This window comes from Pontibacter russatus, from assembly GCF_009931655.1.
GTDB classification, from domain to species: Bacteria; Bacteroidota; Bacteroidia; order Cytophagales; family Hymenobacteraceae; genus Pontibacter; species Pontibacter russatus.
Genome location: NZ_CP047984.1, coordinates 519,043 through 634,385 on the forward strand (window position 1 = coordinate 519,043; position 115,343 = coordinate 634,385).

Annotated in this window: 93 protein-coding genes (2 of these 93 only partly in view); 41 read left to right on the top strand and 52 right to left on the bottom strand. The window is 55.2% G+C overall.

Going from position 1 to position 115,343, the window contains the following annotated elements; all coding sequences use genetic code 11:
- Positions 1-1,845, top strand: partial view of a cation:proton antiporter domain-containing protein gene (locus GSQ62_RS02105; protein WP_161887974.1) — the 3' portion only. It extends 153 nt beyond the left edge of the window; 1,845 of the gene's 1,998 nt are visible here — the last part of the coding sequence; its start codon lies off the left edge, out of view; it ends in the stop codon at positions 1,843-1,845.
- A gap of 101 nt (positions 1,846-1,946) precedes the next feature.
- On the opposite strand, the gene GSQ62_RS02110 is transcribed toward GSQ62_RS02105, so the two are convergent.
- Positions 1,947-2,534, bottom strand: a complete 588-nt coding sequence (locus GSQ62_RS02110; protein WP_161887975.1) for a DUF4136 domain-containing protein — start codon at positions 2,532-2,534, stop codon at positions 1,947-1,949.
- Between the two features lie 333 nt (positions 2,535-2,867).
- Here GSQ62_RS02110 and GSQ62_RS02115 point away from each other — a divergent pair, with 333 nt between their 5' ends.
- The 4 genes from GSQ62_RS02115 (at position 2,868) to GSQ62_RS02130 (ending at position 11,726) form a co-directional block, all read left to right on the top strand.
- Positions 2,868-4,157, top strand: coding sequence for an acetyl-CoA hydrolase/transferase family protein (locus GSQ62_RS02115; protein ID WP_161887976.1), 1,290 nt, complete (start codon positions 2,868-2,870; stop codon positions 4,155-4,157).
- Between the two features lie 75 nt (positions 4,158-4,232).
- Positions 4,233-5,060, top strand: coding sequence for a DUF1206 domain-containing protein (locus GSQ62_RS02120; protein ID WP_202621825.1), 828 nt, complete (start codon positions 4,233-4,235; stop codon positions 5,058-5,060).
- Between the two features lie 462 nt (positions 5,061-5,522).
- Entirely contained in the window at positions 5,523-6,884 is a 1,362-nt protein-coding gene (locus GSQ62_RS02125; RefSeq protein WP_161887977.1) for a sigma-54-dependent transcriptional regulator, read from the top strand.
- A 198-nt stretch (positions 6,885-7,082) separates the two neighbouring features.
- Positions 7,083-11,726: a PAS domain S-box protein gene (locus GSQ62_RS02130; protein ID WP_161887978.1), complete on the top strand. Its 4,644-nt coding sequence runs from the start codon at positions 7,083-7,085 to the stop codon at positions 11,724-11,726.
- Between the two features lie 66 nt (positions 11,727-11,792).
- Here GSQ62_RS02130 and GSQ62_RS02135 read toward each other — a convergent pair whose 3' ends face one another.
- From GSQ62_RS02135 to GSQ62_RS02200, 14 genes are all read right to left on the bottom strand, one after another.
- Positions 11,793-12,614: an ion transporter gene (locus tag GSQ62_RS02135; RefSeq protein WP_161887979.1), complete on the bottom strand. Its 822-nt coding sequence runs from the start codon at positions 12,612-12,614 to the stop codon at positions 11,793-11,795.
- A gap of 70 nt (positions 12,615-12,684) precedes the next feature.
- Positions 12,685-14,046 carry a DUF2254 domain-containing protein gene (locus GSQ62_RS02140; RefSeq protein WP_237586909.1) on the bottom strand — a complete coding sequence of 454 codons (1,362 nt, stop codon included), beginning with the start codon at positions 14,044-14,046 and terminating at the stop codon, positions 12,685-12,687.
- A gap of 292 nt (positions 14,047-14,338) precedes the next feature.
- Positions 14,339-15,232, bottom strand: a complete 894-nt coding sequence (locus GSQ62_RS02145) for a universal stress protein (protein ID WP_161887980.1) — start codon at positions 15,230-15,232, stop codon at positions 14,339-14,341.
- Between the two features lie 171 nt (positions 15,233-15,403).
- Positions 15,404-16,117, bottom strand: coding sequence for a sulfite exporter TauE/SafE family protein (locus GSQ62_RS02150; RefSeq protein WP_161887981.1), 714 nt, complete (start codon positions 16,115-16,117; stop codon positions 15,404-15,406).
- Positions 16,114-16,590, bottom strand: a complete 477-nt coding sequence (locus GSQ62_RS02155) for a FixH family protein (RefSeq protein ID WP_161887982.1) — start codon at positions 16,588-16,590, stop codon at positions 16,114-16,116. Before GSQ62_RS02155 ends, GSQ62_RS02150 begins: the two co-directional genes overlap by 4 nt.
- Positions 16,591-16,651: 61 nt before the next feature.
- Positions 16,652-18,055, bottom strand: a complete 1,404-nt coding sequence (gene ccoG, locus GSQ62_RS02160; protein ID WP_161887983.1) for a cytochrome c oxidase accessory protein CcoG — start codon at positions 18,053-18,055, stop codon at positions 16,652-16,654.
- A 360-nt stretch (positions 18,056-18,415) separates the two neighbouring features.
- Positions 18,416-19,621, bottom strand: coding sequence for a c-type cytochrome (locus GSQ62_RS02165; RefSeq protein WP_161887984.1), 1,206 nt, complete (start codon positions 19,619-19,621; stop codon positions 18,416-18,418).
- The gene (locus GSQ62_RS02170) at positions 19,618-19,812 is read right to left on the bottom strand and encodes a hypothetical protein (protein WP_161887985.1); all 195 of its coding nucleotides are present in this window, start codon (positions 19,810-19,812) and stop codon (positions 19,618-19,620) included. Before GSQ62_RS02170 ends, GSQ62_RS02165 begins: the two co-directional genes overlap by 4 nt.
- Before the next feature lie 98 nt (positions 19,813-19,910).
- The gene (gene ccoN, locus GSQ62_RS02175; RefSeq protein ID WP_161891278.1) at positions 19,911-22,046 is read right to left on the bottom strand and encodes a cytochrome-c oxidase, cbb3-type subunit I; all 2,136 of its coding nucleotides are present in this window, start codon (positions 22,044-22,046) and stop codon (positions 19,911-19,913) included.
- Positions 22,047-22,222: 176 nt separating this feature from the next.
- A complete protein-coding gene (ccoS, locus tag GSQ62_RS02180; protein WP_161887986.1) occupies positions 22,223-22,405 on the bottom strand; it encodes a cbb3-type cytochrome oxidase assembly protein CcoS in 183 nt (60 codons plus the stop codon).
- Positions 22,406-22,611: 206 nt separating this feature from the next.
- Positions 22,612-25,017 (bottom strand): heavy metal translocating P-type ATPase, encoded by a 2,406-nt coding sequence (locus GSQ62_RS02185; protein WP_161887987.1) that lies wholly within the window; start codon positions 25,015-25,017, stop codon positions 22,612-22,614.
- A 412-nt stretch (positions 25,018-25,429) separates the two neighbouring features.
- On the bottom strand, positions 25,430-25,936 hold the full coding sequence (locus GSQ62_RS02190) for a helix-turn-helix transcriptional regulator (protein ID WP_161887988.1): 507 nt from the start codon (positions 25,934-25,936) through the stop codon (positions 25,430-25,432).
- Between the two features lie 534 nt (positions 25,937-26,470).
- Positions 26,471-26,917, bottom strand: a complete 447-nt coding sequence (locus GSQ62_RS02195; protein WP_237586913.1) for a plastocyanin/azurin family copper-binding protein — start codon at positions 26,915-26,917, stop codon at positions 26,471-26,473.
- A 169-nt stretch (positions 26,918-27,086) separates the two neighbouring features.
- Complete coding sequence (locus GSQ62_RS02200; RefSeq protein ID WP_161887990.1) at positions 27,087-28,820, bottom strand: L,D-transpeptidase family protein; 1,734 nt, start codon at positions 28,818-28,820, stop codon at positions 27,087-27,089.
- A 359-nt stretch (positions 28,821-29,179) separates the two neighbouring features.
- Here GSQ62_RS02200 and GSQ62_RS02205 point away from each other — a divergent pair, with 359 nt between their 5' ends.
- On the top strand, positions 29,180-31,078 hold the full coding sequence (locus GSQ62_RS02205; RefSeq protein WP_237586915.1) for a M1 family metallopeptidase: 1,899 nt from the start codon (positions 29,180-29,182) through the stop codon (positions 31,076-31,078).
- A gap of 141 nt (positions 31,079-31,219) precedes the next feature.
- Here the strand turns inward: GSQ62_RS02205 and GSQ62_RS02210 are convergent, their stop codons facing one another.
- Positions 31,220-31,711 carry a ferritin-like domain-containing protein gene (locus GSQ62_RS02210; protein WP_161887991.1) on the bottom strand — a complete coding sequence of 164 codons (492 nt, stop codon included), beginning with the start codon at positions 31,709-31,711 and terminating at the stop codon, positions 31,220-31,222.
- A 315-nt stretch (positions 31,712-32,026) separates the two neighbouring features.
- Between GSQ62_RS02210 and GSQ62_RS02215 the strand changes: the two genes are divergently transcribed.
- Positions 32,027-32,917 (top strand): cyanophycinase, encoded by an 891-nt coding sequence (locus GSQ62_RS02215; RefSeq protein ID WP_161887992.1) that lies wholly within the window; start codon positions 32,027-32,029, stop codon positions 32,915-32,917.
- Positions 32,918-33,026: 109 nt separating this feature from the next.
- On the opposite strand, the gene GSQ62_RS02220 is transcribed toward GSQ62_RS02215, so the two are convergent.
- Positions 33,027-33,962, bottom strand: coding sequence for an isoaspartyl peptidase/L-asparaginase family protein (locus tag GSQ62_RS02220; protein WP_161887993.1), 936 nt, complete (start codon positions 33,960-33,962; stop codon positions 33,027-33,029).
- Between the two features lie 166 nt (positions 33,963-34,128).
- On the opposite strand from GSQ62_RS02220, the gene GSQ62_RS02225 reads away from it, so the two are divergent.
- Positions 34,129-34,500, top strand: coding sequence for a DUF3127 domain-containing protein (locus tag GSQ62_RS02225; protein WP_161887994.1), 372 nt, complete (start codon positions 34,129-34,131; stop codon positions 34,498-34,500).
- A gap of 296 nt (positions 34,501-34,796) precedes the next feature.
- The gene (locus GSQ62_RS02230) at positions 34,797-35,417 is read left to right on the top strand and encodes an AlbA family DNA-binding domain-containing protein (protein WP_161887995.1); all 621 of its coding nucleotides are present in this window, start codon (positions 34,797-34,799) and stop codon (positions 35,415-35,417) included.
- Positions 35,418-35,474: 57 nt separating this feature from the next.
- Here GSQ62_RS02230 and GSQ62_RS02235 read toward each other — a convergent pair whose 3' ends face one another.
- Positions 35,475-35,954 (bottom strand): toxin-antitoxin system YwqK family antitoxin, encoded by a 480-nt coding sequence (locus GSQ62_RS02235; protein ID WP_237586917.1) that lies wholly within the window; start codon positions 35,952-35,954, stop codon positions 35,475-35,477.
- A gap of 335 nt (positions 35,955-36,289) precedes the next feature.
- Between GSQ62_RS02235 and GSQ62_RS02240 the strand changes: the two genes are divergently transcribed.
- Positions 36,290-37,678 carry a PhoH family protein gene (locus GSQ62_RS02240; protein WP_161891281.1) on the top strand — a complete coding sequence of 463 codons (1,389 nt, stop codon included), beginning with the start codon at positions 36,290-36,292 and terminating at the stop codon, positions 37,676-37,678.
- Between the two features lie 135 nt (positions 37,679-37,813).
- On the opposite strand, the gene GSQ62_RS02245 is transcribed toward GSQ62_RS02240, so the two are convergent.
- Together GSQ62_RS02245 and GSQ62_RS02250 are read right to left on the bottom strand one after the other, a co-directional pair.
- The gene (locus tag GSQ62_RS02245) at positions 37,814-38,344 is read right to left on the bottom strand and encodes a DinB family protein (RefSeq protein WP_161887996.1); all 531 of its coding nucleotides are present in this window, start codon (positions 38,342-38,344) and stop codon (positions 37,814-37,816) included.
- On the bottom strand, positions 38,328-38,912 hold the full coding sequence (locus GSQ62_RS02250; RefSeq protein ID WP_161887997.1) for an SRPBCC family protein: 585 nt from the start codon (positions 38,910-38,912) through the stop codon (positions 38,328-38,330). The genes GSQ62_RS02245 and GSQ62_RS02250 overlap by 17 nt, the downstream gene beginning before the upstream one ends.
- A 204-nt stretch (positions 38,913-39,116) precedes the next feature.
- On the opposite strand from GSQ62_RS02250, the gene GSQ62_RS02255 reads away from it, so the two are divergent.
- Positions 39,117-39,569 carry a YkvA family protein gene (locus GSQ62_RS02255; RefSeq protein ID WP_161887998.1) on the top strand — a complete coding sequence of 151 codons (453 nt, stop codon included), beginning with the start codon at positions 39,117-39,119 and terminating at the stop codon, positions 39,567-39,569.
- Positions 39,570-39,632: 63 nt separating this feature from the next.
- On the opposite strand, the gene GSQ62_RS02260 is transcribed toward GSQ62_RS02255, so the two are convergent.
- Positions 39,633-40,478 (bottom strand): alpha/beta hydrolase, encoded by an 846-nt coding sequence (locus tag GSQ62_RS02260; RefSeq protein WP_202621826.1) that lies wholly within the window; start codon positions 40,476-40,478, stop codon positions 39,633-39,635.
- 421 nt (positions 40,479-40,899) lie between these two features.
- Positions 40,900-41,616: an SGNH/GDSL hydrolase family protein gene (locus GSQ62_RS02265; protein ID WP_161888000.1), complete on the bottom strand. Its 717-nt coding sequence runs from the start codon at positions 41,614-41,616 to the stop codon at positions 40,900-40,902.
- Positions 41,617-42,104: 488 nt separating this feature from the next.
- Between GSQ62_RS02265 and GSQ62_RS02270 the strand changes: the two genes are divergently transcribed.
- The 4 genes from GSQ62_RS02270 (at position 42,105) to GSQ62_RS02285 (ending at position 48,578) form a co-directional block, all read left to right on the top strand.
- Positions 42,105-42,686, top strand: a complete 582-nt coding sequence (locus tag GSQ62_RS02270) for a TetR/AcrR family transcriptional regulator (protein WP_161888001.1) — start codon at positions 42,105-42,107, stop codon at positions 42,684-42,686.
- A 170-nt stretch (positions 42,687-42,856) separates the two neighbouring features.
- A complete protein-coding gene (locus tag GSQ62_RS02275; protein WP_161888002.1) occupies positions 42,857-44,185 on the top strand; it encodes a TolC family protein in 1,329 nt (442 codons plus the stop codon).
- 22 nt (positions 44,186-44,207) lie between these two features.
- Complete coding sequence (locus tag GSQ62_RS02280) at positions 44,208-45,347, top strand: efflux RND transporter periplasmic adaptor subunit (RefSeq protein ID WP_161888003.1); 1,140 nt, start codon at positions 44,208-44,210, stop codon at positions 45,345-45,347.
- Between the two features lie 30 nt (positions 45,348-45,377).
- Positions 45,378-48,578: an efflux RND transporter permease subunit gene (locus tag GSQ62_RS02285; protein WP_161888004.1), complete on the top strand. Its 3,201-nt coding sequence runs from the start codon at positions 45,378-45,380 to the stop codon at positions 48,576-48,578.
- Between the two features lie 262 nt (positions 48,579-48,840).
- Here GSQ62_RS02285 and GSQ62_RS02290 read toward each other — a convergent pair whose 3' ends face one another.
- Both GSQ62_RS02290 and GSQ62_RS02295 read right to left on the bottom strand, forming a co-directional pair.
- Positions 48,841-49,926, bottom strand: a complete 1,086-nt coding sequence (locus tag GSQ62_RS02290) for a PAS domain-containing sensor histidine kinase (protein ID WP_161888005.1) — start codon at positions 49,924-49,926, stop codon at positions 48,841-48,843.
- Between the two features lie 340 nt (positions 49,927-50,266).
- Complete coding sequence (locus GSQ62_RS02295) at positions 50,267-50,803, bottom strand: YceI family protein (protein WP_161888006.1); 537 nt, start codon at positions 50,801-50,803, stop codon at positions 50,267-50,269.
- A gap of 307 nt (positions 50,804-51,110) precedes the next feature.
- Between GSQ62_RS02295 and GSQ62_RS02300 the strand changes: the two genes are divergently transcribed.
- Complete coding sequence (locus GSQ62_RS02300) at positions 51,111-51,857, top strand: EcsC family protein (RefSeq protein ID WP_161888007.1); 747 nt, start codon at positions 51,111-51,113, stop codon at positions 51,855-51,857.
- A gap of 65 nt (positions 51,858-51,922) precedes the next feature.
- On the opposite strand, the gene GSQ62_RS02305 is transcribed toward GSQ62_RS02300, so the two are convergent.
- The gene (locus tag GSQ62_RS02305; protein WP_237586919.1) at positions 51,923-52,771 is read right to left on the bottom strand and encodes a DNA/RNA non-specific endonuclease; all 849 of its coding nucleotides are present in this window, start codon (positions 52,769-52,771) and stop codon (positions 51,923-51,925) included.
- 746 nt (positions 52,772-53,517) lie between these two features.
- Here GSQ62_RS02305 and GSQ62_RS02310 point away from each other — a divergent pair.
- Together GSQ62_RS02310 and pulA are read left to right on the top strand one after the other, a co-directional pair.
- Entirely contained in the window at positions 53,518-54,348 is an 831-nt protein-coding gene (locus tag GSQ62_RS02310; protein WP_161888008.1) for a Cof-type HAD-IIB family hydrolase, read from the top strand.
- A gap of 369 nt (positions 54,349-54,717) precedes the next feature.
- Positions 54,718-56,625 (top strand): type I pullulanase, encoded by a 1,908-nt coding sequence (pulA, locus tag GSQ62_RS02315; protein ID WP_161888009.1) that lies wholly within the window; start codon positions 54,718-54,720, stop codon positions 56,623-56,625.
- Between the two features lie 269 nt (positions 56,626-56,894).
- On the opposite strand, the gene GSQ62_RS02320 is transcribed toward pulA, so the two are convergent.
- Entirely contained in the window at positions 56,895-57,353 is a 459-nt protein-coding gene (locus GSQ62_RS02320; protein ID WP_161888010.1) for a Crp/Fnr family transcriptional regulator, read from the bottom strand.
- Between the two features lie 6 nt (positions 57,354-57,359).
- Positions 57,360-60,104 (bottom strand): NTP/NDP exchange transporter, encoded by a 2,745-nt coding sequence (locus GSQ62_RS02325; RefSeq protein WP_161888011.1) that lies wholly within the window; start codon positions 60,102-60,104, stop codon positions 57,360-57,362.
- 798 nt (positions 60,105-60,902) lie between these two features.
- Here GSQ62_RS02325 and GSQ62_RS02330 point away from each other — a divergent pair.
- The gene (locus GSQ62_RS02330; RefSeq protein ID WP_161888012.1) at positions 60,903-63,233 is read left to right on the top strand and encodes a T9SS type A sorting domain-containing protein; all 2,331 of its coding nucleotides are present in this window, start codon (positions 60,903-60,905) and stop codon (positions 63,231-63,233) included.
- Between the two features lie 345 nt (positions 63,234-63,578).
- On the opposite strand, the gene GSQ62_RS02335 is transcribed toward GSQ62_RS02330, so the two are convergent.
- From GSQ62_RS02335 to GSQ62_RS02345, 3 genes are all read right to left on the bottom strand, one after another.
- Positions 63,579-64,277, bottom strand: a complete 699-nt coding sequence (locus GSQ62_RS02335) for a CPBP family intramembrane glutamic endopeptidase (protein ID WP_161888013.1) — start codon at positions 64,275-64,277, stop codon at positions 63,579-63,581.
- A 109-nt stretch (positions 64,278-64,386) separates the two neighbouring features.
- Positions 64,387-64,824 carry an acyl-CoA thioesterase gene (locus GSQ62_RS02340; protein WP_237586921.1) on the bottom strand — a complete coding sequence of 146 codons (438 nt, stop codon included), beginning with the start codon at positions 64,822-64,824 and terminating at the stop codon, positions 64,387-64,389.
- Positions 64,825-65,065: 241 nt separating this feature from the next.
- A complete protein-coding gene (locus GSQ62_RS02345; protein WP_161888014.1) occupies positions 65,066-65,503 on the bottom strand; it encodes a nucleoside deaminase in 438 nt (145 codons plus the stop codon).
- A 537-nt stretch (positions 65,504-66,040) separates the two neighbouring features.
- Between GSQ62_RS02345 and GSQ62_RS02350 the strand changes: the two genes are divergently transcribed.
- Positions 66,041-66,268: a helix-turn-helix transcriptional regulator gene (locus tag GSQ62_RS02350; RefSeq protein WP_161888015.1), complete on the top strand. Its 228-nt coding sequence runs from the start codon at positions 66,041-66,043 to the stop codon at positions 66,266-66,268.
- A 251-nt stretch (positions 66,269-66,519) separates the two neighbouring features.
- On the opposite strand, the gene GSQ62_RS02355 is transcribed toward GSQ62_RS02350, so the two are convergent.
- Complete coding sequence (locus GSQ62_RS02355) at positions 66,520-67,281, bottom strand: outer membrane protein OmpK (protein WP_161888016.1); 762 nt, start codon at positions 67,279-67,281, stop codon at positions 66,520-66,522.
- Positions 67,282-67,738: 457 nt separating this feature from the next.
- On the opposite strand from GSQ62_RS02355, the gene GSQ62_RS02360 reads away from it, so the two are divergent.
- Positions 67,739-68,257 carry a hypothetical protein gene (locus GSQ62_RS02360; RefSeq protein WP_161888017.1) on the top strand — a complete coding sequence of 173 codons (519 nt, stop codon included), beginning with the start codon at positions 67,739-67,741 and terminating at the stop codon, positions 68,255-68,257.
- 39 nt (positions 68,258-68,296) lie between these two features.
- On the opposite strand, the gene GSQ62_RS02365 is transcribed toward GSQ62_RS02360, so the two are convergent.
- The 5 genes from GSQ62_RS02365 to GSQ62_RS02385 all read right to left on the bottom strand — a co-directional run bounded on the left by GSQ62_RS02365 (position 68,297) and on the right by GSQ62_RS02385 (position 73,553).
- Positions 68,297-68,977 (bottom strand): ABC transporter ATP-binding protein, encoded by a 681-nt coding sequence (locus GSQ62_RS02365; RefSeq protein ID WP_161888018.1) that lies wholly within the window; start codon positions 68,975-68,977, stop codon positions 68,297-68,299.
- A 157-nt stretch (positions 68,978-69,134) separates the two neighbouring features.
- On the bottom strand, positions 69,135-70,394 hold the full coding sequence (locus GSQ62_RS02370; protein ID WP_161888019.1) for an ABC transporter permease: 1,260 nt from the start codon (positions 70,392-70,394) through the stop codon (positions 69,135-69,137).
- Positions 70,391-71,470, bottom strand: a complete 1,080-nt coding sequence (locus GSQ62_RS02375; protein WP_237586923.1) for an efflux RND transporter periplasmic adaptor subunit — start codon at positions 71,468-71,470, stop codon at positions 70,391-70,393. Before GSQ62_RS02375 ends, GSQ62_RS02370 begins: the two co-directional genes overlap by 4 nt.
- A 427-nt stretch (positions 71,471-71,897) precedes the next feature.
- The gene (locus GSQ62_RS02380; RefSeq protein ID WP_161888020.1) at positions 71,898-72,386 is read right to left on the bottom strand and encodes a hypothetical protein; all 489 of its coding nucleotides are present in this window, start codon (positions 72,384-72,386) and stop codon (positions 71,898-71,900) included.
- Between the two features lie 12 nt (positions 72,387-72,398).
- Positions 72,399-73,553 carry a zinc-dependent alcohol dehydrogenase gene (locus tag GSQ62_RS02385; RefSeq protein WP_161888021.1) on the bottom strand — a complete coding sequence of 385 codons (1,155 nt, stop codon included), beginning with the start codon at positions 73,551-73,553 and terminating at the stop codon, positions 72,399-72,401.
- A gap of 391 nt (positions 73,554-73,944) precedes the next feature.
- Between GSQ62_RS02385 and GSQ62_RS02390 the strand changes: the two genes are divergently transcribed.
- Together GSQ62_RS02390 and GSQ62_RS02395 are read left to right on the top strand one after the other, a co-directional pair.
- The gene (locus GSQ62_RS02390; protein ID WP_161888022.1) at positions 73,945-74,355 is read left to right on the top strand and encodes a DoxX family protein; all 411 of its coding nucleotides are present in this window, start codon (positions 73,945-73,947) and stop codon (positions 74,353-74,355) included.
- Between the two features lie 143 nt (positions 74,356-74,498).
- Positions 74,499-74,963, top strand: coding sequence for a TerB family tellurite resistance protein (locus tag GSQ62_RS02395; RefSeq protein ID WP_161888023.1), 465 nt, complete (start codon positions 74,499-74,501; stop codon positions 74,961-74,963).
- Between the two features lie 76 nt (positions 74,964-75,039).
- Here the strand turns inward: GSQ62_RS02395 and GSQ62_RS02400 are convergent, their stop codons facing one another.
- Both GSQ62_RS02400 and GSQ62_RS02405 read right to left on the bottom strand, forming a co-directional pair.
- Positions 75,040-75,657, bottom strand: coding sequence for a cupin domain-containing protein (locus GSQ62_RS02400; RefSeq protein ID WP_161888024.1), 618 nt, complete (start codon positions 75,655-75,657; stop codon positions 75,040-75,042).
- Between the two features lie 388 nt (positions 75,658-76,045).
- A complete protein-coding gene (locus GSQ62_RS02405; RefSeq protein WP_161888025.1) occupies positions 76,046-76,414 on the bottom strand; it encodes a hypothetical protein in 369 nt (122 codons plus the stop codon).
- Positions 76,415-76,624: 210 nt separating this feature from the next.
- Between GSQ62_RS02405 and GSQ62_RS02410 the strand changes: the two genes are divergently transcribed.
- The 3 genes from GSQ62_RS02410 (at position 76,625) to GSQ62_RS02420 (ending at position 79,157) form a co-directional block, all read left to right on the top strand.
- Positions 76,625-76,948, top strand: coding sequence for a hypothetical protein (locus tag GSQ62_RS02410; RefSeq protein WP_161888026.1), 324 nt, complete (start codon positions 76,625-76,627; stop codon positions 76,946-76,948).
- Positions 76,949-77,191: 243 nt separating this feature from the next.
- Positions 77,192-78,559, top strand: a complete 1,368-nt coding sequence (locus GSQ62_RS02415; protein ID WP_161888027.1) for a Gfo/Idh/MocA family protein — start codon at positions 77,192-77,194, stop codon at positions 78,557-78,559.
- Positions 78,560-78,728: 169 nt separating this feature from the next.
- The gene (locus GSQ62_RS02420; protein WP_161888028.1) at positions 78,729-79,157 is read left to right on the top strand and encodes a hypothetical protein; all 429 of its coding nucleotides are present in this window, start codon (positions 78,729-78,731) and stop codon (positions 79,155-79,157) included.
- 41 nt (positions 79,158-79,198) lie between these two features.
- Here the strand turns inward: GSQ62_RS02420 and GSQ62_RS02425 are convergent, their stop codons facing one another.
- On the bottom strand, positions 79,199-79,639 hold the full coding sequence (locus tag GSQ62_RS02425) for a retropepsin-like aspartic protease (RefSeq protein ID WP_161888029.1): 441 nt from the start codon (positions 79,637-79,639) through the stop codon (positions 79,199-79,201).
- 330 nt (positions 79,640-79,969) lie between these two features.
- Positions 79,970-82,390 carry an ABC transporter permease gene (locus GSQ62_RS02430; protein WP_161888030.1) on the bottom strand — a complete coding sequence of 807 codons (2,421 nt, stop codon included), beginning with the start codon at positions 82,388-82,390 and terminating at the stop codon, positions 79,970-79,972.
- 248 nt (positions 82,391-82,638) lie between these two features.
- Here GSQ62_RS02430 and GSQ62_RS02435 point away from each other — a divergent pair, with 248 nt between their 5' ends.
- The 3 genes from GSQ62_RS02435 to GSQ62_RS02445 all read left to right on the top strand — a co-directional run bounded on the left by GSQ62_RS02435 (position 82,639) and on the right by GSQ62_RS02445 (position 86,187).
- On the top strand, positions 82,639-83,997 hold the full coding sequence (locus GSQ62_RS02435; RefSeq protein ID WP_161888031.1) for a sigma-54-dependent transcriptional regulator: 1,359 nt from the start codon (positions 82,639-82,641) through the stop codon (positions 83,995-83,997).
- A complete protein-coding gene (locus GSQ62_RS02440; protein WP_161888032.1) occupies positions 83,987-85,339 on the top strand; it encodes a sensor histidine kinase in 1,353 nt (450 codons plus the stop codon). Before GSQ62_RS02435 ends, GSQ62_RS02440 begins: the two co-directional genes overlap by 11 nt.
- 221 nt (positions 85,340-85,560) lie before the next feature.
- Entirely contained in the window at positions 85,561-86,187 is a 627-nt protein-coding gene (locus GSQ62_RS02445) for a hypothetical protein (RefSeq protein WP_161888033.1), read from the top strand.
- Between the two features lie 176 nt (positions 86,188-86,363).
- Here the strand turns inward: GSQ62_RS02445 and GSQ62_RS02450 are convergent, their stop codons facing one another.
- From GSQ62_RS02450 to GSQ62_RS02470, 5 genes are all read right to left on the bottom strand, one after another.
- On the bottom strand, positions 86,364-87,275 hold the full coding sequence (locus GSQ62_RS02450; protein ID WP_161888034.1) for an AEC family transporter: 912 nt from the start codon (positions 87,273-87,275) through the stop codon (positions 86,364-86,366).
- 117 nt (positions 87,276-87,392) lie between these two features.
- Positions 87,393-88,082 (bottom strand): 2'-5' RNA ligase family protein, encoded by a 690-nt coding sequence (locus GSQ62_RS02455; RefSeq protein WP_161888035.1) that lies wholly within the window; start codon positions 88,080-88,082, stop codon positions 87,393-87,395.
- Positions 88,083-88,118: 36 nt separating this feature from the next.
- On the bottom strand, positions 88,119-90,023 hold the full coding sequence (locus GSQ62_RS02460; RefSeq protein ID WP_161888036.1) for a DUF294 nucleotidyltransferase-like domain-containing protein: 1,905 nt from the start codon (positions 90,021-90,023) through the stop codon (positions 88,119-88,121).
- A complete protein-coding gene (locus GSQ62_RS02465; RefSeq protein ID WP_161888037.1) occupies positions 90,016-90,726 on the bottom strand; it encodes a 3'-5' exonuclease in 711 nt (236 codons plus the stop codon). Before GSQ62_RS02465 ends, GSQ62_RS02460 begins: the two co-directional genes overlap by 8 nt.
- Positions 90,727-91,054: 328 nt before the next feature.
- Complete coding sequence (locus GSQ62_RS02470) at positions 91,055-92,833, bottom strand: aminopeptidase P family protein (RefSeq protein ID WP_161888038.1); 1,779 nt, start codon at positions 92,831-92,833, stop codon at positions 91,055-91,057.
- 297 nt (positions 92,834-93,130) lie between these two features.
- On the opposite strand from GSQ62_RS02470, the gene GSQ62_RS02475 reads away from it, so the two are divergent.
- Positions 93,131-94,351: a glycoside hydrolase family 88 protein gene (locus GSQ62_RS02475; protein WP_161888039.1), complete on the top strand. Its 1,221-nt coding sequence runs from the start codon at positions 93,131-93,133 to the stop codon at positions 94,349-94,351.
- Between the two features lie 450 nt (positions 94,352-94,801).
- On the opposite strand, the gene GSQ62_RS02480 is transcribed toward GSQ62_RS02475, so the two are convergent.
- Positions 94,802-95,284, bottom strand: coding sequence for a hypothetical protein (locus tag GSQ62_RS02480; RefSeq protein WP_161888040.1), 483 nt, complete (start codon positions 95,282-95,284; stop codon positions 94,802-94,804).
- Between the two features lie 326 nt (positions 95,285-95,610).
- Between GSQ62_RS02480 and GSQ62_RS02485 the strand changes: the two genes are divergently transcribed.
- The 8 genes from GSQ62_RS02485 to GSQ62_RS02520 all read left to right on the top strand — a co-directional run bounded on the left by GSQ62_RS02485 (position 95,611) and on the right by GSQ62_RS02520 (position 105,250).
- The gene (locus GSQ62_RS02485) at positions 95,611-96,858 is read left to right on the top strand and encodes an efflux RND transporter periplasmic adaptor subunit (protein WP_161888041.1); all 1,248 of its coding nucleotides are present in this window, start codon (positions 95,611-95,613) and stop codon (positions 96,856-96,858) included.
- Positions 96,859-96,976: 118 nt separating this feature from the next.
- Positions 96,977-98,446 (top strand): TolC family protein, encoded by a 1,470-nt coding sequence (locus tag GSQ62_RS02490; RefSeq protein WP_161888042.1) that lies wholly within the window; start codon positions 96,977-96,979, stop codon positions 98,444-98,446.
- A gap of 443 nt (positions 98,447-98,889) precedes the next feature.
- Positions 98,890-99,588: an ABC transporter ATP-binding protein gene (locus GSQ62_RS02495; protein WP_161888043.1), complete on the top strand. Its 699-nt coding sequence runs from the start codon at positions 98,890-98,892 to the stop codon at positions 99,586-99,588.
- A 4-nt stretch (positions 99,589-99,592) separates the two neighbouring features.
- A complete protein-coding gene (locus GSQ62_RS02500) occupies positions 99,593-100,831 on the top strand; it encodes an ABC transporter permease (RefSeq protein ID WP_161888044.1) in 1,239 nt (412 codons plus the stop codon).
- On the top strand, positions 100,828-102,009 hold the full coding sequence (locus GSQ62_RS02505) for an ABC transporter permease (RefSeq protein ID WP_161888045.1): 1,182 nt from the start codon (positions 100,828-100,830) through the stop codon (positions 102,007-102,009). The genes GSQ62_RS02500 and GSQ62_RS02505 overlap by 4 nt, the downstream gene beginning before the upstream one ends.
- Positions 102,010-102,078: 69 nt before the next feature.
- Entirely contained in the window at positions 102,079-103,458 is a 1,380-nt protein-coding gene (locus GSQ62_RS02510) for a sigma-54-dependent transcriptional regulator (RefSeq protein WP_161888046.1), read from the top strand.
- A complete protein-coding gene (locus tag GSQ62_RS02515) occupies positions 103,442-104,749 on the top strand; it encodes a sensor histidine kinase (protein WP_161888047.1) in 1,308 nt (435 codons plus the stop codon). The genes GSQ62_RS02510 and GSQ62_RS02515 overlap by 17 nt, the downstream gene beginning before the upstream one ends.
- A gap of 282 nt (positions 104,750-105,031) precedes the next feature.
- Positions 105,032-105,250: a hypothetical protein gene (locus tag GSQ62_RS02520; RefSeq protein ID WP_161888048.1), complete on the top strand. Its 219-nt coding sequence runs from the start codon at positions 105,032-105,034 to the stop codon at positions 105,248-105,250.
- Between the two features lie 480 nt (positions 105,251-105,730).
- On the opposite strand, the gene GSQ62_RS02525 is transcribed toward GSQ62_RS02520, so the two are convergent.
- Positions 105,731-106,642 (bottom strand): DUF58 domain-containing protein, encoded by a 912-nt coding sequence (locus tag GSQ62_RS02525; RefSeq protein WP_161888049.1) that lies wholly within the window; start codon positions 106,640-106,642, stop codon positions 105,731-105,733.
- A gap of 17 nt (positions 106,643-106,659) precedes the next feature.
- A complete protein-coding gene (locus GSQ62_RS02530; RefSeq protein WP_202621827.1) occupies positions 106,660-107,070 on the bottom strand; it encodes a septal ring lytic transglycosylase RlpA family protein in 411 nt (136 codons plus the stop codon).
- A 130-nt stretch (positions 107,071-107,200) separates the two neighbouring features.
- On the opposite strand from GSQ62_RS02530, the gene GSQ62_RS02535 reads away from it, so the two are divergent.
- Both GSQ62_RS02535 and ychF read left to right on the top strand, forming a co-directional pair.
- On the top strand, positions 107,201-107,548 hold the full coding sequence (locus GSQ62_RS02535) for a DUF3276 family protein (RefSeq protein WP_161888050.1): 348 nt from the start codon (positions 107,201-107,203) through the stop codon (positions 107,546-107,548).
- A 144-nt stretch (positions 107,549-107,692) separates the two neighbouring features.
- Entirely contained in the window at positions 107,693-108,790 is a 1,098-nt protein-coding gene (gene ychF, locus GSQ62_RS02540; protein ID WP_161888051.1) for a redox-regulated ATPase YchF, read from the top strand.
- Between the two features lie 100 nt (positions 108,791-108,890).
- Here ychF and GSQ62_RS02545 read toward each other — a convergent pair whose 3' ends face one another.
- The 4 genes from GSQ62_RS02545 to GSQ62_RS02560 all read right to left on the bottom strand — a co-directional run bounded on the left by GSQ62_RS02545 (position 108,891) and on the right by GSQ62_RS02560 (position 113,741).
- Complete coding sequence (locus GSQ62_RS02545; protein ID WP_161888052.1) at positions 108,891-110,213, bottom strand: type IX secretion system plug protein; 1,323 nt, start codon at positions 110,211-110,213, stop codon at positions 108,891-108,893.
- Positions 110,214-110,425: 212 nt separating this feature from the next.
- On the bottom strand, positions 110,426-110,875 hold the full coding sequence (locus GSQ62_RS02550) for an OsmC family protein (protein ID WP_161888053.1): 450 nt from the start codon (positions 110,873-110,875) through the stop codon (positions 110,426-110,428).
- Positions 110,876-111,001: 126 nt separating this feature from the next.
- Positions 111,002-112,375: a sensor histidine kinase gene (locus tag GSQ62_RS20970; protein ID WP_262886644.1), complete on the bottom strand. Its 1,374-nt coding sequence runs from the start codon at positions 112,373-112,375 to the stop codon at positions 111,002-111,004.
- Positions 112,365-113,741 (bottom strand): sigma-54-dependent transcriptional regulator, encoded by a 1,377-nt coding sequence (locus GSQ62_RS02560; protein ID WP_161888054.1) that lies wholly within the window; start codon positions 113,739-113,741, stop codon positions 112,365-112,367. The genes GSQ62_RS20970 and GSQ62_RS02560 overlap by 11 nt, the downstream gene beginning before the upstream one ends.
- 442 nt (positions 113,742-114,183) lie before the next feature.
- Between GSQ62_RS02560 and GSQ62_RS02565 the strand changes: the two genes are divergently transcribed.
- On the top strand, positions 114,184-115,343 hold the beginning of the coding sequence (locus GSQ62_RS02565; RefSeq protein WP_161888055.1) for an ABC transporter permease. 1,246 nt of this gene lie beyond the right edge of the window; the window shows 1,160 of its 2,406 coding nt (coding positions 1-1,160); it begins with the start codon at positions 114,184-114,186; its stop codon lies beyond the right edge, outside the window.

Genomic DNA, 115,343 nt, shown 5'->3' on the forward strand with positions numbered 1-115,343 from the left:
ACGCACGACATTGAGATGCTCGCCGAGATTGGCGTTATCCTGCTGCTCTTCATCATCGGGATAGAGTTCTCGCTCCGGAGCCTGGTCCTGATCAAGCGGACGGTGCTGCTCGGCGGAACGGTGCAGGTGCTGGCCACCATCGGGCTGGTGTGGCTGGTGATGCTGCTTCTTGGCTTCAGCCACAGCGAGGGGATTTTCATGGGTTTCCTGGTGGCGCTGAGCAGCACGGCCATCGTCCTGAAGCTGCTGCAGGACAAAGGCGACATGAACGCGCCGCAGGGGCGCGTGGTGCTGGGCATCCTCATTTTTCAGGACATTGTGGTGGTGCCGATGATGCTGCTGACGCCGCTGCTGGCCGGAGACTCCGGCAATATCGGTGTCGCCCTGCTCGTGATGGCGCTGAAGGGCGTGTTTGTGATTCTGTTTGTGCTGGTCAGCGCCCGGTACCTGGTGCCCAGGCTGCTTTATATGGTAGCCCGCACAAAAAGCAGGGAGCTTTTTATATTATGCGTGGTCGTGATTTGCTTTGCTGTAGCCTGGCTCACCTCCAGTTTAGGTTTATCGCTGGCGCTGGGTGCCTTTATGGCGGGGCTCATCATCTCAGAATCGGAATACAGCCACCAGGCCACCAGCAACATCCTGCCCTTCCGGGAGCTGTTCACCAGCTTTTTCTTTGTGTCCATCGGCATGCTGTTGGATTTTCACTTCCTGCTGGAGCACCTGCCCCTCGTTCTGGTCTTCACCCTGCTCACGTTCCTCCTCAAGGGCGCTGTGGCCACGGTGGCGGCCCGCCTGCTGCAGTACCCGCTCCGTATCTCGCTGCTGGTGGGCCTCTCGATCTTCCAGGTGGGTGAATTTGCCTTTATTCTCTCCACCACAGGCATCGAGAGCGGCCTGCTGTCGGAGGACAACTATCAGTATTTCCTGTCTGTGTCATTGCTCACCATGGCCATCACGCCGTTTGTGGTGGAGTCGTACCAGCAGATTGCACGCTTCATCGGGGCTCCTTTTTCCTCCGGTGAGGAGCCGATGCCGTTTGGCCCAGATTCCGCAGGCGGGCACGGCGACCTCCCGGACCTGGACGATCACATCGTCATCATCGGGTTCGGGATAAACGGGCGCAACGTGGCCAGGGCAGCCCGGCACTCGAAGATTCCTTATGTGGTGGTGGAACTCAATGCCGTTACTGTGAAGCGGGAGCGCAGGCTAGGGGAGCCAATCATATATGGCGACGCGGTACACCCCGTGATCCTGGCCCATCTCAACATCCGTAGAGCCCGCGTGGTGGTGGTGGCCATCTCGGATGCCGAGGCGACGAGGCGCATCGTCGCCAGCATCAGGGAAATCACGGACAAAGCCCATATCATCGTGCGCACCCGCTTTGTGCAGGAGATGGAGGAGAATTACAGGATAGGGGCCGATGAGGTGATCCCGGAGGAGTTTGAGACCTCCATCGAGATCTTCACAAGGGTGCTGAACAAGTACCTCCTGCCCCGGGATGAGATTGAGGAGTTCACGCAACTGATCCGCGCCGACAACTACGACATGCTGCGGAGCATGACGGGCCGGAAAAACTATATGTCCGCCAACGCAGACCTGGGTTTGCCAGAGATTGAGGTGGCCAGCCTGCGGGTGTTTGCCGACGAGGGGGAGATAGTAGGGAAACCCCTGCTGGAGTCCGGCATCCGGCAGCGCTTCTCCGTGACGGTGGTGGCCATCAGGCGGGGCAGCGAGACGCTGCTCAACATCAGCCCCAGCACCTATATAAAGCAGGGGGATATCATATATGTTGTCGGCAAGCCGGGCGAGGTGCTCCGCTTCAACAATTACCTGAAGGCGGACTGAAGAACAAGGATAACGTGAAGCCCCTGCTGCGATGCCTACCTGTATATGGCTTTGGCATATACAGGTTCATTGATAGCCTGATTCAGAAATGCCATACACAGTTACAGTTTCTCCAGCACCTCCTCCACCTGGCCATGCACGCTGTTGTAGCCGGCTTTGAAGTTGCTGATTCCCCCCTCGGCCCAGCCGCGCCACAACAGCATGTTCGACTGCGGGTGTACCAGGTCGATGATCAGCGTGCCTTCCTTGAACAGATCCACGCTGCGGTAGCCGGGCATGTCGGCGTGGCCGTAGTTGTAGCGGTAGCCGGCCATATAGCCATAGCTGTAGCCGAAGCCGGGACGCGCCTTTGAGGTTCTGTCCTTCTCCTCCGGCACCGACACGCTCACATCGTACGCCACCAGCACATCCGGCTTCCCGGCGTCCTTGCGGTAGCCCCGCTCCTCCATTTCTTCCTCCACTGCCCGCTGTATATGCTCGTGGAGCTGCTTGCTGTAGCCTTTATCGTAATCAGCTTTCTCGGCCGGTGCAGGCTGGTACCAGGCGTAGGTCTTATACCTGTCGGGGGTGGCGTAGGGCGCTTTGATGGCATTGGCCCCGATGGCGCCCGAGGTGGTGACGCAGGAGTTCAGAGCGAAGGCCGTGGCTGCCAGGCCAAGCAGCAGGAGCGTCTGTAAGTTCTTTTTCATAGGTTCTGGTATCAAAACAATTATTTTCCGGAAGCAGGCGCCCCCCGGTGATAAGCATCATTTTATGGTGTGCCGCCTCCGGTTAGTTTTGCCGCACCTGTTCCCGGTAAAGGTATAACGAAGGTCTCAGCATCGCAAACGCCCGAAAAGCGTTATCATTTACGTCCGGAAACGAGTATAATCATAGCGGGGCACCGGAAACCCTTCCGGCGAGGAGCCTTAGTGCAAGGCTTGTGCAGGGAATATGGCCCTTGATATGAAGTATTCAGAAGATGATTATTTGCTTACAGTCTGTCATTTATATACGATTATCTAAAGTAAAAACAGAATCTCATGCCAACATACAGCACTACTTACAAAACAGCCGAGGAAGCCCTCTCCATCATCCGGTCTGGTGACCGTGTGTTCATCCAGGGCAGCGCCGCCACGCCGCAGTACCTGATCCGGAAGCTGGCAGAGCGGGCCGATGAGCTGCGGAATGTGGAACTGGTGAGCATTACCACCTACGGCGACATTCCACTTACCGAAGAGCGCTACAAGGACTCGTTTTTCATCAACTCGCTTTTTGTCTCCGCCAATGTGCGCGACGCCGTGAACAGTGGCCGGGGCGACTACATACCCATCTTCCTGAGCGATATCCCGCAGCTTTTCCGCACCGGTATCCTGCCCCTGGATGTCGCCATCGTGCATGTCTCGCCGCCCGACAAGCATGGCTATTGCTCGCTCGGCGTGTCGGTGGATGTGACACGGGAGGCGGTGCTGAGCGCCAAACATGTGATCGCGCAGGTAAACCCGCATATGCCGCGCACGCACGGCGACGGTCTTATCCACGTCCGGCGTTTCGATGTGCTGGTAGAGGTTGACGAGGCGCTGCCCGAGGTGGACTACACGCAGCGCATCACCGAGAAGGAAAGGACCATCGCCCGCTATATAGCCGAGATGGTGGAGGACGGCGCCACCCTGCAGATGGGCATCGGGGCCATTCCCGACGCGGTGCTCGGCAGCCTCACCAACCACAAAGAGTTGGGCATCCATACCGAGATGTTCTCGAACGGCGTGATGCCGCTGGTGGAGAAAGGCGTGATCACAAACGAGCACAAGTACCGCCACCCCGGCCGCATCGCCACCGGTTTTATTGTGGGCAACCGCGCGCTGTATGACTTCGTGGATGACAACCCGCTTATACTGATGCAGCGCACCGACTACGTGAACGACACGGCCATCATCCGCTCCAACCCAAAAGTGACGGCGATCAACAGCGCCATCGAGATAGACCTGACGGGCCAGGTGGTGTCCGACACCATCGGCACCTACCAGTACTCGGGCATCGGCGGGCAGATGGACTTTATGCGGGGCGCCGCCCTGTCGGCAGGCGGCAAACCCATCATCGCGCTGCCGTCCACTACACACAAAGGCATCTCACGCATCACGCCGTTCATCAACCATGGCGCGTCCGTCACCACCACGCGGGCACACGTGCATTATGTGGTAACGGAATACGGCGTGGCCTACCTTTTCGGCAAAAACCTGCGGCAGCGCGCCAGGGCGCTCATCAACATTGCCCACCCCGACCACCGTGAACGGCTGGAGGAGGAAGCGGTGAAGCGTTTCCGTTATATATAAGCCTCACTTTACAACGATTATATGATGTTTACGTGTATGTGAGGAAATGGAACTATAAATTGTAAACATAAAGATATGGCTGATATTTCTTATCATGTACCCTCCGCCCCGCCAGAGTGGGTGAAGACTTTCGCCAAAGTGGGTCTCACGGCCAAGGGCGTGGTCTACTGCTTGGTGGGCATCATCGCCTTTATGGCGGCATTCGAATTTGGCGGAAAATCGACACAGGAAGCTGGCAAATCAGGCGTTTTTCAGGTTATCCTGGAGCAGCCTTTCGGAAAATGGTTGCTGGGCCTGGTGGCCCTTGGCTTGCTCTGTTACGCGATCTGGCGCTTTATACAAGCTGCCCAGGACACGGAGCGCGAAGGCTCGGATGCCAAAGGCGGGGCAAAGCGCCTGCGCTATGCCTTCAGCGGGATTATATATGGCGGGCTGGCATTTCTGGCGGCAAAAATGGCGCTGGGTAACGGCGGCGGTGGCGGCGACTCCCGGCAATCGCTGGTGCGGGAACTGCTGCAGCAGCCCTTTGGGCAATGGCTGGTGGGGATACTGGCGGTGGCCACCGTTCTAATTGGACTTTACCAAATTTACTACGGCTTATCGGAGAAGTACCGGAAGAAGGTGAGAAGCGCCGGCCTCAAAAGCGACATAGAGTCTAAAATGATCAAGGCCGGAAAACTGGGCTATATAGCCAGGGGCGTTGTGTGGGCCGTGATCGGCTACCTGTTTCTGAAGGCGGCGCTGCAGTCTGACCCGCAGCAGGCGGGTGGCAGCAGCAGCGCCTTCGCTTTCCTGGAGCAGTCGTCCTACGGCTCCTTTGTGCTGGGTGCCGTTGCAGTAGGCCTTATCTGCTATGGCGTGTTCATGTTTATGCGCGCTAAATACCAACCTATATATACCTGATATATAAGCGCCACGCGCAACATGCCTGCCCTGCCGTGTGCCTTGAAAGAGGCGACTGGCTGGGCAGGCTTTTTTATGCCCAACCCTGCGGGGGTGGCAGCAGGCAGAAGTTGGAGACATGACCGCCAGCACACTGGATCAGCTGGTAAATTTCCCTGGATCGGAAGGTGCGGCAACGGGTAGGCCTATATATAAAATTGCCCGAAGGCAGCCAGCCAAAGCAAAAAGCAGAGCAGCAACCTCCCCATATTGCACAAAACCTGTCGATAGTATATAAATTACAATATAGGTTTATACTTTTCAAACTATCGCGCTTAATCTTCTAAAATTAAACCTTTTAACGCTATGATATTCGTTTACTGCCATTAACTTTGGCGCAGGTTACTATTACCCCGGCTGCTTTAAATCCTATTGTACCGGATTTGCAGCTTTGTGCCGCCAGTAAGTTTTGTGCAATTTGCGATGAAGAATCCCGCATTCAAGATTTTTATAGTAGAGGATGACGTCTGGTACAGCGAGTTGCTGGAGTATCACCTGTCGGCTAACCCGGATTACGAGCTCACAAAGTTCCACTCAGCCAAGGACTGCCTCAGCAGCCTGTACCTGCGCCCGCACGTGGTAACGCTCGACTACTCGCTGCCGGACAAGAACGGCGCGGAGGTGCTCAAAAGAATAAAGGAGCAGTGCCCCGACACGCAGGTAGTTGTCATATCGGGGCAGGAGGACGTGGCCACCGCTGTGGACCTGCTGAAGAAGGGCGCCTACGACTACATTGTGAAGGACGAGGACACGCCGGAGCGCCTTTGGATGGCCATCAGCAAAATCCGTGAAAACGCCTCCCTCCGCCAGGAGATTGCTCAGCTGCGCGAGCAGATAGGGCAGAAATACGACTTCACGAACTTCATCACCGGCAACAGCGAAGCCATGAAGCGGGTGTACGCCCTGCTCGACAGGGCAGCCAGAACCAACATCACGGTGTCCATCTCCGGCGAAACCGGGACCGGCAAGGAGCTGGCAGCAAAAGCCGTGCATTACAACAGCAGCCGGAAAAAGGCGCCCTATGTGGCCGTGAACGTGGCTGCCATCCCCCGGGAGCTGATCGAGAGCGAATTGTTCGGGCACGAGAAGGGCGCTTTTACCGGGGCCCTCTCCCGCCGCCTGGGCCGGTTTGAGGAAGCTGACAAAGGCACCATCTTTCTGGATGAGATCGGGGAACTGGACATCACCCTGCAGGCCAAGCTGCTGCGCGTGCTCCAGGAAAGGGAGATTACGCGGTTGGGGGGCAACAGCGTGGTGCCGGTGGACGTGCGCATCATCGTGGCGACGCATAAAAACCTGGCCGATGAGGTAAAGAAGGGCAATTTCCGGGAAGACCTGTACTACCGCCTGCTGGGCCTGCCGGTGCAGTTGCCGCCGCTGCGCGAGCGCGGGGGCGATGTGCTGGTGCTGGCGAAAACCTTCCTGCAGGATTTCGCAAGGGAGAACAGCCTGGGCAAAAAAACTTTCTCGGCCGCCGCCCAGGAGAAACTGCTCTCCTACCCTTACCCCGGCAACGTGCGCGAGCTCAAAGCCATCGTAGAACTGTCGGCGGTGATGGCCGACGGCAATCAGGTACAGGCCGATGATGTTGTGCTGGCTACGGGTGCCGACAGAGAGGCGCCGTTTCTGGCGCAGGAGAAAACACTCAGGGCCTACACCACCGAAATCATCCAGCGCTTCCTCAACAACTACAGCCACAATGTGCTGCTGGTGGCCGATAAACTGGATATAGGCAAGTCCACCATCTATCGGATGATACAGGACAAGGAGCTGAAAATAGAGTAACCGCAACAACAGCTGCATATGTCTCAGAGTTTTTCGGCCGGATGCTTTGCCAAAGCGGCGGCTTCGGAGGTGAGTACAGGCACTTCCCCCCGCTGCTCCATACGCCATCCATGGAGAAGGTAGGGCGGGGCAAAATACAATTCATGGCAACACTATTTTTTCTATAGCAGAAGCACGTCTAATACCTATTACGCATATATGAAGGATATCATGATGGAAGAAGCGCTGCTGCTGGAGCTGGCCGCAGAACGACGGGCGCGGCAGGCCGCAGAGCAACTGGCGGAGGCCCGGAAGAGCGAGCTGGAAAGCCTGTTCGCTGCAGCCACACGCACGCCCCTGCGCCAGGGGGCGGAGAAACTGCTGCAGCACCTGAGCGCCCCGGCCCTGCTGACAGACCCTGAAGGCAGCATCATCCTGCTGAACGGGGAACTGTGCGCCCTGCTGGGTCTCCCGCACCCTCCTTCCTTATATATAGGTACGCCGTTGCAGGAGTTTGAGCAGAATCTTCCTTTCCGCCACCAGCGGGACTTCTCCGGCGCTGGCCGGATGTTGCTCGCTGCCACCGAATCGGAGCAAACACCGGACAAGGTGCTGGAACGGGAGCAACTGCCGCTGGCAGACTCCGAAGCCGGCGGAACCATCTGGCTTTACCGCGACGTGACCCTGACGCACAGGAGGCTGCGGGAACTGGAACTGCAGTCGGAGTTGCAGGAAGAATACCCCAACCCCATCCTGCGCCTCAGCTTCGCTGGGGAGATTCTTTTCGTTAACGTGGCAGGCGGGCGGCTCCTGGAGTCACTGACTGGGAAACGGCTGGCAGGTTTCCGCCGCCTGCTCCTGCTGCATATCAGCAAGCTTGGGCTCGACGGTGAATCTGGCCCGGCCTCCCTGGAATTACATATAGCCAAGCGCTACTACGCCACCCTCATCACGCCCCGCCCCGACAAAGGTTACTTCAATATCTACATGTCGGACATCACCAAGCGTAGAATCGCGGAAAAGGCCCTGCAGGAATCGCAGAAACTGGCCCACACCATCACCCACACCATCCCGAACCTGGTGTATATATACGACCTGGAAGACGGCGGGCATGTGTTCGTGAACGACCAGGTGCGCCATGTGCTGGGTTATTCGCACGAGGACATCGCGGCAATGGGCGACGAGGTGCTGTCGACGATGATAATGCCCCAGGACCACGAAAAGTTGTACGCCCACGTGTGCCGCCTGCTGCAGGCCGCCGATGGCGACATTCTGGAACTGGAGTACCGGGCCCGCTGCAAAAACGGCGAAATAAAAATTCTCAACTGCCGCGAGCGTGTGTTCCGGCGGCGGGACAACGGACAGGTGAAGCAGGTGATAGGCTCTGCGGAGGACGTGACACGGCTCCGGCAGCAAGGCCTGGAACTGCAGCAGCAGAAAGAGTTTTACGAAGCCATCCTGAACCATATCCCCTCCGATGTGGCCGTTTTCGACAACAAGATGCGGTACCTGTTCCTGAACCCGGCCGCCGTGGCCGACCCGGAAATGCGCCGGTGGCTTATCGGGAAGACAAACGAAGAATACCGCCAGTACCGGGGCTTTACGGAGAAGCGCCTGCAGGCACGCATGTGCGCCCTGGATCAGGTGCGGCAAACGAAAAAACTGGTGGAGTTTGAGGAGGCGCTACCGGACAAGGACGGTAACATATCCAGTTTCATCCGCCGGCACAAGCCCGTTCTCGGCAAGGACGGAGAGCTGCAATATATAATCGGCTACGGGCTGAATATCACGGAGCTGAAACGGGCGCAGGCGGTTGTATCGGCCAGCGAGGCCAGGAACCGGACAGTGCTCGCCGCTGTCCCGGACCTCATGTTCATCATCGACAGCAAGGGCGATGTGGTGGATATGAACGATGTGGACCAGAAGCACCTGATGGTGCCGAAGAGCGAGGCAATCGGCTGCAACATCAGCAGCCTGGTCTCGGAGCAGCTGTATGAAGAGATGATGGCGCTGCTGCACAAGGTGCTTCAGACAGGCAGGCCGGCGAAGAAAGAATATGACCTGGCCCTGCCGGAAGGAACCCGCTTTTACGAGAGCCGCCTTGTAAAATATAACCAGAACGAAGTGCTGGCCATTATCCGCGACACGACCGAAGAGAAGCGCGCGGCTCTGGAGGTAAAGGCAAAAAATGACTTTATCCAACTGGTGCTCGACTCCAGCCCCAGCCTCATTTATGTAAAAGACGGCGCGGGCAACTTTATCCTGGTGAACCAAGAGTTTGCGGCGCTCCTTGGCCGCACAGTGGCGGAAGTGGAAGGCCGGAACGCAGCGGATTTATATATAAACAAGAAAGAGGCGCGCTTCTACCTGGGCACGGACCGGCAGGTTATAGAGGAGAACAGGGAGATAAAGCTGCAGGAGCGCTTCACGGGCAGCGACGGCGAGGTGAAATGGTTCAGCACCATCAAAAAGCCGCTCGTAACTGCCGACGGCCAGGTGCATGCGCTGGGCATCTCCACCAACATCACAGAGCAGCGACTCGCCAACAAGCGCCTGCGGCACAGCGAGGAACTGCACCGCCTGCTCTCCGAGAACTCACGGGACCTCATAAGCCTGCACAATACCGACGGCAGTTATATATATGCCTCCAAGGCGGCGGAGGAGATGCTGGCCTATTCACAGCTCGAATTGCTGCTGATGCAGCCCTTCAAAATCATACACCCCGAAGACCGGGAGGCGATGCGGGAGCAGGGATTCGGGGAGGCGCTGCGCCGGAAGGAGAGCGTGACGCACCAGTGCAGGATCCTCCGGAAAGACGGGAAGGTATTATGGGCCGAGATAACCCTGAGGCCCCTCCTCAACGAGGAGGGGGACGTAACAAAGTTACAGTCGGCGGCACGCGACATTTCGGCCCGAAAGAAGGCGGAGGAGGCCCTCCGGCTCAGCGAAAAGCGCTACCGCGACCTGATAAACTACAGCCAGGCATACTTCTGCACCCACGACCTCGGCGGCACCATCCGCGACGTGAACCCTTACCTGCTGAACATGCTCGGCTGCACCGCCGCCGATATGGTGGGCAGGAACCTGAACGCCTTCTTCCCCGCCTCCTATGGCCCTAATGTCGATGATTACCTGCGCCAGTTCGATGACCGCACCGTGGTGAACGGCATCATGACCATCCTGAACAAGGAGGGCGACGTGCGAAGCCTGTCTTATCAAAACTATAAGGTGGAGGAGCCCGATGCAACCCCCTATATCATCGGCATTGCCCAGGACATCACCGACCGCCTGCACACGGAGCAGCATCTCAAGCAGGCCAAAGAGGCCGCCGAGGAGTCGGCGCGGGTAAAAGAGAACTTTATGGCCAACATGAGCCACGAGATAAGGACCCCGATGAACGGCATACTCGGCATGACGGGCCTGCTGCGCAAAACGCAGCTCGACGAGGCACAACGGAATTACCTCAACATCATCCACTCGTCTGCCGACAACCTGCTGGTGGTCATCAACGACATCCTCGATATCTCCAAAATAGAGGCGGGCAAAATGGAGCTGGAGGAAATTCCCTTCGATTTGGCGGAGGCGGTAAAAGGAGCCTTTCAGGCGCTTATATATAAAGCGGAGGAAAAGGAAATAAGCTACGAACTGAAACCACTGGAGCTGCCGCGCACTCCCCTGCTCGGCGACCCGCACCGGCTGCACCAGGTGCTGCTCAACCTGCTGCACAATGCCATCAAGTTCACGGAGGCAGGTTCTGTCACGCTCTCCTGCCAGGCGCTGGAGGAAACCGCAGACGCCCTGACCATAGAGCTGACTGTGGCCGACACCGGAATCGGAATACCGGAGTCGAAACTGCACGCTATTTTCGAAGGTTTTACGCAAGCCTACTCCGACACCACGCGCAAGTATGGCGGCACCGGTCTCGGCCTGAGCATCTGCAAGTCGCTGATAGAAATGCAGGGCGGCACAATTGCGGTAGCGAGCGAGCGAAAGAAAGGCAGCACCTTTAAAGTCCGGCTTGCTTTCCCTAAATCCAGGGAGGAGGCGCCTCTGCTAAAACAAGAGGACATCGACTACAACAGCCTCAGCCATATATGCCTGTTGCTGGCCGAAGACAATGAAGTAAACATCTTCCTGGCCCAGTCTATTCTGGAGGGGTGGGGAGCTACTGTGGATGTGGCGCGTAACGGCCGTGAAGCCGTGGACATGGCAGCCAGCAAGCTGTATGACGTTGTTCTGATGGACATACAGATGCCGGAACTAAGCGGCATGGAGGCCACCCAGCATATACGGCAGCACCCGGACAAGGCGAAAGCCAGCGTCCCTATTATCGCCCTCACGGCCAATGCCTTAAAGGGAGACGCGGACAGGTACATCAGCATCGGCATGAATGACTATGTCTCTAAACCGTTTGAGGAAGAAAAGCTGTTTATGAAAATAGCGGGCGTGCTGCCCCAGGCCGGAGCGAAAGCGCAGGGCACGGCTTCTGCTTCCCCTACAGCAGAAGCGCAAACCCCGGAAGATCCGTTGTATGACCTGGCGGTGCTGCAGAAACTGGCGCGTGGAAACCAGCAGTTTCTGCAGCGGGCGCAGCAGCTGTTTGTCTCAACCGTGCCCCTCACCGTGGCTGACATGCAACAAAAGCTGACAGAGGAAGACTGGGACGGGGTAAGCGCCGCAGCACACAAACTCAAATCCAGTATCGACACCCTGCGCATCGAAACGTTGAAGGAAGTGGTGCGGCGCATTGAGACTAACGCCAGGCAGCAGACAGACCTCTGGACTGTTGGCGGCGACGTTGCCGAGGTAAAGCAAGTGCTGGACCGGGTAATAGCGCAGTTGCAAGCCAGCTTATCCATTTGATAAACCACTTTAATCATTACAAATAAAGCCATTGGCATATAGCCATATATAAAACTGCCGCGCCAGTTACTGCTGCAGCTTGTATCCGCAGTTGTAACAGTAATTGGCGTCTGTGATATGGCCTTCCTGGTGGCAGTTGGGGCAGGTACGGGTGGTAGCTATCTTTTTGTCGGAGCGGGCCAGTTCTACGGAGACAATACCGGTGGGCACCGCGATAATGCCGTAGCCCATCACCATCACGAAGCTGGCCAAAACCTGCCCGAGCGGAGTAACGGGCGCAATGTCGCCGTAGCCCACGGTGGTAAGCGTCACGATGGTCCAGTAGATGCTGACCGGGATGCTGGTGAAACCGCTTTCGGCTCCCTCGATGATGTACATCAGCGACCCCACGATAACCACCACCGTCAGCACCACGCCCAGGAAGACAAGGATTTTGGTGGCGCTTGCCCGCATGGCCCGCGACAGCACCTGCCCCTCGTTGATAAAACGGGTGAGTTTGAAGATACGCCCGATGCGCAGGAGGCGCAGCACCCGCACCACCAGCAGATACTGGCTCCCCACCAGCACCAGGCTCAGGTAGGTGGGGAATATAGACATGAGGTCGACCAGGCCGAAAAAGGAAAAGACATACTTCAGCGGACGGGGCGTGCTGTATATCCGCAGAAAATACTCTATTGTGAAAATTACTGTGAACGCCCACTCCAGGAGCCGGAAGAGGGGCAGGTACCGCACGTGGAGTTCCGGAACACTCTCGAGGCATACCACCAGCACACTTGCCAGTATCAGCACCAGCAGGATGACGTCGAACACCTTGCCCTTTACCGTCTCGGCTTCAAAAAGGATGATGTACAGTTTCTGCCGCAGCGTTTTATCAGGCGGTGAGGTCATAGGCTTGAATGAGATTTGGAGCTATATACGAAAATCAACACTGAAATAACCCTGGCCGAGCTGCCGCCTGTTATTTTACCTGCAGCAGGGGCAACTCCCTGTCCAAAATTTTCATGCTGTTCAGTTCCTGCACCTTCCGGTTTATTTTGCGTCTGTCGCCAGGGTTGCTGATGGCCTCCTCCGCATCTAGCAGCACAAGAGCGGCGTCATTGTAAAGCACCGGCTTCAGGTGCGGGTATTCCGGCACCTTATATAAGAGACTGCGCACCAGGAACAGCAACCGCAGTATAATAGTGCTGTTCTCCTTGCCATACAGGCGGATGGGGCTCAGACACATTTCGGACAGATCCTCAAACGTTTCATGCTCAAAGCCGATCCTGGCTTTGCCATGGCTGTCGTAGAGCACTTTTTCATCCGTGAGCCGCATGCGCGTGGCAAACAGTGCTGCCAAGTACTCAATGGCTTTAAGGGCGGTGCCAGGGTCGTTTATGCCAGGGCTCAAAGCCTTCACGGCGCTCTCGGTGATATGTTTGAAGCCGAAGATGTAGTTTTCGCTTGGCCGCTCCTCCCTGAAAAAACTCACATGCCCAAAAAACTCCTCCGTGAATTCCTTCATGTCACCATGCTGTCTGCTCACCCGCGCAAACGGAGCGCCTTTTAACAGGAAGCTGCCCAATGGCTTCTCAAAATACAACACTACATCATAGTTACAGCAGATTTTCAGCACAGCGTGCTCGTCCAGGCTTTGCAGGTAACCAGTCTCAGGGCTCTCCAGCGTTTGCCAGTCAGAGGTCCGCGTGAATACCTTCGGGATGCCCGGCCCCCTGTCGCGTTTTATCTCCTCCTCCAGCTTCTTGTGCGTGACCTTGAAGATGCTCTCCAGAATGCTCTCAATCTGGATAGTCTGCGAGATGGAATGGATGAAATACACGAAAAAGCAGAGGCACAAAATGGTAAGGCACATCGCCAGGAAAACAGAAAAGCCAGGAAGCGTGATTTTATAATACTCTGCCCGCACGTTCACCATTATCACCAGTGTGTATATAAGCGTGCCCAGGTACAGGCCCAGCACCCGCTGGTTCGATTTATAGGAGATGAGGCTGGGGATGACACGGGGCGAAAAGTTAGCGGCCGCCTGGTTCAGCACCAGCATCACCATGGTAAAGGAGAAAACCGTGAGGGAGATGATGCCGGTCGTGATGGAACTGAGGATGAGCCGGGCGGTTTCATGGTTGGTGATGATCATGAAAGGGAGGTTGTCCATCACCCTGTTACTGAGCCCGAGAGTCTCCAGATATAGCATCAGCAGGGCCAATCCGAAAAATGAGAGAGAAATTAAGGTGGTGTGAAAGCCAATGCTGTTAACGATATAGGAGTAGGCAAACTTTATCCGGCTTGTGATGGTGTTCATGGGCGCGATGGTTTCTGCCATTTGCGGCAGCTTTTACCTGCTCATGTACTTAAACCGGAACGGGTTGGTTCTAATAAAAGCGCACGTGTGTGCCTTAAAGGCATCCTATATAGCTTTTCATCAGCCTTAAAACTGAAACCTCATTGCCATGCTGTAAAGTGGAGGGCGGTGGGGTCTCAAAAAGATTTAGGTATGCAGGCAAAATCAGCCTGGCGCATCATAGAAGCATCATATGCCACGCAGTCAATAATCCGTCCAATGTTTGGTGTCGTGCTACCTGTGGCTTTACTTATATATAGGGTGGCTGAGAAAACTATTCCGGCACTCGGTGGCCCGCGCGCAGGCTGTTGCTGTCGGTGAGGCAGCCTGCGCAGAACTTGCTCTTGTACTGCCGGAACGTGAGCAGCGGGATATGGGTGTGGTAGGCCCTGGTTTGGATGTATGCCTCGCTGAAGAGGCGCTGCATCAGGTAGCTGTCCTGGGTGGCCAGCACCACCATGTCCGCCCCCTCGCGCTCCGCAAACCTGCTGATGCCTTCCAATACGTCTTCTTCCTCCAGCAGCCGAAACGCGGCGGCCCGTCCCTCCAGTTGCCGCTCAATGCCAGGAATAGCCGCCTCCATCTCTCCTCCCTGCTCCTGCTCTGCCTTGCTATATACCTGCACCAGTGTAATGGCTGCCCCGGCCAGGGCGGCAAATTCGCTTAGCTGCGCCAGCACCTGCGGGTCCTGGTCTGTTAAGTCGGTGGCGAATAGCAGACGCCCCACCCGTTTAAAGGGTTGAGCGGTCGGCACCACCATCACCGGGCAGCTTACCTGCTCCATCACGGCGGCAGCATGGTCGGCGGCTCCCACTCTGCCCCCTTCCGGGTAGGACTCTGCCTGCATCAGCACCAGATAGATTCCTTCGCCCTGCACCACAGCATGTACACCGTCCTTCAGGCTGCCGGGCTGCAGGAGGCAGCTGAAGCGAACATACCCCCTGTCTTCCGGCACCCGTCCGAGCACCCGCTCCCCCAATGCCTGCAGCTGTCTCAGACCACCTTTCTCCTCGGCCGGGGCAACTGTTGGCGTACCTGAGCTTCCGAGCAATAGCAGCTCGGCACCGAGCACGGCGGCAAGCTGGCCCGCATAGCTAAGCAGCAGCAAACCCTCGGCGGGCTTCTCCACTGCAATGGGCACAAGTATCTTTTTTGTTGCATTGCTCATGTACATGTGTCCTCCTTCCTGTTGATGACGGGGCCTGTCAGCATTTGGCGACAGGGAGAATTAACCTAAACTGAAGTTTTATTATTTTTATATATAATTTTGAAGTCAAGTTATATATAGCTCCAATAAATCTGAATGCCATTCTATTACGGTTTCAGAATCCTTTACCTATCAGGGCTTTGTGCAGCAGGTAATCTCGCTGGTGTGGGCGGCGGTGTGTGTAATCTTTGGGCTCAGGTACGGGATGCCCAGGCTCAGGCCGCGCATGATAAACAAGAGCGCCAGCGTCATGCCTATATAGGGCACGGCCCTGTTGAACACGCTGCGCATTTTCAGGCTGATGAGCTTGCCGGACAGCGACACCAGGAACATCAGCGGGAAAGTGCCCAGACCGAAGAGGGCCATATATAACATGGCACCGCTCACACCCGGCGCGCTGATGGCACCCGCCAGCGCGATGTATACAAAGCCGCAGGGCAGCAGGCCGTTCAGCAGCCCTACCATAAAGAGAGCGCCCAGCGAGTTTTTCTGAAAGTAGAAGCTCAGTCTTTTTCGCACCCACGTCATCAGTTTACCGGTGCCCGGCAGGCTGGCGGTTTTGCCTCTTCTCATGGCGGGCACAACCAGCAATAAAAGGATGAGCACTCCTGAAACGACGGACACCGTTTGTTGCAGGCCAGCCAGCTGCAATGTTTCGCCGAAGGCGCCTGCCAGCGCTCCCAGCGTGGCGTAGGTCACGATCCGGCCGCTGTTGTACAGGAGCCGGCCGGCGTAGTACCGCCAGCCGGAACTCCCGACAAAGGGTAGCGCCATGGCTATGGGACCGCACATCCCGACACAATGGAAGCTACCAACTAACCCAAATAAAAAGCCGGCCCAAATCATGGTTTCACTACCTGTATGGCTTGCTCGGCATAATATGTTTTCGCGTCTGCGGTAAAGCTCACGCGCACTTTCCACAGCCCTTTCTCCAACTCAGCAGTCTCTACCAATTGGCTAAGGTCGCGCCCTAACTGCAGGGGCAGTTCCTGGTCCAGTTTGCCGTCGGAGGGGCGGAACAGGTTGATTTTGCCGTTGATGCGCTGCCCTCCGAAACTCTCCGGCAGCTGCAGCAGAACGTTTTGCGCCTCCGGGTCATATTCAATCGCCACGTCACCGGCAGCTACTGTCCTGTCGACCCTGTCGATGTGGTCCTGGAACCGGATTTCCTGCTCATAGTAGTTTTTGCTGACCAGGTCCACCTCCTGGTTCATGGCGCGGTACACAAACATGGCAATGTAGCTCATGAACAGCACCATGGCCCCCACAATGGCATATGGCCAGAGGGTGAAGCTCTTATTTTTATCTGCAGATTTCATCTTGCTTCGTTGTTCGTTACCCGTTATTCGTTTATCGAGTCGTTATTCTTTATCATGCACCCTATTTGGCCGGACCCAGGAACTTGGTTTCCTGCGTCGTGATCAGCTGATCGCCGTGGTACACGCCTATCTCAATTTCAGAATTCAGGCCGGTCAGAAGCTCCTGGGGTATTTCGGTAAAAAACACGCCTTCCACAATCCCCTGCGCTGGCAACACTAATTCATTGCCCACCACCTTGATGGTTCCTTCCTTGTCCAGCAGCCTAAGCGTCAGCGGCATGTCGTGGTTGGTCTTGTTGATGACGGAGATGTTGTACAGGTTCTTGATGTGCCCCTGCTCTGTTTTCTGGTAGAGCTGGCCCGGTGTGCGCAAAATGGTGGCCTCGGCTTCGTCGCGGGTCAGGAGCAGGGCGCTGAGGGCTGTGAGCAGCACCACCAGCACGGCGGTATAGCCCATCACGCGGGAGGTAAAGAACTTCCACTTCTTGCCCTCGGCAATCCCCTCCTCCGATTCGTAGCGGATCAATCCCTCCGGCTTGTCAATCATGCGCATGATGTCGTTGCAGGCGTCGATGCAGGCGGTGCAGTTGATGCACTCCAGCTGCTGCGCGCCGTTGCGGATGTCGATGCCGGTGGGGCAAACCTGCACACACTGGTTGCAGTCGATGCAGTCGCCCTCGGTGCGCTCCTGGCCCTTGCGCAGCTTGCCGCGCGGCTCGCCGCGCACGTAGTCGTAAGCCACCACCACAGTTTTCTTATCCTGCATCACGCCCTGCAGGCGGCCGTACGGGCAAACGATGGTACAGACCTGCTCCCGGAAGTAGGCGAACACCCAGTAAAACACACCCGTAAAGGCTATCAGGGAGGCAAAGCCAATCAGGTGGTTAAAAGGGCCTTCTGTGATGATCTTCTGTAATTCATCAACCCCTATGATATAGGCCAGGAAGATGTTGGCGATCAGAAACGATATCAGCAGGAAAACAGCCGTCTTCGCTCCCTTTTTCAGGATCTTCTCCTGGTTCCAGGGCATTTTGTCCAGGGCACGCTGCTTCGTGTAATCACCCTCGATAGCGTACTCGATGCGGCGGAACACCATCTCCAGGAAGATGGTCTGCGGGCAAATCCAGCCACAGAACACGCGCCCGTACACAACGGTAAAAAGGATGATGAACACGACGAGCGCCAGGAAGGCCAGCACCAGCAGGAAGAAGTCCTGTGGCCAGAACAGCACCCCGAAAATCACAAACTTACCCTCGACTACGTTCAGCATGAGGAGCGGCAAGCCGTTCACTTTGATGAACGGCCCGGCAAACAGGAGCGCCAGCAGCAGGTAGCTGACGTACTTGCGGTAACTGTACAGCTTGCCTTTCGGCTTTTTGGGGTATACCCAAACGCGCTTCCCCTGTTCATCTACGGTCGAGATGTGGTCCCGAAATTCATCGGTCGGTTTTACTTTTGTTGCCATGGCAGTGGTAAATTGTGCGGATTTTATTCCTGCCTTTTTAGAATTTTGAATGAGTGAATTTTGAATGAGTGGATTTAAGAGGAGCGTGTTACGCCCGATTTCTCACTTCAATGCCAAAATTTCCTGTTACAAAATTCTGAAAACACCACCTCGCAAAAGATGACCTAAGTCATATACCGCGGTGATTGTCGTCAGCAATGGCAGTTCAAAGCAACACTTGCCTTGGTTTTATGATCTATTCCGGTGATGGGGCTGAATTTAAAAAGGAAAAGCTGCAAGAACATTATATGATGTCCCTGCAGCTTTCGAGGAGTGCCTATTCAGGCATTTCCTAATCCTTATATCTTCAAATCTCCAAATCTATTCCTTGTCGCCCTGCGGTTCTTTGGCGTTGGCAGGGTTAGAGCCCTGCAGCGAGAGGATATAGCTGGACACTTCCAGCATCTGGTCTTTTGTCAACTTGCCCTGCCAGGGCACCATGCCTTTGGCCGGCACACCGTATTTCACCGTCTTGAAAATCTCGTTCACGTCGCCTCCGTGCAGCCAGTATTCATCCGTCAGGTTGGGCCCTACCGTACCCTGCCCCTCCTGGCCGTGGCATGCCGCACAGTTGGTGCTGAAGATGGACTTGCCGGACGCGAGGGCTGCGGCATCTGTGAGAGCTTCATAGTTTGTCACAGCATTCGGATCGTCGGGCGTCAGGGCGGCAAGCAAGGCGGCCTGCTCCATCTCCGCCTCATACTCCTCTGTCTGCAGCGCCCCGGTCATGAACACGTGGTAGTGCAGCATATAGCCCACGGCAAACACGATACTGGCATAGAACATCGTCTTCCACCAGGGCGGCAGGTCGTTGTCGTACTCCTGTATGCCGTCGAAGTCGTGGTGCGAGTGGATTTCGTCCTTTACCTTGCCTGTCATGAGAGAGGTGTCACCCCGCAGCAGGAACAGCACCCGCCCGGCAAATGAGCCTTGGAACTCCCCGTTGTAGATAGAATCTCCCAGCATCGGCACAAACAGGCGGAACATCATGATGAGCACCAGCACAATCAGCAGGAAAATAACGCCGATTAATGCGATGGTGAAGTGTACCAGCGCCGGCAGTTTCATAAAAGGCACTTCGGCCGGAGCCACGGCGTTCGCACCCGGATCAGCCGCAGGTGCCGCCGGAACTTCAACGGCAGCTTCAGCGGGCTTGTCGCTTTCTGCTTTGATATAGGCGATTACGTTGGCAATGTCCTCATCCGAGAGGGAGCCGCCAAAGGCTGGCATCGGCACCTTGTTGAATTTCTCGAACAGGGCAACAGCGTCCTTATCCCCTGCCTGCACCAGTTCCTGCGAGTTTTTGATGAACTTCACCAGCCACTCGTCGCCGCGGCGCTTGTGGGCGTCTTTCAGGGCGGGGCCCACCACGTCGGCCTCCAGGCTATGGCAGGCGGAGCAGTTGCCCTCGAATATGGCCTTTCCGGCTACGGCATCCTGCGCCTGTGCCGCCGGTGTGCCCAGCAGCAGCAGCCCGGCCGCTAGGGCCAGTCCGCCTTTTCCGAGTATGTTCCTTAAAGATTTCATCTTCTTGTTCCATCAATGTTTTTGTCTTCCTCCTCACTGTCGCAAGCGATGCTGCTCATGGCCTGCGCATATTTTTTGTCCATCAGGGCCACGTACACGATCAGGCCCAGGAAAAACACGAAGAAGATACTGAACGAGATAAGCGGGTATACCTCGATGCCGTCTATGGCTTGCAAAACGTTCTTATACATTTCTTTAGAAGTTGTGACACTCGTATCTCGTATCAGGTATCACGAATTACACTTCTCAAATGTCGTGTGTCGTGATACGTGATACGGATGTCGTTTTTCTACTCTTTCACTTTAACATCCGTACCAAGGCGCTGCAGGTAGGCAATCAGGGCTACGATTTCCTTCTCGGGGGCTACCTCGATGCCTTCTTTGGCCAGGTCAGCAGAAATCCCTTTCGCCTGTTGCATCAGCTCCTCGTTGGCCTTGGCTATATAGTCGTCCTCGTACGGCACACCCAGCTTCTTCAGCACTTCCAGTTTATCCTGGGTGGTGCTCATATCTACCTCCTGCTCAAACAGCCAGGGGTAGGCCGGCATTATGGAGCCCGGCGACATAGAGGTAGGGTCCATCATGTGATGGTAGTGCCACGAGTGCGGGTACTTGCCCCCCACCCGGTGCAGGTCCGGGCCGGTGCGCTTGGAGCCCCACAGGAAGTTGTGGTCGTACACGAACTCTCCCGCTTTGGAGTACTCGCCATAGCGCTCAGTCTCCGACCTGAACGGACGAACCATCTGGGTGTGGCAGTTCACGCATCCCTCTTTTATATATAAGTCGCGGCCCTGCAGCTCCAGCGAGGTATAGGGTTTCACGCTGGCGATGGTCGGCACGTTAGATTTGATGACAAAGGCCGGGATGAACTCTACCAGACCGCCAATCAGGATGGCAACGGTTGCCCATATAGCCATTTGTGTCGGGCGCTTCTCAATCCAGCTGTGCCAGTGGCCCGCGTTCATGCTGGCGGCAGGCACAATCACAGGGGCCTCGGTGCGCTCATTCGCCTCCAGGCTTCCTGCTTTGGCGGTCTTGTAGAGGTTATATACCATCAGGAACACGCCACTCAGGTAAAACACGCCACCCACCCCGCGCATGTAGTACATCGGCACAATCTGCAGCACCGTCTCCAGAAAGTTAGAATACTGCAAGGTGCCTTCCGGCGTGAACTGCTTCCACATCAGCCCTTGCGTGAAACCTGCCCAGTACATCGGGATGGCATAGAAAAGGATGCCCAGCGTGCCCAGCCAGAAGTGCGCGTTCGCCAGCTTCCTGGAGTGCAGTTGTATTTTGTAAAGGCGCGGGAACAACCAGTAGAGCATGGCAAATGTCAGGAAGCCGTTCCACCCGAGTGCGCCTACGTGTACGTGTGCCACTATCCAGTCGGTGAAGTGAGCGATGGCGTTCACGTTCTTCAGCGACAGCATCGGTCCCTCGAAGGTAGCCATGCCGTAAGCGGTAATCGCCACCACCATAAACTTCAGCACGGGCTCTTCACGCACTTTGTCCCAGGCGCCGCGCAGCGTCAGCAAGCCGTTGATCATACCACCCCAGCTTGGGGCCAGCAGCATCACCGAAAAAACCACCCCCAGCGACTGTGCCCAGTCAGGCAGCGAGGTATAGAGCAAGTGGTGCGGGCCCGCCCATATATAAATGAAGATCAGCGACCAGAAGTGAATGATGGACAGGCGGTACGAGTACACCGGGCGGTTCGCCGCCTTGGGCAGGAAGTAGTACATCAGGCCCAGGAAAGGCGTGGTCAGGAAGAACGCCACTGCGTTGTGGCCGTACCACCACTGCACCAGCGCATCCTGCACCCCGGCGTAGCCGGAGTAGCTCTTGAAGAGGTTAACCGGCATCTCGTAGGAGTTTACGATGTGCAGCACGGCCACTGTCAGGAAGGTGGCGATGTAGAACCAGATGGCCACATACATGTGGCGCTCGCGGCGGCGGGCCAGCGTGCCGAACATGTTCCAGCCAAACACCACCCATATCAGCGTGATGGCAATGTCGATAGGCCACTCCAGCTCAGCATATTCTTTAGAGGTGGTCATGCCCAGCGGCAGGGTGATAACGGCCGCCACGATGATCAGCTGCCAGCCCCAGAAGTTAATTTTGCTGAGCAGGTCGCTGTACATGCGGGTTTTGCAGAGGCGCTGCAGCGAGTAGTACACCCCCATGAAGATGGCGTTGCCCACAAAGGCGAAGATAACGGCATTGGTGTGCAACGGCCTTACGCGGCCGAACGTGGTATACTGGGTTCCCATGTTCACGTCCGGATTTGCCAGCTGGAAGGCGATGATCACCCCGATCAGCATACCGGCAATGCCCCAGAACACGGTGGCGATGCCAAAATCCCGGACGATCTTGTTGTCATAAAAGAACGTGTCGGTCACGCCCCGGTCCGCGCCCTTCGGCACCATCCTGTCAGGCGCATTCTCTAAGACTTTGGCTACATTAGTTGACATGTGCGGTGTCCTCCATTTTGATTGCGTGTTGAGTTTTATCTTATTTGATGGCTACAAATTTCTGCAGCGAACGGGCGCGAAAAGATGACGAATGTCATAGCCGGGGGTGATTGTTCTCAGCCGCGGGTAATTCAGGAGGCTTTCTCCCTGGAACCGGGCTTTGCTTTGGGAGCGGTATCGTTGTCAAAAAGCATCCGGACGGCGGGCGTGTAGTCGTCGTCGTACTGGCCGGAGCGCACCGCCCACAGGAAAGCGCCCAGGAACAGGCCCGCCACGGTGATACTGACGCCTATCATTAAAAAGATGATGTACATGGCCTTATGAATTAGAAATTAAAAATTAGAAATTATATATGCCGAAGGGGTTCTAAAGACCTCGCGGTCTCCGAAGTCCCCGCGAGCGTCTGCCCCGAAGGCCGCAGCTATATATAACCCGGACACTTGGGATATACAATCCAGCCACTCGCGGGAGCTCCCGAAATGCTTCGGGGCAGGTGCGCACGCTGCAAGGACTTCTGTTGTTACAGCCCCGCCCGTCTGGCCGCAATTTTCACCGACAGCGTGGCAAAAACAATCACGCTCAGCGAGCTGATGGGCATCAGGATGGCAGACACGATGGGCGAAAAAAGCCCCTGCACCGCCAGCGTCAGCCCGAAGACGTTGTACACCAGCGACACCGCGAAGGTGGCCAGGATAATGAGCATGGTTGTTTTGGAGAAGCTCAGGAACTTGCTCAGCTTGTTAAAGGCAGTGGCATCCAGTATGGCGTCGCAGGACGGCGAGAAGTTGGTGACGCTGTTGGTCAGGGCTATCCCGGCGTCGCTCTGGCGCAGGGCACCCGCATCGTTCAGGCCGTCCCCCACCATCATTACCTGGTGGCGCTGTTCTTTAAGATGCTGGATGTACTCGAGCTTCTGTACCGGGCTCTGGTTAAAATTCAGTTCCGCTTCCTGGCCCAGCAAGCCTCTCAGGCGCTCCTGCTCGTGGGCGTTGTCACCGGAAAGCACGGCAAGCTTCTTGTCACGCAGATCCGTGAGTATATGCTCCAGTCCCTGCCGGTACACGTTGTAAAAAGTGTAATACCCCAGCACCACGCCATCCACAGAAACATATACCGCCGTTTCAAGTGCATCCTTCGCAGCTTCTTCTTTAATGCCTATATAGGAGGCTGATCCGGCACGGACCATATAGCCGTTTGCCTCGCCTGCCAGTCCTTTTCCGGCAACCTCTCGGAAATGCTGCACTGCTGTTGGCTCACCGCGCAGGCTCTGGAAAATGCGCTGGCTCAAGGGGTGGGTGGAGTGGCGCAATATAGATTTCAGGCTTTGCTCCTGTGCCGCCGTCAGGGGCTTTCCGGTATAGTGCAACTCGGCTGCGCTCGGCTCGGTGAGGGTGCCCGTTTTATCAAACACCACCGTGTCAATTTTGGCAAGCGTTTCCACCACAGCCGTGTTCTTCAGGTAAAACTTATTCTTCCCGAACACCCGCAGGGTATGGCCATGCACAAAGGGCGTGGCCAGCGACAAAGCGCACGGGCAGGCAATAATCAGCACGGAGGTAAAAGCCTTCATGGCCATGTTCATATCGCGGGGCACCCAGTAGGCGAGCGCGCCGGCAGCCACCAGCAGCGTCACGATGATGAACCACTTGCCGGCCGCGTTGGCATACGTGCTCACGCGCTGCTGCTCCTCCTTGGAGAAAACACTGTCGTTCCAGAGTTGCGTCAGGTAGCCCTGCGACACCTCCTTCACCACCTCCAACTCAAGGCTCTCTCCCACCTGCCGCCCCCCGGCATAAATGACCTCGCCCGCCACCTTTTCCACCGGCTCCGACTCGCCACTCACAAAACTGTAATCGATCAGGGCGGCGCCCTGCAGCAGGATGGCGTCGGCGGGAATAAGCTCCTGGTTCCGGATGCGGATGCGGTCGCCTACTTTCAGGTTACGAACGGCCGTGGCCTCCTCCTCGCCGGAGCCCTTCAGCACCGTCACCGACACGGGAAAATAAGAGGTATAGTCCCTGTCGAAGGAAAGCGTGTCATAGGTTCTCTGCTGAAAGTATTTGCCGATCAGCATGAAGAACACGAGGCCGGTGAAGGAATCGAAATAGCCGGGCCCGGTGCCGGTAACGACCTGGTAGATGCTGACCGTGAACAGCGCCAGCAGACCTGTGGCGATGGGCAGGTCGATGTTCACCATCCGCTGCCGGATGCCCTCCATGGCCGAGGTGAAAAAGCCGCGCGCGCTGTACACAAACACCGGGATAGAGAGCAGCAGGCTCAGGTACCCGAAAAAGGAGCCGAAGCTGCGCTGCAGCCCCTCTGTTACGGCCAGGTAATCGGGGAAGGCCAGCAACATAACGTTGCCGAAGCAAAAGCCCGCGATGCCCAGTTTATAGATGAGAGTGTGGCTTGTCCTGGTTGTTTTACGGCCGTCGGTATCTGCCAGGGTAATTTCAGGCTCGTACCCGATGCGCGCCAGCAGGGCCACCACTTCGCGCAGGCTGGTTTGCTGGTTAAGAAATGTCAGCGACACTTCTTTGCGCAGGAAATTAACGGTGGACTCCGAAATGCCGGGGTTGAGCTTGAACAGGTTCTCCAGCAGCCAGATGCAGGAACTGCAGTGCATCTGCGGTATATAAAACGTAAGCTTGCAGATATGCTCGTTCCTGAAGCTGATCAGTTGGGTCTCCACCCCGGTATCGTCCAGATATGCAAAGCGCGACTCGGAAGCCTGCTTTTTTCCCGTAATTCCCGGATTCTCCTCCAGGTTGTAATAGGTGCAGAGGTTATTCTCCTCCAGCAGTTCATATACGGCTTTACACCCGGTGCAGCAGAAAGCCTTGTCGTGGGCAAAGACAAGCTCCTCCACGCAGGCATCCCCGCAGTGGTAGCAATTCTGGACATTGGTTTGGAGTGCGGCTTCCATCTCAACTTTCTCTGTATAGTCTCTTGCAAAAGTAAATGGCGACAGCCCGGCAAAAGATGATGGAAGTCAATAGCCGACATGATTCTTGTCACTGGCTATATATAGACAGGGAAACAGCTGCAAGCACAAAGGAATCTATAGGGAAATCAGCCCCGCCAATCTACAGCCCAACGGCAGAAGTAGCTTGATAACCCTTTGTGACACCAAATGACTTTACAAGCAATAAAAAACCGCTGAGAAGCTTCATCTTTCAGGTCAGGTAGTTACACATATATATCAATGGATCAGACACGTATATGTTATCATCTACTCATCATATAATGGATAATCATTTATAAATGAGCCAGAACTTCACAGCTATACAAGCAGGTGTAAGCAAAATTACAGGTTTTGTTACCTGCTCCAGGTTACGTCATGAGGGTTTGTAGGTGCTGAAGGTTTTGTCTGTGTAGAACACCATGATTTGCTCAATGGCTTTTTCAGAGGCTGCGGGCGCTTGTGCAGCAGTTGATGCTTCTTGTACTTTTCCTGCTATGGCTGCCGGCGACGGTGCCTCCTTTTCCTCCAGAGAAGCAGGGGCAGCGGCACGTGTGGCCTGCGGTTTTTCCTTACCAACTGTAGCTAAACGGATTAGCATGTCCCCCTCGCCCAACAGCAGCCAGTCACGGGCTATTTCCCGGTAGGTGCTTACTATCTTCAACACCACGTCCAGACTCGGCTTGTTGCGGCCGCTGAGGATATGGCTGACGATAGCACGCGGCACATCTATATTGTCGGCGAGTTGCGTTGAGGTCAGGCCTTTATACTCCATCAGTTGCCGTATCCGATCCACCATATGACTGTCTATGTATGCTGTATTTTGTTTTACAAATGTAATATACATCATCTTCATCAAACCACAAAAGCTAAATTCCAACATCTATATCAGGTTCAACTCAGATTGTCTATTAAAGAATCTATACATTGTAAGTCAATGACTTATTTCATTTAAAAACGTTCCAAATAGACCTGTTTACATTTGTATATACATTTCTAAACAGTTGCATATGTAAGTCACAGCATTGGCCGGAAAGAATATTGCGGAGTGGGAAATCGGAGTGTTGCTTTCTACTGCATTTGGCGCTGGAACCTGCTATAAATCATTCTTCCAAACTCATTTATGACACAATGGCAGCACAAAGCGATGCGTTTGTGGATAACTCGAGTTATCCACAAACGCATCGCTTTCAGCAGTTTATCAGCCTGTGCTTTATTTATAACTCCGCTTACGGACAGCGGATCAAATATGGAATGTGACAGAAACAGCGAATTTCCTGACGGTAAAGAAGGAGACAGATGTGATATTTCAGGATTGTACTTTTTTAAGCCATTTGCTATAAAAGAGAGATGCATGTTCCTGGTGCTTTCTCCGCACCGGACACAGGCATCCCTTTAAGTTTCAGAAAAGCTGACTTTACTTCACCAGCAGAACGCCATGCATTCGTTGCCAGTGCTCCGGATAGGTGCAGACGAAGTGGTAGACGCCGGGCGCGGCGGGCGCCGTGAACTCCATCTCTACCGTCTGCCCCGGCAAAACCATGGGCGAGGCAGCAATCACTGCAGAATCATTGGGAACGTAGTTTCCGGAAGCCCCAATCTTAGCACCGGCTATCGCCACCTGCCTGTACGTGTCCGGAGTTGTGAAAACGACGTTATGCACCATGGGCATATCCACTCCCTCGTTGATGAAGGTTAGCTTTACATGCGCACCTGCTCTAACCTCCAGGGTGTCTTGGTCATATGCAATCTCCTCCAGGATGTTCCCGGTGGCCCGCAGCAGCACATCATCTACCTGCTGCAGGATAGTGTCCGGCGCTTCCTCCACCACGGGTGCGCTGGAGGCTGTGGCACTGTCTATCAAGGTATCTTCCGTTGAGGAGGCACCGGTGCTCGCTTCGCCACCATCAGGCTGGTTGCAACGCCACAGGAGGAGGCAGCTGCCGAGGAGGCATATGCTATATATTTTTCTTTTCATCGCATGGTGTTTTGGCGGGGCAGAGAGCGTATCTTTTAACAATGTACCGCCTCCCTTACCCGAAGTAAGCCTTCTCCAACTCTTTGTCGTGGCCGTAGATGTCGTCCCTGAAATGGATTTGCCCGTTCTCGTCTACCCAACTGGTGAAGTACACGATGTACACCTGCACCTTCGTGGGCAATGTCACCCAGGTTTCCTCTTCCCCTGTCATAGTATCTCTTATTCTAGCCTCATCCCATTCCGGCATGTCCTGCAACAGATATTTGGCCAGTTCCACCGGGTATTCTACCCGCACACAGCCGTGGCTGAAGTCGCGGGAGGTCTGACTGAACAGGGCATCGGCCGGGGTATCGTGCAGGTAAACGGCATACTCGTTCGGGAACAGGAACTTGATGGTTCCCAGGGAGTTTTTAGGGCCGGGCTTCTGGCGCACGAGGTACTTAAAATTATCCTTCGTGACGCTTTCCCAATCGATGGATTCGGGTGACACAGGTTTTCTGGCTTTGTCCTTGGTGACGACCTCCATGTTCTGCGTGGCCAGCCAGCCGGGGTTCCGGAGCATATGGGGTTTTATCTCGGCCTCCACGATGGTGTTGGGCACGTTCCAGTAAGGCGCCAGCACCACGTACTCCAGCTTGTCGCTGAAAATGGGCGTGGAGTGCATGGTCTTCCCCACAATCACGCGCATGTCCATCACTTCCTTGTACTGCCGCTCTGCGTCCGGCTCGCCGTCCGGGTCCTCGTATATATAGAGCTTGTACTCCGGGATGTTCACCCATATAAACTTTTGCTCAAGGCTTTTAGGCACCATGCGCTTCGGAATCCAGCGCCAGCGCTCCATGTTGATCATGACTTGGCGGATGCGCTCCTCGAGGGGAATGTTGAGTGTGGCCAGGGTCTTGCCTCCCACCACGCCATCCTGCGCCAGGCCGTTGCGCATCTGGAAGTTCTTTACCTCCTGCACCAGTTTCTCATCGTAGACACTCATGCCAGAGTCAGCAGAGTCTAACCTGACATCGGGGTTCAGGCGTTTGCGAAGCGCGATGACGGCTGCGCCTGAGTCGCCGGGCCGCAGCACCTTGCGGTCAGCCAGCTCAATTTTAGGCCAGCCGCCCTCCTTCTGCAAGACACGGTACTCCTGCAGCTTGTCGCGCAGACGCGTATAGCCGGCGTGCAGCGCCCCGAACTCATCATACGGGTATGTGCTCTCCCGCTCGTTCAGAATCGTCTGGAGCGCCTTGTGCAGCTTTATCTTGTTCTTCTTCACATCCCAGGCCACCTCGGTGACGTTGGGGTTAACGCGGCCGCGGTAAAAGTCGGAGGCGTAATTGAAGTAAGAGGCCGTGAGGGCCACGTCAATTTTCTGCTGCAGTTCCAGCCGCGCCGAGTCGCTGGGCTCCAGCTGCTTGTACTGCTCCAGCATTTTGCCGATGTCCATGATACGGTAGTTCTCCGGGTCAAGGCCCTCTTTGTCGGCGCTGTCAACGGCGGCCAGGAACTTTTCGGTCTCAGACACCGGTTCGTTCTCCCGGAACCACGCCAGCTGGTAGTTGCGGTCGCCGTAAAAGACGAACATCAGTTCCTCCAGCTTTTTAAACTCCGGCTGCTGCTCTAAAAACCGCTGCACAAACACGCTGTCGGTGGTGGCTTGCGGCAGCGCTTCTTCCCCGAATAAGCCAGAAGCGATGCCCCCGTCTCCCGAAGAAGTCTGGTTGCAGCCGGCAATGGCGAAGAGGCAAATAAACGCGAGTATGGGGGTGGAAAGGTGTTTTTTGATATAAGGGTTCATGTCTTGTTTTGTCTGTTTAGGTGCTGCTTCACATAGCCTTCATAAAAGGCTAACGCAGCGGTGGCAACCGTCAGCCTGTTCTTGGTAATATCCTATCTAAAAGCAGCTATGTATACTGGCAAAGGCATATTATCTCTTTGTACTCCAAAGCATGATAAAAAGTTATGAGGCCCTGCGGCCCCGGTTTCTGTGCATCCCTGCAGCAGGCACCTCTGCAAAAAGTCTTCCAAAGTAGAAATGAAAACAGCGCGGCAAGCTTATATGTTTAAGTTAAAAGGACATGAAATGGCAGGATGCTTGCCTCTGCTTCCGGGAAAGCGCTATAATGCGTATCTTCACCTCACAGATCAAAATAATTTATGAACGTATACTCCCGCTTCTTACTGGGGCTGAGTGTGGCAGGCACCCTACAGCTTGTCTCCTGCTCCACCCAGCTCACGAATCAGGACCAGACCATGACGAACGAACAAAGCACCCCAGCATCGGCCCCTGCCGACGTACACAGCTATGCCAGGCCCGCTGAGGCCGTGGCCAAACACCTCGACCTTGACCTCACTGTTGACTTTGACCGCAAGGCACTGACCGGACAGGCCACCTATCTCATTGAAAACAAGACAGGCACCAACGAGATTATTTTCGACACCCGCAACCTGCACATTGAGCAGGTGCTGCTGGGAGATGAGCTGGAAGAAACGACTTTTGAGCTTGGCGAGGGAAATAAGACGCTGGGCCGGCCGCTCATCGTACACGTCAGGCCTGACACGAAAAAAGTAACCATCCGGTACAGCACCTCCCCCGAAGCGGCTGCGCTGCAGTGGCTGAACCCGCAGCAGACGGCCGGCAAAGAGCACCCCTTCCTGTTCACGCAGTCGCAGGCCATCCTGGCGCGCACCTGGATACCGATCCAGGACAGCCCCGGCATCCGTATCACTTACAACGCAAAAGTAAAAGTGCCCCAGGAACTGCTGGCCGTGATGAGCGCTGAGAACCCGGTGGAGAAAAACGACAGCGGCCTATATACCTTCGCGATGAAGCAGCCGATCCCGTCGTACCTCATGGCGCTGTCGGTAGGCGACCTGGCTTTCCGGGAGATAGGGCCGCAGACAGGCATATATGCCGAGCCCGCCACCATCGAGGCCGCCGCTTACGAGTTCGCAGAGATGGACAAGATGCTGCACGCCGCCGAAAAGCTCTACGGCAAATACCGCTGGGACCGTTACGACCTGCTGGTGCTGCCGCCCTCTTTCCCCTTCGGCGGGATGGAGAATCCGCGCCTGACCTTTGTGACACCCACAGTGCTGGCCAAAGACCGTTCGCTCACCAGCCTGATTGCGCACGAGCTGGCGCACAGTTGGAGCGGCAACCTGGTGACGAACGCCACCTGGAACGACTTCTGGCTGAATGAGGGCTTTACGGTGTACTTCGAGCGGCGCATCATGGAGGAGCTGTATGGGAAGGAATACGCCGACATGCTGAACGTGCTGGGCTACCAGGACCTGAACAATACGCTGGACGAGCTGGGCCGCGAAAGCGAGGACACCCGCCTGAAACTGGACCTGGAAGGCCGCGACCCGGACGAGGGGCTGACGGACATTGCCTATGAGAAAGGCAACTTCTTCCTGCAGAACATAGAGCGGGCCGTAGGACGGGAGCGGTTTGATGCTTTCGTGAATAACTACTTCGGCACCTTCGCTTTCCAGAGCACCACCACCGATAAATTCCTGGACTTCCTGCGTTCTGAACTGATAAGAGGCGATGAAGCGCTGGCAGAGAAAATCAACGTCGAGGGATGGGTGTATACGCCGGGGCTGCCTGCTGACTTTGTGGTGCCGACCTCCACGCGCTTCGCAGAGGTGGAAGGGGCCTTCCGGAACTGGCAAAGCGGCAAGCCCGCCACAGAACTGAAAACGCAGGAATGGTCGAGCCACGAGTGGCTGCACTTTATCCGGATGCTGCCCGAGGAGATGACGCAGCAGCAGATGGCGGAACTGGACAAGGCCTTCAACTTCACCAACTCCGGCAACTCGGAAGTACTGGCGGCCTGGATCCTGCACGCCATCCGCCACAACTACACAACAGCCGACCAGGCCCTCGAGACCTTCCTGACCCATGTGGGCCGCCGAAAATTCCTGGTGCCGCTCTACAAAGCGCTTATCGAGACGCCGGAGGGCAAGGAGAAAGCCCTGGCCATATATGCCAAAGCACGCCCGAACTACCATGCCGTGTCCACGGCCACGCTGGATGAACTCCTGAAATGATATATAAATCAGCTAAATAAAAAAGGCAGCAATATAGCTGCCTTTTTTATTGTAAAATGTGAGAGGCTCTGTCACCTTCCTGCCTGCATGTTGAGCCGGGCGAAGGTACAGAGCCTCTCTTGTGACATAAGGAACACCGGCTTATTTCTCAGCCTCTTTGTTCACTGTTTTTTCAGCAATTTTGGTTAGCAAAACATCGGTCTTCTTCTCCTCTTCGAGCGTCATCACCAACTGCTCCAGCACATCGTTCATCCCCAGTTGCTTTGCCCAGGTACAAACCGTACCGTATGCTGCAATCTCATAATGCTCCACCCGCTGAGCAGAACCAATCAGCGCCGCATCCATCACGCTCTCATCGGCTTTCTCGCTCATCATGGACTCGGCTTCCTTTATGATGCCTTCCATGGCTTTGCACTTCTCACCCTTCGCCTTCACTCCCATCATCTTGAAAACACTCTCCAGGCGCTGAATCTGCTGCTCGGTTTCCTGCAGGTGCTTCTCGAACGCCTGCTTCAACTTGTCAGACGAAGTGGCTTTCATCATCTTCGGAAGCGCCTTCGTAATTTGCTGTTCAGCACTGTAAATGTCTTGAAGCTCGTGGAGCAAAAGGTCTTTTAAATTGTTAAGTTTCATAGCTTGGAAAGGTTTCGCGTTAAAAAATAGTGGCTTTGCAGCCATGTGTGTTATCTATACGGCACACCTTTGCCTGAGTTTAGATATATGATTTTTTATTAGCGAAGCACCTGATTTTTTACACCACCACTATATACAATATAACATTATTCATATAATAGAATGTAACTGTGCCTGTTGTATATATGTCTTACAAGTGCTAATATGCGCAGGTGGCGCATTTATGAAACGAAAATATAGGAATGGGGTACTCTAAAAGAAGTAAACCTAAGCCCGGATCAAGCCGGGCATATAACTTATCACGACAGAGCATTAGTGGACATACCTACAGGAAAACTTATAGCCATAGGCGGAAATGAAGACAAAGGGACCTACCCTAACCCCAGGTCGAAGCGAAAGTACTACCTCGACTTTTTTGAACTCGGAATACTGAAGCGCTTTCTGCAGGAAATACCTGCCCGGAAGCCCCGCATCGAGGTCATCACCACGGCGTCAATGATACCGGAGGAGGTGGGCGAGCGCTACATGAGCGCCTTCGGCATTCTGGGCGTGGAGGACGTGGGGCTGATGCACATCCGCTCTGAGGAGGACGCCCTGCTGCCCGAGTACCTGGAGCGGCTAAAGAAAGCAGACGGGGTCATGTTCAGCGGCGGCGACCAGTCGCGCATCACGCGCATGTTCCTGAACACCGACCTGCTCGAGGTGCTCCGCCACCGCTACCAGCACGAGGAATTTGTGATTGCCGGAACAAGCGCCGGGGCCATGGCCATGTCGCGGATCATGATTAAAGGGGGAAGCGCCAAAGAATCCCTGCTGCGGGGGGCCGTGAAGATGGGTGTCGGGCTGAACCTGATCAGCGGCGTGGTCCTCGATACACACTTTGTAATACGGGGCCGCTTCGGGCGCCTGATGGAAGCTGTGGTCACCCACCCCAACACAATCGGCGTCGGCCTGGGGGAGGACACCGGCATCCTGCTGACGGAGGGGCACCTGATTGAGACCATCGGCTCGAACCTGGTGGTGGTGGCCGACGGCCACAGCGTCGCCTATACCAATGTACACGAAATTGAAAAAGGCCGTCCCATCGCCATCGACAACATGGTGATGCACGTGCTGGCCAAAGGCAACCTCTACGATTTCAGTTCCAGGCGCTTCTACAAAAGCAGGGAGGCCTACGAGCAGGCTCAGTTGCAGGAAGCGAAGTGAGTAGCAGGATTATATATGGCCTGCGCTGTTCCGGTTTCTCCCCAAAGACGGCCCCGGTTGCACAGGCAGACCTTCTACCGGAGCGGGCGAGATACCGGGACTGGCAAACTCAGCCTTCCTTATATATCCCCACAAAGGTGGCCTCGCTGCTTTTTTTGCTCGCCCGGTACATGCCCTCCGAGTTAAACGGAAGCGCTACTTCTCCTGCGGCGTTCACCGCAACCAGGCCGCCCTCCCCGCCAAACTGCACCAGTTTATGCAGCACCACCTCGTCGCAGGCCTGCTGCAGCGTATATCCCCTGTACTCCATCAGGCAGGAGACATCGTATGCCACCACGGCCCGCATGAAAAACTCGCCGTGGCCGGTGCAGGAGATAGCGCAGGTCTTGTTGTTGGCATATGTCCCGGCCCCTATCAGGGGCGTGTCGCCGATGCGGCCGTAGCGCTTGTTGGTCATGCCGCCGGTGGAGGTGGCGGCCGCCACGTTTCCGTCCAGGTCCACGGCCACCGCCCCCACCGTCCCGAACTTCTTTTCAGGCTGCTCCGTGTGGTCCAGCATAAACTCGTCAGAGTCGCGCACCTCGCTCCATTGCCTGTAGCGGAAGGCATTGAAGAAGTAACTCTCCGGGGCAAACGGGATGCCCTGGTCGCGGGCGAACTCCTCCGCCCCTCGCCCGCTCAGCAGCACGTGCTCAGAGTGCTGCATCACGGCGCGCGCCAGCGTCACCGGGTTCCGCACGCCCTGCACCCCCGCCACCGCCCCGGCTTCCAGGGTTCTGCCGCACATGATGGCAGCATCCATCTCATGCTTCCCCTCCTTCGTGAACACCGCGCCGCGCCCGGCATTGAACAAGGGACTGTCTTCCAGCAGCACCACGGCCAGTTCCACGGCGTCGAGGGCCGGCTTGCCCTCCTGCAGCAGCCGGTGCCCCGCCTCTGCTGCTTCGCGCAGCGCCTCTCTGTATGCCTTCTCCTGCTCCGCCGTCAGGGCTGCCCTGGTGATGGTCCCGGCTCCGCCGTGTAACGCAATGGCGATGTTTTTCATATATAGTCCTGATGTGGCCGATGTTTTGCTACCCTGTACGCCGATACCGCGCCGGCCGTTTATGTAGCATAAATTTTATCATATAGCGAGCCCGAAATGGACCAAAAACAGCAGAAATTTCGTTATCTTTGTTCTAATCAAGATAACCTATTTTAACAAGATAATTATGTCGTTTGATATTCAAGGTAAGCTGTACGAGACGTTTGAGGAGCAGCAGGTAAGCGAGAAATTCAGGAAGCGTGAGTTTGTGCTGGAGATTCCGGATGGTTCTTTCACCCAGTATGTGAAGTTCCAGCTGACGCAGGACAAGTGCAGCCTGCTGGACCCTTTCAAAAACGGTGACGAGGTGAAAGTGACGTTTAACCTGACGGGCAAGCCCTTCACCAAGAACGGCACCACCATGTACTTCACCAACCTGCAGGCCTGGAGGCTGGAGCCCGCTGCCGGTAATGCCGGTGCCCCTGCCGGTAACGCCCCAATGCAGCAGGACGCACCGTCGTTCTACAGCAGCGACGCGGACAATGACTTGCCCTTCTAGTGCATATATGATTTCAGAATATTAAAGCGGGCGCTGTAGCCCGCTTTTTTTATGTCATCGCCCTGTTTATTCCGGAGAGGTCGGCTGGCCGAAAAGAGGCCGCACGGGTATTTGAAGGGCTGCCCGGGCAAACCCTTCCCGGCTACGCGCCCCGGCTTGCCCTCGCATACCGCTTACACGGAAGCGGTTCAAGATGCCCAAGGCTGGCGCCGGACGTGTATCGGGTGCAATTATTGAACACCCGCCGTGCTGCCACGCATCGGCTTTACGTTATATATACAGCCCCGCTATTTACTATGGACGAACTACAACGCCTTATCCTGCACGGCGAAAGCGACACCCTGGATTTCAAGCAGCGCGTGACACAGCCGGAGAAGATCGCCCGCACCCTCGTTTCTTTCGCCAACACAAGGGGCGGCGTCATCCTGGTCGGCGTAAAGGACAACGGCACCATTACCGGCATCGACCCTGAAGAAGAGAAACACACGCTGCAGCAGGCCGCTGACTTTTTCTGCGATCCTCCTGTAAAAGTTTCATACGAAGAGGTAGAGGATGACCACCGCACGGTGCTTAAAGTAATCATTCAGGAAAGCGAGACTAAGCCCCACTATGCCAAAGTGAAGGAAAATGATTGGCGCGGCTATGTGCGTGTGAAGGACACGAGTGTGCAGACTAGCAAGGTAGTTGACAAGGTACTGGCGCAGGAGGCGGGCCACCTGGGGCGGCTCCCCCTCGACCGGCATGAAAACGCGGTGCTGACGTACCTGCAAACAACTCCCCGCATCACGCTGCGGCAGTATATGAAGTTGGCCAATCTGTCGGAGCGGCGCGCCTACCGCACGCTGGTAAAGCTGGTGATACACGGCTACCTGCGCCTCCACGACAAAGAGAAGGAGGATTTTTACACCCTAAGCTAAGCCCCGCTGAAGAGACTCGCACCCACTGCTATATATGAGGATGGCTGAAATATCGGTTTACCGGAACACGATCAGGTTTCCTTTCTCATAGTACTCGCTGTGGCTGTACTCACCACGCTCATCGTATACCTTCCAACTCCCGAACCAGTAGTAGCGTATATCCCGCTCCGTTTCGTCCACTCTTGCCTGCCCTTCCCTGGCCAGCGCTCCGTTCTCATGAAAGCACTGCACCGTCATGAAGTCCTGCCGGCGCAGGTGCCTCTCCAACATATATAGCCTGCCGCTGGGGTAATAGAAATAACGCCAGGTGCCTACCTCCCTGCCATGCCTGAACCTCCCCTTCCGGATCAGGGTTTCACCGTCGGGGCCTTTCAATTTCCACATGCCGTGGTACCTGCCCAGTTTGTCCATGCGGTTGATACGGAAAGGCCATATCCCCTTTGCCGTTTTCTCGCTTACCTTTTGTCTGGTCTGCTGCGCATCCGCCCCGTAAGGCAGCAGCGCAATGAACAGGGCTAAAACAATTCGTGCAATCATAAGGCGCTCAAGTCACAGTTAAGAATCCTCAGCGGTAAGATACGAAAAAAAATAAACTTAACTAAAAGTTTAGTTACAACACTGCCCTCGAATTAAAGTTTTGACAATGAGGGCAATGTATTCGGAGAGACAGCAGCACAAGCCTTCAGGAAACGGCGCAGCCCATGCTCCCGCTGTGTCAGCGTCAGCCTCCTGTAAGAATCTCGCGTAAAATGAATATATACAACCATAAAAGATTCAGGAGCAACATACCAGATTACGGCTCTTACAGAGTTTTCACCCTTAGCCCAGACACTATGGCACGCCCTAAAAACTCCGCCGCCGCATCCGGCACGATGCAGGTATCGAAATCCGACAACGCCACCAGGAGCAAATCCGCCGAAACCAAACCCCAGGACTCAGATGCAGACATCAGGAAAGTGTTCGTGCTGGATACGTCCGTCATCCTCTACGACCACAGCGCCATCCAGAATTTCAAGGAGCATGATGTGGCCATCCCGATCACAGTGCTGGAGGAGCTCGACAACTTCAAGAAGGGCAACGACATCAAGAACTTCGAGGCCCGCGAGTTCATTCGTTTCATAGACAAACTGTCGGCCGAGCACCGGCTGCAGGAGTGGCTGCCGCTGAACGGCAAGAACAAGGGCTCCTTTAAAGTGCTGATGTACGAGTCCACCGCCCTGGATGCCACGACCATCTTCGGCGACAAGAACGACCACCGGATCCTAAACTCGGCCCTGACACTGAAGCAGGAAATGCCCGAGAGCAAGATTGTGCTCGTAACCAAAGACATCAACCTGCGCCTGAAGGCACGCGCCCTCAATATCACCGCCGAGGACTATGAGACAGGCAAGATACAGGATGTGGCGGGCCTCTATTCAGGCAACGACACCATTGAGGATGTGCCGGCAACCGTGATCACAGAGCTGTATGAGAAAGGCGTCTGCGACCCAGCGAGCGTTCTGGAGTACACGCCGAAAGACAATCACTTCTTTATCCTGAAGAGCTTCAGAGGCTCATCCTTAGTTTATTATAACGCGGCCGAGAAGCAACTGGAGCGGGTGGACAAGCTTTCTGCCTTTGGCGTGAAGCCGCGCAACGCCGAGCAGGCCTTTGCCCTGCACGCCTTGCTGAACCCGCAGGTAAAGTTGGTAACGGTGCAGGGAGTGGCGGGCACCGGTAAAACCCTGCTGGCGCTAGCCTCAGCCATTGAGCAGCGCCGCGAGTACAAGCAGATATACCTGGCGCGCCCCGTGGTGCCGCTCAGCAACAAAGACATCGGCTACCTGCCCGGCGACATCAAATCGAAGCTGAACCCCTATATGGAGCCGCTTTGGGACAACCTGAAATATATCCAGAACCAGTTTGCCGAAACGAGCAAGGAGTTCCAGAAGATACGCGACATGGTGGACCTGGAGAAACTGGTGATCACGCCGCTGGCTTATATCCGCGGCCGAAGCCTGTCCAACATCTACTTTATAGTGGACGAGGCGCAGAACCTGACGCCGCACGAGGTGAAAACCATTATCTCCCGTGCAGGCGAGAATACAAAAATCGTCTTTACCGGCGATGTACACCAGATCGACACGCCTTACCTTGACTCACAGAGCAACGGGCTCTCCTACCTCATCGACCGGGCGAAGGAACACCCGCTCTACGCCCACATCACGCTGCTGAAAGGCGAGCGTTCCGAGCTGGCGAACCTGGCCAACGAACTGCTGTAAGAAAGCCATATATACATATATAACAGCGAAGCCTGCGTCTAAAGTCGCAGGCTTCGCTGTTATATATGGAGTATACAAATCTTAGAATGAAAGTATTATGTCTGACGTCTAAAAGTTAGGGTCTAAAGTCCTCCTTCACTTCCGCTTCAGGTAACGGTCCTGCAGGATGAGCATGTGGTGGAGTTCGTGGGCCGCCATCACGTGTATCACGCCGCGCACCGAAATGGGCCGGCCGTTCGTCAGGCCGTAGTTGTTCAGCATGTCGGAAGTGAGGCTGCGGAACATGGCCATGTTGGAGCGGCGCGTCAGTTCGTACTCATCCAGGATAGCCTCGAGCGGGCGGATGTTCGCCAGCGAGTTGTACACGTACTTGTTCTCGTCCCAGCCCGGCAGCGACGCCTCCTCCAGGCGGCTGATGCAGAGGGCACGGTACCCAAAGATGCGCTCCGAGTCGATGAGGTGCTGCAGCACTTCTTTCATGGTCCACTTGCCCTCGGCATACGTCTCCTCTGCCCGCTCGTCGGAAATGTTCTTGAACATATACCGCAGGTCTACGGCCTGCTTCTCCAGCAGATATAAAACATCGCCCTCGGGCAGCAGCGTGACGTACTTCTGGTACACATCGGGATACTCTTCTGCTGTCGGTCTGTTAATGGTGGTTGGCATATGCGGTTCTGGTTTTGGCTGTATTTTTCTTACTGTTATTCAGAAAGAAGGTTTTAAGGCCGAGCAGGCCCTGCTCCACCTCCCTTTGCCTGCGGTATTTCTGCACCGCCCCCAGCACGCGCTCCCAGGGGCTCTGCCCCACCGCCGCCTGCTGCCGCCACACCACCTGCGTGCCCCCCGCCACTGGCGCAAGCGTGATTATTCCCTCAACCGTATGGGTTGTGTTGTGTTCGCTCTGCCTGTAGGTGAGGGAAGACGGGCTGGTGCTCTCCGTGAAAACAAGCAGGCCGTTGCCCACCCTGTCGCCGCTCCATTGCATGCGGGCCCCGGTACCGGACATGGGCCCGCCGTACAGGTGAATCATCGAGGGGTCCACACTTTTGTTCAGCACGCTCCATTTCTCCCAGTGCATCGGGTTTTCCAGCAGGGCATATACCTCCTCCGGCGGGGCCTCCACCACAATGCTCTGCTGCACCTCCAACTGTGTCGGGAGCAGCAGGTAGGAAGCACCGGCCGAGGCTGCCAGCAACAGCGGCACGGGTAAAATCACTTTCAGGAGCAGCTTCATAAAATGTCCTCTATTTGTTCTGTGTAGGGCCGGGAGGCGTTTTTCTACACCAAGTTAAGGCAGCTTTTAGTTCGGAATCAAGCGTGGGACTATAAATATTTTCCGGCACCTGTCTTAAGCGCTGGCAGGCAGCGGTGGCCGGTACAGCCTTAAAGAGCGTTCGCACGTAGAGGGAAGAAAGAGACTATATAAAAACAAAAAGCAATGATACAAGATTGGGTAACAAAGGGCTTCAATTACTCCCAGAATCCTATATTCAAGAAGTTCCTCGGCAAAGCCGGTGGATATATGACCAAGCCCCTGAAGCTCGGCGTGCTGCTGACTTCGGCCTACGGCAAGCTAGTGGACACCGACAGCAAGCAGAGCGGGTTTGAGCAGCTCAAGGAATTCATGTTCACGTTTATCCGGTTGATAAAGGCCTACTTCCGCGGCGACTACCGCCAGGTGGCCAACAAGTCGCTGCTGATTGGCGTGGCGGTGCTCCTTTACCTGGTTACACCCCTGGACATCATCCCGGACTTTATACCGGGCATTGGCCTGCTGGACGATATCAGCCTGATGGCCTGGTTTGTGGATGCTTTCCAGAAGGAGATTGCCAGGTTCCGGGAGTGGGAGGAAGACCGCAACTTCGATCATACCCGCATCGGCACTTTATGAACTTAAGAAAAGCCCATCAAAAAGCCCCGCTTATATATAGCGGGGCTTTTTGTTATAGATAGCTCAATGCTGGTGGAAGGTGTCGGAGACGAAGGACAGCACTTCAGGCAGCGCCTCGCGCCAGTAAGTCCAGTTGTGGGCGCCGTCGCGCACCCGGTACTCGTGTGGTATCTCCTTTTTGCGCAGAGCGATGTGTACCCGCGCATTGCCTTCGTACAAGAAGTCGTCGTCGCCGCAGTCTATATACCAGTTCACCTGCTTCACGGTGTCGGCTGGCAGGCTTTCGATGAGCTCGAGGGCGCTGTGGCGTTTGTAGTAAGTTTCTACCTGGGCATCTGTCGCGGTCACGTTTTTGTTCCCGATGCGGGCCATATAGGTCTTGGCGTCTGCCAGGGAGAGCGGCCCCACGGCGGCGCTCAGCGGGCAGGCCGAGGAGAACAGGTCCGGGCGGTGCAGCGCATACATAAAAGAGCCGCCCCCTCCCATCGATAGCCCGGCCACGGCACGGTAGCGCTTCTCGCCTTTGATGCGGTACTCCTTCTCTATATAGGGCATAAACTCATCAAAAAAGAAATCCTCGTAGCGCCACTCGCCGCTGGGGTCGTTGAAGTAGCCGCGCTGGCCAGTGTTGGCGTCCGGCATCACAATGATCATGGGCGTGGCCGTGCCCTCCGCAATGGCTTTGTCCGTTATCCGGAGCACCTCCCCGAACTGCACCCAGCCGGTCTGGTCGTCACCGGCGCCGTGCAGCAGGTACAGCACCGGGTAGCTGCGCTGCGAGGTGTCGTAGCCCGGCGGCAGGTATATGGCGTACTTCCGGTTGCTTTTCAGGATCTTGCTTTTCAGGGAGAGGTTGTCCATCACTTTGCCGGTGGTCTGGGCAAGCAGCGCCGCCGGGAAGATTAGCATAGTTATAAGTAAGGCTAACAGGTAGTTTTTTCGCATATGGTTGGTTTGATGTTGGGTTTAGGGTTTGGAAAATGACTGGGGTAATTTTTGGAGGTAAATTATATAGGAAGCTGACATTGCTGTTGTATATGGTGTGGGCGGGTTCGGAGCAAATAGCTTCATTTTATTTTTAAGATATTTCGAGTCAAAAAGCTAAAACTTTAAGCATCTTTTCTCATAACGCAAACTCCTGATTAGCTGCAGAAGTGATTTAAAGTTTCAAAACTGATGAGTTTCAGGTACTGTTGCGGGCTTTACTCCTACCAAATTAAAAGTAAGTTGAAGTGGGTTACAACCTTAAATTTACAACTATTTTAACTATCATTATTGTACCTTTTTGTACGCAGGTTTTGATCCGCTTTTATTTTCAAACTATAGCAAACTATGGAAAAGCAAGAAACGACACCTGTAGCTCGCCCAATTTTTTATATCCTGACGCATTCATATGGATTGGGTCGCTATAATATAATTGCTTATTATAGACATTGTATCCGCCTGAAAAGAACTGATCAAGGAAAGGTATCCCGTGAAGGAGGCATATCTTTTTTTGCATGTCAACATATTGATTCATCCCCTGTTCATAAAATGGATCATATCCTCCTCTATCATTGAAGGCTTTACTAGATGTAAAAAAGTATATGACAGCTTGGGGATTTATTTCATAAATTCTTTTTATACAATAGTTTATTCCTCCTGCTTGGGAAGTTAATTTTTTCTTGTCATAGCCATCAAACTCTGTATAATCTGTGTAAGAGCCAATGTCTCTATGATTTGTGTAGTCATTCGTTGAAGCCCATAGAATATAGATATCAAATACACCAGCTTCATCAACCTGCCTTTGGATAGATTTGCCTTGTAATGAAGAGAAGCCTGCACCAGGCACTCCGTAATTAGTGACCTTCATTCCCAGACATTCTTCCCACATACTTTTGGCGCTTTCACTTTCAGGTATCACAGAAACAGAGCCACCAAAGACTGCTACAGACTTTCCAAAGTTGAAGGAATTTTTAAAGGGTGGTTTCTCAGTCCTGTTTTGTGAAAATACACTAACCGAAATTAAAAAAAACAAAACAACCAAATAATTCATGCTACTTCTCATAGTGCTCAATTGAATAATTCATATGCCCTATACTTAATTTGTTAGATACATTGCCCTCTTTTAAAATCATAGTTTATTTTGCCAGCTTTGATAATAAAAAAACAATGTGAAGTATTCGTCTAATTACAGGTAACTACTGTGTAGCAGGAGTACTTCTCCTGCTACCTGCACTATATCAGGGGTGCTGCCTAGTCTTTTCCACTGCTCCGCCAATCTCCAGAACAGCTTCCTCAGTATATCCAATAGCTAATATACCATAATTTCCCAGGTTAACTACTCCGATATTTATATATAAAACTTTCTCCTCCCCCTTCTGTTACTCCGCCTATATATCCCAATGTATGCAGGATTTATATATAAGACACGGTATCAAAAACGCAAAGATGCAACAGCTTGAAGCATCCTTGCATCAAAAAATTACGAGCTGACTTAGGCATTCCTCAAAATTACGCTACCTTTGCCCACCGAATGAACATTCAATTGAGAACATGGGCGGGACGGAGCACTTAGCGGAGAAGAAGAAGGCGATTTTAGAGAGCACCCTGGAACTGATAAAGGAGAACGGTTTCCACGGCACACCCATGAGCCTGGTGGCGAAGGAGGCGGGCGTGGCCGCAGGCACCATCTACCACTATTTCGACAGCAAAGAGCGCCTTATCTGTGAGCTATATACCTATGAGAACAGGCAGCGCATGGAGGCTGTCGCCCAGGGCGATGATGCGTCGCTGTCGTACCCGGAGCGTTTTTTTGCTATATGGCTGCGCCTGTTTAACTACTACCGCGACAACCCGAACGTGCTGCAGTTTTTTGAGCAGTTCGTGAACTCCCCTTACCACGCCAAAAACCCGGAAGAAAGCCACGACTGCTTCTACGGAATGCTCTTCAGGTTCTTCGCGAAGGGTGTGGAGGAAGGGTACCTCCGCCCCGCTAATCCGGAGATACTGGGCGTGCTGGCGCATGGAAGCGTTACCACGACCGCTAAAATTCACCGGTACGGAAAGATAAACCTGGGTGAGGAAGAACTGCGGCAAATCGCTCAAATCATGTGGGACGGCATGTCGGTAAGCTAAAATTTAACCTCCAATTAAAAAGCATCTGTTATTTTTGAGTCTGTGATCCGTCTATATATAAACCTGATATAACTATGAAAAAAAGCTACACCTCTTATTTCACGCAGCCGGCCCGGCTGTCTGCCTGCACCTCTATTTATATATAGACATTCATTTTACGCATTATTTTCATGAAATTTCTGAATAGACTAAAGCCCCTGCTGCTGGGCCTGCTGCTGTTCCCCTCCCTCCTGCACGCGCAGGATGCCGCCCCTGCCGCCCCCGCCAACCTTACGCTGGAGCAGTGCGTGGACTTTGCGCTGAAAAACAGGGCGGCGGTAGAGCAAGCCGTGCTGGACGAGGTGATTGGCGAGCACCAGATTAAAGCGAATCTTTCGGGCTGGTATCCCCAGGTCTCGGCCAGCTACGCGGGCACCAAAAACCTGAAGCTGCAGCAGCAGCCCCTCGGTGACCAGCTTATTACGCTGGGCCGCAACTACTCGTCCAACGTCCTGTTCGAGGCACGGCAGAACATTTTCAGCAACGACCTGCTGCTAGCCTCCCGCGCGGCGCGCTTCACCCGGCAGCAACTGGACCTGAACACCCTCGACACCCGCATCAACACCGTGGTGGAGGTGAGCAAGGCCTACTACGATTTGCTGCTTACGCAGGAGCAGATTCGGATTCTGGAGGAGAACCTCGCCCGGCAGCAGAAGCAGTTCGAAGACGCCCGGAGCAGGTTTGAGGTGGGGCTGGTAGACAAAACCGATTACCAGCGCGCCTCCATCACGCTCGCCAACATCCGCAGCGACCTGAAGCGCGCTACGGAGGCCGTGAAAGCCAAAAAAGCTTACCTGAAACAGCTGATGGGCTTTCCGGTGGAGTCGGAGCTGAACCTGACCTACGACTACGAAGTGATGCAGCAGGCGGTGCTGCTGGATACCACGGAGATATTGGATTTCTCGGACCGCGTGGAGTTGAAGCAACTGCAGGTGCAGCAGCAGCTGCTGGACCTGAACACCAGCTACTACCGCTGGGGCTTCCTGCCAACCGTGTCGGCGTTCATCAACCACAATTCCATTTACTTCAACAACGACTTCTCCCAGCTCTACGACCAGTCGTACCCGACCTCGGCCGCGGGCCTGCAGGTTTCGGTGCCTATCTTTCAGGGAACGAAGCGGATTCAAAACCTGAAAATTGCGCAGTTGGAGGAGCAGCGCGCGGAGGTGGAGGAAGAGAACGTGCGCAAAGCCATAAACACCGAATACCAGACAGCCCTCGCCAACTATAAAAGCGACTATTACGAGTGGATAACCCTGCGGGACAATCTGCAGGCGGCGCAGGAAGTGTATGACATCATCCGGCTGCAGTACGACGAGGGCGTGAAGGCATACGTGGACCTGATAGTGGCGGAAACGGACCTGCGCACCACGCAGCTTAATTATTACAATGCCCTGTTTAACGTGCTGGCCAGCAAGCTGGACTATCAGCAGGCCATCGGAAGCATCGACATCAACTAATCACACAGTAACAAAATTCAGAATGAAGAGGAATTTATCTTGGCTGGTAGCCGCCTTGGCCGGGCCGTTTGTGCTTATATCCTGTGGCGGCGGGCAAGACGCCCCGCAGCAGAACCCAGCCGCTGCCGCAGTGCCCGTCAGCACTTACACCGTAGCCGAAGAGAGCGTAACCGGCACCGATACCTACCCCGGCAACGTGGTGCCCCTGAAGGAGGTGGAGCTGCGCCCGCAGGTGTCAGGGTATATATCCGACATATATGTACAGGACGGGCAGCGCGTGAAGAAAGGACAGCGGCTATATGAGATAGACCAGAGCAAGTACCGGTCCAGCTACCAGCAGGCGAAGGCGAGCCTGCAGAGCGCCCAGGCAAACCTGGAGCGCCAGCAGAAGGACCTGGAGCGGTACGAGCGCCTGGCCGAGAGCGAAGCCATTGCGCGGCAGCAGCTGGACTATGCCCGCACCAACTTGCAGACGGCGCAGGCCCAGGTGGCGGCGGCCCAGGCACAGGTGAACAGTGCCGCCACCGACCTCGGTTACGCCACCATCAACGCCCCTTTCGACGGCACCATCGGCATCTCGCAGGTGCGGGTGGGCGCGCAGGTGTCACCAGGGCAGCCACTCCTGAACACCATTTCCTCTACGGACCCTATCGCCGTGGACTTTGTGATAAACGAGCAGGAAATCAGCCGCTTTAACCAACTGACGCAGGGAGAGCAGCCAGACTCGTTGTTCACCATCCTGCTGCACGGTGATAAGCCCTACCCCTACCCAGGCAAACTTATCGTCATCGACCGCGCCATCGGCCGAAGGACGGGCACCACGACGGTGCGGCTGCAGTTCCCGAACCAGGACCGTACCCTGGTACCGGGCATGACGGTGGATGTGCGCGTGCTGAACGAGGACATTGGCGAGCAGTTGGTAATCCCCTATAAGTCAGTGACAGAGCAGCTCGGGGAGTACTTCGTGTATGTGGTGCAGGGCGATTCGGTGGTGCAGCAGAAGGTTGATTTGGGCACCCGGTTCGGAGGCGAGGTGGTGGTGCGCGACGGGCTGGAGCAGGGCAAGACCATTGTGGTGGAAGGCATACAGAAGCTGCGCCAGGGCGCGAAGGTGCAGACCGGAAACACGCCGCCGGCTCAACCCGCTGCCGCTGCGAAATAATTTTGTAAAAGGAAGACTTTCAAGCGAAACATGATATCAGACGTATTTATAAGAAGGCCGGTAACCTCCATCGTGATCTCGATTGTGATCGTGCTGGTGGGCATCCTGTCCATGATGAACCTGCCTGTCACGCAGTACCCCAATATCTCCCCCCCTGTCGTGTCTGTGTCGGCCAACTACACGGGCGCGGACGCGCTGACCGTGGAGCAGACGGTGGCCACGCCGGTGGAGACGCAGATCAACGGTACGCCGGGCATGGCCTATATCACCTCCACCAACACCAGCACCGGCCAGATGAACATGGCCGTGACCTTTGAGTTGGGAACCGATATCGACATTGCCACCCTCGACGTGCAGAACCGGGCAAGCATCGCGGAGCCGAGCCTGCCGGAGGAAGTGCGGCGCCTGGGCGTGACGGTGCGGAAGCGGAATCCGAGCATCATGATGGTGGTGGGCATTTTCTCGCCAAAGGGAACACACGACATCGAGTTCCTCGACAACTACACCAACATCTTCGTGCGCGACGCCTTGCTGCGTGTGCAGGGGGTGGGCGATATAAATGCGCTGGGGCAGGATTTCAGTATGCGTGTCTGGCTAAAGCCCGACAAACTGGCCCAGTACAGCATCAGCGCCAGCGAAGTGACCGGCGCCATACAGGAACAGAACCTGCAGGTGGCCGCTGGCACGGTGGGCGCCAAGCCGCAGTACGATACGCAGGCCTTTCAGTACCCCATCACCGTGCGTGGCCGCCTGTCAACACAGGAGGAGTTCGGCAACATCATTGTCCGCACCAACCCAGAAGACGGCTCCATTGTGTACCTGAAGGACGTGGCCCGGATAGAGTTCGGGCGGTTTGACTACGGCAGGGCCGCCACCATCAACGGCAAGCCATCCACCATTCTGCTGATGTACCAGGCCCCCGGCAGCAACGCCCTGGAAACGGCCGAAGGCATATATGCCACGCTGGAGGAGCTGAAGGAGTCCTTCCCCGCCGATGTAGACTATGTGGTTTCCTTCGAGACGGTTTCGGTGGTGCAGGTGTCTATCAACGAGGTGGTGCATACGCTCATCGAGGCGCTTATCCTCGTAATCATCGTGGTGTTCCTGTTCCTGCAAAGCTGGCGCGCCACGCTTATCCCGATCCTGGCCATCCCGGTGTCCATCATCGGTACGTTTATCTTCTTTATTCCGCTTGATTTTACCATCAACACGCTGACCCTGTTCGGTTTCGTGCTGGCCATCGGTATTGTGGTGGACGACGCGATTGTGGTGGTGGAGGCGGTGCAACACTATATAGACCACGAGCGGCTATCGGCCAAAGAGGCCACGCGCAAAGCCATGAAGGACATCACGGCCCCGGTTATCGCGATTGCGCTTATCCTGGCGGCGGTGTTTATTCCGGTAGGTTTTATACCTGGCATTGTCGGCAGGCTGTACCAGCAGTTTGCCATCACCATTGCCATCTCCGTGCTCATCTCGGCGTTTGTGGCGCTCACCCTCACGCCTGCGCTCTGCTCGCTGATGCTGAAGCCGATGAATGTGAACAAGAAGTCGCGGGGACTGAATAAGTTTTTCTACAAGTTCAACAACTGGTTCGCCCGTACCACGGAATCCTACTCGGGTGGTGTGCGCCGTTCTATCAAGGCTGCCCCGCTGGTGCTGGTGCTGCTCGCGTGCGTGTATGCCGGCACAGTGGGGCTGTTCTCGGCCAAGCCAACGGGCTTTATTCCGATGGAGGACGAAGGGCGGCTGTTTGTGTCGATTGAGTTGCCGGAGGGCTCCTCCGCCACCAGGACCGAAGCCGTGCTGGCCGAGATGGGTGAGATCATGGCGGACATTCCCGCCATCAAAAATTACACGGCCATCGGCGGCCTCAACGCCATCAACTTCTCCTTTAAATCAAACAGCGGCACCATCTTCACGCAGCTGCAGCCCTGGGCGGAGAGAGAGGACGCCGCGGACCAGTTGGAAGGCATCATGGCCACGCTCAACCAAAGGTTTGCCGCCATTAGAGAGGCTACCGTGATTGTGGTGGCCCCGCCAGCCATTCCCGGCCTCGGAAGCTCCGGAGGTTTCAGTTTTATGCTGGAGCAGCGCGCCGGTGGCGGCGACCTGAAGGAGTTTGAGGCGGTGCTGGGGCAGTTTATAGGGGCCGTGAACCAACGGCCTGAGATTGCCAGGGCCTACAGTTTCTTCAACACCCGCACGCCGGGCTATCAGGTAGAGGTGGACCGCGAGAAGGCGAAATTGCTTGGCGTGTCCATCGCGGATGTGTATGCCACGATGTCTTCGTTCATGGGCAGCCGCTATGTCAACGACTTCACCCGCTACGGCCGTAACTTCCGGGTGGTGGCCCAGGCAGACACCGCCTACCGCATGGACATCGAAAGCCTGAAGCAGTACTACGTGATGAACAGGCAGGGCGAGTCGGTGCCGCTGAGTGCGCTGGTTACCTCCAAGGTGGTGGAGAACGCCTCGGTTATATCCCACTACAACCTCTTTCGCTCGGCCGAGGTGCTGGGCAGCGCCGCACCCGGCTACAGCAGCGGCCAAGCGCTGGAGGCGCTGGAGGAAGTGGCGGCGGAGGTGCTTCCTGCCGGCTACGGCTACGACTTCTCCGGCCTGAGCCGCGAAGAGAAAGCCGCCGGAAGCAGCACCATCTATATCTTCTCGCTTTCCATCATCCTCGTGCTGCTGCTGCTGGCCGCCCTGTACGAAAGCTGGTCGGTGCCGTTCTCTATCCTGTTCGCGATTCCGCTGGGGATGTTCGGGGCCATCCTGGCGCTCACGTTGCTGCCGAAACTGGACAACAACGTGTATGCGCAGATCGGTATGATCACGCTGATTGGTCTGGCGGCCAAAAATGCCATTCTGATTGTGGAGTTTGCCAAAGAGCGCGTGGACCGGGGCATGGATTTGATTGAGGCCACCATTGAGGCTGTGAAGCTGCGCCTTCGCCCCATCCTGATGACTTCCCTGGCCTTCATACTGGGCGTTGTGCCGCTGGCAATGGCCACAGGGGCTGGTGCCGTGTCGCGCCAGACGATTGGGTGGGTTGTGATTGGCGGTATGCTGGCTGCCACTTTCCTGGCAATCTTCGTTGTGCCCGTGCTGTATGTAATCATCACAAGAGTGGCCTACGGCAGAAGAGGACTGGAAGAACTCCGGGCCAACTTTAAACCTGAAGACGATGCCGGAGGAGACCCGCATTACGTTAACCCGCACGCCTGATGGCGGAAGTACATATAAACATAAAGCCCCGGCCATGATGGCCGGGGCTTTATGTTTATATACAGGCAGGCTCCGAAAGAAGCATATTTAGCCCAGCCGCCTTCTGTACGCCATGCAGAAAACTCAGGCCATTACTGCATTTATATGGCTTCCCCCAGTCGCGGGGAGGCAGCCATATAAATAGCACACATCCGTTCTTTTGTAAGCAGGCCTATATAAAAGAAGCTTTGATATAACCAGCCTATAAAAAGAAGCACCTCGCCTACTCCTCCGGCAGCGGGAAACTCAGGTAAAAGGTAGTCCCCTGATTCTCTCCTTGGCTCTCGACCCAGATCTTGCCACCCTGCACCTCCACCAGCTCCCGCACAATAGACAGCCCGACGCCGTTGGTGGGCTCGCCCCGCAGCCCTATCCGCGACATGTTACTGTACCTTTCGAAGATGTGCGGCTGCAGTTCCTCAGGGATGCCGATGCCATTGTCGGAGTGCAGCAGCAGCAGCCGGTTGTTTTCCACTCTCAGCTCGATGGTGATTCCACCCCCATCTGCAGTAAACTTGATGGAGTTGGCGATCAGGTTGTTGAGCACCTGCATCAGCTTTACCTCGTCCAGCTCCACCATTATTTTCTCCTGCTCCGTCACAACCTCAAACCGGTAATCCATGCCTTTGGCCACCTGGAAAGAATGCATCAGCCTCCGGACTAGCTCCACCAGATCGAAGCGCTGCGGGTTGACATATACCATCGGTGACCGCAGGTGCTCATCTTTCATCACATCGGTGATAATACCCAGGCAGTTGTCGTAAGCCTCCAGAATCATGGTGGTGTAGGTGCTCACCTCCTCGTAATTTTTTTCCCGGTGCTCACTCTCCAGCAGCGAGGCGATGCCTTTGACGATAGCCAGGGGGCCGCGCAGGTCGTGGGCAATAATCTCCAGGGCGCTGTCTTTCCGGCGGGTGTACTCCCGCAGGTAATCCACGTACTGCGACTGCTTCGTGACATCCTCCACGTCGCCGGCGATGTGCGTCAGCTCCCCCTCCGCGTTTCGGAGCGGATGAGCGTTCGCCTTCACTTCTTTCCGGCCACCATCGGGCAGCTTCAGGCTAAACTCCAGTTCGTGGCTTACGCCTTCCTCCAGCAGCAACCCGTAGCGTCTCGCAACAGCTTTCCTGTCGTCGGGATGCACATGGGTGATTAGCCGCACCGGAGACTCCAGCACAGCCTGCCTGTCCAGCTTCCAGATATGCTCCACGGCGTTGTTCAGGTAATCGAACTGCATGGTGCCCAGGTTAAAGAGGAAAATAATTTTTTTGTTGGATGCTCCAAACTGGTGAAAAAGGTCATTGTTCATGATAACAGGCAGGTAAAGGATTAAGGCAGCTAGGAAAGCGGTTGATGCAGGTAATCAACCACCTATATCGGGTCACAAAGGATAGCGCCGTTATGTGTAGGAATAGAATGTCGAAGTTATTGAATATTTATGAATTCGCTGTGGTGTTTGCGCATTAATCAGCCGCCGCCTGCTATATCTATATATGCTGGCAGCAACACACCACGGCATATATAGATATAGCAGGCGGCCAGTATATAGCGCAGCCAGGCGGCAGGAAATAAGAAAGCAGCCAGCCTTCTCTGCCAAGTGGCAAAAGGGACTGACCGCCTTCGTCTATGGTTTCGGAATCCTACCTATGTCAGCGCTGCTTCACCAACTGGACTTCGGCGTGCAGCCGTATATCGTCGCTCACTACCACGCTGCCCGCTTCCGTTACGGCGTCCCACGTCAGGCCAAAGGCTTTGCGGCTGATTTTGCCGTTTACCGTGAAGCCCGCTTTGGTCTGCCCGTAGGGGTCTACCACCGTGCCATGGTACTCCACGTCTACTGTCACGGGCTTTGTATTCCCCCGGATGGTCAGGTCGCCGTGCAGTCTGGCGTGACCGTCGGATGTCTCCTCATAGTTGGTGCCGGTGAACTTAAGCTGGCTGTGGTTTGCCGCATCGAAGAAATCAGCTGATTTCAGGTGCGTGTCGCGCTGCTCGTTGTTGGTGCTGATGGAGTCTACATCGGCCGTAAACACAATGCTCGAGGCTTTCGTGAAGTCCTCATCCTCCGTCTCCACCTCAATGTTGTAGCTGGTAAAGAAACCGGTTACAGTCGTTATCATCAGGTGCTTTACCTTGAACTGTATTTCGCTGTGTGCCGGGTCAACCGACCATTTCACTTTTGCCATAGCTTTACTTGGTTAAAAGGTTGATAACGGAGCAACCGGCGGCATAACGCTGCTGCAAAATGCCAGGCTTCTCCGGTATATAAGGTTGTACGTACACTTACCCTGATGTAGAGGCGCTCTCTGATTATTTGGTTGCAAAAAACTGATTTGCTGGCGGAGGCGCTTCTCTGTAACGGGAACCTCCGGCGCCGAAACTCTTGCCCCTGTCTGAAAATCCGGGACTACGTGCGCTATAGTCTGAGACGGGCCGCGTATATATGAGCCATATATAAACGGGTCACAAAATGAAAGCTAAACACTACACCTGATGTCTGCTCACGCTTATGAAGAATTTGCTCTACGGGAGCTGACGGCCTGGCAGGCAGAAATGCTGCGCCCGCCTTCCCTTGTCAACCGGCTGGCCACGAGGGCACAGCACAAAATCAACAGCTATATTCCGGAAAAGATACACACAGCCATCACTGTCACCATCAAGCAAATGATCAGGGCGGTGCTGTTCGGGGCGGAGCGGACAACCAGGAAACCGGAGGTTTATGCCTCTTTGCATCTGAGGGAGGCGCTGGTGCAGGAGCGGATTGAATTCTATAAGCGCGCGGCAGCGGCGGAAGGCGGCCTTACCGGGGCGGGTGGCATTTTGCTGGGCTTTGCTGATTTCCCGCTGCTGCTGGGCCTGAAGCTGAAGCTGCTGTACGAGATCGCGGCGCTCTACGGCTACTCCGTCGAGGACTACCGGGAGCGCCTCTTCCTGCTGCACATCTTTCAGCTGGCCTTCAGCAGCCAGGAGCGGCGGCGGCAGGTGTACCTGCAAATGGAGAACTGGGAGGAACAGAAAAAACACCTCCCCAACGATATCCACCAATACGACTGGCGCACCCTGCAGCAGCAGTACCGCGATTATATCGATATTCCGAAGATGGCCCAACTCATTCCGCTTATCGGGGCTCCCGTAGGTGCCGTGGTGAACTACAGACTGCTGCAGAAGCTGGGCGTAACCGCCATGAATGCCTACCGCATGCGTTGGCAGGAGGAGCAGAAACCACTGCGGCAGCACTGATAAACCGCAACAACGCTAGGGGACTTCTATCTTTTCAGGAGGAGGAAGCAGCAGCGCTATATATGCTAGTTTGCAGGGCCTTCGTCCACCTGGCTTTCCAGCGCCTCCTCCATGTCATCGGATAACTCATGCAGCAGGTCGTAGCCAGTGGCCTCCTCAATGGCGTCCACAGTAGTCAGGTAAGTCGTCCAGTCGGGGCGAACCGCGTTTGTGTTTGGGATGTTCACGGCGATCACGCGCGTGCCGGCCGTGATGCGGGAAAGGTCGTTTTCGCCTTCGGGCAGCACCACCAGCACTTTCCAGATGCGGCTGGGCACGGTCACGTGGCCTTCGTCAATTTTCCTGGCCAGGCCATTGCTGCCGGTGCCGCCTACGCCATAGCTGCCCATTACCACATATACCTCCTGCCCCTGCCCCACCAGTTCACGAGTATAGTCCTCCAGATTACCCCATGTATCCTGGTTGTTCCGCGGAGCCTGCGGGATCATATTGGTCATCAGGAAGGTGGCGGCATTGTCCTCCTCAGACTTGGTACGGTCTGCGGAGGGGGTGTTGTGGCCCCTGTCGAAGCCGCTGCCCGAATAGCTGGAGGCCGTGACGCGGTACCAGCCCTCGGGCAGCGCGGGGTCGCTCCGGAAATTGTCCTGCCGGGGAGCATTGCCAAGCCAGTCCCGGCTCACGTGCCAGCTTACCCAGTTCGGGGTTCCCCTGTCGCGGCTGTACGAGAGCGCGTACTGCGGCTTCAGGATCAGGTAGTTGTTAAAATTGCGCACATCGGAGGTGGCACCGCTCGGGTTGCCGAGCAACAGCTGCTCCGCTTCCGGCGAGATGCGGGGTATTACCTCTGCCTGGCGGCAGCCAAAGGAGAAAGCCCAGATAAACAGGAACAAGGCTAAAGGACGGAATCGCATCATAAGTTAAGATTTAAAGGAGCCGGGCTGGCCACCTGCATGGGTTAACCGACAGGCAAAGCGCTTGTTTTCTTTATCAGAGAGCCTTTTTTAAACTTTAGCTTCTGAAATCGTATATGGGGCAACAGCAGGCGGCTGGCTGTACAGCATCCGCCTGCGGGCGGAAGATTTTGGTGACGCGAAGGTAGGCGCAAATATTTATTCCTGCTATATTTACTGCATCAAAAAACGAGGCTTAGCGCTGCGCCGGCTGCGGCCATATATGCCAAAGCCGGCATCAGGTTGGCTTCCGTGCAAAATCAGCAAACACCTTTATCTTAAGGCACCGTTTTGGAGCATAGGGATTGGAAAGTGCCGATTTATATCGCTATCTTAACCGCTAAACGTTAAAAATCACTAATATGGCAAAGTCACAGGACGCAAAGAAGGAAGCAAAGAAAAAGCCTGCGAAAACAGAGAAAGAGAAGCGCGCGGCCAAGCAGGAAAAGAAGAAGAGCAGGGAATAACCCTCCCGGCCACGCTAAAGCAAGCAACGGCAGCGGGATCTGTTGACACATGCAGGTCCCGCTGCTTTTTTCCCGATATATGCCCACAAGAAACTGCTACCCATGCTCCAGCCGGATTTTAGTACAATCCCGCCGGTTGCTCGGGTACAGCCCTTTATTTTTACATGCTAAAACCGCATTTCCTGCCAGGGCAGCCTTCTAACCATGCCCTCCAGGAGGCAGTCTATGCGTAAAGCCACCCAAATGAAGATCAAAGCCATCTGCTCCGACATCGACGGCACCCTGCTCGACAGCCGCCGCGAGCTCTCTCCCCGCACCATCGCCGCCTTCAGGAGCCTCGGCAAGCACATCCCCGTTATTCTTGCCTCTTCGCGCATGCCCGCCGCCATGCGCCACCTGCAGGAAGAGCTCGGCATCCTGCACCACCCCATGATCTGCTTTAACGGCGGCTATGTGCTGCTCTACAGCGAAGGGGCTGATATCCCGGCGGTCATCGACTCGGTGCAGATTCCGGTTGCTGTGTGCGCCGCCATCGTGGGGATGGCGCACGGCACCGACATCCACATCAGCCTATATACCGGCGACAGCTGGTACGCCCCCCAGTTCGACAAATGGGCGGAGAAAGAGGCGCGCGTCACGAAGGTTTCGCCGAGGGTGGGTGCCCTGAACGCGGTGCTGGACGAGTGGCATACGGCAGACACCGGGGCGCACAAAGTGATGTGCATGGGCCCTGCCGAAGAAATAGCGGAGATGGCGGCGGAACTCACCGACAGGTTCGGCGACGAGCTTTATATATACCGCTCCAAAACAACCTACCTGGAGCTGGCCCAACGCACCATCTCCAAGGCAACGGCGCTCGAGCTGATCCTGCAGAACAACTATGGCATTCCGATGGACGAGGTGATGGCCTTCGGGGACAACTACAACGATGTGGAGTTGCTGCAGGCGGTGGGCTTGGGCATTGCCGTGGGCAACGCCCGCGAAGAAGTGAAGGCCGTCGCCAACGAGATAACCCTCAACAGCACCGACGATGGCGTAGCCATCGCCATCGAGAAGCACCTGCTGCAGCAGTAAATCCCGGCTATTTTGCTGCCTTATTCCGCAGGGCGTCTGAATCCTGCTATATATGCCGGTTCGCGGCCAATGCTATATATCCCAGCCATCAACCCAAAGCGTTACCCTATCCCCGGAATTTTTCCGAGAAAAATAAATCTGCAGAAAAGGGACATTGAGTGGGCGAAACTATGTTATCACTTCACCAGAACATACATCAGAAAATGAATGCTGCATTTATATATGATTTCAGGGTCGACCTTCCCTAATACCGGCCTGAATTTTGATAGCGATTCTCCTATATAGACAGCCGTTCATGCCACGGTTTTTTACCTGTCTCCCTGTCCTTTTTCTCAAGATTCTATGCCATTTTATTCAACCCAGATGCCTTTGCCGGCTATAAATTACAGCGATTACCCTGCCTACCCGGAGGCAAATCTCTGGACTTGCTATCACCCGCTCAGCACTACCTTCCGGCTTTGGTCGCCGGTGGCGGAGGAGGTTGCGCTGAACCTCTATGACAGCGGGGCCGGCGGCCAGTTACTGCTCCGGGCCAGCCTGGAGGAAACGCAGGAGGGGCTCTGGGTGCTGACAGTACAAAAGGACCTGCGGGGCATCTATTATACCTATCAGGTGAAGGCAAACGGTATTTGGCTGGATGAGACGCCGGGTGTATATGCCCTGGCTGTTGGGGTAAACGGCCGGCGTGCCATGGTGATAGACCTGGCCGCCACCGATCCGGCGGGCTGGGAAAACGACAAGGGCCCGGCCGTGTCCTCGCCGAACGAGGCTGTGCTGTACGAAGTGCATGTCCGGGATTTCACGGTCAGCCAGAGCGCCGGCAGTTCCAGCCCCGGTAAGTTCCTGGGCATGGTGGAGCAGGGCACCACGACCCCCAATGGCCTGGCCACCGGCATTGACCATCTGAAAGAGATGGGGATAACGCACGTACACCTGCTGCCCGCCTTCGACTTCAATTCGGTGGACGAAGCGGCCCAGGACAAGCCGCAATACAACTGGGGCTACGATCCGCAGAACTACAACGTGCCCGAAGGCTCTTATGCCTCCGACCCCTACCGCGCGGAGGTGCGCGTACGGGAGTTTAAGGAGATGGTGCAGGGCTTTCACCGCAACGGCCTCGGCGTGGTCATGGATGTGGTATATAACCACACCGGCGTTACGGAAGGCTCCAACTTTAACCTGGAGGTGCCGGGATACTATTACAGACATACCAACGACGGCCGTTGGTCCGATGCCTCCGCCTGCGGAAACGAAACAGCCAGCGAACGCATCATGATGCGCAAGTTCATCCTGGAGTCGTGCTGCCACTGGGCGCGGGAGTACCATATCGACGGCTTCCGCTTCGACCTGATGGGCATTCATGATATCGAAACCATGAACCATTTGGCCGTAGTCCTGAAGTCCATTAACCCGAACATCCTGCTATATGGCGAGGGATGGACAGCCGGGGCCAGTCCGCTGCCGGACGCACAGCGCGCCACCAAAGCCCACACCCATGAACTGGAGCACATCTCCGCCTTCAGCGACGACCTGCGCGATGCCCTCAAAGGCTCTGTTTTTGATGAGAAAGGCAGGGGCTTTGTCAGCGGGGCCAGCGGCACGGAGGAAAAGGTGAAGTTTGGCGTGGTGGGGAGCATCGCGCACCCGGAGGTGCATGCCTATGTGGAGGCGTGGGCAAGAGCGCCCTGGCAGGCGGTGTCTTATGTGTCGTGCCACGACAACCACACCCTGTACGACAAGCTGAGGCTGTCTAACCCGGATGCTTCGGAAGAGGATATAAAAAGGATGCACCTGCTGGCGAACGCCGTGGTGCTTACCTCGCAGGGCATACCGTTTCTGATGGCCGGAGAGGAAATGCTGCGCACCAAAAAAGGCGCACACAACAGCTACAACCTTCCCGATGCCATCAACCAGATCGACTGGAACTGGAAGACGGCCCACCAGGATGTATTTGCCTATTACAGAGATCTCATCCAACTCAGGAAAGCGCATCCAGCTTTCCGTATGCCTACCGCCGCAATGGTGAACCAGCACCTGCACTTCCTGGGAGCGGGACCTGGTGTGGTGGGCTATATACTAACGGACCATGCGAACAAAGACCCCTGGAGGAACATCGCCGTCTTCTATAACGCCAACAGGTTCAAAGTCCGGGTGGCGCTTGCCGGCGCGTGGCGCGTGGTGGCCGCAGGCGCGGAGATAGATTTTGACGCAAAGCAGCAGGTACGGGATTTTGCAGAAGTGCCTCCTGTCGCTATGCTGATCCTATTCCAGGACTGACAGCCATATATAGTTTGGTAGTATATATGCTGTCAGGTTCCTTTTACCATATATAAATCAGGCATATATGGCGCGAGACTCCGGATTCATGTTCGGTATCTGTGGTCTCCGGCAGCTCTGCAACCGCCATGTCCTGCTGTTTCGGATTTGCAATCCGAAACTTCTTGCTGCCTATTTTTTTAAAATTCTTGCTCTCCTTTTCTGATCCTGTTCAAAATGTGGATTATGAACCCGGAAGAGCAGACATTCGACTGACAGTTACGCGGCTGCTATACAGACGGGACGCCGGACAGGCTGGTGTTGTGGAAGGATGCGCTTTTGTGGTCCATGATGCGGAGGCGGCGGCACAGCGTGTTCAGGATGCCCTTCAGCACTTCCACATTATTCATCATGATTTCATAGAACGGCTCCTGCTCCAGCCTCAGCAGGACGGTTTCTTCCAGGGTGGTGGCACTGGCAGACCGGCTTTCCGCGTCCAGCACCGACAACTCTCCCACAATGTCATTGTCTTCCAGCACCGCCAGCGTGTAATCGCCGTCGTGTACCCGCACCCGGCCTCTATATATAAAATACATGCAGTTGCCCTTGTCTCCTTTCAGGAAAAGGTTCGCCCCCGGCTCCAGGTACATTTCCTCCAGTATCCCGGCCAGCCCCACCAACTCCTGCTCCGGGGTGTTGTGGAAGATCTCGGAGGAGCGCAAAATCAGCACTTTCTCAATCAGCAGCATTCTCTCTCAGTTTAGCATAGTCAATACATACTCTCTTGTCTCCTCGAAGAGGGCATCTCCACTGCCGCTCGTTTTCTGAAGCACTTCTGCCGGAAAGTGCTCGCCCTGCAAGTTCGGAATCATATAGCAGGCCACTGACCGCGTCCAGCTGTTGAAACCGGCTTTGTTCCCCTGCAGTATCTCCCCGATAATGGCGCCCGCTGTCAGTTCTTTACCGGTGTGCCTGATAACCTGTTTTTTGTTGATGTCCTGCTCCAGCTCCAGCAGCCTATTGAGGCTGCTGAAGTGCTTCTGCGGAATGAGCAGCTCCAGCATTTCTATGGCATTGTACACTTTGGAGGTGTCCGGCTGGTTGTAAAGCTCTATCACCCGCTCGATGTGCTTCCGGTCGTATAGCAGCGCCAGGCACTTGAACAGGCGCTGTATGTCCTGGTGAATTTCGGAGCTGACGGCCTCCTGCAGCGGCTTCATGGCATCGGTGGCTGTCAGGTGGAGGTAATAAGTGGCTTTCAGCTGGCTCTTCCTCAACTGGATTCTCAGCTGCTTCTTCAGCAAGCGCTCCGTTTCAGCAGTCACCACGGCTTTTTTCTGCCACAGGGCATCAATTACGACACCCATGTCTTCGCTCCCCTCCCGCACCTGCTTCTCCAGGAACGCAGCGGCGCGCTCTCCTTTCGACATACCGGCCACTTTCACCAGCACAGGGTTCAGTTCCCTAGGGTAATTTCCCCATCTGATATAGCCTGAGTCAAACAGAATGTCGCCATAATGGAGCAGTGCCCGCTGCAGCGCCGCCCCGGCTTTTCGCCCGAGGCCTACCTGCACCACCTGCTCCAGCAGGCCCAGTTCCTTCACTTCGCCCGCTGTCTCCATTGCCCTGGTATATACGGAAGGGGCGGCGTCCTGTAGCAGCGTTTCCAGCACATTTACAAAATCGCCACGCTGCGACTCCTTCACCATTTCCAGGGCAACCAGCCTTGCCTCCGTATCCGTGCTGTGTACCATGTGCAGCAGTTCCTGCGCCACCACCGCATCGGCGGCAGCCTCTTTGCGCTGCAGCAGGCCGGCAAGCGCAGCCTTCCTGTTTTTCTGGTCCAGGTCATGCAGCGCAGCCACACCGTTTCCCATGATGGCACTGTCGAGGTAGTACAAGGCTTTGTAGAGCAGTGCCTTCACCTCCTCATCGGGCTCCACCTCCAGCCGCTCCCTGATGAGTGGCAGGGCATTTGTCTTTTGCTTCGCGATGATGCGGAAGAGCGCGTACTCGCGCAACGCATGCCCCCCGTGCCGCAACTGCCCGAACAGCAGCGCATCAATGTCGCTGTAGTCGGACCGCTCCAGCAGGCTGAGGGCATGGATGGCGGCCATAGGGTCCTCGCCAGCGGCTTTCTGCACCAGCACATCCCTTACGGCCTGCTCGTTCAGGAAGAGGGTGCTGCCCGTAAAGTAGCCCCGCTTGATAACATTTGCGAGCGTGCGCCGGTAGGCTTTCCGGACCAGGAACACGCTGGCCCCCCAACCCAGCAGCAACAGGAGCAGCGCCTTGCTTACAAAGGAGATGGCGATATGGTCCTGGCCGTAGTAATCAAAGTAAAACGTCAGGGATATACCCACGAAGAGCAGCGCGACGGGCAGCGGGTAGCCTTTGGCGATGAGGTGCCCCCTGAGGCGGCTGTGCGGTTGCAGCGGCTGGAACAGCACCAGAAACACCGGCTCCTGCAGCGTTGACCGCAGGATCTCGGTCAGAAGCACCATCACCCCAAACGCGTACAGGTGCGACTCCAGGGAGCCGCCGGCCAGCATGATGAAGCCGTTGACAGCCAGCAGCAGCAGCGGCGCGATGAGCAGGGAGTTTGCCAGTCCTAGCCGCGCAATTACCCGGCTGCTGAACAGGAGCTTGATGCCGATAGCCAGCAGGCGTCCGAAAGCAAAGAAAACAGCGATGAAGGTAGCCAGTTCATGGTCGGTGGTGTAGCGCCGCTTGATTTCAGAGAGAAAAGTGAAATCGATGACCGAGTAGATGGTATAGGCCAGCAGCGACCAGAAGGCGATGAAAAAGATGAGCCGGTTCTGGAAAAACCGCTTCACGAGCGGTTGGCTGCCGGAGGCCTGGTGCCCAAGGGCATGCGCGCCAGGGCTGTGCGCTGCACGCAACCTGGTATTAAAATCGAACTTCCGCAGCAGCACGTCCACCACGGCAAACGCGATGACGGACACCCAGAGCAGGTTCACGACCCCAATCAGCGGCACCAGCGCGGAAACAGAGAAGTAGCCAAGCATCTTGGCCGGTATATCCCCTGCCCCCACCACCGAAAACAGGCGTTTGCTCTCCCGCACGTTGAACAGGATAGCCGCCATCCCCCAGAAGGCATAACTCACCAGCATGTACACCACCATGTTCCAGACGGCCAGGAAAAGCGGTAGCCACTGCAATGTGAGAAAGGTCAGGCAGGCCCAGTGCAGCAGAACAGACCCCGCCGAAAAATCCACGATTACCTGCAACAGCCTGTCCGGCGCCAGCCGTGCCTCCAGCCTGCTGTAAACCGTGTTGGCCACCAGCAGGAAACCCGCCGCCAGCACATAGATTTTCGGGTAAACGGTGACAGGGTAAGAAGAAAGGATGAGCGTCAGTGAACTGGTGAACAGGAAGGCCGTGGCAACGCCAATAAAGTACTGCACCAGAAAAAGGTGTCCTACCAGCCTCGCCTCCGAAGGCTTGATGTTTAGCAGCTGGTTTATCCGTCTGTTCATACCACTACTGTTCCGTTACAGGCTCAACTGTTTATCAGTAATGCAACCCATACCACTTTCTATTTCAATACTACATAATTTAAAGAAATTGTTATTATAATTCTATCGATAAGACGCAAATTTTACATCTATGTTAAGTTTCGTCTGATATGCACTGACAAATAAGCTTCATGTTCCTTTTTCATCCATCTCTGCCATATGCTACTGCACATCAGATGGCTTTAGAAGTATATCACGTCCTGATTCCCAGCGTGGCTGCAACGATAGCCATATATGATTTCCAATAATGGACCATGTACAGAAATATAATAGCTACCAGCAGCACAAAGAGTAATACTGAGTCAAATAGACTGTTCCTTTCCATTTTGTCTGCGGTTACACCCAAATACACTTCGGCTTGCATAGGATTTAAAATATAACGTTTTACATTTTTAACTTACTGATTCTTTAAGAAAATAATTGCACTTTATCTTCTTGCATGTCTTCCGGATATTGCTCTATATTTGGTAAAAATTTATAATACAATTATTATTACTCAAATAATAAGTTTTCAAAAACCGCCAGAGACATTGCAATAAAACCAAGAATATAATATAGTATAGCAGTTACTACTAACAAAATCAGTTTTAGTATATGAAAAAAACTTACTCATTTTTAGCCGTCCTTCTTTTGGTGCTTTCCTCCCAGGTATATGGGCAGGTTGCAGGGTCTTTCGACATCTTTGTTATGAAATGGCGCTTTGGTGCTGCCACAGAAGAATATTTGTCAAGCGCCGGATACACCACAGGGTCCAGGGTAATGCCCGAGAACGTCATTGTGTATCCAGATGACAAGTCCAGAGTCAACCTCGAGAGCGTCAGGGATTTTATGATCAAAAACTACCCTAGCACCACCAGCACGGGCCACTTGTTCATGAACTGGGAAACCGGGCCTTATGTCACAATGAGGACATACCCTGCTACTGACAGCCGCTTCAAGGCCGCTGAGAACGAGATAATAAAGCTTATTGACGAAGTAAAGCGCGTGAGGCCAAATGTTAAGATAGGGATGTACCAGATGCCTTTCCGGTTTTGGTACTCAAACCAGAACGAGCTTTATAACGGTGAGGGAAAATTCGATAATATTTTTCCAAGGGTAGATTATATTGCCCCCTCCTATTATATACTCATGCCAGAGGAAGAAGTAGGAGAGGCAAGAGTGCTCCAGTACTTAAAAGAGAATTTAGAAGTGGCGCTTGCTTACGGTAAAAAATTCAACAAGCCCGTGATTCCGTTCGTTTGGCACAAAGTTCACCCCAACGTGTCTGAAGAGTACGGTGGCGAGATTATGCAGAAAGAGGCATTTGCCAAGTATATCAATTTCATTGCAACCTACTCATTCAATAATTACAAATCTGCCGGTGTCTGGTGGTACGACGGCCTTAGCGACCAGTTAAATGATGTGAGCGGTATCAACGGATGCCTGAAAGGGACCGTCTACGACAAAGCAACTTACGACGCCATGATTACAGATTATGGAAAACATGTGAAGCAGGTGCTTACTGAAGGAACGGCCGCAGCTCCGCCTGCAGCCAGCCAACAGGTGGCAAGCTTTACCCTGGTGGACGCCAGTACGGGCAGGGATATTCAGCAGCTTACAAACGGTGCTACTCTTCACCTGGCCTCTTTGCCGTCGAAAAGTTTAAACATCCGGGCAAACACGAATCCGGCTACGGTTGGCAGCGTGGTGTTCGCTCTGAGCGGCACACAGAGCAAAAGCGCCACAGAGTCTACAGCAACCTACGACATGATGGGCGATAATGGCTCCTGGACTCCTTCCACCGGAAAATACTCCATCAAAGCCACTCCTTTCTCCGCGGCCAAAGGCGGTGGCACGGCAGGAGCGGCTCTCAGCATCAGCTTTACCGTAACAAATGAAACAACAGACACGTCTGCGCCGCTGGTAAGCGAGGTTACTCCCACTTCTGGCAGAAATTACGCTCTCACGAGCCTGGTAACCGGTGTGAGGGCTTACACTGACCGCACTTATCAGCTGACCAGTGTACCCTCCTCCCTGGCTGGCGCAAAATTGATACAGACAGCCAACGACGACAAAAAAAGCACGGCCTCTACACAGGTCACCTTTGAGCTGAGCGAGAGTGCGACGGTGTACATTGCTTACGACCCACGCGCCTCCGTGCTGCCCTCCTGGCTGAGCGGCTGGCAGAAAGCCGCTGACAGGATCGGGGTGGACGACTCACAGATCAGCCACATGAACCTCTACAGCAAGACCTTCGCGGCCGGAAAGGTGAGCCTGGGCGGCAATAAACAGAGCCCGGCGGCAGGGGCAGAGAACAACTACTTTGTGGTGGCAAAGGCGGCACAGGTATCATCCGTAAGCTTGATCAGCAATGTTTCCGCCTCCAGCGGCAGGCGTTACGCAACGGGAGAATTAGCATCAGGCTCTGTCCATTACACTGACAGGACATATAAAATCACCTCTGTACCAGCTTCTTTAAACGGAGCGCCTTTTATCAGGACAGCCAACGACGACAAGCGAAGCACCTCCTACACACAAGTCTCCTTCGAGCTGAGCGAGAGCGCGACGGTGTATATTGCTTACGACCCACGCGCCTCCGTGCTGCCCTCCTGGCTGAGCGGCTGGCAGAAAGCCGCTGACAGGATCGGGGTGGACGACTCACAGATCAACCACATGAACCTCTACAGCAAGACCTTCGCGGCCGGAAAGGTGAGCCTGGGCGGCAACATGCAGAGCCCGGCGGCAGGGGCAGAGAACAATTACTTTGTGGTGGTGCGTGAGAGCCTATCTGCCGATGCCTCCGGGACTATGCTCAGCTTTCAAGGTGCCATCAGCTTAGAAAAAAGCGAATCAAGCCTGACAGTATATCCTAACCCAAATTCAGGAGAAGCCATCCATATAAACCTGGAGGGGTTCCGCAAATCCGAGCGTGTAACTATCGCTATACAGGACATGCTTGGCCGTGTTGTTTATTCTGTGAGTTTATTCACCGATGAGGCTGGCTCCGCACGCATGGAGATGCCGGTGAACAGACAGCTTAGCCGTGGCATATATATCGTGAACGCCGGGAATAATGGAACTGGTGCCCAATCAAAGCTGGTGGTTAAATAACCATAGTATCAACATGGTACGTATACCTGGTTTAACTGAAAAATGAAAGAAGCGCCTCCTGTTTGTGGAAGACTCCACAAACAGGAGGCGCTCAGGTTTAATGCGTAACCGTGCCACTGGCTTGCCTGCCGTGATCTTGTGAGGTGCTGCTTCCAGAACAAAGCCTGAGTATCCCAAAATTAAGAAATGAGACTTCCGAGCGCGTCCCAAAAACATAGTTGGAACATCGCTTTCTGTCTCTCGTTGATATAGCCTAACGCCAGGGCCATCTATAGCCGCATGTATTGTAACCGTACCGCACGCTAAGTGCTTAAAATTTTGGCTGCGTGGGATGTAAAAGGTTAATCAGGGCGATTTTGTGAATTTTACGGGCAAGGCGTGCTGCGAGAGGAAAACGATAACCACCACGGCGAAGAGAAGGGGCGGCAGTTGCAACCACAGCATGCTTTCGAGGCTGCTCAGGTAGCGGGTTTGCATGGAGGTAATGGCGGTGAACAGGCCTCCGCCCCGCTCGTTGTAAATCACCTGGTCCACGAAGTTCCAGCCCCAGTGCAGGCCGATGGGCAACGCCAGCGACCCGGTGCGGGTGTAGGCATACGCCAGCATCAGGCCCCACAGCCCGGTGTATACAAGCACCCATATCATCAGAACGGGGTTGCCCAGCGCCCCGAACGTAAACCAGTGATAGATGCCGAAGGCAAAGGCACTGAGCCAGGCGGCACGCCTCTCCCCGGCCAGGAGCAGGAGCCGGTACAGCAGGTAGCCCCTGAACAGCAACTCCTCGAACAAAACGGACTGGAAAGTTTTGTACAGCCCCTGAAAAAGAAACCCGGCGCCTAAACCCGCCGCAGGCACCCAGTCAAAGGCCGCCAGCAAGGCGAACAGGTTCCGTAGAGCCACCGCCAGCGCCAGCGTGGCCAGAAAGCCCAGCAGCAGTTGCAGCACCCGCAGCAGCGATGGCATGAGGCCCAGCGCCGCCAGGCTTCTACGTTCGAGCCGGAGCAGCAGCCACGAAAAGAAAAGGATGACGACGTTGCCTAACATACACGCTCACGAACAGCCAAAAGTGGAACAGCGGCAGAATGCCGGTCCTATATAGGGCAAGTCCCGTCAAAAGCTTTATTCAGAGAAGCAGGAAGCGCGGCTTCGGGGGTCAGGCGGGAATTTCCTCGTAGTCAATGCTCTTGGGCAGCCCCGCAAATTTTTCCACCAGGTCCTGCGGCAGCACGGTCAGCTTTCGCTTCACTACGTCCAGCCACGCGCCGTCTACCGTTACCACCGCGGCCCTCGCGCCGTCCTGGCGGTACACGATGTGCCGGATGGACCAGCGGGAACCGTCGGGCCTGCTTCTGAAAAGCTCAATCGTTACTTTGATGTTCTCGTTGATGCCTATTTCCTTCAGGTACAAGAGCTCCTCCCGGAAAAGGATGGGGCCGAGCTTCAGCTCCTGAAAAACTGCGAAGGTAAGCCCGAGGCTGTCTAAGACGGCGATACGCGCCTGGGCCGCAAAGTCGGCATAGGCGGAGTGGCGCATGTGCTTGTTGACGTCCAGGTGAGACCACATCACTTTTCCTTCGTAAACATTGTTCATGGTATTCGATATTATAATTTAGTCCGGGCTTTTTGGGCGCAGCCTACCCCGGCCCGCTGCCTGAGGCAGAAGGCCGGGGTAGGCGGAAGGGCACAGTCTTTCTCCCCCTGCCGCTGCTGCGCACCAAATATAGGATAATCCTTAAAAAATGCCGCGATTAGTTTGAAACTTAATACACTGCTGCTGGCCTTAAGCAAGAGAGGCCAAAGTAGTTAGCGCCGCTCCCGGTGCAGCTTTCGGGCTACACTCCTATATCCTCGTTCCAGAGCGCCGGCTTTTCACGGATAAACTTTTGCATCAGTTCGTAACAGGCGCTGTTGTCCGTCACCTCCACCTCCACGCCCCTGCCGCGAAGCAGTTCCTCCTCGCCCATAAACGTCCTGTTCTCGGCAATCACCACCTTCGGGATGCCATATAGGAGAATGGTGCCGGAGCACATGGGGCATGGCGAGAGCGTGGTGTACAGGGTACACTTCCGGTAAACGGACGCAGGCTGACGGCCCGCGTTCTCCAGGGCGTCCATTTCGCCGTGCAGCACCACGCTGCCTGCCTGCACGCGCCTGTTGTGCCCCCTGCCCAATATTTTCCCCTGGTACACGAGCACCGACCCGATCGGGATGCCTCCCTCGGCATAACCTTTCTGCGCTTCCTCAAAAGCTGCCTTCATGAATTCGTCCATGCTGCTGTCAATACTTGTTCAAATTTATATATAACTCCGGCGGCGGCGCAAGGTTATATATGGAGAGAGCAAAAACTGCACTGCCTGTGGTAGCCTTACCCCTCGGATTTGCAGTTCTACGCTCCGCAGTTGCCCTTCACTTCCAGGCATGGCGGCGCGCCATGCTGCTATATGGGATATGATAATCAATAATTTACGGCACATTATCTAAAGCCCCCTGTTAGCTATACACGAGCCATCATAGGGGAAAACCTGCAACAGCTAAGGACTTCACGCACCGACGGGCTACAGGCCTGCTGCAACTGTAGCGCCTAAATTGCTCATCCAGCCGCTTCTGAATAAGTATTTCCGGTAGGATATAAATTTATATATAATCCTATAAACCTGATGCTTATATTATAATACTGAAACAGGAAGCTTAACACCTCAGCTGGAAAAAATGGAAAAATTCCTAAAATCATCGAAAGTAAGTATTGAACTTAAAGCCTTGATTTAAGATATTTGAATATAAGTTTTATCATACACCGCCCGGCATATATGAACCAGCACGCCACCCAACATCAGAACATTGGCTTTATCAGCAGGCGGCAGTGCTACATCATTGCCTGCCTTGCCGATGGGTACACGCCCGAGCAAATTGGGGGGCAAATCGGGCTGAGCGAGTCGGCGGTACAGCAGAGCCTGGAGAGGATGATGCGCAAGCAGGGAGTACAACATTCCTTCGAACTGATCAGTTGGGCCTACCAGAATGGCTTTCTCAGGTAAGCCCTCCCTACTTATTCCTTTCTTTCCGCACCTTTAATTTCCCGAGCCGCCATGCGACACGACTTTCCGGTACTACAGCAGTTAGTGCTGCAGGGCCTGCTCCTGCTCAGGTTCCTCCTCCGCTGCATGCACAGCAAAGGCTAAGCAGCAGTTGAATAGTCCTGTTCCGGCTGGCCGCCATATATCAAATTTAATAAGGGTAAGCGGTTCATGATGTCACGCGGGCCTTCCTGCCGCTGTAGCGCCCGCGCCTACAGGTTGAACAGCAGGTTGGCTTGCAGGATAGACTCGTTCAGGTCTTCGATGCCCGCCACGTTGTTCCAGTAGCGCCACTCAGAGCCGAAGAACACCTTGCCGGGCTTGCCCCTCAGGTTGCCCAGGTCCAGCAAGAGCTGGGGCTGCGTGACGTACTGCGTGGTGCCCGGCCCGCGGTCACCGATAAAGTCCATGAAGCCCCTGAAACGCAGGTGTATTTTCGCAGAGGCAGGCAAGGGGATATCCCAGCTCGGGGTGATGTTGTAAGTGCCGTTGTACTCCCCGCCATGCTGCTTGTAATAGTATGTTTCGAGTTGCAGCAGCCCGCTGCCCGGTATCCTGAACTTGAATGCGGGGCCCGCCGTGTAGACAAAGAAATCCTCGGTGCCGCCCAGCAGCACGTTCACACCTGTTGCCAGCAGCACATCGCTGACCGGGCCGAAGGCAATCTCGCGGCCGGTGGCGCGGCTCAGGCTCACTTTGGGGTAGTACTCCAGGTACACGTCCGGGCTCCTGAGGCTGACATCGTTCGCAAGGTCCACAAAGCCAAAGTGCTCCAGGGCCCCGTAGGACCCGAAGTGCTCATAGGTAAAAGTAGCCAGGTTGCCGGACTGGTTCAGGCGGCTTCCGTAGAGCAGCTGCACATTGGAGCCACCCTGGTAGATCACCTGCGCATCAGCTTGTCTGCCTGCCAGCAGCGCCAACGCGAAAAACAGCAACGGCAAAGCGTGCCTGGTGAGGAATTTATCTGTAAACATGGTAGCGTAGGGGTGCATTCTTTGTATAGTTATGGGTGAGTCAAACCTTATATAGCCGCTAAGTTATATCCTTGCCCCGACTTCTGCTACGGCAACGGGAATTTTCAACTGGCGCTACCGTATATATACAGCCTCTGCAAAAGGCACAGCCGCACATTTTCACCTGAACAGGCTTCTGCGGGACTGGCTATATAGGCCCCAGCAAGCAGCTATATATAGAAGAGAATATATGGCCGCAGATGTACCAGCGTCTCACAACTCAGATGAAAGTTGGGTGCAGCCGCACACGGAATCAGGGTGCCCGCGCGTTTTTATATTGCCACTGGCAGTGATTAATCCGTAGAATAAAATTGAACAGTGCCCCGTCACGGCTGGCCCTAACTTTCTGCCTGGGCTTATGGACAGGTAGTGCGGCCAGTCCCGATCATATTACTTTCTTTCAGAAGCACCAACTGGCATGGAGTACAGATTCATTCACTACTGGCAATATGAACCCGGGGAAGAAGAGAACCAGGTGCTGGAGGAAGCCATCTCCCTATCGATGAAAGCCAGGGACGAGAACTTCCTGCGCGAGCTGGCCTCTTTTATTTCTGAGCACACCTCGGTCAGGCATGTCATCATCGGGCGGCTGTCTGACGATTACCAGCATATCCGTACCTGCGTCTTTCTGAAAGAAAAGGAGGTGTTGAAGAACATAACGTACCCCCTGCAGGGAACACCCTGCGAATCGTTGCTTACCCAGCGGTTCTGCTACTTCCCATTGGATGTGGCTCAGAACTTTCCGGAAGACAAAGAAATTAAGAGCCTGGGAGTTGAGAGTTACCTGGGCAGTCTCCTGCTCTCAGAAGACAACGAGCCGATAGGGATGGTTGCTCTGATGGACGTGAAGCCCATTGAGAAGGCAGCCTTTGCCGAGCACCTGATACTGGTCCTGAGCCCGGCCATTGAGCAGGAACTTGTCAGGCGCAGGGCATAAGGTGATTTTTCTGCCTCCCCCTGCCGCGCACACCTCCCGCTAGTGCCTGATAATCCTGCCGTCCTCCATCTCAATGATGCGCCCGGTGTTCGCGGCAAAGCTCTGATCGTGGGTGACGATGAGCAGCGTCTGGTTATGCACTTCGGCCAGCTCTTTGAATATATCAAACACCATCTCGCTGTTTCGCATGTCCAGGTTGCCGGTGGGCTCGTCGCCCATAATAATGTGCGGGTCGTTGACGAGGGCGCGGGCAATCGCGACGCGCTGCTTCTCCCCACCCGATATACGGTAAGCCTCCTTGGCGGCCAGGTGGTCGATGCCCAGCATTTTCAGGCGCTCCATTGCCCGGTGCTCCACCTCCTCTTCTGTATAGCGACCCAGCTTTAATCCCGGCAGCATCACGTTCCGCAGCACCGAAAACTCGTTGAGCAGGTAGTGGAACTGGAACACAAAGCCGATCTTGGCGTTGCGGATGCGGGCCAGCTCCGCGTCTGTTTTGCCCCTCATCGACTCTTTGTCTATCAGCAGTTCCCCTTCATAGTCGGTGTCCATGGTGGAGAGGATGTAAAGCAGCGTGGACTTGCCGCACCCCGACTTGCCGATGACAGACACAAAATCGCCCTTGTTAATGGAAAAGGTTATGTCCGTCAGCACCTGCACCGTCACCGGGTCATGGAATTTTTTGCTGATGTGCCTTGCCTCCAGTATAATGTCCTGCATGGTATTTTGTTGTCGGGATACAGGGTTAAGTGCCCCACCGCGTTCTCTTTTAGAATAGTATCTAACCGCCCTTCTTAGGAAGTATGCTCTTATTCAAATCGAAAGAGGGGATTATATATATGATACGAGTGCCTGTGTTCGCGCTGCTGCTTTCTTTTTATTTGCCTCTTATAATTTCTACGGGGTCTACCCTGCTTGCTTTCCGGGCAGGGAAAAAACCCGCAAAATAAGTGGTGATAAGGGAGAAGATACCCCCGATGACATAAAATATCAGGCTGTAGTTGACCGGATATGTTTTGATGGTGGGCAGCGCGGGCGTGTTGAACGGGATGTTGTCGATGATGACGGAGAAGAGGAACCCGAAAATCAGCCCCACCACGCCCCCGAAGAAACCAATGCTCAGGGCAATCACCAGGAAAATCAGGTTCACGTCTCCGCCCGAGAAGCCGGTAGCCTTCAGAATGGCGATCGAGTCCATCTTCTCATATATCATCATGTTCAGGATGTTGAAGATGCCGAACCCCGCCACGATGAGCAGCGTGATGCCGACGGCGTACGAGATAAGCGACCGCACATCGCTGCCCGTCTCAAACTGGGAGTTGGCGGTCTGGATGTCCTCGGCATCTACCTGAAACAGCCGCGCATACTCTTTGGCCACGGCCGGAGCCATATCGAGGTCGTTCAGCTTGATCTGGATATCGGTGATGTAGTTGGAGGGCTTGCCGAGCAGCTTCTGCGTGGTTTCGATGGAGGCGTAGCTCTGCACTTTGTCTATCTCCTGTATGCCCGACTGAAAATACCCCACCACCTTCAGCGGGAAGCGCTCTCCCTGAACCGTTGTCACCTGCACCACGTCGCCGATGTCCGCCACCAGGATGTCGGCCAGCCCCTTGCCCAGCACGATGCTGTTGGCCATATTTTTCACGTCGATGGCGGAGCCGGAGGTCACATAGTCGCTGAAGTTAAACAGCCGCATCTCCTCCTCCACATCCACCCCATTGATAACCCCGGTGATATCAATCGTGCCTTCGTTGAAGAACACCTGCGCCGTCAGTTTGGGGGCTGCCCCCAGCACCCGCGGGTCGTCTCTCACCGTCTCCATCATGGGCCCGCTGTTATATAGCTCCTGCCGCGTAATGCCGGATTTTACAGAACTGATAAAATTGTAGGAGTCTTTGAAATCGGCAGCTGCATTGACTGGCTGGTTCTCGCTTGGTTTGATTTCGTTGTACAGGCGCACGTGCGGCGTGCGGTTCAGGATCAGGCCGTCCAGCAGGTCGTTGAGGCCGTTCATGAAACCGAGCAGCGTGATGAACATCGCGATGCTGAACGTGACTCCGACTGCGGCCACCAGCGTTTGCCGCCAGCGGGCCAGCAGCAGCGATTTCGCTATGCCGAAGATGAGCCTGCTGTTCATGGCTGCGGCTTCACAATCACGTCCTCTTTCGTCAGCCCGTCAAGTATCTCTACCTTCTGGTAGTCCTTCAGCCCGGTCTCCACTTTCACTTTCTCTTCGTCTTCCGTCAGCACATAGGAGCTGTCCAGCAGGTACTCGCGCGGTATGGTCAGGGCGTCCTGTTTGGTTTGAATGATGATGTTGGCCTCCGTGGTGAGGTTCGGGTACAAAGTTGGCGGCGTAGTCACAAAGTCGGCCTCCACGGTAAAAGAGCGGGTCCGCTCGTTCATCGCCGGATTCACTTTATATACCCTGGCCTCAAACACCTGCCCCTTGTAGCTGTCGAGGTTCAGCAGCACTTTCTGGCCGGGTTTTACCCGCGCAATGTCATATTCGTCCACCTGCAGCTCCAGTATGAAGTCGTCGGCGTCGCCCAGCACGGCCACCGGCGTCTGGGGGCTGACCAACTCCCCCTCCTCCTTCAGCACGCTGTACACTTTGCCACCCGTCTCGCTTCTGAGCAGATAGTCATCCGACACGGCCCGGCTGATCTGCAGGTTCTTCTGCGCCTGCCTGGAGGCAAAGTCGAGTTGCTTTTGCAGGTCGCTGTACCGGAGCAGGGCGGTTCGGTAGGCGGTGGCGGAGTTTTGATAGCTGAGCTCCCGCTGCTCCAGTTCCACGCGGGTGCCTATCTGGTCTTTCCAAAGGTTGCGCTGCCGCTCCAGCAGCAGCGAGTCGTTCTGCTTCCGGCTTCTGGCCAAATCTATGGCGGCCCGCAGCTCGCTCAGCTTTTCGGCATTGGCGCTGACGCTGGAGTACTCGGCGGCGATGCGCGCATTTTCGGCGCTCAGGCGCGCCGTCTCGTTCTCTATTTTCAGAAGCGGGTCGCCCTGCTGCACCGTATCCCCCTCCGTCACAAATATCTCCTGAACAATACCGCTCACTGTGGGGAAAACCAGGTGCTGGTTTCTGCTCTTCACCACTCCCGAGGCGTACACGGATTCGGAAACGTCTTCAACCGTCGGGGTGGTTGTCTCCTGCCTGCCGGAGCAGGACGCCAGCAGCAGCACCAGCACGAGTGGCATGTATCGTTTCATGTGGAGAATCACGGGTTTATATATAAAGCGGCGGCTGACATAATTGTTTGGCGGCGCTGCCTGCGCGGAGGCCTCAGCAAAAGCCCTGAAGACCGAAATACTTGCGCTCCAAATATAAGACTTTCAGGATTATCTACTATAAGGCCTGAACGTTTATCAGCCGGTGTGCTTGTATAAGGCTGCCGAGCTGGAAACGCCCCGTACAAAAAAATCCTGCAAAATACGGCATATGCTGACAAGCCATATATGGCAATCTGCCTGTCGCTGCACACTGATTTCTTTTACTGCCGGATTCAAACACAGTTGCCTCCTAAACCAGAAGCACAGCAAGAGGCCCGTTCAGGTCTTTTGCTGTGCTTCTGGTATTGTATATAGCAGGCCGGGGTGGCTATATATAGCTGCCCGCACCCAGCTTGTTCAACCAGCCTCAGTCTTCGCTTCTGCGATTGAGGAGGAGAACGGCGGCGGTCGTAACGGCAGCAGCCACGGCAATGCCCTGCAGAAGGCCCTTGCGGTCATATTTCCACTGCGCCTTCATGCCCCTTTCGGCAAAGATGTTGGGCACGTGTCCGCTTTTCAGATCCTCTACGATGCCCTCTACCACATTCACCCGGTCGGCCACCAGCAGCGGCAGCCAGTGCCCGAAACTGCCCTCGCCATACTGGAACGCATAGCGCCGGATCATCCCGCTCAGCCCTTTGGGCGGCATCGACGTTCCGAATACAGCCGTCACGTTCGGCCTCTCATTGGAATGCAGCACCTCCATGTTTTCCGGTTGCAGCGGGGGCCGTTCCCAGGTATAGCCTGCATGGGTTTCGTTCCCTCTTTTCCGCATGGGGTAAGTAGGGTCGTTCTTCGGGTCGGCGTCGATGCCCCACCCTTTTATATGTGAATAGTCTTTCGATGTGTTTTCCATAGTCTTGTTGCTTTAAACCCTGGCTGATGGTGGAATAAGGACTGGCTTGATGCAGTTGTCCAGTTTGTCCGAGAAAATGCGGTAGGCATCGGAAATCTCCTCCAGCGGTATATGGTGTGTAATGAGTTCTCTAGGGCTGAAGACGCCATTTTGGACGTGTTCAATCATTTTCGGCAGCAGGCGCTTCACCGAAGCCTGGTTGGCCCGGATGGTCAGCCCTTTGTTGACGATGTTGCCAAGGGGCACGAGGTTCAGTGTGGGGCCATATACACCCACTATCGACACAACGCCCCCTTTCTTCACGGAATTGACGGCCCACTGCAGCGCTGTGGCAGAGCCCGCCTGCAGCAGCGTTTTCCGGCCTGTAATGGTTTGCAACTTGCTGCCGGCGGCCTCGGCCCCCACCGCATCAATGCAGACATCGGCACCCAGCGAGTCGGTCGTCTTTTTCATGAACACCACCGGGTCTTCGATGGAGCGGAAGTTGTAGGCCTCGCACTGCGCGAATTTCCGCACAAAGTCGAGCCTGTACTCTTCCTGGTCGAACACGATGACGCGGCCCGCCCCGAACAGCCAGGCGCTTTTTGCGGCCATGATGCCCACCGGGCCTGCCCCAAACACCACCACGGTGTCGCCTTTCTGAATGCCGCCCATCTCTGCCGCCTGGTAGCCAGTCGGCACCACGTCGGTGAGCAGCACGGCATCGTCCGGGTGCATGCCGCTGGGTATCACCATTGGCCCCACATCGGCGTAAGGCACCCGCACGTACTCGGCCTGCCCTCCGTTGTAGCCGCCTGCTATATGCGAGTAGCCGAAGATGCCCCCAACCGCCGTAGCCTGCGGATTCGCCTCGTGGCAGTTACCGTACAGTTCCTGCTTGCAGAAGGTACACTTGCCGCAGGCGATATTGAAGGGCACGATCACCTGGTCGCCTACTTTCAGGTTGTGTACATCCGTCCCAATCTCCTCCACCACCCCGATGAACTCGTGCCCAAAGGTTTCGCCCACGCGGGTATCAGGCACATTGCCGTTGTACAGATGAAGATCCGAGCCGCAGATACAGGAGCGCGTTACCCGCACGATGGCATCCTGCGGATGCAGAATCTCAGGCATGGGTTTGTTTTCGATGCGGACCCGTTGCGGCCCACGGTAAGTCATTGCCAGCATAAGTTTGTTTTTAGCTTAGTGTATACAGGTGATGCCCGGAAGCAAATCACCCCTACTGATACTTCACTGCATTCGCTAAGTTGCGGGAACGGGATTGGAAGGGATGATTTACGTATTTATACTGACAGTCTCCCGCAAGCTACCCGTACGAAGGCGGGGTGTCCTATATCTCCAGATCTGCAGGCGATGCACCCATCAAGGTTTACGCTAGGCAGTCAGTGGCACCTGCCTATATGGTAGGACAGCCAAAACCGGGCTGCAGCATGCGCCTCCGCGTCACGCTTTCTATATAAACATCAACTATATAGCATTTTACACGTTATGCCTATTACGCGCATCCACGAAGGCGTTCCGGTGTTTTTAAATTGTTCCACTCTAAAATAAATGTACGATGGAGAGATTTTTAGGAAACCACAGCCCCCGGCTGTATGCCATTCTGCGCATCGTGGCAGGATTGCTTTTCGCCATGCACGGCACCCAGAAGCTTTTCGGCTGGCCCGGCGACAATCCCCCGGTAGAGCTAGCCTCGATGATGGGGGTTGCCGGTATCATTGAGCTGGTGTGCGGGTTGCTGATCATGATAGGACTGCTGACCAGTTGGGCCGCCTTTGTTGCCAGCGGCGAGATGGCCGTGGCCTTTTTTATGGCCCATCTCCCTCAACACCCCCTGCCCATTGTAAACGGCGGCGAACTGGCCGTTTTATACTGCTTCCTTTTCCTCTATATAGCCGCAAGCGGCTCCGGTGTCTGGAGCGTGGACGGCTCGCGCAGCAGGCATCCGCTGGCGGCAACGCGCACGTAAAGGGTTGGTCTCCGCCCCAGCAGGCGTGCCAACGTATATATAAAACACAGTTTTTACCTCTTCTGCCCCAGGTGCGCCGCAGGCAAATTTGCGGGCCAGGCAGCCCATGGGGCATATAACCTGCGGGCATACCACTCATAATTATGGAAAGTTATTTCAATACAACAGGCCAGACGAACACGGGTCCGCCACCCCAGGCTTCCTACGCCCCTAAAAACGAGCAGGAAGCCTGGATAGCAATCATGCACGCCTGCATAGCCGTAGACGGCACCATTGCAGACGAAGAACTGGAGGAGTTGTCGGAGGCGCTGGCCGGTAAAACACTTTTTGAGGGACACGACGTGCTTGCCTACAGCAAAACCGTTTTTTATGCCCAGGCCAAGGTCGGCAGCAAAGGCCTCATCGACAACTCAGTGGACAAAGTTGCCGTCGAGAACAGGCCCACACTTTTCGCCCTGACCATTCAGTTGCTGCTCGCGGATTGTGTGGTGACGGACAAGGAAAAAGAGCTGATGACCTACCTCTACTCGGCCCTGGACATGGACGAGGCGCTGGCAAACAAAATCATAGACGTGATCCTTATCCTGCACAAGGGCAATTCCTGCTGATAGCTGTAGCAAGCGGGAGGTTTCGTTTGTAATAAGGCTGGCCTAAATATAGCTTCAGCGAAAGGCACGGCCGAAGTCAGGCTACCGCCAGGCGCTGCAGCACCGCTTTGCAGGGCACCGCTGAGGTAACCTTGAACGTGTGCGCCGTGTGGAGCGGAACGGCATAATAATCGCCGGCTGCCAGCTGGTGGATATCCTCCCCAGCCACGATGTCACAGGTTCCTTCCACTATCAGGAAGCGCTCGTGCTCGTCGTGGTGTACCTCCTGGGCGGCCTCCTCTTTTATCCAGACAATGGCCGTGGTGGCGTCAGGCGTGTAGCCAATGATTTTCACGTAAATGCTATCGGCATCCGGCGGCAGCACCATATCCTCCCGGTCGAGCCAGGTGGCAAAGTCTGCGATGTGGGATTCAGGGGTGATAACCGGGGGAGTGGCAGGCACTTCCCCGTGCTTCAGGCGCTCCATATAGTCTATGGTGGCCAGCAGCAGCGGCTTTACCGTATTGCGCGGTGTCACGGCGTGCGCCCGTGCGTAGCCCTCCAGCGCCAGGCTGATGTTTTCCAGCTCCTGCCGGACCTCCGGATGGGCCGCAGCCATCTGTTCCACGGCAAGGGCCTCCGCTGGGCTTGAGGCTCCCATGACGTACAGTTCCAAAACCCCGGACTCTATATATGCTTTGACGTTCGGGTTCATGCCGGCTCCTCTGGTTATATATAAACGCTTTTCGCGGGCACTTGCGCTCAATGCCTGCGCTGCCCCTGCAAATTTACGCTTTCTTTGCTGTCCGGCAACAGTTTCCCGAAGCGCCATGTCCTGCAGATGTCGCCCATATCCCTGCGAAAAAATCCAGCTACATGCTTCCGGCATTTCTTGACAGGGTACATGCTGTTTCATCGCTTCCCACCCCTCATGCCCGATATCATAACCAGGCTCCGTGATTTTCTGGTTGCAGAATTCAGCTTATATATAGGGCGATTCAAACAGAAGCTCTCTATAAGCAAACAGGATACACCCTTTGCTCTATATGCCGCAATAAAAAAAGGAGCCTGTCGCTCCTTTTTTTATTGCGGCATATAGAATTTTAAAACCTGTCGGAGGTGTTTACCTGCCCCACTGTTTCGAAATGGGTGGCTTGTTTGATGGTCTTTTCTTTCCCCTCCGAGTCTTCGTAGGTCCGCTCCTCCACCTCCACCGACAGGGTTTTGCCTTTGAGCTCCCTGGAGTCCATCGCCGTCTTTTCGATGCCTGCGGCCTTGAGGAATGATGCCAGGATGGGCTGGCCAGGCTCGCTCAGGTAAAAGCGCTGGTTTATAAAGCCCTCTTCGTTCTCGAGGCGGCAGTTAATAAAAGGCACGTCTTTGTTCTCGCTCCTGCCTTCTTCCACTTCCGTAATCTGCACGATATGCCGCCCGTTTGGCAGGTATGGCTTCTCTTCTATTTTCAGTTTCATAAGTCGCTTCTGTATGTTTTGCTAATCAAGTACGCATTTGTATATAACTGGTTTTGAAATGCTGTTATTCGACCTGAATAACTAATAATATTAGTAAAATCAATCATAAAAAACGCTATCTCAACCTTATGTCTTGTGTTGCCCGTACAATTGACTACCCCGAACAGGTTCGGCGGATGACATGTTTTATATATAGAAGGAGGAAAACAGATGAGCACGAATAATAGAAACATCGAGAACAAAGGAGATTTTGACCAGAACAAGAACGTGAGCGGGCGCCCGCAGGGCACCAATACCGGTCCGGTGGCAGGCGGTGCGGACAATACGCGCGGCGAGAACAAGCCCAGCCGGGAAGGCGACAGCGGCGGTGCCAAGAAAGGAAAGGCAAGTCCTGACAATAGCGACCACGCCAACCTGACCACCACCACCCGCGGCGCAGACAGCACAGACAAGGAGTTCCGCAACGACCAGCCCAATGCCAGCACGCTGAAGGGCCACAAAAGCAATGTGGATTTAGGAAATGAGAAAGACTGAGCGGGAACCGCCTCTATATTAATAGGGCGGCTTTTGCCTTGCCCGACACGAAAGACCCGGTATCTCCGGGTCTTTCGCTATTTATGCCCGGCAGAGGCAAGAATTCTTCATAAGGATTTATGATAAAGTAAGAATATTATTATATTGCTCTGAATGCTGCCCAAAACACGCCTACTGCCACAGGAGCGTATACCGTAGCTTTCATGCTTTACCGGACATCAAGCCATATACCCAGATCAAACGATGCCTATATCCGCTATCAATCGCCGCGATTTTCTGAAAGGAGCAACGGCCGCCCTGGCCCTCACAGCGCTTGGCGCGCATGGAATGAGCCTGGACCCGCAGGCAAAGCCGCTGCGCGTCGGCCTTATCGGGGCGGGCTGGTACGGGAAAAGCGACCTGTTCCGTCTGATGCAGGTGGCCCCGGTGGAGGTGGTGGCCCTGTGCGATGTGGATGAAAACATGCTCCGGGGTGCAGCCGATATCGTGAACCAGCGCCAGAAGCAGCGAAAGAAGCCCCGGCTCTACAGCGATTACCGCAAAATGCTCAACGACAATAAGTTCGACATCGTGCTGATCGGCACCCCCGACCACTGGCACGCCCTCCCGATGATTGCGGCCGTCAAAGCCGGCGCCCACGTGTATGTGCAGAAGCCGATCAGCGTGGATGTGCTGGAAGGCGAAGCCATGCTGGCGGCGGCCCGAAAATATAACCGCGTGGTGCAGGTGGGCACCCAGCGCCGCAGCACGCCGCACCTCATCGAGGCAAAGAAAAACATCGTGGATGCCGGGCTCCTCGGCAAGGTGGCGCACGTGGAGATGTACTGCTACTACCACATGCGCAGCACCGCCAACCCGCCCGAGCAGCCCGTTCCGGCTTTCCTGAACTACGACATGTGGACGGGCCCCGCTCCCATGCGCCCTTACGACGGGCTGCCGCACCGCCGCTGGCGCAATTTCATGCAATACAGCAACGGGATTGTGGGCGACATGTGCATCCATATGTTCGATGCGGCGCGCTGGATGCTGGGCCTCGGCTGGCCCAAAAGCGTCAGTTCTACGGGCGGTATCTATGTGCAGAAAGAAGGCAGCGCCAACACCTCCGACACCCAGACGGCCCTTTTTGAGTACGACGGGCTCAACTGCGTGTGGCAGCACCGCACCTGGGGCACCCCCGCCAACCCCGATTATCCATGGGGCCTGACCATATATGGCGAGAAGGGCACCCTGCACGCCAGCCCGATGCAGTATGATTTTATACCAGTGGGCGATGGGGAGAAGATACACCGGGATGCCGTGTTTGAAAAAGAAAAATACCCCGAGGATCTGGCTGAGAAGGACATTGAACTGCACGCGGCCCCGGCCACGCGGCTGCACATGAAAGATTTTCTGGCCGCCATTGAGAAAGGCAGTCGCCCGGTGGCTGACATTGAGGAAGGTCATATCTCGACGGCCAGTTGCATTCTTGCTAACCTGTCCATGGTGCTGGGCGGCCGCCCACTGGTATATGACCCTGCCAAACGCGAAATCGTGGGCGACCCGGAAGCCAACGCCCTGCTGGCCCGCCCTTACCGGCAGCCCTGGGTACACCCCGACGTCGCTAAGGTATAGACATACTATATAATCTTTCCTATATACCCCACTTATATGTCCCACCTGCTTCAGGAGTACAGGGTATATAGGCTAGTATGCGTACCTTGCAGCGAGAAAGCTCACCCCCGCTTGCTATATATGGATAGCAGCAGGGCATACAGGAGAGGTTGTAAAGGGGATCAAGCAAATGAAATTAGTCGGCAACATTCGCCAGTTAAAGCAGCACCGGGACAGCGGCAACCGGGAGATTGAACTGCACCTGGACAACATCGAGTACATCACCCACCGGAAAGACGGGAAGTATTACCAGCCTTTTGATTTTGTGGATGAATTGGATTCGCCCCTCGTGATTACCGGCGACTGCCTGGCCCTCGCCGACTCCAGGCATGTGACGGATGGCGAAAACACGTTCCGCGTCTTTGACAAAACCGGCGAGGATTATGTGCTGAACGAGCACAAACAGCTCTCCCTGACGCTGGCCTACGACTTTGACACCGACACGACCATCCTGGCAACAGCCACCTACACCGTTACCCTTCCGAACGAGGAATTCAAGCGGCTGAAAAGTGAGCGAAGCAAAGCCAGGAAGAAAAACAAAGGCAGGAAGAATAGGTAATCGGTCGGGTAAGATAGCTGGGAGGAGGCAAGGCAAGTATTCTACTTCCGGAGGTACAGCACCAGGTTTGAGTAATCGATAACCCCACGATGCGCAGAAAGGATGTCAGCGCCTATAATGCCGTCTACCTCCTCCAGCTTCATGCTCTGGAATGCCTCGTTTACATGGCTAAGGCTCACCAGGTAGATGCTCGAGTCATCAATCTCCAGCGGCCCTATCTTCATCCTGTTGCCGGTAGACAGTTGCATGCCGGTGGCGCTTCCCCCCGTGCCCGTAAACTTTTTGTCAGATAAGCGCGACTCCAAACGGAATGCACTCTTTCGCTTCTCCTCCAGTATGGTAGCGCCGGCGCCTGTGTCCAGTATAAAATTTCCGGGCACCCCGTTCAGGGAAACCTGCATCTGGAGGTGGCCCGACGGCATTCTCTTCAACTGTATGCGCTCGTACTCCTGGTGCCGCGTCAGTAACTCATCCAGACTCATATCGGTTGTGACATTTACACCAGCCGGTGTTCCTGCTGCGGCAGTGGCAGTCGGCTGCGGCGCATCACAGGCTGCTGCTAAACCTGTTAGAGCCAGCATCAGATAACAGAAAACTCTGCTCCTATATAAACTTTGTTTCGGAATTGCTTCGTGCATAGAATGAATAACCCTTACCGCCGGCTAAACCAGAAGCCCGCTGTCCCATATATAAAGCATATCTACACAGAAATCGTTTCAAAACTAACTGGTACATAATATGCGGCCATAGGCGACGGGCCCTACTTTTTAGCAAAGGGAGCCGCCTTTTGTGCTGTTGCCAGGCAAGTCCGCTTACTCCATTCGCAGGTTCATGACAGGGTTGGCGGTAGCCGCTCTGATGGCCTGGTAGCTGATGGTGAGAAAAGCCAGGAGCGCTGCCACCATACCCGCTACAATAAACACCCATACCGGAATATCGATGCGGTACGCAAAATCCTGCAGCCACTGGCGCATGGCATACCAGGCCAGCGGAAAGGCAATCAGCGCCGCCACCACCACCAGTTTCAGGAAATCCCTGGAGAGCAGTGCGACGATAGAGGACGTTTCGGCTCCCATCACTTTCCGGATGCCGATCTCCTTTTTCCGGCGCTCGGCGGCATAGGCGGCCAGCCCGAACAGGCCCATACAGGCTACAAAAATAGCGATGCCTGTAAAAATGGTCAGCAGGGACTTTAACTTGTCCTCCGCCTCGTACATCTTCTGGAAATTATCGTCCATAAAAATGTACTCGATGGGGTAATCAGGAGAGAATTTGTCCCAGACTTCCTTCACATGCGCTATGGAAGCCGCGAGGTTCCCGGATCCTATTTTCACGGCTACTTTCACGTTGGCGCCCGGGTAAATCTGCAGCACCGTAGGCTCTACCTTGTCGTACAGGCTTGCCACATGGAAATCCTGCACCACGCCAATGATCTTTCCCTCCCTCAGCGAATCCTGGTTGTCCCAGGTTGGCCACAGGAGCGGCTGCCCGAGCGCTTTTTCCGGCGTGCCGTAGCCCAGTTCCCGTACGGCCGTCTCATTAATGATATAAGCCTGGTCGGCATCTGTTTTGAACTCCTTTGAGAAGGGCCTCCCCGCCACCACCTTCATATCCAGCGTGCCGAGGTAGTCGAAGTCCACCATCAGCAGCGTGACGCCGTGGTGTACCTGCTCCCCGCCTTTCGGCACGATGACTCTGTCGCCGGCCGTCGCATCGCCCGGAAAGCCGTAACCGATAGACACCTCCTGTATGCCTGGCCCCTTTTTCAGTTCGTTTTTGAAGGTTTCGTAATTCTCGAACATGTTTTCTCCCCGCATCTGGAAGAACATGATCTGGTCTTTGTTGAATCCAAGGTCTTTGTTGTGCAGGTAAGACACCTGCCTGTATACAATCATGGCACAGATGATCAGGAAAATAGACAGGGCAAACTGCACCACGATCAGCCCATGCCGCAGCCACTGAATCTTGCCAATGCTGCTGTCTATCACCACGGCGCTCTTCAGCACCTTTACAGGCCTGAAACCCGACAGCACCAGCGCCGGATACAGCCCCGCCAGAATACCCACCAGCAGCGTCAGGCCAAGCAACAGCAGCAGAAGCGACGGATGCGTAAACACGTTGAAAGTCATTCCCTTCCCCGTGAAGGCATTGAGCGAGGGCAGCAGCAGCGAGGCAAGGGCCGCGGCGAATACGACGCTGACGAGCGTGAGCAGCACCGTCTCTCCTAAAAACTGCAGCATGAGCTGCCCCCGGCTGGCCCCTACCGCCTTCCTGACGCCCACTTCTTTGGCGCGCTGCGTCGACTTGGCGGTGGCCAGGTTCACAAAGTTGAAGCAGGCAATGAGCAATATGAAAACAGCAATGGTGCTCAGGGCCTTCACATAGGTAATGTTGCCCTGGTTGAAACGGTTGTACTTGAAGGCTGATGAGTACAGGTACACCTCGTGCAGGGGCTGCAGGAAGGGGCGGTATTGATAAGGCACGTTCCTGTCCGGGTCAATCTGCTTTTTAACAATGTCGCGGAGTTTGGCCTGCGCTGCCTGCGGGTCAGCCCATTCCCGGAGTTTCACATAGGTATAGAACTGCTGCCAGCTCCAGCTTTTCATGCGCTCGGCATCCAGTTCCGCGGCCGCCATCGGGAGTATAAAGTTGACAGGCAGGTGAAAACGCTCTGAGGTACTGAACACGCCCCTGACAATGTACGGCAGCTTGTTGACAGACACTTCTTTCCCGACAGGATTTACATCGCCGAAAACCCGCTCAGAAAAAGCATCCGAGATAACGATAGAGGAAGGATCATCCAACGCTTTTTCCGGGGAGCCATATATAAACGGAAGCTGGAAAACCTCGAAAAAGGTCGGGTCGACGTAGAAGCGGCCTATTTCGTAGATGCTCTTCTCTCCGTAGTCCACCAGGTTCTTTGCATCAAACTGCAGCATCAGGATGCGCGTAACGGTCTCCGTCTCCGGAACGCTTTGCTCCAGCGATGTCCCGAACATCGGGGGGACCACCGCTAAAATCTCACCGGCTTCCTCGGCCGACTTGTCGTTGTAGACGCGGTATACCCGGTCGCCTTCCGGCAGAAACTTGTCGTACTGCAGTTCGTCGTACACAAACAGCCCGATGAGCAGGCAGGCGGTGATGCCTAAAGCCAGGCCGGAGATATTGATGAAGGTGAAGCCCCTGTGGCGGAGCAGGTGCCTGTAAGCGGTTTTGAAGTAGTTCCGGTACATGATGCAGATGGTTTAGCCGTTCAGTTTTGTTTCGTCCTGTATTGGCTGCAGAACAAATGCCAGAACAGCACAAGCCTTGTTATCAGCAAGTTATATATAAACCTTGATGAAGCAGCGTGCAGAAACGCGCAGCAGGTGTGCGATTTTGCACACCCTGGCCTGCCAGCAGATGGCTATATATACTCAGAATCAGCATCTTGCAATAATGGCATAAATGTAGTTTCTTTCGTTGCTGTAGAACAGGCGATATGCAACTAAAGAAGGCTTCCGTACTTGTTGTGGATGATGATACCGATGTGCTTACGGCGGTGCGGCTGCTGCTGCGGCCGCAGGTAAAGGAGATCATCACCGAAAAGAACCCGGAGAACATCCCGTCGCTGCTGGCGCACCACGCGTTCGACGTGATATTGCTGGACATGAACTTTGCCAGCTCCATCAACACGGGCAACGAAGGGCTCTTCTGGCTTAAAAAGATAAAGGCGCTCAAGTCCGGCGCCGCCGTCATCATGATCACCGCCTACGGCGACATTGACCTGGCCATCCGCTCCCTGAAAGAGGGGGCTTACGATTTCATCGTCAAACCCTGGCACAACGACAAACTCCTCACCACCATCCGGGAAGCCATCAGTAAAAAGGGCAATGGCTCCGGGCCATCCTCCCCCGCTGCGCCTGCACCCGCCATCGGTTCAGAGTTGATGGGCGAGTCGGAGGTGATGCAGGACATTATTTTCAAGATAAGGAAAGTGGCTCCCACCGATGCCAACATCCTGATATTGGGCGAGAACGGAACGGGCAAGGAGCTCATCGCCAAAGCAATCCATCAGCACTCGTTGCGCGCCGACAAACCCTTTGTGAAAGTGGATGTGGGTGCCCTGACGGAATCTCTTTTTGAGAGCGAGCTGTTCGGGCACAAGAAAGGCGCTTTTACGGATGCCCGCGAAGACCGTGCCGGCCGTTTTGAGGCGGCGCACACAGGCACCATCTTTCTGGACGAGATCGGCAACATCTCGCTGCACCAGCAGTCGAAGCTGCTCAGCGTGCTGCAGAACCGGCAGGTGGTGCGGGTGGGTGCCAACGCACCCGTGGATATAGATGTGCGCCTGCTGTGCGCCACCAACGTGCCGCTGGTGGAAATGGCCAACGAAGCCCGCTTCCGCAAAGACCTTATCTACAGAATCAACACCGTGGAGATTACCGTTCCGCCGCTTCGCAACCGTGGCGACGACATTGTGTTGCTGGCGCGGCATTTCGGCGCTGTCTATTCTAAAAAATACATGAGGCCGGTTCCTGATTTTTCGAAGGCGGCGCTGGAGAAGCTGAAGCACTACCATTACCCCGGCAACGTGCGCGAGCTGCAGTACGCCGTGGAGCGGGCCGTCATCATGGCTGACAGCGATGTGCTGGAGGCAACGGATATCATCTTCTCTCCCATAGAGGCCGCCCCTGCCGCCCATTCGCAGCAGCAGGAGTCGAACCTGGAGGAGTTGGAGAAAGCCACCATCCTGCGCGTGCTGGAGAAGCACAGCGGCAACCTGTCGAGGGCGTCAAAGGAACTGGGCATCACGCGCACGGCATTGTACAGACGACTGGGCAAGTATGACATTTAGGAACTTTGAGGCAAAACTGATCCTGCGGGTCGCGCTGTTGTGCCTCACCCTGAGCGCCCCGGCCCTGGTCATCCTGAAAGGCTGGCCGGAGGTGCTCGTCTTCCTCCTGCCCCTCCTCATCTACCAGGTCTACGAACTTATCCGGTTCCTGAGGAAGGCGCAGGATGACCTGAACCAGTTTGTGGAGTCTGTCCATTACCGCGACTTCTCCCGCTACTTCCATGAGAGGCACGACTCCGTTCAATTGGACATGCTCCGGAAGGGATACAACGAAATCAACACTACCTTTAAAAGTATTAACAGGGAAAAGGAAACGCAGCACCAGCAACTTCAGAAGATACTGGAGATGGTGGACACAGGCATCATGACGTATAATCCGGACAGCGGCGAGGTGCTGTTGATGAACGAAGCCATCAAGAAAATGCTGCACGTGCCTTTCATGAAAACAATCCATTACCTGGAGAAGCGGGACAGCGAATTATATAAAGAAGTGCTTGAGCTGCGGCCGGGCCAGCGCAGGTTAGCCACCGCCCACACAAGCCAGCTGGACAAGAGCAGCATCAAGGTCCTGCTGTCGGCCAGCATGTGGCAGAGCAACGGCAACCGGTACAAACTGGTGGCGTTCCAGAACGTGAACGAGGCGCTGGAGGAAACAGAATCACAGGCTTGGCAGAAGCTGCTGAACGTGATGACGCACGAGATCATGAACTCTATCGCGCCCATCTCCTCGCTGGCCGACACGCTGAAGAACCGCCTGAAAGAAGCCGTGGTGACAGGGGCCTCCTCAGAGGATTTTGAGGATCTGGAAGTGGGTGTCGGCACCATCAAGCGCCGGAGCGAAGGCCTGCTGAAGTTCGCGCAGACCTACCGCAACCTCAGCAAAATCACCTCTCTGCAACTCACCCGGGTATATATAAAAGACCTCTTTGCCAACCTGCACCGGCTCATGCAGCCCATGCTGGCGCAAAAGCACATCAGGCTCCATATAGCCCTTCCTGACCAGGACATCGCCCTGCAGGCCGATCCCAACCTGTTGGACCAGGTGCTGATAAACCTGCTGCTGAATGCCATCGAGGCCGTGAAAGACACCCCTGATGCGGAAATCTCTCTGGTGTCCTACACTGATAAGGACGGCAGGGTTGTGCTGAAGGTGGCTGACAACGGCACAGGCATGACTAAAGAGGTGCTGGAAAAAATCTTCATCCCGTTTTTCAGCACCAGGAAGCATGGCAGCGGCATTGGCCTGAGCCTGTGCAAGCAGATCGTGATGCTCCACCGCGGCACGATTCAGGTGCAGTCCGGTGAAGGCGTGGGAACCGTTTTCATACTGCGGTTTGGCTGAGAGAAGCTGGCGAAGCGGCACGGCAGGTTGAAAAGGAACGGAGATTAAATGAGGCGCACCAGGAGCTGCTGCTAATTCAGGGTAGCTTTATCCTTTCTTCCGCAACGCCATATATACCGCTCCATTCAATCAGGTGCCAATGCAGCGGCAGCCTTATATAAAGACGCTTTACCCGGGGCGCTGTAGGCATACTTCGGCTGATACTCTTACCTTTGTCATATATGGACAAGGCACTGAAAACAAACGAACGGGAACTGGTAAAGCTGATCCGCTTCTTCAGCAAGCGGGGCGCCCAACTGGCAACATCCGGAGAGCTGAACGAGCAGCAGGAGCAGCTAGCCGCCGCCTGCCGGAACCTGGAGACGCAACTATATAAACATGCCCAAAACCGCGCCGCCATTCTGGAGAAGCGCGAGCGCCTGGAGAAAATTATTGAGGACAGGGCGCAGTGCCCCAAATGCCACAAGGCCGACATGCTGAAGAAAACCGGCGTGGCGTCCAACGAACATGGCTGGAAGAGCAACACCTACCGCTGCCGCCGCTGCAACACCACTTTCACCTGGAACCGCCCGAATAACCCCTGGGACATGGTGGCGTTTCTGGAGCGCTATATACAGGAACTGGAGCAGCGCCTGCAGGCAGCACAGCCCGTCGGAATGCAGGAGCATATAGAGGCGTCTATTCCGCAGTTGCAGGACAGCCTGTACCGGCTGCGCCCGGTGCTGCAGACCTCCGATGAGGAAATGGCGGCGCTCACCGAGAAAGAACGCGAGATGGACCGCCTCATCCACCAGTTCAAAAACTACCTCCTGATCGAGAAAATCAAGCTGGACACTTTTCCGGACTGATTCCGTTGTTTGTTGTTCGTGTGTAGTATTTAAGCAGCTTTCGGCTGTTGCCATATATGGTGAAGTCGTAGCAGGCCTTTCTGTTTCAGTGAGGCAAAATTCGCCACCTCATTATTGCCTCCTGGACCTAAACCACGAAAAAAGAAACACCAAACACTAAAAACGAGCAACGAAGCTCACACTCCCTGCACCAGCCAGTACCAGAAGGCGATGGTCAGGAATGAGAGGGGAATGCCGAAGCCTACCATCATATTAGCCAGGCGGGGCTTCAGGCCATAAGAAGAGGCTACAATGCTGGCCGAGATCATGGGGGCCATGGCGGCCTCTATCACCGAAATCTGCGCTGTCTCCCCCTTCACCCCCAGCACCCGCACGTAGAGCAGGTAAATCAGCAGCGGCGCCAATATCAGTTGAAAGAGCAGCCCCAGTGCCAGGAAACGCCAGTGCCTGCTGCGCCGCTCGAACCGCAGTTGCATGCCTACCGACACCAGCGCCAGAGGCGTAACGGTGCTGCCCAGCCGCTGAAACGCCTCCTTCAGCACATCCGGAAAGCTTAGGTTCAGCACGTTGAGCAGCAAAGCCAGGAAAAACATCAGGAACGGCGGAAAGAAGAATATCTTCCGGATGATGGCCTTTGCATCGGGTTGGCCTTTGGAGAAGTATGCGGCCAGCGCAATACCCAGCGTGGAGAGCACCACGAAAGTGCCCGGCTGATCGATGAGGATGGCTGTTTTGAGTCCCTCGGGGCCATAAAGCGCCTCTACAACCGGAAACCCGATAAAGGAGGTGTTGCCCAGCCCGGCGGTGAGGATGAGGCAGCCGATCAGTTTGCGCGACCAGCCGAACATTTTGCCCAGGCCCCAGAAGAAAAGCACCGAGGCGGCGAAGCAGATCCACCCTACCGCCACCGGCAACAGCACAGTGCTGTCGAGCTTTATATCCGGGATGAAGTACAGGGCCAGTGCCGGCAGCGATATATATATGATGAACTGGTTGAGCACCTGCGGCGAGTTGAGCGGGAAGTCACGCACTCTCTGCAACAGGAGGCCCAGCGCCAGGCAACCGAACAACAACAGGAGACTACTCATAAATCTTTCGGTAGATGGAGCAACCCGCAGGCTGCGCCCAAAGGTAAGGCTACCCAACGTAAATGTGCTAAGCCTATATATAAATTGGCAACCCTCCGGGCGGAAAGGCTGCAGCAATTATGGCTGATTTAACCGGAATGCATCTACCCGCTGCACCAGCGCCTGCCGCTGATACCAGTCGTTGTACACCAGTTCAACCTTCCCCACCACGGTGCCGCCAAAGGAACGGTTTCTGAAGTCCTGCAGCTTCTCCAAAAAGACAGCGGGGTTTTGGAGCGGCTCCTTAAACCGGACGGCGGTGATATGGGCTGTCCGGAGGATATAGCGGCTGTCCATCGTCTGCTGCAGGGAAGTTTTACGGAAGCTTTCCCGGAGCTTGTCGCGCAGGTCGTTCAGCTGCCCCGAGGCCGGGAAGCCCTGCACCATCACGCAGGAGGGGGAGGCCGTGATGCCCCTGAAATTGACGCGGAAAGTTTTTACCTCTGCCAGGCACTCCTGCAGCACGTTTTTATAGGCCGCTTTATCTATATCCGCCAACCTAAACCCTGCGTGGCAGGAAATCACCGACATCACCGTGACGTGCAGGTCTGAGGCGGGATAATAATACTGCGCCGGTTCCACTTGCCGGAGCTCCTGCAGAAAGGCCCCGATGGATTCTTTTACGGCCGCATCCGGGCGGAAAAGCAGCGTAAGGCCGAACCGGTCGTCTTCTGCAGAATTCAGGAACGGGTCCGGTTCAAAAGCACTTGCCTGAAACTTTTGCAGCGCGTTTTCCCACAACTCATCGTAGTGCTTTTCCAGATTCATTAACCTTTGCTCCTGTCTATTTATATATCCCCTCCTCTACCCGAACAGGGCGTTCGTGAATTTCACTTTGATGTTGGTCTGGAAGTTGGCGATGGTCTTGAAGATCTCCTTCAAAGTAACCTGCTCGATTTTTGTCAGGCTCCGGATGTCGATCAGGTTTTCGGGCTGCGCTTTGTCGTTGATGATCTGCACCGCCTGCTTCTTGAGGCGCATGCTCATGAGGTAGTAATACGACTGCATCAGTTCCTGGTACTCTGTCTCCGTGAACACCCCCTGCGCCATCAGGGCCTCCAGCCGCTCGCCCGTGTTGGTTTTGAAGATGCGGTTCTGCAAAGCATGCACCCGCACCAGGTCCACAATGGGTGTCATTGCTTTTTTTATGTTAAATACCTCCTGTGTGCCTACCGTATAGGTTTTGATGTTGTTGAAGTAGGTCAGCGGCGGGACGTACTGCATGGCGTTGTTGGCCATATGGTACAGGAAGCGGCCCAGCGGCTTCTGCAGTTCCTCGTCCAGAAACTCCCGCAGCTCGTCTATAATGGCGGGCTCGCCATATATAAACCGACAGTCGAAGAAGGCCGCGAACTTCATCACCTTGTCCGGGTCGGGCTCCTTTATCCAGGCCACGTAGTTGCGCTTCCAGTGCGAGAGCGAGTGCGTCCATTTGGGGTTCTTGGCCATATAGCCGCCGGTGCAGAAGCTGAACCCGATCCTGTCAAGCCGCTCGGACACCTGGTCGGCGAACTTCAGGAAATACTCCCGCACCAGCTCGCGCTGCTCGTTGGCCTTGTCCTCGTAGATGATGGCGTTGTCCTGGTCGGTTTTGAGCGTCTGCTCTTTGCGGCCTTCGCTGCCCAGCACAATGAAGGCGAACTTGGCAGGCGGCGTGCCCATCTCTTCAATCACGCCCTCAATCACTTTCAGGGCGATGGTGTCCGACACGGTGGTGATCACCTGGTTCACAATCTCCGGCTTTACGCCGCGGCTCAGCAGCTGGTACACAATCTCCGGCACCTTCTGCCAGCGCCGCCGCAATTCCTCCACCGAACGGGCCAGCTTCACCGACTGGATGAACATAAACGGCGACTGCGCCTGCTCGCTTAACAGCTTGTTGCGGCTGATGAAGCCGACATACCGCCCCTCCTCCTCCAGCAGCAGATAGCGCGTCTGCGTCCGGAACATCAGCAGGATGGCCTCATACACATAAGCCTGCGTGCTGATGGACACAATCGGATTGTCCATCACGCTGCTGATGGGCGCCTTCACTTCTACCTGGCGGGCCACCACATTGTCGCGGAGGGTGATGTCGGTGATGTAGCCGATGATGTTATTCTGGGCATCTTTCACAAACAGGCAGCTTACTTTTTGCGCGCTCATCCACCTGGCCGCCTCATATATGGGCGTGTCGTGGGCGGAGCTGACGATGGCCCGGTACTCCAGGCTCTCGATTCTGCGGGAATACAGTTGGTCGGAGGCAATATAATTCTGCTCGATATTCGTGGGCCGCTTCACGAAGTGGGCGTACTCGTCATCCAGCATCCGCTTGCCGAACTCTGCGGTGAAGAACTGGAAAAACTCCTCGTTTGTCTGGCACAGCGCCCTGAAATCCTTCCGGTGCAGGAAGTACACCACCGTGCCTTTCTTTGCGATCACCGAGCGCAGCGACTTTTTCCGGTTCAGCAGCACCGACACGCCGCCGTAGCAGTAGCCCGCGTGGTGCAGCTCTATCACGCGCTTGTTCTGCTCGCTGTCGTAGAAAAAGGCCTCGTACTCCCCCTCCGCAATAATGTCCACGCCCCGCATCTTTGTCACCTCCTGGTGGTAAATGGGCGTGTCTTTGGTGTAGCGCACCTCCTGCAGCAGCTCCGACACACCAAGCAGCACCTCCTCCGAGAGCACATTGAAAGGCCTCGCCGTTTTCAGAAATTCAAGCTTATCCATATATCGCGTAAGTAAACAACAGGGTCAGTAAGAACATAAGCAATGCGGTAACGCCGCAACCAGCCTTGTTTTTTAAGGATGGATATAAATCCGGCACATCCAGGGCATGCTGCTTTTCGATCATGCCTTCGTCGATGTCGCCGCGCTTCACCAGCTCAAAAAAGCAGTCAGCCGCGGCCGTGGCATCGACCAGGGAGTCGTGCTGGCGCCCCATGGGCCGCTGAAACAGCCGCTCATATAGCTCTCCCAAACGCAGGAAACGCTGGCGGTGTTGGAGCGGGAAGCGGGAGGAGGCTTTCATAGTACAAAAGAGCGGCAGCCCCGGCAGTGGGTTGTGCATGTCCGCCCGGTGATACCCCACCCCGATCATGTGGTAATCGAGCTGCATGTAGTGGGCCACGACCAGGGGCTGGTACTGGTTCAGATCGGCGGTGAGCTGCGTCAGCACCTGCTCGCGCGGCACGCCGTGCTTTATCAGGAAATCGTGGGTGATGCCGTGAATGCGCACGGACTCCGGTGAGATGTTGAAGTCATCATCGCGCACGTAAAAGTTCTCCGTCTTGACTGTCTCGCCCGCTTTGGTATAGACGGCCCAGGCTATCTGCACGGAGCACGGCCAGTTCTCCCTGTCGGTATAAGGCGCGTGCCAGTTTTTCGGGATGCCCGTGGTTTCCGTGTCTACAAACAGCAAATAGTCTCTCACGGCCTGAAAGTAGCGATAAAATCAGCAAGTAAGAATACAGGCGCTGGATTTATATATAGCGGCATATAGCAGCCGTGCTTTCCAATTTCATGTTTTCGTAGGGACGCGTCGCTACCTGTCCGACTCGTTTGTCTGAATCAGGATTTACAGGATTAGAAGATGAACAGGATGGGCTGTTGCGGGGGGCAACCGTTCCTGCTTCATCTTTCAGCCCTCGCGCGGACAGGTCCCTACCTGTCCCTAACAGAACCATGCTCAAGACCTTATACCTCTCTTAAATAAAGTGGGGCTGAACATTTTATAATCTTTGCATCCAGCCATATAACCATTAAATCGCCTTTGCCTTTTCTTTCAGCCAGGCCAGTTCCTCCTCATTCAGGTGCGGCCCCAATTTCTCCACCACCTGCTGGTTGTAGGCGTTCAGCCACTTGATCTGGTGCGCCTCCAGCAGTTCCTTTTTCACCGGCGCCGTGTCAATGAGGGCGAGTGTCAGGTGCTCGAAGGTATAGAACTCGGCGAAGTCGTTTGTCTCGGCAGGCACCGTCAGCACCAGGTTTTCGATGCGGATGCCGTGCTTGCCTGGGCGGTAAATGCCAGGCTCCACCGAGGTGATCATGCCCAGTTCTATATCCACGGGCATCGGGCTGGGGTTCAAGACCTGCGGCCCCTCGTGTACGTTCAGGAAAAAGCCGACGCCGTGACCGGTGCCGTGGCCGTAGTTGCGGGCGTAGTCCCAGAGGGGCTTGCGCGTGATGGCATCGATCTGGTAGCCGCGCGTGCCCTTCGGGAAGCGGGCAGTGGCCCCGTCGATCATGCCTTTCAGCACGAGCGTATAATCCAGGCTTTCCTCCTCCGTCAGGTTGCCCAGCGACACCACGCGGGTAATGTCGGTGGTGCCGGTGTGGTACTGGCCGCCGGAATCGAGCAGGAACAAGCCATCCGGTTGCAGCTCGGCATCGCTCTCTTCCGTTACCCGGTAATGCGGCAGGGCCCCGTGCGCTTTGTAGCCCGCAATGGTATCGAAGCTCTCGCCCACAAAATCCTCCTGCTCGGCCCGGAACGCCCGCACCTTGTCCGCCACAGACAGCTCCGTGATTTTAGTTTTGCCGATATTATCCTCCAGCCATTTGAAGAAACGCGTCAGCGCCACGCCGTCCTTGATCATGGTGCTGCGGGTGTTCGCCACCTCCGCCTCATTTTTCACCGCCTTAAACAATGTGGTGGGGTTCGTGTCCTGCACCACGCGCACCGACTTCGGCAGTTGCTTATACAGGGCATAGCAAGTTCGCTTCGGGTCGATGAAGATGCTGGTATTATCCGGTAAGGCGGCAATGGCCTTCTCCACCAGGTCGTAGGTTTCCAGTTCCACCCCGGCCGTTAGCAGTTTCTGCTGATCTTCCGGGCTGAACTTCGCTGTGTTGATGAACAGCATGGCCGTTTCCTGGGTGATGAGCGCAAAACTCAGCACCACCGGGTTGCACTTCACATCGGCGCCCCGCATGTTAAAGAGCCAGGCCAGGTCGTCGAGCGAAGAGATCAGGTGGTAATCGGCGCGCTGTTTTTTCAGGGCCGCCCGCAGCCTTTCCAGCTTGCTCCCAAGCGATTCTCCTGTCAGTTCCTCCCCAATCAGAAAAGCGGGCGCCGTGGGCAGCGCAGGTCTGTTTTGCCAGATCGGCTCGAGGTAGTCGCGGTCCGTTCTGAGCTGGATGCCGAGCGGCGACAGCTGCGCCTCGAGCAGTTGCGCCAGCCCCACCGAAATCAGCTTCGCATCAAAGGCCACGGTAGCGCCCTCCGGCAGACGGTCGGCCAGCCAGCTTATATACTCCGGCGCATGCTGTGTCTGCAGGGGCACCAGTTCGAAACCAGTATCATTTAACTGCTCCTTGGCCTGCACAAAATAGCGGGCGTCGGTCCAGAGCCCGGCGAAATCTTCCGTGATCACAAGGGTGCCCGCCGAGCCAGTGAAGCCGGAGGCAAACTCGATGCATTTATATCTGTCCGGCAGGTACTCGCTGATGTGCGGATCGGCGGAAGGAATGATATAAGCGCTCACACCCTCCCCTTTCATCTGGCTCCGGATGGCCATTAACTTATCTGGATATGTCATGTGCTCGGATTTTCGGTTTGAGGCAAATTAAGAAAAGATAGGCAGAATCCTGCAACGTTGCGGGCTTTAAGAAAGCGCCTGTTTATATATAGCTGTGGTTAAAGCCCTGTCGTCGGGGTGATAATGGCTGAAAAAACCTATATTTAGTTTTCGCTTTCGGCTTCAGTTGTTCAAGGCAGTTTGAGCCATATATAGAAATGCTTTCCTGTTGCGCTGTTGTAACTTTATGAAAGCCTCTCTGCAGGACCCTGAAAAGAATCTTTCACAAAAATCATATATAAACACGCCAAACCTAACATGAAGAAGAATCTATACGCCAAAGTCCTGCTCCTCGCCAGTGTTTGCCTGGGCAGCGCCTGCAGCAGCAGCGAAAACACGCAGGGAACGGATCAGACACCGACCGAGGCCGTAACCCTGCAACCTGACTCCAGCTTTAAGGCCGCAGCCGCGCAATACAAGGTGCTGATGGCGCGGCTGCCGCAGGACAGGCTGCCCAAAACATATTACGCACAGACAGACAGCCTGGAAACCAGCGACACCGGGTGGTGGACCAGCGGATTTTACCCGGGCACGCTCCTCTACCTCTATGAGGAAACCGGCGACCAGGCGCTGTACGACGAGGCCATGCGCGTGCTGAAACTGCTGGAAAAGGAGCAGCACAACACCCGCACGCACGACCTGGGCTTTATGATGTTCGACAGCTTCGGCAATGCCGAGCGCATCGCCTCCAAGCCCGAGTACAAGGAGATTCTGCTCAACAGCGCCAAGTCGCTGGCCACGCGCTTCAACCCGGAGGTGGGGGCCATCCGCTCCTGGGATTCTGAAGCCGGTGACTTTATCGTGATCATCGACAACATGATGAACCTGGACCTGCTTTTCTGGGCAACGGAAGTGACTGGCGATTCCACATACTACGATATCGCGGTGACGCACGCCAACACCACCATGCAAAACCACTTCCGGCCCGACAACAGCACTTACCACGTCATCAACTACAACCCCACTACGGGCGAGGTGCAGGAAAAGAAAACGGCACAGGGCGCAGCCAACGAGTCGGCCTGGGCACGGGGGCAGGCCTGGGGTCTATATGGATTTACTGATGTGTACCGCGAGACAAAAGATGAGAAGTACCTGCAGCAGGCGCAGCAAATCGCGGATTTCATGCTGAATCACCCGAACATGCCGGAGGATATGATTCCATATTGGGATTTTAACGCGCCGGGCATTCCAGATGCGCTGCGCGATGCCTCTGCCGCCGCCATCATGGCCTCTGCCCTGCTGGAGCTGAGCGGGTACGTGGACGAGGCGAAGGGCAAGGCATATGTCAGCGCTGCCGAGACCATCCTGAAGAACCTCTCGACCGAGGAGTACAAAGCCGCGCCCGGCACCAACGGAGGCTTTATATTGAAACACGGCGTGGGCCATAAGCCCGCAGGCACCGAAGTGGACACCCCGCTCACCTATGGCGACTATTATTATATAGAGGCCCTGAAGCGGTACAAGGAAATGGCCAGCTAATCCATATATGGGTTTATAAAAAAGCAGGAGCCAGCTCTCTATAGGGCCGGCTCCTGTGTTTAATGTTAACCAGTTTTACCTTGATTTACCTATATATGCATCTCTGCTGAAGGCTATCGGGCCTTTAAGTATACATACAAGTTTTCTTTTTAGGTATTGATCTTAGCATTCCAAGAAGAGGCCGCTATTGATGCCGGATCTCAATCTCCACCCTTCTTTTCAGCGCCCTGCAGCACATAATTTGCTTACTATTTTAAATAAGAATCCAGTTTAAAAATTCGCTTATTATTATCGTCATTAGAAGGCAGCTTATTTCAAAATTTACATGATTTCTATATCCAGAAAAGCTGTCTTAAACAAATGCCCATACCCCAGATCATGATGCATAGTATTTCTCTATACAACATCCTCTTCGTTGCTTCCTTTATTGCTCCGTGTTAAGATTTGACTTCAATGCCTTTGCAATAAAAGAAACGCAGATGTAACATAAACATATTTACCATTATAGCTTTTTAACCTAATTGCCAGGTCTATTTCTTTCTCTGGGAGTTTATTCAGAATATTATCTGTAAAGACGAGTTTGTAATTTATCATTGTTGTAATCTTAGTAGAGGCTTGCAGAGAAGTATTGTCTACTGAAACATTATCGGTGACATTGAATAATTCCACTTCGACAGTGTTATCTAAAGACTCAGTTGCTATAGAAGCATATAATGTGATAGAGCTTAAATCACTAAAGTTTGTTTTCTTAAACTTAATTAAATGGGTGGGTTCAGGTAAGAGATCAAAATCAGTTTTGTTCGTTGACCAATAATCAAAAGGGAAAACAAGGCGAACCTCTTTGTCCAGTGGTGGAATAACATCTTCTTTTTTACAAGCAGAAAACAACAGTATTAAACCAATAAGTATAACCAGAGACAAACATTTATTCATATAGAAGTTATTTATTAAGGAAATCCTTACCTATTTCAATTCTTCATGGTCTTCAATGGGCAAGGTCAATCCCGCTTCTACTCATGAATGTAAATCAAGTACCCAAAGATATATAAAGGATCTTATATATATCTAAAGAATTACCACCTTTCAAAGGTAGTGTGCTATTTTTCCTCCCCCTCCCAAAACCGAACAAACTGTTCACTATTGAACACCTTAAGAAGCCTCAAAACCAGCATTTTATATCATAACTAATTATATATCAGCCATATATATAACTGGCATCTAAATTGGCAATACCCTCACGAGCCTTACCAGATAAAACAATGGATCGTGAACTTTCAGCCACTACCAGGCAAGCCCAAAAGCAGAAACGCCTCTGGCAAATCGGGATAGCCGTTGCCCTGGTGGCAGCAGCCGTCTTCGGTTTCAGAAACCTGATTACCCCTTCCCTGGAACGGATCGAAATCCGGACGGCGGTGGTGGAGCGGGGACCGGTGGAGGCTACCCTCACTGCCACCGGCGAGGTGGTGCCGGAGCACGAGCAGGCCATCACCAGCCCTATACAGGCCCGCGTGGAGCAGGTGCTGCGCACTTCCGGCGAGGAAGTCAAACCCGGCGATCAGATACTGCTTCTCGATAGGTCGTTCACGCAACTGGCCTACGACAAACTGAAGGACGAGCAGGAGATGAACCAGCACAAGCGCGTGCAGCTCCGGCTGCAGCTGCAGAAAAAGCTGAACAGCCTGGAGTCGCAGCTGGCTATTAAGCGCATGAGCGTGAAAAGCCTGCAGGCCCGCCTCGAAGACGAGCAGTACCTCCTGAAAATAGGCGGCGGCATGCAGGAGCAGGTAAAGCAGGCCGACCTGAACCTGAAAATCGCGCAGCAGGAACTGGACCAACTGGAACGCGACATCGCCAGCGAGCGGCAGCTGCTGCAGGCCGACGAGCAGGAACTAGGCTTCACGCTGGCCATGCAGGGCCGCTCCATCGAGGAACTGGGGCGCAAGATGCAGCAGGCCGAGGTACGGGCCACGCACCGGGGCGTGGTGACCTGGGTAAAGGACGAAATAGGCAGCACAGTGAACGCCGGTGACGTCATCGTGCGCCTCGCCGACCTGAGCAGCTTTAAAGTGAAAGCGGCGGTGTCGGATGCATTCGCCGACCAGCTGCAGACGGGCGGTGAGGCCACCGTGCGCATCAACGACACCAACCTGAAAGGCACTATTGCCGCTGTAGAACCCACCGTCACCAACGGTACCGTCACCTTTTACGTGGCCCTGCAGGACAACGCCCACACGCTGCTTCGCCCCAACCTGCGCGTGGATGTGTACGTGACCACGGCCACCAAACCCAATACTCTCCGCGTAAAGAACGGCCCCTACTTCAACAGTGCGAGCAACAGCGATAAGGTCTATATAGTGCAGGGCGATGAGCTGGTTCGGACATCGGCGGATATAGGCGCCAGCAACGTGGATTATGTGGAGTTGGAAAGCGGCGTGCAGCCCGGCGATGAGGTGGTGATTTCCTCGATAAAAGATTACGAGCACCTAGAGAAAATCAAGCTCAAGTAAGCCTTACGTATCACGTAGCACGAAACAAGTATCACGATTTATATATGGCTGCCTTTCCAACCTATGAAAACACACTTGGCCTATATCATGCTACGTGATACGGATAATAACTAAAACCATGAAAAGCCTTTTTACATATTGTTTGCTGTGGCTGTCCCTGTCGCCTGCGCTTAGTTTTGGCCAGCCAGCCCTGCGCCAGCTGAGCCTGCAGGAGGTGATAGCGCTGGCGCAGGAGCAGTCGGCGGTGGCAAAGCAGGTGGAAACCACGCGTGAGACCAGCTACTGGGAGTGGCGCAGCTTTAAGGCGGGCTATAAGCCGCAACTGAGCGTAGAGGGCATCCTCCCCGACTTCAGCCGCACCTTCAACCCCGTAACGCAGCCAGACGGAACCCTGGAGTTCAAGCCGGTGACCAACAATTTCTCAGAGGTGGGCCTCACGCTGCAGCAGGTCATCAGCCCGACGGGCGGCAGCATTTTCGTGACCTCGCTGATGCAGCGTTTTGACGATTTTGACCGGACGCAGACGCGCTACAACGGCAACCCGGCCATCATCGGCTTCGAGCAACCGCTGTTCGCCTACAACAAGCTGCGCTGGGCAAAGCGCATCGAGCCGCTGCGCTACGAGGAGTCGCGGAAGCAGTACGTGGAGGACCTGGAGGAGATTGCCGTCACCGCCACTGGCCTGTATTTCGACCTGCTGCTGGCCCAGGTGAACCAGGGCATCGCGGCCAAGAACCTGGCCAACAACGACACGCTGTACCAGGTGGCGCAGGAGAAGTACAAGCTGGGCCGCCTCTCCAAAAACGACCTGCTGCAGTTGCGCCTCGCCGTCCTGAACGCCGGACTGGACCAGGCGCAGGCCGTGCTGGACGCGCAAACGGCCCTGCTTGCCCTCAAGACCTATGTGGGCCTGCGCGACAGCTTGGAACTGCAGTTGCAGGTGCCGGAAGACGTACCGGAAGCCGATATTCAGCCCGTGGTTGCCCTGGCGGAGGCGCATAAAAACAGAAAGGAAAGCCTCAACTTCCAGCGCCGCCTGCTGGAGGCCGAGAGCGGTGTGGCCAAAGCCAAAGGAGACAACGGCTTTAACGCCAGTGTGTACGCCACCTTCGGCCTCACCAACCGCGGCGAGAAATGGCGCGACATCTATGAGCAGCCCGACAACCAGCAACGCGCGCAGATTGGGTTCAGTATGCCGCTGCTGGACTGGGGCCGCCAGCGCGCCGACTACAAAGTGGCGGAGCTAAACCAGAAGCTGGTGCAGCACACGGTAGCCCAGGAAGAGGCCAGCTTTGAACAGGCGGTCATCACGCAGGTGAACCAGTACAACACCCTCAAAAACCGCATCAGGGCCACTTCCGAAGCCGACGCCATCGCACAGGAGCGCTACGAAATAGCGAAGAGCATGTACCTGATCGGCCGCATCAGCATCACGGACCTGAACATTGCCCTGGCAGAGAAAGACCAGGCGCGACGGGCCTATATCGCCTCGCTCAGCGGGTTCTGGGATGCCTATTACGGCCTGCGCCAGCTGACACTCTACGATTTCGAGAAACAGGAAGTGCTGGCCACTAAGGCAGAAGAATAGAGTTTGTTATATAGAAAGGAAGACTTGGAACAGAAACCATATATAAACCTAAAGCCTATCCCTATGAAAAACCTGATTGTAACGCTGCCCCTCAGAGTTGCAACGCAGATGGAAACTTACCTGCGTCAAGCATTGCTATATCCAACCACCCCTGCCCCTCCTTATCCAAGGAGGGGAGTCTACTGATGCATCCTCAAACTTTGAAGACTATAGTTAAAGATATAGCTATAAATGTAGTTAGCAGATACATCCATATATAAATAGGCGCTTGAGGTGTGAAAGAAAGGAGAAGGAGTAAGAAAGACTCCCCTCCTTGGATAAGGAGGGGCAGGGGTGGTTGGACTCGGTACTGTGAACCAACAATTAAACAATGCAACTATTTAAAAATCAGCAATCAACAACCAGCAATTAAAAAGATGTATAAGAACGAAGGAGATAAAACTATGATTACGCTAACAAATATCGAAAAAGTCTACCAGACGAAGTCTATCGAGACGGTGGCGCTGCAGCACGTGAACCTGAGCGTTCCGAGGGGGGAGTTCCTGTCCATCATGGGGCCGTCCGGCTGCGGCAAAAGCACGCTGCTCAACATCATGGGCCTGCTGGACGCGCCCAGCAGCGGCACCGTGGAGATCGGCGGGCAGCCCATCCGCTCCTACAAGGACAAGGAGCTGGCGCATATCCGAAATGAGAAGATCGGATTCGTGTTCCAGAGCTACCACCTGATAAACGACCTCAGCGTGCTGGACAACGTGGAGCTGCCCCTCCTCTACCGCAGTTCCGTTTCCGGCTCGGAGCGCCGCAAGCGGGCACAGGTCGCCTTGGAGAAAGTCGGCCTCAGTTCCCGCACCGGCCACTACCCGAACCAGCTTTCCGGCGGGCAGCGCCAGCGGGTGGCCATCGCCCGCGCCCTGATTGGCATGCCTGAAATTATACTGGCCGACGAACCGACAGGCAACCTCGACTCGGTGATGGGCGAGGAAATCATGCAAATCCTCCTCGACCTGAACCGTCTGGAAGGCACCACCATCGTGATGGTGACCCACGACGAGAACATGGCCCTGAAAACAGAGCGCCTGGTGCGTTTCTTCGACGGGCAGCAGGTGTCCGACTCCAAATTGTTCGATTTCCAGAAAGCCTAAAGCCATGCTCAGGAACTATCTTAAAATCGCGTGGAAGGTGCTCTTGCGGCGCAAGTTCTTCACCTTCATCAGCCTCTTCGGCATCAGCTTCACCCTGATGGTGCTGATGGTGGCTACCTCGCTCTTCGACCACGCCTTCGGCCCGCAGATGCCGGAGCGGGAAACGGACAAGCTGCTTTTTGTAAACATGATGCGCTCAGAGCTGGAACAAGGCACCCAAAGCGGCCCACCGAGCTACTACTTCCTCAACCGTTATGTGCGCCCGCTGGAAACGCCCGAACAGGTATCCATTAACTCCGTGTACGTGACTGTCAACAGCTACGTGGACAACCGAAAACTGGCCCTCGACCTTAAGTTCGCGGATGCCGCATTCTGGGAGATTCTGGACTTCAACTTTCTGGAGGGGAAACCCTTTGGAAAGCAGGAGGTGGAAAATGCCAGCCGCGTGGCCGTCATCAACGAGAGCACCCGGAAGCAGTACTTTGGCACGGGCGAGGCCGTAGGTCAGGAAATTGAAGTGGATCAGGTGAAGTACCGGGTGATAGGCGTGGTGGAAGACGTGACCGTGCTTCGCCTGCACTCCTATGCCGACGTTTGGGTGCCCATCACACTGCGCAGCAGGGACTTTAAGAACAACGGGATGCACGGTGAGTATTTTGCCACCATCAAGGCACGCAAGGCCTCCGATATACCCGCTATAAAAGAAGAATACGCCCGCATGATGCAGCAGGTGCCGATTCAGAACCCAAAAGAGGTCAAAGCCCTCCACTCTTACGCCGAGTCCGTGCTGGAGAGCTTCGCCCGTACCTTTTTGGGCAATGGCCACGAAGATAAGGTGGGGCTCTTATATGGCATACTGGCGGGCATCACGCTGCTGTTCATGCTGCTGCCCACCATCAACCTGGTCAACATCAACATTAGCCGCATCATGGAGCGCTCCTCCGAGATTGGAGTGCGGAAAGCCTTTGGCGCCTCCTCCTCCACCATTATCGGCCAGTTCATCGTCGAGAATATTTTCCTGACGCTGCTGGGCGGGCTGCTGGGCTTTGCGCTGTCGGCGGCGGTGCTCGCGCTCATCAACGACAGCGGCATCATCACGTACGCCGACCTGGGCCTCAACCTGCGGGTGTTTGGCTGGGGGCTGCTGCTCTGCCTGGTGTTCGGGCTGATTTCCGGGGTGTACCCGGCTTTTAAAATGTCACGTTTACACGCCGTGGAGGCACTGAAAGGAGGTTCAAAATGATACGCCATCTCTTCAAACTCATCTGGAACCGCAGGAAGAGCAACTTCCTGCTCATCACCGAGATATTCGTTTCGTTCATGGTGCTGTTCGCAGTGCTGAGCCTGGTGATATATAACTACAGCAACTACGCCAAGCCGCTGGGCTTCAATTATGACAACGTATGGCAGCTCTCGCCCCGCCCCAACTCCGACTCCACCGCCCTGAATGTGCAGGTGCAGGAGCAACTGCTGCGCCGGATACGGGACTTTGGAGAGGTGGAAAGTGCCTCGCTCTCCAGTTCCAACACCCCCTTTGCCTTCAGCATGATGAACACCAGCCTTTCTTATGGCAAAACGAAAGATTTGCTGGCAAACTTTTATGAGGTGCAGGACGATTTCAAAGACGTGATGCAGCTGGAGGTGCGGGAGGGCCGGTGGTTTGGTCCGCAGGATGACGCCTCCCGCCATGAGCCGGTTGTCATCAACGGCATGCTGAAGGAGAAGCTGTTCGGGGAGGAAGAGGCTGTCGGCAAGCTGATTCCCGTCAACGACTCGACAAACTACCTGGTGGTGGGCGTGGTGGATTACTTCCGGGCTTACAGCGAGTACAATGCCGATGAGCCTGCTTTCTTCACCCGTATCAACCTCAGCAAAAACAAGGACCGCCTGTGGAGCAGCCTCCTGCTCCGCGTGAAGCCGGGCACAGGCGTGGCCTTTGAGGAGAAGATGGTGAAGGAGCTTTCCGGCATCGCGAAGGACTGGACGCTGGAAGTGGCAACGCTGGAGAAAATGCGCCAGGGCAAAGCCAAGCTCACGCTGGTGCCGATGATAGCGCTGGGGCTGGTGTGCGGCTTCCTGATATTCAACGTGGCGCTGGGTCTGTTCGGGGTGCTGTGGTACAACATCAACAAGCGCTACGCCGAGATTGGCCTGCGGCGGGCGATGGGCGCTACGGCCGGGCAGATATATAAGCAGTTCCTGGGCGAGGTGTTTGTCATTACTTCCTTCGGGCTGCTGCTGGGCTGTTTCTTTGCCGGGCAGTTCCTGCTGCTGGGCGTGTTCAGTCTCTCCACCGATATATATGTGCTCGCTATTCTCAGCGCCATCACGCTTATATATATACTCGTGTCCTGCTGTGCCCTCTACCCCAGCAGGCAGGCGGCCGCCATCCATCCGGCCACCGCGCTGCACGAGGAGTAAGTGGCTATATATAACTGAAATACATTATCTTTATATCTCCAAACCAACAGCTTGAAACAAGACCATCACATGATTCTGATTATAGATGATGATGTGGCCGTGCGCGCTTCGCTGAGCCTGCTGATGAAGCAGAGCGGCTATAAAACCCAGCAGGCGGCCTCGCCCAAAGAGGCGCTTCAGTTGGCGCAGCAGCACGCATTTCAGCTGGTGATTATGGATATGAACTTCTCCATCGACACCACCGGCCACGACGGGCTGCGACTGCTGGGGCAGTTCAAGCAACGGATGCCGCAGGTGCCCGTCATTCTCATCACTGGCTGGGGCTCCATCAACCTGGCTGTGGAGGGCATGCGCCTGGGCGCCGCCGATTTCATCACCAAGCCCTGGAGCAACGACTATCTGCTGCAGGCGGTGCGGACGACCCTCAGCCTGTCGCAGCAAAGCGGCGGCACCGAGGAGGCGCTGACGCGCAAAAAACTGGACCAGCAGTACGACCTGGGCTTCATCGTGGGCCAGAACCAGGAGCTGCTGAAGTTACTCAAGAAGATTGGCCAGATTGCCCCCACCGACGCCTCCGTGCTGATTGAAGGTGAAAGCGGCACCGGCAAGGAGCTGATTGCGGAGGCCGTACACCGGAACAGCGGCCGCAAAAGCCAGCCCTTTATGAAAGTGAATCTCGGCGGCATCTCCTCCTCACTGTTTGAAAGCGAAATGTTCGGGCACAGGCGCGGCGCGTTCACCGATGCCAAGGCTGACCGCATAGGGCGTTTCGAACTGGCCAACAAGGGCACCATTTTTCTGGATGAGATCGGGGAACTGGATATGGGCAGCCAGGTAAAGCTGCTGCGCGTGCTGCAGGACCGGACGTATGAAGTGCTCGGCGACAGCAAATCCCGGAAGCTTGACATCCGGGTGGTGTGCGCCACCAACCGAAACCTGGAGCAGCTCGTGGAGGAGGGCAAATTCAGGGAAGACCTGTTTTACCGCATCAACCTGATTAAAGTGAAGCTGCCTTCGCTGCGGGAGCGCCCGGACGACATTCCGCTGCTGGTGCAGTACTTCGTGGACAACCTGAAAAAAGTTTACCACCGCCCGGAACTGCGGGTAAGCCAGCGGGCACTGCAGTGGCTGAAAGAGCTCGCGCTGCCGGGCAATATCCGGGAGTTGAAGAACCTGGTGGAGCGCACGGTGCTGGTAGCTGAAAGCGAAGTGCTGGCGGCGGAAGACTTCCAGGCGCAGGCGCAGCAGGGGCCTGTCAAACCGGGCGACAAAGCGCTGCCTGCGGTGGGTACCATGACGCTGGATGAGATGGAGGCTTCCATGATCCGGAAGTCGATGGGCTTTTACCACAACAACATCAGCAAGGTAGCCAAGGCACTGGGGCTAAGCCGTGCCGCCCTTTACCGCCGCCTCGACAAATTCAGCATCCCTTATGACCCTGCGGACTAAGTTCGTCTTCTTCGCCGTGGGCATACACGGCCTGCTGGTGGTGCTGGCGTGGTTCCTGCTGCAGCAGAACAAATATTTTTTCCTGGGGATGGAGCTGCTCATTCTCGGCTCGGTATACGTCACCTTCCAACTTTACCGTTCCTTTTTCAAGCCGCTCGCGCTTATCCGGGCGGGCATCGAATCCATCCGCGACAAGGACTTCTCCACCAAGTTCATGGCCGTGGGCCAGCAGGACCTGGATGAGCTCGTGAATGTATATAACCGCATGATAGACCAGCTGCGGCGCGAGCGCGTGGGGCAGGCGGAGAAGCACTTCCTGCTCGAGAAACTGATTCAGGCCTCCCCTGCCGGCATTATTCTGCTGGGTTTCGACAACCAGGTGGAGAGCGTGAACCCGGCGGCTGAGCGGTTTCTGGGGCAAAGCACGACAGCGCTGGCGGGCAAGCACATCAGCCAGTTACCGGAGGCATGGGCCAGGCCTTTGGAAAATCTTGCCACCGGGCAATCCACCACGTTTCGCATCCACGGCACCTGGACCTACCGCTGCCACCGCGCCCACTTCCTGGACCGTGGCTTTCAGCACTATTTTCTGTTGATTGAGGAACTGACGGAGGCGATTCTGAAGAACGAGCGGCAGGCATATGAAAAGGTCATCCGGGTGATGTCGCACGAGGTGAACAACACAACGGGGGCCATTAACTCGATACTTGGCTCGCTGCAGCACTACACGCCGCAGCTGCGCCCTGACGACCGGGAGGACTTCGAGCATGTGCTGCAGGTAGCGACAGAACGAAACATCAGCCTGAGCCGCTTTATGGCGAATTTTGCCGACGTGGTGCGCCTGCCGCAGCCACAGAAAGAACCAACCGACCTGCATGAACTGCTTCACCGCCTCCACCGCCTGCTGCAGCCCGAACTGCAGCGCCGCCATATATGCCTGCAGTGGCAACTGGCCCCGCAACCGCTGGTAGTGCCACTGGATGCACAACAGATGGAGCAGGTGCTGCTGAACATTCTGAAAAACGCGATGGAGGCCATCGGCTCAGCCGGAGCCATAACAATAGCTACCTCGCTGCACCCGCCTCACCTTACCATATCCGATAACGGCACCGGCATACCTTCTGATGTGCTGCCCCACCTGTTCACGCCCTTCTACACCACCAAGAGCAACGGCCAGGGCATCGGCCTGACGATGGTGCGCGACATACTGGTGAACCACGGTTTTGATTTCTCCCTAACTTCCGGCGACAATCATACCGATTTCTTGATTAAGCTGCAGCCTAAAAAATAAGCAGTGTGATACAGCACCTTTCCAGTGCTTTTGCATTTCTTTCAGAACATATTTTAATATAGGGCCTATTGTGAAGGTGATATAAAATCAAGTTTAAATTTTATTGAGGTATAAATTAATAAATCAATTCATTTTACACTAACTAGTTGCAATATTTTCAATGTAATAGCCTTATATATAAAATTATCATCATATGTAACCTAAATATAAATTTTATCGTACCTGCGGCATACACTTTATGTTGTAATTCCATATATTTGGTTATTCGTTAAGATTAACAGTATGGAATACAACATCATTACCGCCCCCACATTAGAGGGGCTTGCATCAGAAGTAGCAGGATATATACCACAGGGCTGGAAACTAAAAGGAGCTATCCTGGAGCATATGAATGGTTACGCGCAGCAGCTTGTGCGGCACCCGAAAGACAGCATCCGCCTCCAGCAGATGGCCCAGGCAGAAGCCCCGGCCCGGCAGCGCCGCACCAGATGGATTGAATAATTTTTCTTTTTTATTCTATAACAACAACCCGTCACTTTAGCCAAAGTACAAGCCATTTCCGGCGCCCTCCCATGGGGCATCACCAGGAATGGTTTTTTTATGCCCCTGCACCGGCCTCACTTTTATTCTTCCGGCCCTTTGCAAACTTGGCCGACTAATCTAATGGCCGTTCTCGTTGCCTACGCTTTCCTGCCTGAAAAGCCTGCTATCCATCAGACCCAGCAACTCAGGCCCGTTAAACGACTTTTGATTAATCCGACTCAGCGTAGTCCCAAGAGAGGTATTAATGTTGAGTATTTGCGGAAAGCGTCACAACCCGAAGGAGAAAAGGTGTGGAGTGGCTGAGAGTACCCGGTACATAATGCAGGTGTTGCGCCCAGCATCACGTGAGATGCCCGCCTACACATAATCCATATATAGCATTGGGGTTTGTAACTGGGCAGTCCGGGCATTGCAGCGCATCCGGAAAAATAACAGTTCTTAGCGCACCTTGCCCCGCTTTACGAGGTAGGCGTACAGCACCTTGTCGAATGGCTCGCTGATGTCCACCGGCACGAAATCTATCCGGTACTGCCCGCATTTCAGCTCCAGCTCGCGTTTGTAGCTTTCGACGGCGGCGCGGTAGTGCTCCCGCACCTGCGAAGGCTGCAGCTTCAGCTCCTGCCCCGTTTCCATGTCCACGAACACGTAAGGCCGCTCAGCGAAGTCAAACTCCTCCTCCGTTTTTTTGTCCATCACATGAAAAATGAGCACCTCGTGGTTCTGGTGCCTCAGGTGCTGGAGCGAGGCGAAAATCTCCTCCAGGTCGTCCTGCCGGCTCAGCATGTCGCTGAAGATGATAACGAGCGAGCGCTTTGGGATCTGCTGCGCGATCTGGTGCACCACCCCGGCCACGTTCGTGTCGCGGGAAGTGGGCTGCTGCTCCAGTTGCCTTTGCAGCAGCAGCAGCAGCGTGTGCAGATGCGAGCCCGTGGAGCGGACCGGCGTCTGCAGCTCGATTTTATCAGAGAATGTGACCAGTCCCACCGCGTCGCGCTGCTTGCGGAGCAGCGTGGCAAGTGCCGCCGCACAGAGGGCGGAAAAGGTGATTTTGCCGAGGTTATCGGTAGGGTAATACATCGACGGCGATACGTCCAGCAGCATATGGCAGCGCAGGTTGGTCTCCTCCTCGTAGCGCTTCACGAACAGCTTATCAGTGCGGGCAAACACTTTCCAGTCGATGTGGCGGGTGCTCTCGCCGCTGTTGTAGAGCCGGTGCTCCGAAAACTCTACCGAAAAGCCGTGGTAGGGCGACTGGTGCAGCCCCGTGATGAACCCCTCTACCAGCTGCTTTGCCAGAAACTCCATGTTCCTGAACTTCTGAACATCGGCTAGGGTGAGGGGTGTTTTCATGTAGCGGGCGGGTGTGATTAGTTGGCAGATCCCGTTTCTGAAACGGGATTTGGCTGCGCTTGTTGCTCCGTCTCTTCGTTTTTCACCTCCTCAAGCCGCACGGAGGCCTTGCCGGCCCGGACCATATCGATGGTTTCGGCGGCGGCCCGCGACAGATCAATGATGTGGAGGCGGTGGCGGGCTTGGCGGTCGTTCACCCGCACCTCCACCGTTTTATTGTTCTTCAGGTTGCGCACCAACAGCCGGGTGCCGAAGGGAAGGGTGGCATGCGCCGCTGTATACAGGCTCTTGTCGTAGCGCTCGCCGCTGGCGGTGGCGCGCCCCTCCATACGGTCGGCATAGTAAGTAGCCTGTCCCTCTGCAGTGTAGGGTGCGGTGTTGTTAAAGAAGGAAAACAGGGCCAGGAATAGGATAGAACATATATTCACAGGAATCAAGTTGGTGCAACTGCAAATATAACGGGAAAAAATTATCTTAAATTTTAAATTCGAGGATTTTTATATATCGGATATATATGTTACTTTTAGGTTCACAAAGTTGAATTTAACGTTTAAAACGGTGGAAGAGAACAACGAAAAAGCAGAAATTTATTCCCAGAGAGTGAGAGCCGGGAAAAGAACGTATTTCTTTGATGTGAAGTCGACTCGTTCAAATGACTATTACGTGACCATTACGGAAAGTAAGCGCAAGTTTAACGAGGACAATTTTTCATACGAGAAACATAAGATTTTCCTGTACAAAGAGGATTTCGTGAAGTTCATGGAAGCGCTGCAGGGAACAATTGACCACGTTAAATCCGAGCTTTTGACAGAAGAAGCCCTGGCTGCCCTGGAGGCCCCTGTTGCCGAAACGGTGGAAACCGCCGACACCGCTCCTTCTTTCGAGAACGACCTGAAGTGGGAGTAACATCCCACCCACACCCGCAATAAAACAACCGAACCCATGGCGCTGCCATGGGTTTCCTCATTTTTATCGCCTCCCCTCCCCCCCGCGCCTGCAGGGCCGCTAAATTTTCGTATATTTGCGCCCTGATTTAAAACAATAATTCTAATGGGACTCAGATGCGGAATTGTCGGACTGCCGAATGTGGGCAAGTCTACTTTGTTCAACGCTATTTCTAATGCCAAGGCAGAATCTGCCAACTATCCTTTCTGTACGATTGAGCCCAACGTGGGGGTGATCACCGTGCCGGACGAGCGCCTGCAGATACTGGAGGAACTGGTGCATCCCGAACGCGTGCTGCCCACCGTGATTGAGTTCGTGGACATTGCCGGTCTGGTGAAAGGTGCCAGCAAGGGCGAGGGGCTGGGCAACAAGTTCCTGGCCAACATCCGCGAGGTGGACGCCATCATCCATGTGGTGCGCTGCTTCGAAGACCCCAACATTGTGCACGTTGACGGGAAAGTGGACCCTGTCTCCGACAAAGAGATCATCGACGCCGAACTGCAGCTGAAAGACCTGGACTCTGTTGACAAGAAGATACAGAAGGTGGTGCGCGCCGCCAAGTCCGGCGACGCGAAAGCGAAGAAAGAGCTGGCCAGCCTGGAGAAATACAAGGCGCACCTGGAGGCCGGCCTGAACGCCCGCAGCCTGGATGCCACCGAAGAGGACAAAGAGGCCGTGGACGACCTGAAGCTGCTGACCTACAAGCCGGTTATATATGCCGCCAACGTAGACGAGGACTCGATGCTGAACGGCAACAAATTCTCAGAGGCGCTGCGCGAGCACGTGAAGAACGAGAACGCGCAGGTGGTGCTCATCTCGGCCTCCATCGAAGCGCAGATCGCGGAGCTGACGGATCCGGAGGAGAAAGAAATGTTCCTGGCGGAGTACGGGCTGAAGGAGTCCGGGCTGAACAAGCTGATCAGGGCCTCTTACGAGCTGCTGAACCTCATTACGTACTTTACCGCCGGCGTAAAGGAAGTGCGCGCCTGGACAATCGGCCGCGGCTGGAAAGCCCCGCAGGCGGCTGGCGTCATCCACTCCGACTTTGAGAAAGGCTTTATCCGGGCCGAGGTCATCAAACTGCCCGATTACCAGGAATACAAGACGGAAGCCAAAATAAAGGAAGCCGGAAAGATGGCCGTGGAAGGAAAAGACTACGTGGTGAAGGACGGTGACATCATGCACTTCCGCTTTAACGTGTAGAAACGCGGCCAGCTATATCTAAAAAGGGGCCTGCAGCATATATAACTGCAGGCCTCTCCCTTATATAGGGAAGCCACCGCTATACCTGCTACGCTTTCGCCTAGTTACGGTTAAAGAACAGCCTTTCGTAACCTATCAGCAGGTCGGCCCTGGCGCCGGGAGGGCGGTAGTAAATCAGGATGTCGTAGATGTTGTCGGTTTCGAAGTGGCTGCCTTCAAAATAACTGGCATCCGGCGCGGCGGCGGCGTCAGGCTTCAGGGCATAATAATAGTTGTAGTAGCCCTGCTTCAGCAGCAGGCGCCCGGAGTACACGCCGCGCTCTGTATCAAACTGCAGGCGGGCCTCGTCCTGCCTCGTCCAGTCCGTCAGCTCACCCATGATATATACCTCGCCCGGGGCTTTGCTGCCCGTGTACAGCTCAAAGTCCACCCAGGTATAGTCGCCGTTTATATCGCCGCTGCCATACTGCTTGTTACCGAAAATCCGCATGCCATTTACGTCCGGGTCCTGCGTGTATGCTACCGCCTGTCGGCTTTTATCCGGTATCAGGTTCACCTCCACGGGACTAGCCTCCAGGTTGATGTTCTGCACCCCGATGCTGCGGAAGGTGAGGCTGCGCGTGTCAAAGGCCCTGAACTCGCTCAACCCTTTAAACAGCTCTTTCGGCTCGAAAAACACGTACTCCAGCCGCCGTTGCGCGCCATGCACAAAAGTGGGCTTCGGGATAACTTTGGCATTGTCCCAGCGGTAGTTTTGCCGCAGCACCGCCTTCACCTCCATCGCCGGGTTCACCAGTTCGTAGTCGGGGTGCATCACGTTAAACTCTATGGGCTGCCGCGTCTCACGGCCTCCGGGGCCAAGCGGCGCGCCCAGTTTCGCCGTCACCGCCACGCCGTCCTGGTACACCATGGCGCGTTGCGTCAGCAAAGTGTTGCCGCCCTCCTCCTGCACCACCAGCAGATAGTTGCCGCTGAGGCGCACGCGCGGCATGGCAAAGGTGTAGTGTACATAGGGGATGCGGGTGTTCACCGAAATCTGCGCGTCGGTGATGATAAACTCGTTGAAGTCGTACAGGAACTGCGTGTCGTTCAGGGAGGAGGGCGTCCAGTCGGCGTTGCAGTGGCGGATTTTCACCAGCAGGCGCTGCTGCTGGGCGTTCAGGCGGTCGAACTCCAGCACAATGGGCCGCTCCTGGCTAAGCGATACCACCGCCGGGTTCAGCACTTCATCCTCCTGGCCGGTAGCCAGGTACGCCTGCACCGAGGCGATGCTCTCGTCATATATATAATCCTCGTAGCGCAGCGCGGAGGCAGTACTGCCCGTGCCGCCGCTTTGCCCCTGCTGCTCGATGGGCACGCAGGAGACAAGACCGTATGCCAGCAGCGCGGCAATCAGGTAGGTGTAAGTCAATTTTCTCAACATCAGAAATTAGGTAGGGCCGCTTTTGTAGCAGTTAGCCAGCTTCGTCTGAACGAAGGTAGCGAATTTGAATTATTTCACCTGCTGCGGCCACTGGAGGCACTAAAACAGAAGGTTATATATGGCTTCCGGCGAAGCGAGCGTAATGCAAAGTGTGTGGAGAAGAAATAGTGGTGCTACAGAAAACGCAGCCATACATAAACTCCCGTCCCAGTCTATATATCCTCCAGCTCTGTAACGATGGTTATGCCCGCCTCCAGCGTTTTCTGCACCGGGCACTTGGAGGAGATAATTTTAAGGCGCTTCCGCTGCTCTTCTGTCAGGTCGCCGGTAAGGTGCAGGTGCTTGGTTATCCGGGACAGCTTCGCCGCCTCGTCCTCGCAGTGCGCGCAGTCATCGGGGTGTACGCGGGTGTGACGGAGACTTACCTCGGCCCGCTCCAGCGGCCAGCCTTTGCGCTGCGCGTACATGTGCAGCGTGATGACGGTGCAGGAGCCCAGGGCGCTCAGGATGTAGTCGTAGGGGTCCGGGCCGGTTTTATTGCCCTCCAGAATGCCTGTTTCATCCACCGTCGCCGTTTCGGTGCCCATCCTGATGTTGGCGACCAGCGGCGCGCTGCTGTCCGCGCTCACCCGCACGACCACTTCCTGCTCTTTCCTGCTCATGCTATATTTCCTTTCTGTGCTCTCCCTTATAAGTAAGTTCAGTTGTAAAGGTTATGGCAGCACTCTTCTCCGGCCCGGCTTATATATAGCCCCCCTTACTTCTCAACTGTGTGCGGCACCGCAGCTTTAAAATGTCAGGATGAAGGAGGTGCCCTTCCCAAGCTCTGACTGCACCGAGACCGTGCCTTTGTGCAGGCGCATGATCTGGCGCGACAGGCTCAGGCCGATGCCGGAACCTGATTTCTTGGTGGTGAAGAACGGGATGAAAATTTTCGCCATTGCCTCGGTGGTCATGCCGTGCCCGTTGTCGTTCACCTCAATGCTGATGCGGCTGCGCTCGTCGAGGTAGGCGCGCACCGTCACCTGGCCCTCCGGCTGATCCTGCACGGCCTCCATCGCATTTTTCACCAGGTTAATCAAGACCTGCTCTATCATGGCCCTGTCGGCAGAGAGCAGCAGCGCCTCGGGCGGCGCCTCCAGTTGCAGGGCGATATGGCGCGCGGCGAATTGCCCGCGCAGCAACAGCTTGATTTCCTGCAACAGCTCCGTGACATTAAACCGGCTGAGTTGCGGCTCCGATAGGGTAGTAAGGTTGCGGAAGTCGTTCACAAAGTAGATCAGGCCGTCGGAGCGCTGGCTGATGGTTTGCAGGCACTGCCCGATGTCTGCCAGTTCTTCGCGCAGCAGCGTCACTTCCTCGGCGCCCGTGTCTGTATAACTGCTCACCTCCTCGTAAGCGCTGGCCGACAGCGAGGCAATCGGTGTCACAGAGTTCATGATTTCATGGGTCAGCACTTTTATCAGGTTGTGCCAGGCCTCCATCTCCTTCTCCTCCAGCTCGCTCTGGATGTTCTGGATCGAGGCCAGCCGGATGCGGTCGCCCAGCAGCGAGAGTTCCATCACGTGCACCGACAGGTTGGCCTGCTCCGCCGCCCCCTGCCGCACCGGCACCAGCACCTTTTCGCCATTCCCAAGCTGCTGAAGCCCCAGCGCTAGCTCCGGACTCACCGCCTCCAGTTCCCGCACCTGGTGCAACTGCCCCACCTTCAGCAGCTTTTTGGCGGCATTGTTCAGCAGCAGGATACTTCCGTCGGGCCTGAACGTGACGATGCCGATGCCGATGTGCTGCACAATCACTTCGAAATACTGCAGGTGCGCCTCCTTCTCGGCCCGCACCTCCCGGAACTTCTTCATCACCTCGTTCAGCCGCAGCGACAGCTCGCGCATGGTTTTCCCTTCGCCGCTGCTATGGAACTGCTCCGTGAAATCATCATACTGAATAGCTTGGAGGAAGCGGAGGAAAAGCCGGTTGGTGCGCTCATGAAAATGCACCAGCAGCCCTATCTGCAGCACGATGAAAGCAGCCAGGCCGATGAAGGTGCCCCGGTAGGCAGGGTTAAAGCCAGTCCAGGCCAGGCCATATAGGGAAGCCGAGAGCAGCAGGAGGCGCAGCACCAGTTGCAGCCGGTAGTGCCTGAAGTGGATTGGTTTAGAGCGCATATTTCTCCAGCCTTCGGTAAAGCGCCCCGCGCGACAGGCCCAGCTCTTTTGCGGCTTTCGAGATGTTGCCGTCATGCTTTTGCATGGCCCGCTGCACAGCCTCCCGCTCCAGGTCGTCCAGGTCCAGCGTAGAAGCTTCCGGTTGCGCGGGTTCCGCTTCCGCCAGGAAGAAAAAGTCGCCGGCCTGCAGTTCCCGGTTGTCGCTCATGATGGAGGCGCGCTCCAGGGCATGCTGCAACTCCCGCACGTTGCCGGGCCAGTGGTAGCGGCGCAGCCGGGCCAGGCCGGAATCTGACAGCCGCTTGAGGTGCTGCCTGTATTTCTTTGCATATATGGCCAGGAAGTGTTCCGCAAAAACCGGGATGTCGTCGGGGCGGGCCCGCAGGGGCGGCAGGTTCAGCTCCACGGTGTTGATGCGGTAGAGCAGGTCCTGCCGGAATTCGTTTCGCTGCACCATTTCTTTCAGCGGCATGTTGGTGGCGCTGATGAGGCGCACGTTCACCGGTATAGGCTTGTTTGTTCCCACCCGGATCACCTCGCGGCGCTGCAGCACCGTCAGCAGTTTGGCCTGCATCGCCAGCGACAGGTTCCCGATCTCGTCCAGGAAAAGCGTGCCGCCGTCGGCCGCCTCTATCCTCCCGATGCGATCTTCTTTGGCGTCGGTGAAAGCGCCCTTCTTATGGCCAAACAGCTCACTCTCGAACAGCGACTCGGTCACGGCGCCCATGTCCACGGTCACAAACACCTTGTCGGCGCGGGACGAGCGTTGGTGGATGGCGCGGGCTATCACCTCTTTCCCGGTGCCGTTCTCGCCTAGCAGCAGGATGTCCGCATCGGTTCGGGCCACCTTGTCGATGATAGAGAACAGCTGCCGCATGGCAGGGCTATTGCCCTGAATAATGTCCTGGGAAGCATTCAGTTGCGTGGTGAGGGTGCGGTTCACTTCCTTCAGTTGGCTTACCTCCTTGTAGGAATGGCGCAGTTTGGAGGCCGCAGACAAGGTAGCCAGCAGCTTCTCATTTTGCCAGGGTTTCAGCACAAAATCCGTGGCGCCCTCTTTCAGTGCCTTTACCGCCATCTCCACATCGCCATAGGCGGTAATCATCACCACCACCGCCGACGGGTCGTACCGGAGAATCTCCTTCAGCCAGTAAAATCCTTCCTGCCCGCTCGTGATGTCCTGGCTGAAGTTCATGTCCAGCAGTATCAGGTCAAAATCTTCGTTGGAGACCAGGAACGGGATCTTCTTCGGGTTCTTCTCCATCACGACTTCCCGGGCGTGGTGGCGCAGGAGCATCTTAGCGGAGAAAAGCACGTCTTCGTTGTCATCAATAACGAGAATGCGCCCTAATTTTTTTTCTTCCACAGTCAATTTTAAATGAGTGTTTGAGAGAATGTCATTTTGGAATCATACACATCCGTTCTGCAAGTGAGTCCGCTTCCTATATATAAAATATGGTGCCACAGGATTACTTGTCTAATTTAAGCGAATTTAGGGTAATTGTGTGCGCCCGCAGTGTCCACTCCCGAACAAAAAGTGTCCATGGTTGGACAGCGGTGTAAGGAATATAGTGGCAGGAAGCGGCTGGGAATGCTATTTTACACTTTGGCACAGCCCTTGGCAATGTGTTCTGGTCGGGATCAGGATTTTCAGGATGAGTAGAGATTTACAGGATTAAAATCCAGATGAATATATGGCTTTTAATTCAGGCATATAGAGATCCCTGAAATTTATATTTCATTCATCCTGTGCATCCTTAAATCCTGCAAATCCTGATTCCGGCCAGCACACACTCAAACCTAAAACTATGTTGAAGTTGTATTTCCTCACTGCCTTCCGCTCGCTGCTGCGCAACAAGAGTTACAGCCTGCTGAACATTGCCGGGCTGGCGCTGGGCATCACCTGCAGCATTCTGCTCTTCCTGGTCATCAAGTACGAGCTGAGTTACGATGCCTTTCATAGCAAAGCCGACCGCATCTACCGTGTCAATACTGAGCAGGTGTATGCTGACGGTTTGGTGCAGCACACCGGCGCCCGTTTCCCCGTACCGGAGCTGTTGCGCAGCAACGGCAAGCTGGGCATGGAGAACCTCACCCAGATCTACAGCGAGGAGGGCGCCCAGATTAATATCGTCAGTGACAACGGCGCCGCCCCGAAGCGCTTTCTGGAAGAGGGAGCCATTGGTTTTGTGGAGCCCGCCTTTTTTGAGATGTTTGATTTTGACACAGGTCCCGCAGCCCCCGCCCCGGCCATGGCGGAGCCCAACAACGTGATACTCACACAGGCCACGGCCGACAAATATTTCCCCGGGGGCAAGGCCGTCGGAAAAGTGATCAAATTTAACAACAGCCTCACCCTGAAGGTCACCTCCGTCATCCCGGACTTTCCTTCCAATACCGATTTTCCGTTCGTGATGTTGATATCCTACCCTTCCTTCAAGAGCTACTCTTCGCTGCCGCTCGACGGGTATGACGTCCTGTCCAGTAACCAGCAACTGTATGTGCTGCTGCCGGAAGGCGCAGACCCGGAAGCCAAGGCAGCGGAAATCACAGCGTTCGTAGAGCGGCACAAGCCTGAGGACAGGAAGGGAGAAGAAAGCTCTTCGCTGCAGCCCCTGAGCGATATCCACTTCAACCCCGACTATGGCAACTACAGCCAGCGCACTATCCCGCGAGAGATTATATGGTCGATGGCCCTGATAGGGGTTTTTCTGGTGCTGGTGGCCTGCATCAACTTTGTGAACCTGGCTACAGCGCAGGCCGTGAAGCGGGCCAAGGAAGTGGGCGTACGCAAAGTTATGGGCAGCAGCAAGCGCCAGCTGGTCATGCAGTTTATCGGCGAAACACTCCTGATCACGCTGCTGGCCACCTTTGTGTCTGTGATGCTGGTGGAGCTGGCCCTGCCTTATCTCAACAGCCTGCTGGAGTTGCAGATGTCCTTCATCCTGCTGCAGGACCCGGTGCTGCT

What these genes read in the sequence shown, in the direction of transcription:
- GSQ62_RS02110 (WP_161887975.1), bottom strand. Translation starts at nt 2,534, where the DNA reads ATGAAAAAGAACTTACAGACGCTCCTGCTGCTTGGCCTGGCAGCCACG.
- GSQ62_RS02115 (WP_161887976.1), top strand. Translation starts at nt 2,868, where the DNA reads ATGCCAACATACAGCACTACTTACAAAACAGCCGAGGAAGCCCTCTCC.
- GSQ62_RS02120 (WP_202621825.1), top strand. Translation starts at nt 4,233, where the DNA reads ATGGCTGATATTTCTTATCATGTACCCTCCGCCCCGCCAGAGTGGGTG.
- GSQ62_RS02125 (WP_161887977.1), top strand. Translation starts at nt 5,523, where the DNA reads ATGAAGAATCCCGCATTCAAGATTTTTATAGTAGAGGATGACGTCTGG.
- GSQ62_RS02130 (WP_161887978.1), top strand. Translation starts at nt 7,083, where the DNA reads ATGAAGGATATCATGATGGAAGAAGCGCTGCTGCTGGAGCTGGCCGCA.
- GSQ62_RS02135 (WP_161887979.1), bottom strand. Translation starts at nt 12,614, where the DNA reads ATGACCTCACCGCCTGATAAAACGCTGCGGCAGAAACTGTACATCATC.
- GSQ62_RS02140 (WP_237586909.1), bottom strand. Translation starts at nt 14,046, where the DNA reads ATGGCAGAAACCATCGCGCCCATGAACACCATCACAAGCCGGATAAAG.
- GSQ62_RS02145 (WP_161887980.1), bottom strand. Translation starts at nt 15,232, where the DNA reads ATGAGCAATGCAACAAAAAAGATACTTGTGCCCATTGCAGTGGAGAAG.
- GSQ62_RS02150 (WP_161887981.1), bottom strand. Translation starts at nt 16,117, where the DNA reads ATGATTTGGGCCGGCTTTTTATTTGGGTTAGTTGGTAGCTTCCATTGT.
- GSQ62_RS02155 (WP_161887982.1), bottom strand. Translation starts at nt 16,590, where the DNA reads ATGAAATCTGCAGATAAAAATAAGAGCTTCACCCTCTGGCCATATGCC.
- ccoG (WP_161887983.1), bottom strand. Translation starts at nt 18,055, where the DNA reads ATGGCAACAAAAGTAAAACCGACCGATGAATTTCGGGACCACATCTCG.
- GSQ62_RS02165 (WP_161887984.1), bottom strand. Translation starts at nt 19,621, where the DNA reads ATGAAATCTTTAAGGAACATACTCGGAAAAGGCGGACTGGCCCTAGCG.
- GSQ62_RS02170 (WP_161887985.1), bottom strand. Translation starts at nt 19,812, where the DNA reads ATGTATAAGAACGTTTTGCAAGCCATAGACGGCATCGAGGTATACCCG.
- ccoN (WP_161891278.1), bottom strand. Translation starts at nt 22,046, where the DNA reads ATGGTGCCGAAGGGCGCGGACCGGGGCGTGACCGACACGTTCTTTTAT.
- ccoS (WP_161887986.1), bottom strand. Translation starts at nt 22,405, where the DNA reads ATGTACATCATCTTTTTAATGATAGGCGTCAGTATCACCGTGGCGGGC.
- GSQ62_RS02185 (WP_161887987.1), bottom strand. Translation starts at nt 25,017, where the DNA reads ATGGAAGCCGCACTCCAAACCAATGTCCAGAATTGCTACCACTGCGGG.
- GSQ62_RS02190 (WP_161887988.1), bottom strand. Translation starts at nt 25,936, where the DNA reads ATGTTGGAATTTAGCTTTTGTGGTTTGATGAAGATGATGTATATTACA.
- GSQ62_RS02200 (WP_161887990.1), bottom strand. Translation starts at nt 28,820, where the DNA reads ATGAACCCTTATATCAAAAAACACCTTTCCACCCCCATACTCGCGTTT.
- GSQ62_RS02205 (WP_237586915.1), top strand. Translation starts at nt 29,180, where the DNA reads ATGAACGTATACTCCCGCTTCTTACTGGGGCTGAGTGTGGCAGGCACC.
- GSQ62_RS02210 (WP_161887991.1), bottom strand. Translation starts at nt 31,711, where the DNA reads ATGAAACTTAACAATTTAAAAGACCTTTTGCTCCACGAGCTTCAAGAC.
- GSQ62_RS02220 (WP_161887993.1), bottom strand. Translation starts at nt 33,962, where the DNA reads ATGAAAAACATCGCCATTGCGTTACACGGCGGAGCCGGGACCATCACC.
- GSQ62_RS02225 (WP_161887994.1), top strand. Translation starts at nt 34,129, where the DNA reads ATGTCGTTTGATATTCAAGGTAAGCTGTACGAGACGTTTGAGGAGCAG.
- GSQ62_RS02230 (WP_161887995.1), top strand. Translation starts at nt 34,797, where the DNA reads ATGGACGAACTACAACGCCTTATCCTGCACGGCGAAAGCGACACCCTG.
- GSQ62_RS02235 (WP_237586917.1), bottom strand. Translation starts at nt 35,954, where the DNA reads ATGATTGCACGAATTGTTTTAGCCCTGTTCATTGCGCTGCTGCCTTAC.
- GSQ62_RS02240 (WP_161891281.1), top strand. Translation starts at nt 36,290, where the DNA reads ATGCAGGTATCGAAATCCGACAACGCCACCAGGAGCAAATCCGCCGAA.
- GSQ62_RS02245 (WP_161887996.1), bottom strand. Translation starts at nt 38,344, where the DNA reads ATGCCAACCACCATTAACAGACCGACAGCAGAAGAGTATCCCGATGTG.
- GSQ62_RS02250 (WP_161887997.1), bottom strand. Translation starts at nt 38,912, where the DNA reads ATGAAGCTGCTCCTGAAAGTGATTTTACCCGTGCCGCTGTTGCTGGCA.
- GSQ62_RS02255 (WP_161887998.1), top strand. Translation starts at nt 39,117, where the DNA reads ATGATACAAGATTGGGTAACAAAGGGCTTCAATTACTCCCAGAATCCT.
- GSQ62_RS02260 (WP_202621826.1), bottom strand. Translation starts at nt 40,478, where the DNA reads ATGCTAATCTTCCCGGCGGCGCTGCTTGCCCAGACCACCGGCAAAGTG.
- GSQ62_RS02265 (WP_161888000.1), bottom strand. Translation starts at nt 41,616, where the DNA reads ATGAGAAGTAGCATGAATTATTTGGTTGTTTTGTTTTTTTTAATTTCG.
- GSQ62_RS02270 (WP_161888001.1), top strand. Translation starts at nt 42,105, where the DNA reads ATGGGCGGGACGGAGCACTTAGCGGAGAAGAAGAAGGCGATTTTAGAG.
- GSQ62_RS02275 (WP_161888002.1), top strand. Translation starts at nt 42,857, where the DNA reads ATGAAATTTCTGAATAGACTAAAGCCCCTGCTGCTGGGCCTGCTGCTG.
- GSQ62_RS02280 (WP_161888003.1), top strand. Translation starts at nt 44,208, where the DNA reads ATGAAGAGGAATTTATCTTGGCTGGTAGCCGCCTTGGCCGGGCCGTTT.
- GSQ62_RS02285 (WP_161888004.1), top strand. Translation starts at nt 45,378, where the DNA reads ATGATATCAGACGTATTTATAAGAAGGCCGGTAACCTCCATCGTGATC.
- GSQ62_RS02290 (WP_161888005.1), bottom strand. Translation starts at nt 49,926, where the DNA reads ATGAACAATGACCTTTTTCACCAGTTTGGAGCATCCAACAAAAAAATT.
- GSQ62_RS02295 (WP_161888006.1), bottom strand. Translation starts at nt 50,803, where the DNA reads ATGGCAAAAGTGAAATGGTCGGTTGACCCGGCACACAGCGAAATACAG.
- GSQ62_RS02300 (WP_161888007.1), top strand. Translation starts at nt 51,111, where the DNA reads ATGTCTGCTCACGCTTATGAAGAATTTGCTCTACGGGAGCTGACGGCC.
- GSQ62_RS02305 (WP_237586919.1), bottom strand. Translation starts at nt 52,771, where the DNA reads ATGATGCGATTCCGTCCTTTAGCCTTGTTCCTGTTTATCTGGGCTTTC.
- GSQ62_RS02310 (WP_161888008.1), top strand. Translation starts at nt 53,518, where the DNA reads ATGAAGATCAAAGCCATCTGCTCCGACATCGACGGCACCCTGCTCGAC.
- GSQ62_RS02320 (WP_161888010.1), bottom strand. Translation starts at nt 57,353, where the DNA reads ATGCTGCTGATTGAGAAAGTGCTGATTTTGCGCTCCTCCGAGATCTTC.
- GSQ62_RS02325 (WP_161888011.1), bottom strand. Translation starts at nt 60,104, where the DNA reads ATGAACAGACGGATAAACCAGCTGCTAAACATCAAGCCTTCGGAGGCG.
- GSQ62_RS02330 (WP_161888012.1), top strand. Translation starts at nt 60,903, where the DNA reads ATGCCCGAGAACGTCATTGTGTATCCAGATGACAAGTCCAGAGTCAAC.
- GSQ62_RS02335 (WP_161888013.1), bottom strand. Translation starts at nt 64,277, where the DNA reads ATGTTAGGCAACGTCGTCATCCTTTTCTTTTCGTGGCTGCTGCTCCGG.
- GSQ62_RS02340 (WP_237586921.1), bottom strand. Translation starts at nt 64,824, where the DNA reads ATGAACAATGTTTACGAAGGAAAAGTGATGTGGTCTCACCTGGACGTC.
- GSQ62_RS02345 (WP_161888014.1), bottom strand. Translation starts at nt 65,503, where the DNA reads ATGGACGAATTCATGAAGGCAGCTTTTGAGGAAGCGCAGAAAGGTTAT.
- GSQ62_RS02350 (WP_161888015.1), top strand. Translation starts at nt 66,041, where the DNA reads ATGAACCAGCACGCCACCCAACATCAGAACATTGGCTTTATCAGCAGG.
- GSQ62_RS02355 (WP_161888016.1), bottom strand. Translation starts at nt 67,281, where the DNA reads ATGTTTACAGATAAATTCCTCACCAGGCACGCTTTGCCGTTGCTGTTT.
- GSQ62_RS02360 (WP_161888017.1), top strand. Translation starts at nt 67,739, where the DNA reads ATGGAGTACAGATTCATTCACTACTGGCAATATGAACCCGGGGAAGAA.
- GSQ62_RS02365 (WP_161888018.1), bottom strand. Translation starts at nt 68,977, where the DNA reads ATGCAGGACATTATACTGGAGGCAAGGCACATCAGCAAAAAATTCCAT.
- GSQ62_RS02370 (WP_161888019.1), bottom strand. Translation starts at nt 70,394, where the DNA reads ATGAACAGCAGGCTCATCTTCGGCATAGCGAAATCGCTGCTGCTGGCC.
- GSQ62_RS02375 (WP_237586923.1), bottom strand. Translation starts at nt 71,470, where the DNA reads ATGAAACGATACATGCCACTCGTGCTGGTGCTGCTGCTGGCGTCCTGC.
- GSQ62_RS02380 (WP_161888020.1), bottom strand. Translation starts at nt 72,386, where the DNA reads ATGGAAAACACATCGAAAGACTATTCACATATAAAAGGGTGGGGCATC.
- GSQ62_RS02385 (WP_161888021.1), bottom strand. Translation starts at nt 73,553, where the DNA reads ATGCTGGCAATGACTTACCGTGGGCCGCAACGGGTCCGCATCGAAAAC.
- GSQ62_RS02390 (WP_161888022.1), top strand. Translation starts at nt 73,945, where the DNA reads ATGGAGAGATTTTTAGGAAACCACAGCCCCCGGCTGTATGCCATTCTG.
- GSQ62_RS02395 (WP_161888023.1), top strand. Translation starts at nt 74,499, where the DNA reads ATGGAAAGTTATTTCAATACAACAGGCCAGACGAACACGGGTCCGCCA.
- GSQ62_RS02400 (WP_161888024.1), bottom strand. Translation starts at nt 75,657, where the DNA reads ATGAACCCGAACGTCAAAGCATATATAGAGTCCGGGGTTTTGGAACTG.
- GSQ62_RS02405 (WP_161888025.1), bottom strand. Translation starts at nt 76,414, where the DNA reads ATGAAACTGAAAATAGAAGAGAAGCCATACCTGCCAAACGGGCGGCAT.
- GSQ62_RS02410 (WP_161888026.1), top strand. Translation starts at nt 76,625, where the DNA reads ATGAGCACGAATAATAGAAACATCGAGAACAAAGGAGATTTTGACCAG.
- GSQ62_RS02415 (WP_161888027.1), top strand. Translation starts at nt 77,192, where the DNA reads ATGCCTATATCCGCTATCAATCGCCGCGATTTTCTGAAAGGAGCAACG.
- GSQ62_RS02420 (WP_161888028.1), top strand. Translation starts at nt 78,729, where the DNA reads ATGAAATTAGTCGGCAACATTCGCCAGTTAAAGCAGCACCGGGACAGC.
- GSQ62_RS02425 (WP_161888029.1), bottom strand. Translation starts at nt 79,639, where the DNA reads ATGAGTCTGGATGAGTTACTGACGCGGCACCAGGAGTACGAGCGCATA.
- GSQ62_RS02430 (WP_161888030.1), bottom strand. Translation starts at nt 82,390, where the DNA reads ATGTACCGGAACTACTTCAAAACCGCTTACAGGCACCTGCTCCGCCAC.
- GSQ62_RS02435 (WP_161888031.1), top strand. Translation starts at nt 82,639, where the DNA reads ATGCAACTAAAGAAGGCTTCCGTACTTGTTGTGGATGATGATACCGAT.
- GSQ62_RS02440 (WP_161888032.1), top strand. Translation starts at nt 83,987, where the DNA reads ATGACATTTAGGAACTTTGAGGCAAAACTGATCCTGCGGGTCGCGCTG.
- GSQ62_RS02445 (WP_161888033.1), top strand. Translation starts at nt 85,561, where the DNA reads ATGGACAAGGCACTGAAAACAAACGAACGGGAACTGGTAAAGCTGATC.
- GSQ62_RS02450 (WP_161888034.1), bottom strand. Translation starts at nt 87,275, where the DNA reads ATGAGTAGTCTCCTGTTGTTGTTCGGTTGCCTGGCGCTGGGCCTCCTG.
- GSQ62_RS02455 (WP_161888035.1), bottom strand. Translation starts at nt 88,082, where the DNA reads ATGAATCTGGAAAAGCACTACGATGAGTTGTGGGAAAACGCGCTGCAA.
- GSQ62_RS02460 (WP_161888036.1), bottom strand. Translation starts at nt 90,023, where the DNA reads ATGGATAAGCTTGAATTTCTGAAAACGGCGAGGCCTTTCAATGTGCTC.
- GSQ62_RS02470 (WP_161888038.1), bottom strand. Translation starts at nt 92,833, where the DNA reads ATGACATATCCAGATAAGTTAATGGCCATCCGGAGCCAGATGAAAGGG.
- GSQ62_RS02475 (WP_161888039.1), top strand. Translation starts at nt 93,131, where the DNA reads ATGAAGAAGAATCTATACGCCAAAGTCCTGCTCCTCGCCAGTGTTTGC.
- GSQ62_RS02480 (WP_161888040.1), bottom strand. Translation starts at nt 95,284, where the DNA reads ATGAATAAATGTTTGTCTCTGGTTATACTTATTGGTTTAATACTGTTG.
- GSQ62_RS02485 (WP_161888041.1), top strand. Translation starts at nt 95,611, where the DNA reads ATGGATCGTGAACTTTCAGCCACTACCAGGCAAGCCCAAAAGCAGAAA.
- GSQ62_RS02490 (WP_161888042.1), top strand. Translation starts at nt 96,977, where the DNA reads ATGAAAAGCCTTTTTACATATTGTTTGCTGTGGCTGTCCCTGTCGCCT.
- GSQ62_RS02495 (WP_161888043.1), top strand. Translation starts at nt 98,890, where the DNA reads ATGATTACGCTAACAAATATCGAAAAAGTCTACCAGACGAAGTCTATC.
- GSQ62_RS02500 (WP_161888044.1), top strand. Translation starts at nt 99,593, where the DNA reads ATGCTCAGGAACTATCTTAAAATCGCGTGGAAGGTGCTCTTGCGGCGC.
- GSQ62_RS02505 (WP_161888045.1), top strand. Translation starts at nt 100,828, where the DNA reads ATGATACGCCATCTCTTCAAACTCATCTGGAACCGCAGGAAGAGCAAC.
- GSQ62_RS02510 (WP_161888046.1), top strand. Translation starts at nt 102,079, where the DNA reads ATGATTCTGATTATAGATGATGATGTGGCCGTGCGCGCTTCGCTGAGC.
- GSQ62_RS02515 (WP_161888047.1), top strand. Translation starts at nt 103,442, where the DNA reads ATGACCCTGCGGACTAAGTTCGTCTTCTTCGCCGTGGGCATACACGGC.
- GSQ62_RS02520 (WP_161888048.1), top strand. Translation starts at nt 105,032, where the DNA reads ATGGAATACAACATCATTACCGCCCCCACATTAGAGGGGCTTGCATCA.
- GSQ62_RS02525 (WP_161888049.1), bottom strand. Translation starts at nt 106,642, where the DNA reads ATGAAAACACCCCTCACCCTAGCCGATGTTCAGAAGTTCAGGAACATG.
- ychF (WP_161888051.1), top strand. Translation starts at nt 107,693, where the DNA reads ATGGGACTCAGATGCGGAATTGTCGGACTGCCGAATGTGGGCAAGTCT.
- GSQ62_RS02545 (WP_161888052.1), bottom strand. Translation starts at nt 110,213, where the DNA reads ATGTTGAGAAAATTGACTTACACCTACCTGATTGCCGCGCTGCTGGCA.
- GSQ62_RS02550 (WP_161888053.1), bottom strand. Translation starts at nt 110,875, where the DNA reads ATGAGCAGGAAAGAGCAGGAAGTGGTCGTGCGGGTGAGCGCGGACAGC.
- GSQ62_RS20970 (WP_262886644.1), bottom strand. Translation starts at nt 112,375, where the DNA reads ATGCGCTCTAAACCAATCCACTTCAGGCACTACCGGCTGCAACTGGTG.